This is a genomic window from Pseudoxanthomonas sp., assembly GCF_035999195.1.
GTDB lineage: Bacteria > Pseudomonadota > Gammaproteobacteria > Xanthomonadales > Xanthomonadaceae > Pseudoxanthomonas_A.
Genome location: NZ_DASYGY010000009.1, coordinates 457,991 through 570,671, shown reverse-complemented (window position 1 = coordinate 570,671; position 112,681 = coordinate 457,991). Strand labels below are relative to the sequence as shown.

Annotated in this window: 107 protein-coding genes and 1 pseudogene (2 of these 108 cut by a window edge); 54 read left to right on the top strand and 54 right to left on the bottom strand. The window is 68.2% G+C overall.

Annotated elements, in window-relative coordinates:
• Positions 1–798: the 3' portion of an alpha/beta hydrolase gene (locus VGN58_RS09810; protein WP_327483060.1), read on the top strand. The gene continues 84 nt to the left of window position 1, outside the view; the window shows 798 of its 882 coding nt (coding positions 85–882); its start codon lies off the left edge, out of view; it ends in the stop codon at positions 796–798.
• Between the two features lie 7 nt (positions 799–805).
• Here the strand turns inward: VGN58_RS09810 and VGN58_RS09805 are convergent, their stop codons facing one another.
• Positions 806–2,059 carry a 2OG-Fe(II) oxygenase gene (locus VGN58_RS09805; RefSeq protein WP_327483059.1) on the bottom strand — a complete coding sequence of 418 codons (1,254 nt, stop codon included), beginning with the start codon at positions 2,057–2,059 and terminating at the stop codon, positions 806–808.
• Between the two features lie 150 nt (positions 2,060–2,209).
• Here VGN58_RS09805 and VGN58_RS09800 point away from each other — a divergent pair, with 150 nt between their 5' ends.
• The 4 genes and pseudogenes from VGN58_RS09800 to VGN58_RS09785 all read left to right on the top strand — a co-directional run bounded on the left by VGN58_RS09800 (position 2,210) and on the right by VGN58_RS09785 (position 7,392).
• Positions 2,210–5,881, top strand: a complete 3,672-nt coding sequence (locus tag VGN58_RS09800; protein WP_327483058.1) for a methylmalonyl-CoA mutase family protein — start codon at positions 2,210–2,212, stop codon at positions 5,879–5,881.
• A 48-nt stretch (positions 5,882–5,929) separates the two neighbouring features.
• A complete protein-coding gene (locus VGN58_RS09795; RefSeq protein ID WP_327483057.1) occupies positions 5,930–6,478 on the top strand; it encodes a Pvc16 family protein in 549 nt (182 codons plus the stop codon).
• Positions 6,479–6,795: 317 nt separating this feature from the next.
• Positions 6,796–7,074, top strand: a pseudogene (locus VGN58_RS09790) (type II toxin-antitoxin system RelE/ParE family toxin); the annotation flags it as partial.
• Between the two features lie 27 nt (positions 7,075–7,101).
• Positions 7,102–7,392: a HigA family addiction module antitoxin gene (locus tag VGN58_RS09785; RefSeq protein ID WP_241047338.1), complete on the top strand. Its 291-nt coding sequence runs from the start codon at positions 7,102–7,104 to the stop codon at positions 7,390–7,392.
• Positions 7,393–7,627: 235 nt separating this feature from the next.
• Here VGN58_RS09785 and VGN58_RS09780 read toward each other — a convergent pair whose 3' ends face one another.
• On the bottom strand, positions 7,628–8,503 hold the full coding sequence (locus VGN58_RS09780; protein WP_327483056.1) for a type II toxin-antitoxin system RelE/ParE family toxin: 876 nt from the start codon (positions 8,501–8,503) through the stop codon (positions 7,628–7,630).
• 278 nt (positions 8,504–8,781) lie between these two features.
• Here VGN58_RS09780 and VGN58_RS09775 point away from each other — a divergent pair, with 278 nt between their 5' ends.
• Together VGN58_RS09775 and VGN58_RS09770 are read left to right on the top strand one after the other, a co-directional pair.
• Positions 8,782–10,113 carry an AAA family ATPase gene (locus VGN58_RS09775; RefSeq protein ID WP_327483055.1) on the top strand — a complete coding sequence of 444 codons (1,332 nt, stop codon included), beginning with the start codon at positions 8,782–8,784 and terminating at the stop codon, positions 10,111–10,113.
• Between the two features lie 1,353 nt (positions 10,114–11,466).
• Positions 11,467–12,552 (top strand): carboxypeptidase-like regulatory domain-containing protein, encoded by a 1,086-nt coding sequence (locus VGN58_RS09770; protein ID WP_327483054.1) that lies wholly within the window; start codon positions 11,467–11,469, stop codon positions 12,550–12,552.
• Between the two features lie 487 nt (positions 12,553–13,039).
• Here the strand turns inward: VGN58_RS09770 and VGN58_RS09765 are convergent, their stop codons facing one another.
• Positions 13,040–13,420 carry a hypothetical protein gene (locus VGN58_RS09765; protein ID WP_327483053.1) on the bottom strand — a complete coding sequence of 127 codons (381 nt, stop codon included), beginning with the start codon at positions 13,418–13,420 and terminating at the stop codon, positions 13,040–13,042.
• Positions 13,417–13,713: an autorepressor SdpR family transcription factor gene (locus VGN58_RS09760; RefSeq protein ID WP_327483052.1), complete on the bottom strand. Its 297-nt coding sequence runs from the start codon at positions 13,711–13,713 to the stop codon at positions 13,417–13,419. Before VGN58_RS09760 ends, VGN58_RS09765 begins: the two co-directional genes overlap by 4 nt.
• A gap of 97 nt (positions 13,714–13,810) precedes the next feature.
• Here VGN58_RS09760 and VGN58_RS09755 point away from each other — a divergent pair, with 97 nt between their 5' ends.
• From VGN58_RS09755 to VGN58_RS09735, 5 genes are all read left to right on the top strand, one after another.
• Positions 13,811–14,650, top strand: coding sequence for an amidohydrolase family protein (locus VGN58_RS09755; RefSeq protein ID WP_327483051.1), 840 nt, complete (start codon positions 13,811–13,813; stop codon positions 14,648–14,650).
• A 328-nt stretch (positions 14,651–14,978) separates the two neighbouring features.
• On the top strand, positions 14,979–15,473 hold the full coding sequence (locus tag VGN58_RS09750) for a hypothetical protein (RefSeq protein WP_327483050.1): 495 nt from the start codon (positions 14,979–14,981) through the stop codon (positions 15,471–15,473).
• Positions 15,474–15,696: 223 nt separating this feature from the next.
• Entirely contained in the window at positions 15,697–16,269 is a 573-nt protein-coding gene (locus VGN58_RS09745) for a hypothetical protein (RefSeq protein WP_327483049.1), read from the top strand.
• Positions 16,266–17,753 (top strand): hypothetical protein, encoded by a 1,488-nt coding sequence (locus VGN58_RS09740; protein WP_327483048.1) that lies wholly within the window; start codon positions 16,266–16,268, stop codon positions 17,751–17,753. Before VGN58_RS09745 ends, VGN58_RS09740 begins: the two co-directional genes overlap by 4 nt.
• A gap of 440 nt (positions 17,754–18,193) precedes the next feature.
• A complete protein-coding gene (locus VGN58_RS09735) occupies positions 18,194–18,676 on the top strand; it encodes a nuclear transport factor 2 family protein (protein WP_327483047.1) in 483 nt (160 codons plus the stop codon).
• A 218-nt stretch (positions 18,677–18,894) separates the two neighbouring features.
• Here the strand turns inward: VGN58_RS09735 and VGN58_RS09730 are convergent, their stop codons facing one another.
• The gene (locus tag VGN58_RS09730; protein WP_327483046.1) at positions 18,895–19,686 is read right to left on the bottom strand and encodes a helix-turn-helix domain-containing protein; all 792 of its coding nucleotides are present in this window, start codon (positions 19,684–19,686) and stop codon (positions 18,895–18,897) included.
• 97 nt (positions 19,687–19,783) lie between these two features.
• Between VGN58_RS09730 and VGN58_RS09725 the strand changes: the two genes are divergently transcribed.
• On the top strand, positions 19,784–20,620 hold the full coding sequence (locus VGN58_RS09725; RefSeq protein ID WP_327483045.1) for an NAD-dependent epimerase/dehydratase family protein: 837 nt from the start codon (positions 19,784–19,786) through the stop codon (positions 20,618–20,620).
• A 104-nt stretch (positions 20,621–20,724) separates the two neighbouring features.
• On the opposite strand, the gene VGN58_RS09720 is transcribed toward VGN58_RS09725, so the two are convergent.
• A complete protein-coding gene (locus VGN58_RS09720) occupies positions 20,725–21,579 on the bottom strand; it encodes a PA4780 family RIO1-like protein kinase (RefSeq protein WP_327483044.1) in 855 nt (284 codons plus the stop codon).
• Between the two features lie 403 nt (positions 21,580–21,982).
• Here VGN58_RS09720 and VGN58_RS09715 point away from each other — a divergent pair, with 403 nt between their 5' ends.
• Positions 21,983–22,513: an REP-associated tyrosine transposase gene (locus tag VGN58_RS09715; RefSeq protein WP_327483043.1), complete on the top strand. Its 531-nt coding sequence runs from the start codon at positions 21,983–21,985 to the stop codon at positions 22,511–22,513.
• A gap of 413 nt (positions 22,514–22,926) precedes the next feature.
• Here VGN58_RS09715 and VGN58_RS09710 read toward each other — a convergent pair whose 3' ends face one another.
• Genes VGN58_RS09710 through VGN58_RS09700 form a run of 3 tightly spaced genes read right to left on the bottom strand, consistent with a single transcriptional unit; the run spans position 22,927 to position 25,687 of the window.
• Complete coding sequence (locus tag VGN58_RS09710; RefSeq protein WP_327483042.1) at positions 22,927–23,190, bottom strand: hypothetical protein; 264 nt, start codon at positions 23,188–23,190, stop codon at positions 22,927–22,929.
• A gap of 10 nt (positions 23,191–23,200) precedes the next feature.
• Positions 23,201–24,526, bottom strand: a complete 1,326-nt coding sequence (locus VGN58_RS09705; RefSeq protein ID WP_327483041.1) for a TFIIB-type zinc ribbon-containing protein — start codon at positions 24,524–24,526, stop codon at positions 23,201–23,203.
• Positions 24,527–24,538: 12 nt separating this feature from the next.
• Positions 24,539–25,687, bottom strand: coding sequence for an SPFH domain-containing protein (locus VGN58_RS09700; RefSeq protein WP_327483040.1), 1,149 nt, complete (start codon positions 25,685–25,687; stop codon positions 24,539–24,541).
• 192 nt (positions 25,688–25,879) lie between these two features.
• Here VGN58_RS09700 and VGN58_RS09695 point away from each other — a divergent pair, with 192 nt between their 5' ends.
• Together VGN58_RS09695 and VGN58_RS09690 are read left to right on the top strand one after the other, a co-directional pair.
• Positions 25,880–27,115, top strand: a complete 1,236-nt coding sequence (locus tag VGN58_RS09695; RefSeq protein ID WP_327483039.1) for a cation:proton antiporter — start codon at positions 25,880–25,882, stop codon at positions 27,113–27,115.
• Positions 27,116–27,216: 101 nt separating this feature from the next.
• Entirely contained in the window at positions 27,217–27,399 is a 183-nt protein-coding gene (locus VGN58_RS09690; protein ID WP_327483038.1) for a DUF2892 domain-containing protein, read from the top strand.
• Between the two features lie 18 nt (positions 27,400–27,417).
• On the opposite strand, the gene VGN58_RS09685 is transcribed toward VGN58_RS09690, so the two are convergent.
• The 3 genes from VGN58_RS09685 to VGN58_RS09675 all read right to left on the bottom strand — a co-directional run bounded on the left by VGN58_RS09685 (position 27,418) and on the right by VGN58_RS09675 (position 30,209).
• The gene (locus VGN58_RS09685) at positions 27,418–27,897 is read right to left on the bottom strand and encodes a VOC family protein (protein WP_327483037.1); all 480 of its coding nucleotides are present in this window, start codon (positions 27,895–27,897) and stop codon (positions 27,418–27,420) included.
• Positions 27,898–27,970: 73 nt separating this feature from the next.
• Entirely contained in the window at positions 27,971–28,588 is a 618-nt protein-coding gene (locus VGN58_RS09680; protein WP_327483036.1) for a dihydrofolate reductase family protein, read from the bottom strand.
• 94 nt (positions 28,589–28,682) lie between these two features.
• The gene (locus VGN58_RS09675) at positions 28,683–30,209 is read right to left on the bottom strand and encodes a hypothetical protein (protein WP_327483035.1); all 1,527 of its coding nucleotides are present in this window, start codon (positions 30,207–30,209) and stop codon (positions 28,683–28,685) included.
• A 135-nt stretch (positions 30,210–30,344) separates the two neighbouring features.
• Between VGN58_RS09675 and VGN58_RS09670 the strand changes: the two genes are divergently transcribed.
• A complete protein-coding gene (locus VGN58_RS09670) occupies positions 30,345–31,394 on the top strand; it encodes an LD-carboxypeptidase (protein WP_327483034.1) in 1,050 nt (349 codons plus the stop codon).
• A gap of 99 nt (positions 31,395–31,493) precedes the next feature.
• Here VGN58_RS09670 and VGN58_RS09665 read toward each other — a convergent pair whose 3' ends face one another.
• The 5 genes from VGN58_RS09665 to VGN58_RS09645 form a co-directional block, all read right to left on the bottom strand.
• Positions 31,494–31,760 (bottom strand): hypothetical protein, encoded by a 267-nt coding sequence (locus VGN58_RS09665; protein ID WP_327483033.1) that lies wholly within the window; start codon positions 31,758–31,760, stop codon positions 31,494–31,496.
• Between the two features lie 11 nt (positions 31,761–31,771).
• On the bottom strand, positions 31,772–32,089 hold the full coding sequence (locus VGN58_RS09660; protein WP_327484623.1) for a YkgJ family cysteine cluster protein: 318 nt from the start codon (positions 32,087–32,089) through the stop codon (positions 31,772–31,774).
• Between the two features lie 258 nt (positions 32,090–32,347).
• A complete protein-coding gene (locus VGN58_RS09655) occupies positions 32,348–32,659 on the bottom strand; it encodes a DUF6122 family protein (protein WP_327484622.1) in 312 nt (103 codons plus the stop codon).
• A 15-nt stretch (positions 32,660–32,674) separates the two neighbouring features.
• Positions 32,675–33,145, bottom strand: coding sequence for a YaiI/YqxD family protein (locus VGN58_RS09650; RefSeq protein WP_327483032.1), 471 nt, complete (start codon positions 33,143–33,145; stop codon positions 32,675–32,677).
• Positions 33,142–33,303, bottom strand: a complete 162-nt coding sequence (locus VGN58_RS09645) for a hypothetical protein (RefSeq protein WP_327483031.1) — start codon at positions 33,301–33,303, stop codon at positions 33,142–33,144. Before VGN58_RS09645 ends, VGN58_RS09650 begins: the two co-directional genes overlap by 4 nt.
• A gap of 282 nt (positions 33,304–33,585) precedes the next feature.
• Between VGN58_RS09645 and VGN58_RS09640 the strand changes: the two genes are divergently transcribed.
• Positions 33,586–34,896, top strand: coding sequence for an alpha/beta hydrolase (locus tag VGN58_RS09640; RefSeq protein ID WP_327483030.1), 1,311 nt, complete (start codon positions 33,586–33,588; stop codon positions 34,894–34,896).
• Positions 34,897–35,032: 136 nt separating this feature from the next.
• Complete coding sequence (locus tag VGN58_RS09635) at positions 35,033–35,623, top strand: hypothetical protein (protein ID WP_327483029.1); 591 nt, start codon at positions 35,033–35,035, stop codon at positions 35,621–35,623.
• Positions 35,624–35,629: 6 nt separating this feature from the next.
• Here the strand turns inward: VGN58_RS09635 and VGN58_RS09630 are convergent, their stop codons facing one another.
• Positions 35,630–36,472 carry an SAM-dependent methyltransferase gene (locus VGN58_RS09630; protein ID WP_327483028.1) on the bottom strand — a complete coding sequence of 281 codons (843 nt, stop codon included), beginning with the start codon at positions 36,470–36,472 and terminating at the stop codon, positions 35,630–35,632.
• Positions 36,473–36,594: 122 nt separating this feature from the next.
• Between VGN58_RS09630 and VGN58_RS09625 the strand changes: the two genes are divergently transcribed.
• From VGN58_RS09625 to ligD, 5 genes are all read left to right on the top strand, one after another.
• Positions 36,595–37,521 (top strand): M14 family metallocarboxypeptidase, encoded by a 927-nt coding sequence (locus VGN58_RS09625; protein WP_327483027.1) that lies wholly within the window; start codon positions 36,595–36,597, stop codon positions 37,519–37,521.
• A gap of 98 nt (positions 37,522–37,619) precedes the next feature.
• Positions 37,620–37,886 carry a DksA/TraR family C4-type zinc finger protein gene (locus VGN58_RS09620; protein ID WP_327483026.1) on the top strand — a complete coding sequence of 89 codons (267 nt, stop codon included), beginning with the start codon at positions 37,620–37,622 and terminating at the stop codon, positions 37,884–37,886.
• 84 nt (positions 37,887–37,970) lie between these two features.
• Positions 37,971–38,891: a Ku protein gene (locus VGN58_RS09615; RefSeq protein ID WP_327483025.1), complete on the top strand. Its 921-nt coding sequence runs from the start codon at positions 37,971–37,973 to the stop codon at positions 38,889–38,891.
• 3 nt (positions 38,892–38,894) lie between these two features.
• Positions 38,895–39,524: a GIY-YIG nuclease family protein gene (locus VGN58_RS09610; RefSeq protein ID WP_327483024.1), complete on the top strand. Its 630-nt coding sequence runs from the start codon at positions 38,895–38,897 to the stop codon at positions 39,522–39,524.
• Positions 39,525–39,595: 71 nt separating this feature from the next.
• On the top strand, positions 39,596–42,133 hold the full coding sequence (gene ligD / locus VGN58_RS09605; RefSeq protein WP_327483023.1) for a DNA ligase D: 2,538 nt from the start codon (positions 39,596–39,598) through the stop codon (positions 42,131–42,133).
• 99 nt (positions 42,134–42,232) lie between these two features.
• Here ligD and VGN58_RS09600 read toward each other — a convergent pair whose 3' ends face one another.
• Complete coding sequence (locus VGN58_RS09600; RefSeq protein WP_327483022.1) at positions 42,233–42,688, bottom strand: PA2169 family four-helix-bundle protein; 456 nt, start codon at positions 42,686–42,688, stop codon at positions 42,233–42,235.
• A 315-nt stretch (positions 42,689–43,003) separates the two neighbouring features.
• Between VGN58_RS09600 and VGN58_RS09595 the strand changes: the two genes are divergently transcribed.
• Both VGN58_RS09595 and VGN58_RS09590 read left to right on the top strand, forming a co-directional pair.
• Positions 43,004–43,942 (top strand): HDOD domain-containing protein, encoded by a 939-nt coding sequence (locus tag VGN58_RS09595; RefSeq protein WP_327483021.1) that lies wholly within the window; start codon positions 43,004–43,006, stop codon positions 43,940–43,942.
• Between the two features lie 109 nt (positions 43,943–44,051).
• Positions 44,052–44,642 (top strand): DUF6151 family protein, encoded by a 591-nt coding sequence (locus VGN58_RS09590; RefSeq protein ID WP_327483020.1) that lies wholly within the window; start codon positions 44,052–44,054, stop codon positions 44,640–44,642.
• 24 nt (positions 44,643–44,666) lie between these two features.
• Here the strand turns inward: VGN58_RS09590 and VGN58_RS09585 are convergent, their stop codons facing one another.
• Positions 44,667–46,733 carry a putative bifunctional diguanylate cyclase/phosphodiesterase gene (locus VGN58_RS09585; protein ID WP_327483019.1) on the bottom strand — a complete coding sequence of 689 codons (2,067 nt, stop codon included), beginning with the start codon at positions 46,731–46,733 and terminating at the stop codon, positions 44,667–44,669.
• Between the two features lie 632 nt (positions 46,734–47,365).
• Here VGN58_RS09585 and VGN58_RS09580 point away from each other — a divergent pair.
• From VGN58_RS09580 to VGN58_RS09565, 4 genes are all read left to right on the top strand, one after another.
• Entirely contained in the window at positions 47,366–53,482 is a 6,117-nt protein-coding gene (locus VGN58_RS09580) for a fibronectin type III domain-containing protein (protein WP_327483018.1), read from the top strand.
• A 205-nt stretch (positions 53,483–53,687) separates the two neighbouring features.
• Positions 53,688–55,805: a M13 family metallopeptidase gene (locus VGN58_RS09575; RefSeq protein WP_327483017.1), complete on the top strand. Its 2,118-nt coding sequence runs from the start codon at positions 53,688–53,690 to the stop codon at positions 55,803–55,805.
• Between the two features lie 236 nt (positions 55,806–56,041).
• A complete protein-coding gene (gene thpR / locus VGN58_RS09570; RefSeq protein ID WP_327483016.1) occupies positions 56,042–56,632 on the top strand; it encodes an RNA 2',3'-cyclic phosphodiesterase in 591 nt (196 codons plus the stop codon).
• 66 nt (positions 56,633–56,698) lie between these two features.
• Positions 56,699–59,209: a S9 family peptidase gene (locus VGN58_RS09565; RefSeq protein ID WP_327483015.1), complete on the top strand. Its 2,511-nt coding sequence runs from the start codon at positions 56,699–56,701 to the stop codon at positions 59,207–59,209.
• Between the two features lies 1 nt (position 59,210).
• On the opposite strand, the gene VGN58_RS09560 is transcribed toward VGN58_RS09565, so the two are convergent.
• A complete protein-coding gene (locus VGN58_RS09560; RefSeq protein WP_327483014.1) occupies positions 59,211–60,299 on the bottom strand; it encodes a tetratricopeptide repeat protein in 1,089 nt (362 codons plus the stop codon).
• Positions 60,300–60,386: 87 nt separating this feature from the next.
• Between VGN58_RS09560 and trxC the strand changes: the two genes are divergently transcribed.
• From trxC to VGN58_RS09535, 5 genes are all read left to right on the top strand, one after another.
• Entirely contained in the window at positions 60,387–60,830 is a 444-nt protein-coding gene (trxC, locus tag VGN58_RS09555; RefSeq protein WP_327483013.1) for a thioredoxin TrxC, read from the top strand.
• Positions 60,823–61,401: a GNAT family protein gene (locus tag VGN58_RS09550; protein ID WP_327483012.1), complete on the top strand. Its 579-nt coding sequence runs from the start codon at positions 60,823–60,825 to the stop codon at positions 61,399–61,401. Before trxC ends, VGN58_RS09550 begins: the two co-directional genes overlap by 8 nt.
• Positions 61,398–62,180, top strand: a complete 783-nt coding sequence (locus tag VGN58_RS09545) for an SAM-dependent methyltransferase (protein ID WP_327483011.1) — start codon at positions 61,398–61,400, stop codon at positions 62,178–62,180. The genes VGN58_RS09550 and VGN58_RS09545 overlap by 4 nt, the downstream gene beginning before the upstream one ends.
• A gap of 215 nt (positions 62,181–62,395) precedes the next feature.
• The gene (locus VGN58_RS09540; protein WP_327483010.1) at positions 62,396–62,650 is read left to right on the top strand and encodes a hypothetical protein; all 255 of its coding nucleotides are present in this window, start codon (positions 62,396–62,398) and stop codon (positions 62,648–62,650) included.
• A gap of 90 nt (positions 62,651–62,740) precedes the next feature.
• Complete coding sequence (locus tag VGN58_RS09535; RefSeq protein ID WP_327483009.1) at positions 62,741–64,507, top strand: GGDEF domain-containing protein; 1,767 nt, start codon at positions 62,741–62,743, stop codon at positions 64,505–64,507.
• A gap of 9 nt (positions 64,508–64,516) precedes the next feature.
• Here VGN58_RS09535 and VGN58_RS09530 read toward each other — a convergent pair whose 3' ends face one another.
• A complete protein-coding gene (locus VGN58_RS09530; protein WP_327483008.1) occupies positions 64,517–65,602 on the bottom strand; it encodes a diguanylate cyclase in 1,086 nt (361 codons plus the stop codon).
• Between the two features lie 174 nt (positions 65,603–65,776).
• Between VGN58_RS09530 and VGN58_RS09525 the strand changes: the two genes are divergently transcribed.
• The 3 genes from VGN58_RS09525 to VGN58_RS09515 are packed head-to-tail and all read left to right on the top strand — an operon-like array spanning position 65,777 to position 67,029.
• A complete protein-coding gene (locus VGN58_RS09525) occupies positions 65,777–66,439 on the top strand; it encodes a DUF998 domain-containing protein (protein ID WP_327483007.1) in 663 nt (220 codons plus the stop codon).
• A 29-nt stretch (positions 66,440–66,468) separates the two neighbouring features.
• The gene (locus VGN58_RS09520) at positions 66,469–66,813 is read left to right on the top strand and encodes a RidA family protein (RefSeq protein WP_327483006.1); all 345 of its coding nucleotides are present in this window, start codon (positions 66,469–66,471) and stop codon (positions 66,811–66,813) included.
• 3 nt (positions 66,814–66,816) lie between these two features.
• Positions 66,817–67,029 (top strand): hypothetical protein, encoded by a 213-nt coding sequence (locus VGN58_RS09515; RefSeq protein WP_327483005.1) that lies wholly within the window; start codon positions 66,817–66,819, stop codon positions 67,027–67,029.
• 175 nt (positions 67,030–67,204) lie between these two features.
• Here the strand turns inward: VGN58_RS09515 and VGN58_RS09510 are convergent, their stop codons facing one another.
• Positions 67,205–68,467, bottom strand: a complete 1,263-nt coding sequence (locus tag VGN58_RS09510) for a TIGR03862 family flavoprotein (protein ID WP_327483004.1) — start codon at positions 68,465–68,467, stop codon at positions 67,205–67,207.
• 97 nt (positions 68,468–68,564) lie between these two features.
• Between VGN58_RS09510 and VGN58_RS09505 the strand changes: the two genes are divergently transcribed.
• A complete protein-coding gene (locus VGN58_RS09505; protein ID WP_327483003.1) occupies positions 68,565–70,163 on the top strand; it encodes a serine hydrolase in 1,599 nt (532 codons plus the stop codon).
• 428 nt (positions 70,164–70,591) lie between these two features.
• Here VGN58_RS09505 and VGN58_RS09500 read toward each other — a convergent pair whose 3' ends face one another.
• Positions 70,592–71,026, bottom strand: a complete 435-nt coding sequence (locus VGN58_RS09500) for an FKBP-type peptidyl-prolyl cis-trans isomerase (protein WP_327483002.1) — start codon at positions 71,024–71,026, stop codon at positions 70,592–70,594.
• An 80-nt stretch (positions 71,027–71,106) separates the two neighbouring features.
• Here VGN58_RS09500 and VGN58_RS09495 point away from each other — a divergent pair, with 80 nt between their 5' ends.
• Entirely contained in the window at positions 71,107–71,469 is a 363-nt protein-coding gene (locus VGN58_RS09495; protein WP_327483001.1) for a DUF6164 family protein, read from the top strand.
• 50 nt (positions 71,470–71,519) lie between these two features.
• Here the strand turns inward: VGN58_RS09495 and VGN58_RS09490 are convergent, their stop codons facing one another.
• Positions 71,520–71,972 carry an SRPBCC family protein gene (locus VGN58_RS09490; RefSeq protein WP_327483000.1) on the bottom strand — a complete coding sequence of 151 codons (453 nt, stop codon included), beginning with the start codon at positions 71,970–71,972 and terminating at the stop codon, positions 71,520–71,522.
• Positions 71,969–72,334, bottom strand: a complete 366-nt coding sequence (locus VGN58_RS09485) for a metalloregulator ArsR/SmtB family transcription factor (protein WP_327482999.1) — start codon at positions 72,332–72,334, stop codon at positions 71,969–71,971. Before VGN58_RS09485 ends, VGN58_RS09490 begins: the two co-directional genes overlap by 4 nt.
• Positions 72,335–72,420: 86 nt before the next feature.
• Here VGN58_RS09485 and VGN58_RS09480 point away from each other — a divergent pair, with 86 nt between their 5' ends.
• From VGN58_RS09480 to VGN58_RS09465, 4 genes are all read left to right on the top strand, one after another.
• On the top strand, positions 72,421–73,170 hold the full coding sequence (locus VGN58_RS09480) for a sulfurtransferase (protein WP_327482998.1): 750 nt from the start codon (positions 72,421–72,423) through the stop codon (positions 73,168–73,170).
• Between the two features lie 5 nt (positions 73,171–73,175).
• Positions 73,176–74,735, top strand: a complete 1,560-nt coding sequence (locus VGN58_RS09475; protein WP_422662750.1) for a protein adenylyltransferase SelO — start codon at positions 73,176–73,178, stop codon at positions 74,733–74,735.
• A 162-nt stretch (positions 74,736–74,897) separates the two neighbouring features.
• Positions 74,898–75,569 (top strand): glutathione S-transferase, encoded by a 672-nt coding sequence (locus tag VGN58_RS09470; RefSeq protein ID WP_327482996.1) that lies wholly within the window; start codon positions 74,898–74,900, stop codon positions 75,567–75,569.
• Positions 75,570–75,653: 84 nt separating this feature from the next.
• Entirely contained in the window at positions 75,654–76,634 is a 981-nt protein-coding gene (locus VGN58_RS09465) for an LLM class flavin-dependent oxidoreductase (protein ID WP_327482995.1), read from the top strand.
• Between the two features lie 120 nt (positions 76,635–76,754).
• Here the strand turns inward: VGN58_RS09465 and VGN58_RS09460 are convergent, their stop codons facing one another.
• The 4 genes from VGN58_RS09460 to VGN58_RS09445 form a co-directional block, all read right to left on the bottom strand.
• Positions 76,755–76,955 carry a hypothetical protein gene (locus tag VGN58_RS09460; RefSeq protein ID WP_327482994.1) on the bottom strand — a complete coding sequence of 67 codons (201 nt, stop codon included), beginning with the start codon at positions 76,953–76,955 and terminating at the stop codon, positions 76,755–76,757.
• Between the two features lie 39 nt (positions 76,956–76,994).
• Positions 76,995–78,608: a carboxylesterase/lipase family protein gene (locus tag VGN58_RS09455; RefSeq protein WP_414710777.1), complete on the bottom strand. Its 1,614-nt coding sequence runs from the start codon at positions 78,606–78,608 to the stop codon at positions 76,995–76,997.
• Positions 78,609–78,678: 70 nt separating this feature from the next.
• A complete protein-coding gene (locus tag VGN58_RS09450; protein ID WP_327482993.1) occupies positions 78,679–79,860 on the bottom strand; it encodes an NAD(P)/FAD-dependent oxidoreductase in 1,182 nt (393 codons plus the stop codon).
• A 4-nt stretch (positions 79,861–79,864) separates the two neighbouring features.
• The gene (locus tag VGN58_RS09445) at positions 79,865–80,422 is read right to left on the bottom strand and encodes a YaeQ family protein (RefSeq protein ID WP_327482992.1); all 558 of its coding nucleotides are present in this window, start codon (positions 80,420–80,422) and stop codon (positions 79,865–79,867) included.
• Positions 80,423–80,730: 308 nt separating this feature from the next.
• Here VGN58_RS09445 and VGN58_RS09440 point away from each other — a divergent pair, with 308 nt between their 5' ends.
• Positions 80,731–80,940, top strand: coding sequence for a cold-shock protein (locus tag VGN58_RS09440; RefSeq protein ID WP_296278241.1), 210 nt, complete (start codon positions 80,731–80,733; stop codon positions 80,938–80,940).
• Between the two features lie 257 nt (positions 80,941–81,197).
• Here the strand turns inward: VGN58_RS09440 and dbpA are convergent, their stop codons facing one another.
• From dbpA to VGN58_RS09420, 4 genes are read right to left on the bottom strand one after another with little or no spacing between them, the layout of a single operon-like run.
• Entirely contained in the window at positions 81,198–82,574 is a 1,377-nt protein-coding gene (gene dbpA / locus VGN58_RS09435) for an ATP-dependent RNA helicase DbpA (protein ID WP_327482991.1), read from the bottom strand.
• A 41-nt stretch (positions 82,575–82,615) separates the two neighbouring features.
• Positions 82,616–83,050 carry a barstar family protein gene (locus VGN58_RS09430; protein WP_327482990.1) on the bottom strand — a complete coding sequence of 145 codons (435 nt, stop codon included), beginning with the start codon at positions 83,048–83,050 and terminating at the stop codon, positions 82,616–82,618.
• A complete protein-coding gene (locus VGN58_RS09425; protein ID WP_327482989.1) occupies positions 83,047–83,625 on the bottom strand; it encodes a ribonuclease domain-containing protein in 579 nt (192 codons plus the stop codon). Before VGN58_RS09425 ends, VGN58_RS09430 begins: the two co-directional genes overlap by 4 nt.
• Before the next feature lie 7 nt (positions 83,626–83,632).
• Complete coding sequence (locus tag VGN58_RS09420; protein ID WP_327482988.1) at positions 83,633–84,415, bottom strand: YbaY family lipoprotein; 783 nt, start codon at positions 84,413–84,415, stop codon at positions 83,633–83,635.
• A gap of 258 nt (positions 84,416–84,673) precedes the next feature.
• Here VGN58_RS09420 and VGN58_RS09415 point away from each other — a divergent pair, with 258 nt between their 5' ends.
• The gene (locus VGN58_RS09415) at positions 84,674–85,555 is read left to right on the top strand and encodes a ZIP family metal transporter (protein WP_327482987.1); all 882 of its coding nucleotides are present in this window, start codon (positions 84,674–84,676) and stop codon (positions 85,553–85,555) included.
• Between the two features lie 51 nt (positions 85,556–85,606).
• Positions 85,607–86,359, top strand: a complete 753-nt coding sequence (locus tag VGN58_RS09410; RefSeq protein WP_327482986.1) for a glutathione S-transferase family protein — start codon at positions 85,607–85,609, stop codon at positions 86,357–86,359.
• 170 nt (positions 86,360–86,529) lie between these two features.
• On the opposite strand, the gene VGN58_RS09405 is transcribed toward VGN58_RS09410, so the two are convergent.
• Positions 86,530–88,284, bottom strand: coding sequence for a M14 family metallopeptidase (locus VGN58_RS09405; protein WP_327482985.1), 1,755 nt, complete (start codon positions 88,282–88,284; stop codon positions 86,530–86,532).
• Between the two features lie 148 nt (positions 88,285–88,432).
• Here VGN58_RS09405 and VGN58_RS09400 point away from each other — a divergent pair, with 148 nt between their 5' ends.
• The 3 genes from VGN58_RS09400 (at position 88,433) to VGN58_RS09390 (ending at position 91,386) form a co-directional block, all read left to right on the top strand.
• On the top strand, positions 88,433–90,049 hold the full coding sequence (locus VGN58_RS09400) for an MFS transporter (RefSeq protein ID WP_327482984.1): 1,617 nt from the start codon (positions 88,433–88,435) through the stop codon (positions 90,047–90,049).
• Between the two features lie 9 nt (positions 90,050–90,058).
• Positions 90,059–90,673 carry a rhomboid family intramembrane serine protease gene (locus VGN58_RS09395; RefSeq protein ID WP_327482983.1) on the top strand — a complete coding sequence of 205 codons (615 nt, stop codon included), beginning with the start codon at positions 90,059–90,061 and terminating at the stop codon, positions 90,671–90,673.
• Positions 90,674–90,753: 80 nt separating this feature from the next.
• A complete protein-coding gene (locus VGN58_RS09390; protein ID WP_327482982.1) occupies positions 90,754–91,386 on the top strand; it encodes a histone H1-like repetitive region-containing protein in 633 nt (210 codons plus the stop codon).
• Between the two features lie 139 nt (positions 91,387–91,525).
• On the opposite strand, the gene VGN58_RS09385 is transcribed toward VGN58_RS09390, so the two are convergent.
• A complete protein-coding gene (locus tag VGN58_RS09385; RefSeq protein WP_327482981.1) occupies positions 91,526–91,729 on the bottom strand; it encodes a hypothetical protein in 204 nt (67 codons plus the stop codon).
• A gap of 198 nt (positions 91,730–91,927) precedes the next feature.
• Here VGN58_RS09385 and VGN58_RS09380 point away from each other — a divergent pair, with 198 nt between their 5' ends.
• The 3 genes from VGN58_RS09380 to cfa all read left to right on the top strand — a co-directional run bounded on the left by VGN58_RS09380 (position 91,928) and on the right by cfa (position 94,272).
• Complete coding sequence (locus tag VGN58_RS09380) at positions 91,928–92,224, top strand: GNAT family N-acetyltransferase (protein WP_327482980.1); 297 nt, start codon at positions 91,928–91,930, stop codon at positions 92,222–92,224.
• Positions 92,225–92,299: 75 nt separating this feature from the next.
• The gene (locus VGN58_RS09375; RefSeq protein WP_327484620.1) at positions 92,300–93,145 is read left to right on the top strand and encodes a DUF3298 and DUF4163 domain-containing protein; all 846 of its coding nucleotides are present in this window, start codon (positions 92,300–92,302) and stop codon (positions 93,143–93,145) included.
• A gap of 8 nt (positions 93,146–93,153) precedes the next feature.
• A complete protein-coding gene (gene cfa, locus VGN58_RS09370; protein WP_327482979.1) occupies positions 93,154–94,272 on the top strand; it encodes a cyclopropane fatty acyl phospholipid synthase in 1,119 nt (372 codons plus the stop codon).
• Positions 94,273–94,335: 63 nt separating this feature from the next.
• Here the strand turns inward: cfa and pilH are convergent, their stop codons facing one another.
• The 13 genes from pilH to purB form a co-directional block, all read right to left on the bottom strand.
• Positions 94,336–94,728 (bottom strand): twitching motility response regulator PilH, encoded by a 393-nt coding sequence (gene pilH, locus VGN58_RS09365; protein WP_055942820.1) that lies wholly within the window; start codon positions 94,726–94,728, stop codon positions 94,336–94,338.
• 102 nt (positions 94,729–94,830) lie between these two features.
• The gene (locus VGN58_RS09360; RefSeq protein ID WP_327482978.1) at positions 94,831–95,829 is read right to left on the bottom strand and encodes a YhdH/YhfP family quinone oxidoreductase; all 999 of its coding nucleotides are present in this window, start codon (positions 95,827–95,829) and stop codon (positions 94,831–94,833) included.
• A gap of 20 nt (positions 95,830–95,849) precedes the next feature.
• Positions 95,850–96,146, bottom strand: coding sequence for a GIY-YIG nuclease family protein (locus VGN58_RS09355; protein WP_327482977.1), 297 nt, complete (start codon positions 96,144–96,146; stop codon positions 95,850–95,852).
• A gap of 272 nt (positions 96,147–96,418) precedes the next feature.
• On the bottom strand, positions 96,419–97,012 hold the full coding sequence (locus VGN58_RS09350; protein ID WP_327482976.1) for a TIGR00730 family Rossman fold protein: 594 nt from the start codon (positions 97,010–97,012) through the stop codon (positions 96,419–96,421).
• A 3-nt stretch (positions 97,013–97,015) separates the two neighbouring features.
• Complete coding sequence (locus VGN58_RS09345) at positions 97,016–97,366, bottom strand: hypothetical protein (RefSeq protein WP_327482975.1); 351 nt, start codon at positions 97,364–97,366, stop codon at positions 97,016–97,018.
• 73 nt (positions 97,367–97,439) lie between these two features.
• The gene (gene lpdA, locus VGN58_RS09340; protein WP_327482974.1) at positions 97,440–98,876 is read right to left on the bottom strand and encodes a dihydrolipoyl dehydrogenase; all 1,437 of its coding nucleotides are present in this window, start codon (positions 98,874–98,876) and stop codon (positions 97,440–97,442) included.
• 186 nt (positions 98,877–99,062) lie between these two features.
• Positions 99,063–100,283 carry a dihydrolipoyllysine-residue succinyltransferase gene (gene sucB, locus VGN58_RS09335; RefSeq protein ID WP_327482973.1) on the bottom strand — a complete coding sequence of 407 codons (1,221 nt, stop codon included), beginning with the start codon at positions 100,281–100,283 and terminating at the stop codon, positions 99,063–99,065.
• 42 nt (positions 100,284–100,325) lie between these two features.
• Positions 100,326–103,154, bottom strand: coding sequence for a 2-oxoglutarate dehydrogenase E1 component (locus VGN58_RS09330; RefSeq protein ID WP_327482972.1), 2,829 nt, complete (start codon positions 103,152–103,154; stop codon positions 100,326–100,328).
• Positions 103,155–103,337: 183 nt separating this feature from the next.
• On the bottom strand, positions 103,338–104,249 hold the full coding sequence (locus tag VGN58_RS09325; protein ID WP_327482971.1) for a GNAT family N-acetyltransferase: 912 nt from the start codon (positions 104,247–104,249) through the stop codon (positions 103,338–103,340).
• Positions 104,246–105,487 (bottom strand): cupin domain-containing protein, encoded by a 1,242-nt coding sequence (locus tag VGN58_RS09320; protein ID WP_327482970.1) that lies wholly within the window; start codon positions 105,485–105,487, stop codon positions 104,246–104,248. Before VGN58_RS09320 ends, VGN58_RS09325 begins: the two co-directional genes overlap by 4 nt.
• 86 nt (positions 105,488–105,573) lie before the next feature.
• Complete coding sequence (gene bla / locus VGN58_RS09315; RefSeq protein ID WP_327482969.1) at positions 105,574–106,479, bottom strand: subclass B3 metallo-beta-lactamase; 906 nt, start codon at positions 106,477–106,479, stop codon at positions 105,574–105,576.
• Positions 106,476–106,874: a VOC family protein gene (locus tag VGN58_RS09310; protein WP_327482968.1), complete on the bottom strand. Its 399-nt coding sequence runs from the start codon at positions 106,872–106,874 to the stop codon at positions 106,476–106,478. The genes bla and VGN58_RS09310 overlap by 4 nt, the downstream gene beginning before the upstream one ends.
• A 23-nt stretch (positions 106,875–106,897) precedes the next feature.
• Positions 106,898–108,265, bottom strand: a complete 1,368-nt coding sequence (gene purB, locus VGN58_RS09305; protein WP_327482967.1) for an adenylosuccinate lyase — start codon at positions 108,263–108,265, stop codon at positions 106,898–106,900.
• A gap of 138 nt (positions 108,266–108,403) precedes the next feature.
• On the opposite strand from purB, the gene VGN58_RS09300 reads away from it, so the two are divergent.
• Positions 108,404–109,840 carry a class II fumarate hydratase gene (locus tag VGN58_RS09300; protein ID WP_327482966.1) on the top strand — a complete coding sequence of 479 codons (1,437 nt, stop codon included), beginning with the start codon at positions 108,404–108,406 and terminating at the stop codon, positions 109,838–109,840.
• A gap of 15 nt (positions 109,841–109,855) precedes the next feature.
• On the opposite strand, the gene VGN58_RS09295 is transcribed toward VGN58_RS09300, so the two are convergent.
• The 5 genes from VGN58_RS09295 to VGN58_RS09275 form a co-directional block, all read right to left on the bottom strand.
• Positions 109,856–110,281: a hypothetical protein gene (locus VGN58_RS09295; RefSeq protein WP_327482965.1), complete on the bottom strand. Its 426-nt coding sequence runs from the start codon at positions 110,279–110,281 to the stop codon at positions 109,856–109,858.
• 64 nt (positions 110,282–110,345) lie between these two features.
• The gene (locus VGN58_RS09290) at positions 110,346–111,008 is read right to left on the bottom strand and encodes a hypothetical protein (RefSeq protein ID WP_327482964.1); all 663 of its coding nucleotides are present in this window, start codon (positions 111,006–111,008) and stop codon (positions 110,346–110,348) included.
• A gap of 16 nt (positions 111,009–111,024) precedes the next feature.
• Positions 111,025–111,861, bottom strand: coding sequence for a hypothetical protein (locus tag VGN58_RS09285; RefSeq protein WP_327482963.1), 837 nt, complete (start codon positions 111,859–111,861; stop codon positions 111,025–111,027).
• Positions 111,862–111,931: 70 nt separating this feature from the next.
• Positions 111,932–112,606: a hypothetical protein gene (locus VGN58_RS09280; protein WP_327482962.1), complete on the bottom strand. Its 675-nt coding sequence runs from the start codon at positions 112,604–112,606 to the stop codon at positions 111,932–111,934.
• A gap of 62 nt (positions 112,607–112,668) precedes the next feature.
• On the bottom strand, positions 112,669–112,681 hold the final stretch of the coding sequence (locus VGN58_RS09275; RefSeq protein WP_327482961.1) for a hypothetical protein. It continues 656 nt past the right edge of the window; 13 of the gene's 669 nt are visible here — the last part of the coding sequence; its start codon lies beyond the right edge, outside the window; it ends in the stop codon at positions 112,669–112,671.

Here is a 112,681-nt window from a genome sequence, read left to right as displayed (position 1 = left end):
TTCTGCACCCCGATGCCTGGCGCCCGCACCCGCGCGCGCCAGGCCGACACGGGCGGCGCGCGGCTGGGCGAACTCGCCTTCGGCCGCGAACGCCTGGCGACCTACACCTGGGGCGATCCGGGCCGCGAGCCGACCGTGTTGCTGGCCCATGGATGGTCCAGCTTCGGCCTGCGCTTCCTGCCGTGGGTCGAACCGCTGCGTCGTGCCGGCTACGCCGTGGCGACGTTCGACCAGCCGGCGCATGGCCGCAGCAGCGGGCGCCGCGCCACGCTGCCGATGTTCGCCGAGGCGATCGCCCGGGTCGCCGATCACACCGGTCCGCTGGCGGCGGTCGTCGGTCATTCGCTCGGCGGCGCCGCGACCGCCATCGCCATGGCGCGCGGCCTGCAGGCCGACCGCGCGATCCTGCTGGCGCCCGCGGCCGACCCGTTCGATGCCGCGCAACGGTTCGGCGGCATGGTGGGACTGGCGCAGTTCCTCAGCCGACGCCTGTTCGACGACTACCAGGAACTCACTGCGCACGACATCCGCGACCTGCACGCGCAGGCCACCGCACCGCGGATCGCGCGGCCGGGCCTGGTGGTGCACGACCTGGAAGACACCGACGTGCCGTGGTGCGAAGGCGAGCGCTATGCGCGCTATTGGCCGCAGGCCACGCTGCTCAGCACCACCGGCCTCGGCCACCACCGCGTGACCATCGCGCCGGAAACGCTGGACGCCTCGCTGCGTTTCCTGCGTGGCGAAGCCGTCGGCCAGCGCGTGGTCTCCACGCGTGAGCTGCCATTCGGGCTCTGCTGACCGGGCGCTACAACGCGCGGTAGGGGCGCTGGCGGATCCACAGGGTTGCCAGCCACTTCTCGCCGGCTTCGACCGGCAGGCCGGCGTGCAGGCTGTCCGGATCGGGACGACCGTCGGCGTGCAGGTTGTCGAAGACCACGGCCCTGCCTGCCTTCGGGGCAATCTCCAGTCCTGCGCGCGGGAACGCCGTGGCGCCGCCTGCCTCAACGCCGTTGAGATACACGCAGATCGTGCGCAGCCGGTTGCCCGCGTCGGGCCGATCCGTTTCCGGCGAACCCGGCGGCAGGTAGTCGCGATGCGGTCGGTACTGCTCGCCCGGCAGGTAGCGCAGCACGGTCAGGCGTTCGGCATGCGCCAGCGGCACGCCGGCAGCGGCGGCCATCCGCGCCTGCACCAGGCGGATCGCCACGTCCTCCAGCATCGGGTCATGCGTGGCATCGCTGCTGGTACGCAGCGCCACCTCGCGCGGCGCGCCGGTGCGCGGATCGACGGCGCGCGAGCGCCTCAGCCGGGGCAGGCTGTGCGCGATCAGCAGCCGGCACTCGTCCGCCGACAGCAGGCCGTCGATCGTCCAGACGCGCGGCGCTTGCGCGCGTTGGGTGACCGCCGGCACCGATAGCACGTCGGCGAGCTCAAGCACGCCGGGCGCGCCCGGCCATGCGAGGCCGGCATCACCCGGTACCTCGGGCAGGGACGGATGGCCAGCCGTCATCAGCTGCTCGCGCAGCTGCGCGGCGGCGGCAGGGTCGGGTGCCATGCCTTCGCCGCGCGCCAGCCGCTCCGCCAGCAACATCGCGGCGACGGCATGTCCCGCATGCGCGGCCTGTTCGAGCAGGGCGATGCAGCGCTGCTGATCGTCGGGTGCCGCCTTGTGCCCGAAGTACACCGCCAGCGCGAGCATGGCCGACGGATGCCCGCCGTTGGCCGCGGCCAACAGGCGCGCCTGCACGGCGCCGTCGAAGGGCAGGGCGGTACCGCCCGCGCCCAGCCATGCCAGGTAATAGGCCGCCGCCGGATGACCCCGCTCTTCCGCAACCGCCAGCCAGGTGAGCGCGCGCCCGATGTCCTGCGGGGTGCCGACCCCATGCATCGCCATGCGTGCGGCCTCGATCATGGAGGCGGGATGGCCGGCATCCGCGGCCTGCACGTAGCACGCGAACGCCTGCTCGTGCTCACCCTGCTGCACCAGCGCGCGCGCCTGCGCGAACAGCGCGTCGCCCGTGGTGGTGGATGTTCCGGTCTGTGCCGCATTGGTCCGCATGCGCGGATGGTAGCGGAAGCCCGGCGATCCACCGCGCCACCGCACGCCACCGTAGGGTGTGCGTGCCGTGTCCACTGGTGTGCAATTGGTGAGGTGTCCACGCGCGAGCGGCTACAATCCCGCGTCTGTCCGCACTGCCAGTGAGTCCGCGTGAGCACACCCGCCAGCCAGTTTCCCGCCGCCCAGGCCGACGCCACGCCGTTGCGCTTCGTCACCGCCGCCAGCCTGTTCGACGGGCACGACGCGGCCATCAACATCATGCGCCGCCTGATCCAGGGCGAGGGCGCGGAAGTCATCCACCTGGGCCACAACCGCAGCGTCGAGGACGTCGTCCGCGCCGCGCTGCAGGAAGACGCCGACGCCATCGCGCTGTCCAGCTACCAAGGCGGGCATGTCGAGTACTTCAAGTACATGGTCGACATGCTCAAGGAACGCGGCGCCGGCCACGTGCGTGTGTTCGGCGGCGGCGGCGGCACCATCACGCCCGAAGAAATCGCGGAACTGCAGGCCTACGGCGTGGAGCGCATCTACCACCCGAACGACGGCATGAAGATGGGCCTGGTCGAAATGATCGGCGATGTCATAGCGCGCACTGCGCGCAATGACCGGGAATCGGGATTGGGGAGTCGGGATTCGAGAGAGCCGAAGCCTGCGATCAATGACGAGATGGGCATCGGCCGGATGTTGTCCGCCATCGAGGACGGCGTGTTCTCCGAGGCCGAGCTGGCCCTGATGCGCAAGGGTTGGGCGGCCCAGCGCGCTGCCGAATCCCCAATCTCCAATCCCGAATCCCGCCCGATCACGCCAGTGATCGGGATCACCGGCACCGGCGGCGCCGGCAAGTCGTCGGTCACCGACGAACTGATGAACCGCTTCCTGTCCTGCTTCCCGCAGATGCATATCGCCGTGATCTCGGTCGATCCCACCCGTCGCCGCACCGGCGGCGCGCTGCTCGGCGACCGCATCCGCATGAACGCGCTGCGCAGCGAGCGCATCTACATGCGCTCGATGGCCACCCGCCGCCAGCACGTGGCGACCAATGCCGTGCTGAAGGACTGCATCGCCTTCCTGAAGTCGCTCGGCTTCGACCTGGTGATCGTCGAGACCGCCGGCATCGGCCAGAGCGATTCGGAGATCGTCGACCTGGTCGACTTCCCCATGTACGTGATGACAAGCGACTACGGCGCGGCCAGCCAGTTGGAGAAGATCGACATGATCGACTTCGCCGAGCTGATCGTGCTGAACAAGTACGACAAGCGCGGCGCCGAAGACGCGCTGCGCGACGTGCGCAAGCAGTGGAAGCGCAACCGCGTGGCGTTCCAGACCGCGGATGCCGACGTGCCCGTGTATCCCACGATCGCCAGCCAGTTCAACGACCCCGGCGTCAGCTGGATGTTCGCCAACCTGTGCCGCCTGCTGCGCGAGAAGCTGCAGCTGCCGGCGGAGACGTGGACGCCGGCCATCGACACTACGCTGAAGGAGCCGCGCGCCACCGTGCTGATCCCCGGCAGCCGCGTGCGCTACCTGGCCGAGATCGCCGAACAGGGGCGCGGCATCAACCGCCGCATCGAGACCGAAGCCGAGACCGCCAGCCGCGCGCAGCACTACTGGAATGCGCTGAAGGATCTGGAGGATCCGGCGCTGCCGAAGGCGCTGGAGTTGTATGCATCGGATGCGCTGCTTCCCACCTCTCCCCTTGCGGGAGAGGTCGCCGCGCCGCGCGCGGCGGGAGAGGGGGCGGGCGCGGACTCACCCTCTCCCCAACCCCTCTCCCGTGAAGGGAGAGGGGCTCACCCCGTGGATCGTTCATTGCTCACCCTCCGCCAGCGCTACAACGACGCCCTCCAGTCGCTGTCGTCCGAGGCGCTGAAGCTGCTGCGCGAGTGGCCGGCGCGGCACAAGGCCGTGACCGATCCGGTCAACGAGTACCAGGTACGCGGCAAGACCATCCGCATCGACAACTACACCACCTCGCTCAGCCACCAGCAGATCCCGAAGATCGCGCCGCCGCCATACCAGGGCTGGGGCGAACTGCTGACGTTCCTGCAGAAAGAGAACCTGCCGGGCAGCTATCCGTACACCGGCGGCGTGTATCCGTACCGCCGCACCGGCGAGGACCCCATCCGCATGTTCGCCGGCGAAGGCACGCCGGAGCGCACCAACCGCCGCTTCCATTACCTCAGCGTCGGCCAGCCGGCCGCGCGCCTGTCCACGGCCTTCGACAGCGTCACGCTGTACGGCGAAGACCCGGCGCCGCGCCCGGACATCTACGGCAAGATCGGCAACTCCGGCGTCAACATCCCCACGCTGGACGACATGAAGAAGCTGTACTCCGGCTTCGACCTGTGCGCGCCCACCACCTCGGTGTCGATGACCATCAACGGACCGGCGCCGATCATCCTGGCGATGTTCATGAACACCGCCATCGACCAGCAGGTGGAGAAATACCTGAAGGCCGACGACGCGCGCTGGGCCGAGGCGCAGAAGAAGATCGACGCCTTCTTCGAAGGCCGCGTTCGTCCGCAGTACCACGGCGAACTGCCGCCGACCAACAACGGCCTGGGCCTGGGCCTGCTCGGCATCACCGGCGACCAGCTGGTGGACGCGGACACCTACGCCCGCATCAAGGCCGAGACACTGGCGACCGTGCGCGGCACCGTGCAGGCCGACATCCTGAAGGAAGACCAGGCGCAGAACACCTGCATCTTCAGCACCGAGTTCGCCCTGCGCATGATGGGCGACATCCAGCAGTACTTCGTCGACCACGCGGTGCGCAACTTCTACTCGGTGAGCATCAGCGGCTACCACATCGCCGAGGCCGGGGCGAACCCGATCAGCCAGCTGGCTTTCACCCTGTCCAACGGCTTCACCATCGTGGAGTACTACCTGGCGCGCGGCATGAAGATCGACGACTTCGCGCCCAACCTGTCGTTCTTCTTCAGCAACGGCATGGACCCGGAGTACACCGTCATCGGTCGCGTCGCCCGCCGCATCTGGGCAAGAGCGATGCGCGAGCGCTACGGCGCCAACGAGCGCAGCCAGATGATGAAGTACCACATCCAGACCTCGGGCCGCTCGCTGCACGCGCAGGAGATCCAGTTCAACGACATCCGCACCACGCTGCAGGCGCTGTACGCGCTGTTCGACAACTGCAACAGCCTGCACACCAACGCCTACGACGAGGCCATCACCACGCCGACGGAAGAAAGCGTGCGCCGCGCGGTGGCCATCCAGATGATCATCAACAAGGAGCTGGGGCTGAACTTCAACGAGAACCCGTGGCAGGGCAGCTTCGTGGTCGACCAGCTGACCGACATCGTGGAAGAGGCGGTCTACAAGGAATTCGAGGCCATCAGCGAGCGCGGTGGCGTGCTCGGCGCGATGGACACCATGTACCAGCGCGGCAAGATCCAGGAAGAGTCGCTGTACTACGAGCACAAGAAGCACGACGGCAGCCTGCCGCTGGTAGGCGTGAACACCTTCCTGCCGCGCGAGCACGGCGGCGAGATCGCCACCGAGATCGAGCTGATCCGCTCGACCGAGGACGAGAAGGCCCAGCAGATCGCCAACGTCCGTGCGTGGCAGGCCAGCCGCAACGCGCTGGCGCCGGAAGGCGAGACCGACCACAGCCACGCCGCCGCGCTGGAAGAACACGCCGAGCCCGAGGTGCACGATGGCCATGGCCTGGCCTACCTGCAGCGCACCGCGCGCGAGCGCCGCAACGTGTTCGAGGCCCTGATCGAGGCGGTGAAGACGCACAGCCTAGGCCAGATCAGCCACGCGCTGTACGACGTGGGCGGCGAGTACCGGCGGAACATGTAATCGTCGTCCACGGCCGTGGCGGCGGACTGCAACACGGAGAGAGTCGCCATGTCGTCCCATGAAGTCATTGCGCTGGTCACCGATGCACTGCGCGGTCAACTGGTGTCGGCGTTGCCGGCCGGTGTGCAGGTGATCGTGGGGACACCGCCCGCCGACGCGCCCGCGCGGGACGGCCTGTTCGTCCAGCTGTTTCGGATCGGGATGGCGAAAACGCGGCGCAACGAGGTGATGGAGCGCCGCGTGGGGGCAAGCACCCTGCTGCCGCCGCTGGAGCTGGAGCTGGACTACCTGATCGCCGGCCTCGGCGGCGAGGCGCTGGCCGAACTGGCCCTGCTGGACGCGGCGCTGCAGTCGGTGTCCGAGCGACCGATGCGCATGCACGACACGCTGGGCGAAGGCCTGTCGCAGCCCGCGCGCTGGGCGTCGCTGGCCTCCGGATCGTTGACCGTGCGCTGGCTGTTGCTGGATGTGCCGCTGGAGCAGATGGCGGGCCTGTGGGCCGCGTCCGGGATACGGCAGCGGGCAGGGCTGTTGGTCAGGGCCGAGGTGCAATGGCGCGCGGAGCCGCCGTCACCGGCGCCGGTCATCGGGGTCTAGTTGCGAGCGTTCCCTCTCCCTGCGAAGCGGGTAAGACCTGCTTGCACGGTGTCGCCCTGATCGCCCGTGCCGTCATCCCCGCGCAGGCGGGGACCCAGCGCCTTGTGTGCATCGAAGCCACGTCACTGGGCCCCCGCCTGCGCGGGGGTGACGGCTGTGCTCAATGCATCGACGTTTCCCTCTCCCCGCTATCGCAGGGAGAAGGAAAAGCGTCGGTGCTTCAACCGTAAGCTCCCCGTCCGCGCCAGGAACTTCGCCGCGCTGCTGCATGCGTATGGTGGGTTGCGTCCCATGACGGCCAGCGTTATGGGGGGGCCGTGATCCGGGACTTCGCCGACAAGGAAGCCGAGAAAGTCTGGAACGGCACGCCCTCGCGGCGCTTGCCGGCCGGCATGCAGGCCGTGGCGCGTCGCAAGCTGCGCAGGTTGAACAATGCGGCGACCCTGGACGATCTGCGGATTCCCCCGGCCAATCGGCTTGAGGCGCTGAAAGGCGGCCGCAAGGGCCAGCACAGCATCCGGATCAACGATCAATGGCGCGTCTGCTTCCGCTGGAAGAACGGTGACGCGCATGGCGTGGAAATCGTCGATTACCACGGAGCTGTATCCAAGAGATTCGTTTCCATGAAGACCCTGCCCAACATCCATCCCGGTGAAGTGCTCTTGGAGGAGTTCCTGCTCCCGATGGGCATCAGCCAGAACGCGCTGGCGCGCGCCGCGGAGGTTCCGCCGCGCCGCATCAACGAGATCGTGCTCGGCAAGCGTGGTATCACCGCCGACACCGCGGTCCGGCTGGCGGCGGCGCTGGGGACCAGCGAGCGGTTCTGGCTGGGCTTGCAGGCGGACTACGATCTGGAGGAAGCGCATCGCGTCCTCGGTGATGCGGTCGCCCGGATCGAGCGGATCGCGGCATGAATCAGGAACCCCGCCACGGCGGGGTTCTTCTTTTCAGGGGCGAACACGTTGCATCGATGGTTCCCTCACGATGCATCGATGTTTCCCTCTCCCTGCGAAGCGGGGAGAGGGTGCCGAAGGCGGGTGAGGGGCGAACGGAGAGGCGATGCTTCGGCGCCCGGTGGATTACCGCGCTCTGCCCCTCATCCGCCCTCCGGGCACCTTCTCCCCGCTGACGCAGGGAGAAGGAAACGGGTTACCGGTACACCCCCGGCCCGCGCCAGATCAGTTCGCCGCGGCGGTAGATGCGCATGACGTTCACCACGTCGCGGGCGTCGCCGATGGCGGCCAGTTCCGGGTCCCCGGGCTGCACCAGGCGGCAGCCGCCGGAGCCGCGGGTGGCGACGATCTCCAGGGCGCAGACCATCAGGTCGCGGCGGCCGGGCAGGGGGAAGGCGATTTCCTTCATGCCCTGGGCCTGCCATTGGGCGATCTTCAGTTCATTGCGCAGGTCGTAGTAGATCTGGTGGCCGTCCACTTCCATGCTGGGGGTGGCGGCGTTGCCCTGTTGGTTGCCCTGGCGCTGGCCGCTGCCGACGGTGGGGCCCAGGTTTTCGGGGGCGGTTTCCTGGGCGAGCATGCCGGGGGGCTGGCCCCAGCGGGCGGAGCGGCGCCAGGCGGGTGGGCTGGACGGGGGGCGGTTCTGGGGTGGGGCGATGGCCTGCTGGCTGGCCGGGGGCTGGGGTTGGCTTTCGTCGGGGGCGACGGGGTTTTCGACCTCGGTCACGCGGGTGGTGTCCACCGGGGAGGTGACGGGGGTGGTGACGAGGGGTTTGCGGGGTGTGGGGCGCTCGCTGGGGGTCGGGCTGCCGGTCGGGGGAACGGGCGGATTGGGGGTGGCGTCGGTGGGGTCGCCCAGGAAGTCGACCTTGACGCGCGCGCCGCCGGCGCTGCTGCTCTCGGGCTGGGACAGGGTGATCCTGGAGGAGTACAACAGGGCGGCCAGGAACAGGACGTGCACCAGCAGGCTGACGAGGGAGCCGATGCTGCGCTCGTGCCGTTTGATGTGGAGGTCTTCCCTGTCCAGCGGACTCAGCGACGCCGCGCGCGTGCGGCTTGGCGCGTCACTCATGTGGGGGTGAGGGCGTCGGGGGAGGGGGAGTTCATGCGGTGGGGTGGTGTGAGGAAGGCATTGCGATTACGGTGCATGATAACTGTCGCTTTCTCTACAAATGCATGCGTCTCATGAACCGCTGCAGCGCACCGCGAAAGCCTTGCCAGTTTCCGCGCTTTCTCCATGGGTGGATGCTTTCGGCTGAAAGCGTGTCGTAACTGTTTTGATGCTGCGGGCTGAGGTTCGGCAAGTTTGGAGTCGGCCTCACCTGAGTTGGATCTACTCTGGATGATTCAATGGCCATAACAAAGCTGAAAAGAATAGCTATTCATAACTACAAGTCATTGCGCTACGTGGAGCTATTTCCAGCGCAATCTGACTTCACTGTTTTGGTGGGTCGAAATGGGTCTGGCAAAACAAACTTGGCGGATGCGTTTGATTTTCTGAAGTTGGTTTACCAGCTAGGACTTGAGCATGCGATAGCCAGAAAAGGCGGCTATGAAAACATTGCTCATCGAAAAGAGCGTAGATCAAGAACGGCAATTCAGTTCGAGATTGAGATGAGCATGACGATGCGCCTGGCGGAAATTTATCCTGAGCTTCGCAGGCGCGGTGTTGATGATGGGGTGGGTCCGGCCGCTACAATTCACATGAAGCACAAATTTTCGTTTCGAGCTACTGGCCAAGGGATTCGAAGCGAGTTTATTGTCTCTGATGAGTGCTTGACACTGAATATTGATGGCTCACTTGCTCAGCAAGATCTTTTCGGGGCGCCTAGCGATGAGGTGTCATTGCGTAGGTCGGCCGGAGGCGAGGTTACGGCCTCCGCTGATGATCGATCTAGATTCGCAACTGCCGTCCTTTTTGAGCCAAGATTCTGGGCTGCACAAGAAGCTCCTGCAGTTGTGCTGCCCGCAACAGAGCTTCTATCAACTTTTCCTTACATAAGGTCTTCAGTTCCAGGTCGCCTGTTCAACTGGCTGCAGCGAATGTCTGTTTTTCAGTTGTCTCCAGAGGTCGCGAGAAGTCCAGGTGTTCCGACCCCTAATCCTTCTCTAAGTAATAGGGGTGAAAATTTGCCGGCGGTCGTCGATTGGATGCAGCGACACCACGCGGAAGAGTGGGGGAACGTTGAAAGCCTCATGAAGGATATTGTTCCAGAGATTGAAAGTATTTCTGTTGACTACTTACACACTCGGACGTTGGGGATTTTCTTCAAGGAAAGAGGTGTGGGACGATCATGGACTGCGGAGGAAGTGTCGGACGGCACCATCAGGTCGTTGGCAATACTGGTCGCTTGCTATGACCCGAGAGCCGCGTTGCTTTTTATTGAAGAGCCAGAGAATTCTCTTCACCCCTGGATAATTAAGGTAATTATGGGTGGATTGAGGAAGCTCTCTTCAAGAAAACCTATTTTGCTAACAACTCACTCGCCGCTAGTGCTCAACTCTGTTTCACCAGAGGAAGTGAGCGTAGTGTTCAAAAAGAATGGGGAAACAGCTGTTCAGCAGCTAACAGCTTTTGATTCACAGCTTCAAGATGATTGGGTTGCTGGTCGCTTCCGCCTCTTCGACTACATAGATGCGGGGATGGTCGCGGAGGCAGTACCTTCTGGTGCGTCGCAATGAGGGTTGGGGTGATATGCGACGGGGATGCCGAGGTGGAAGTTCTGAAGGTTATTCTCGGGAAACTATCTTTAGCCGAGATTGAACTGCTTGGCGCGGTATACGCAGACATGCAGCCAAGCGCGCCAAATGCGCAGGTGGTTTTCGCTGCGCGAAGTCGCATTGAGATATGGCGTGCGAGGAGGGTCAATAAGATTGTGGTGGTTATTGATCGGGAGCAGTCCTCTATGTGTCCGGGTCAGCGTGCGCAAGAATTGCGCGCTGCTTTCCATGGCTCAGGATTCACAGAGGTTGAAGTTGTCGTGAAAGATCGGAAGCTGGAGAACTGGTTGCTCGCGGATGCGGAGGGTGTCTCGACGCTTAAAGGGTTCAGCATCTCCGATTCGTTAGCGCGGCGTGTCAGAAATGCTGGTGCTGACTCCATTGGCGATGCTCAAGCTGAACTAGAGCGTGCTTCCAGTAAGGGGTACGGGAAGCGTCGTGACGCAGTGCGGATTGCGCAGGTGTCTAGTATTGCCGTCATAGAGGAGAGATCTAGGTCTTTCCGGCGATTTCTTCGTCATGTTGGTCATCCCTCTTATCAAACTCAAAGTCGGCACTTTGTTTCGGCAACTAGTTAGGGGAGGCTCAGGTCGAATTGCCGTTGCCGTAAGCGACTGAATCTTCCCTCTTCTCGCAACCCGTAAGGTGGGCTTCAGTCCGCCCTACGCTTGAAGCGTTATCGGGGTGCGCCGAGCGGTGATGGATTGCGTAGGGTGGGCCCTGGTCCACCGGCGTGCGGCTTGGACGGGTCGGACTTCTGCCACATCGATGCGCGGGCTGCGGCGACGGTGATCACATGATTGCTTCGGCGCGCTGCCGGCATGTCGAACTACCGTCGCGTCTGGGGGTGGGGATCAAGACCGGGGGGGGGCGTCGCGGGCATCACATGCTCACTTTCCACTTCCGAAGAGCACCTCAAAACTTCTTTGATTCACCCGTAAGTCTCTCCAGGGCGGGAAAAAGCCTGACGAGAGCGCAAATAAGTCTCTCTCTTCTCACTTTCACCCGCTCTAAAGCGCCGCAAAGCCTCTCTCCTCACACATCACGCCGCTTTAAAGCGGCAAAAAGCCTGGGGAGAGAGCAGGGAAGTCTCTCTCTTCTCACTTGCACCCTCTCTGGAGCGACCGAAAGCCGCTCTCGTCACACATCGAGCCTCTCCCGAGAGGGAAAAAGCCTGGCGCGCGCGTGGCAACGCCTCGCCGAACGCCGCGGCCGCAGCCCGTGACCAACGGCACCGCGCAGGGGACCAACGTCACTCGTGCGCCTCCCGCCGACCCGTCACAATTCCATGCACCTGGACATCGGACGCCCGTGATGACGCCTCGCCGCCTGACCCCCGCACTGCTCACCCTGCTGGCCGCCACCCTCGGCCTCACCGCCCCGGCACACGCCGCCGACGACGAAGGCCGCCTCATCACCCGCAACGCCGACGGCGCCTGGTTCCTGCAGCAGCCCGAAGGCACGCCCGGCCAGGGCTGCGTGGCCCGCTTCACCGCCGCCAAGAAGGACCCGTCGCAACTCGCCCTGATCGGCCCCAGCGCCAAAACGCCCAGCGGCGCCCTCCTGCTGCACGGCCCCCGCATCGCCGCACCCCCGGCCGCGAAGGAAGTCAGCGTGCAGGTGCAACAGGACGGCCTGCCGCCCGCGACGATGCGCGGCGCCCTGATGCCGGCCAGCGGCGGTCAGAGCGGCGGCTTCGTGATGATCCCCGTCGGCGACCTGAAACAGACCATGGCCTCCATGCGCCCCAAGGAAACCGGCATGACCGCGCGGGTGGACGGCGTGGACGTGTTCGCACTGTCCTACGAGGGCCTGGACCAGGCGCGCAGCGCCATGCTGGACTGCCTGGCCGGCAAGCCCTACACCGGCGGCAAGACCCTGGCCGAAGCCACGTCGGAGATCCGCCTGATGGGCACCGGCACCATCGCCGGCACCGCCTTCTACAAGGGCGCGATGCTGGCCAAGAAGCAGTACCCGCCGAAGGGCAGCCAGCGGGTCGGCCTGATCCACATGAGCGACGAGTTCAAGCAGTGGTTCGAGACGGTCAGGCAGAGCCAGAAGATGCCCGACCGGATCCCCGAGCGCATCGCCAAGCACTTCATGTTCGCCACCATCCTGGACGACCAGGGCAGCTTCCGTTTCACCCGGCTGCCACCCGGCGAGTACCTGCTGATCGCCGACTTCTCCTACAAAGAGACCGTGACCCGCAGCGAAGTGACCGGCCGCACCGACGTGTTTGTCGGCAACCAGCACATCGGCTCCAACGACCAGGTCGCCTACTGGTTCGAGGACGTGAAGAAGAACACCACCTTCTCCAAGACCGTGCACCTCAAGGACGGCGAAGCCCTGCAGGTGAGCCTGGACAAGTCGATGCTGGGCTGCTTCTTCATCTGCCGCTGACCGCGCCGCCGTCGTAACGGGGCAGGGCCGTCGGCGCTTGCGTCCACCCATAGCCCGGGTCAGCGCAGCGCACCCGGGGCCGACGTTCCCGCTGCCCCTACGGTCGGCCGCGTAGGGCGGGCCTCGGTCAGCCGCCGGCGCGTCTCACACCAGGATGCACCGAGACCTGTTTCCCGGCGCGTCTTCTAACATTAAGACCCGACGTTCCATCAAAAACATCCAACGTTCGATCAAAACGATCCAACGTTCCATCAAAACCATCGGCTCATCTAACACAAACATCCAACGTTCCATCAAAACGATGCAACGTTGGATCGAAACGATGCAGTCGTCTAACACTAAGGCCCAACATTCCATCGAAACGATCGAACGTTGCATCGAAAAGATCCAACGCTGCATCGAAAACATCCAACGCTGAGTCGAAACGATGCAACCGCCGCCGGACCCCCTGAGCGCCGGCCGGCGAACCGGCCCGCCGACACCGGCCTCAGGCGCCCGACACCCGCGCCCGGTTCCGCAGCGACAGGCAGTAGGCCACCGTCACCCCGATGCCGAGCAGGATGGCCAGCGAACCGCCGACCACCGCCACGTCCTTCGGCGCCGCGATCCAGAACCCCGCATAGACCAGGCCGCTGAGCGCCATCGACCAACCGGCCACGCGCTGTGCCTGCCGCGCCCGCGTACTGGGCACGAACCGCTTGGGCATCTGGTTGCCGAACCACGCCACCATCAGGCCGATCGATCCCATCACGATGCGGTCGACCATCTCGCCGTCGATGTAACCGCGCGAGCGGGCGAACGTGGCGCACAGCGCCAGCACCACGATACCGATACCCCAGGCCAGGCTGGTCATCACTTCTCTGTTCATTTCGCAGATTCCTTCTTGGATGTGGGCGCGGGGCTGCCCGCCCCGAACGAGTGGACGAAGCCGAGCAGTGCGTCTTCCAGCACCGACAGCTTCAGGTGGTAGATCACCGACTTGCCGACCTTTTCCGCATGCACCAGGTCGGCCTCCTTCAACACCGCGAAGTGCGCCGACATGGTCGGCTTGGACACGTCGAACTGGTCGCTCAGCTCGCCCGCGCTCAGCGGCCCCTGACGCAGCAACTGCAGCACCTGGCGGCGGGTGGGATCGGAAAGGGCGCGGAAGACCTGGCTCATGGTGCGATAGTTAGCTAAACATCGAAATGTGTCAACCGCCGCCCGTCGGGGCGAGGCATGGCACCATGCGCGCCTTCCTCCAGTTGTGAGACGACGCATGCTGCGCGCGCTGGTCCTGTCGCTGTGCCTGATATCTCCCGCGGCGGTCGCCGCCGGTCCCGCGTTCGACGTGCACGTGCATCTGCGCGACGGCGAGACCTCGCTGCAGCAGTACCGCGACGACGTGCGCGCCGCCGGGCTGGACCTGTCCGGCATCGGCGTGATGTGGTTCGGCGGTCCGCACCAGGCCCGGCAGGGCGAGCTGGCGAAGATCCGCGCCGGCAACGACCGCGTCATCGCCCTGGCCGCCAAGCACGCCGACGTGCTGCCCATCGCCACCGTCCACCCCTACGACGGCGACGCCGCCCTGGCGGAACTGGCCCGCGTGGCCGCCGCCGGGGTGAAGGTGCTGAAGATCCACGCCCACACCCAGGGCTTCGACGTGGCCGACCCGCGCCTCGAAGCGCTCGCGCGCCGCGCCGGCGAACTCGGCGTGGCTGTGCTGATGGACAACGCCAACATCCTGCCGGGCGACAGCGAAAAGCTGTTCAACCTGGTGGTGCGTGTACCGAAGACGAACTTCATCCTCGCCCACATCGGCGGCCTGAACTTCCGCTTCTGGAACATCCTGGCCCTGGCCCGCACCGCCGACGGCTTCGGCTTCGAAAACCTCTACTTCGATATCTCCGCCACCGTGCTGGTGGTGGCCGATTCGCCGGTGGAAGCGGAATTCCTGTGGACCCTGCGCAACGTCGGCCTCGACCACGTGCTGCTCGGCTCGGACTATCCGCAGATCGGCCTCGGCCGTACCGTCGACGCATTCGAACGCCTGGACCTGAGCGACGAAGAGAAAGCGAAGATCCGCAGCGGGAATGCGATGAAGCTGTTCGGCCGCTGACGCGTGCATGTCGTAGCCCGGGTAAGCGCAGCGCACCCGGGGCAGCGTGCAGCGCATGCACGGACCGAACAGCGCCCCTCATCCGCTTTCGGCACCTTCTCCCCGTTGCACGGGGAGAAGGGAAGTGCGCATGCGCGTGCTGTGTTCGCGAAGGAGCAACATTCACCGTGGTAAACGCATGCAGCAACGCACATCGTGACGGGTCGCTGTCACCTTCAAGCTGAAGCGGTTCATCGCGATCGTGAATGCATGCGGTTGTGGGTGAAGGAGTCGCGTCGTAGCATCGGGCAACGCCGGTCGGGAGGGATTCTGGATGCGTAGATGGACGATGGTGGCGCTGTTGGGTCTGGTGGCATGCACGGGGATGCGCGCCGGGCAGGCGGGCGATGAAGCGGCCCCTTCGGCGATTGCCGCAAGCGGCGCATTCGACGGTGAATGGGCGGCCTGCCACGGCGAGACCCCGCCGGATCAATGCAGTCGCTACGTGCTGCTGCAACGCGGCGACCGCATCTGCGGTACCTGGTTTCATTTCGCTACGGGAAAAGAGTACAGGGGCAGGATCGTCGCGCGCGCAGACTCGTCCACGGAGGCGCGGCGCACGCATGTGTGCGGTCGTCGGAGCGTCGAGTCCGATACCGAATGCGAAGACGGCTGGCAGCGCATCGACAAACCCCTGCGCCTCTGCAAAGGCAGACTCAGCGACCGCACGCGCGCCGATGGAAGCTGCTCCGCCTACTACCGGTCCGTTCCGCTGGCCGACGACGCGCGCGATGCCTTGTTGGAGGAGCCGTGGATGCAGGCGTGCCTGTCGGGCGAGCCGTGATGTCATCCACGAACGACCCTGCGAACGTCGTGTTCGTGCATCGCGTTCGCGAGGATCACCATCCTCTTTGGTAAACGCATGCAGCAACGCGCGTCATGACGCGTTGTCATCATCAATCTGAAGCGGCTCGTCACGTCCATGAATGCATGCGGTTGTGGGTTGATGTAGTCGCGTCGTAGCATCGGGCAACGCCGGTCGGGAGGGATTCTGGATGCGTAGTTCGATGATGGTGGTGTTGCTGGGTCTGGTGGCATGCACCGGCGCCGGCGACGGGCAGGTGGGGAGCGACGCGGCACCCGCGGCACCCGTGGCGGACGCAGTCGCCGCCGTATCCGACGCCGTACCTGAAGCGCCGCAAGCGCGCAGTCCATTTGCCGGACAATGGGAGGCGTGCGAAGGCACGACCTCGCCGGATGAATGCAGCCGCTACGTGCTGCTGCAACAGGGCGACCGCATCTGCGGTGCCTGGTCCTACTTCGCCACGGGAGACGCGTACACCGGCAGGGTCATCGCACGCGCGACATCGTCCACCGAGGCACGACGCACGCATATCTGCGGTCGTCCCGGTTCCGAGACCGATACCGAATGCGAAGATGGCTGGCAAACCATCGACAAGCCGTTGCGGATCTGCGATGGCAAGCTCGGCGATCTGGCGCGCGCCGACGGCAGCTGCTTCGCCGACTACCAGGCCGTGCCGTTGGCCAACGAAGTACGCGACGCCTTGCAGGCAGAGCCCTGGGTACAGGAATGCCTGGCGCGCGACCCTGACGTGGCACCCAAAGGAGCGGGATCATGACCAATCCGAATCCCCTGACCGACAACGAGCTGCAGGCCGCGGCGTACTTCGCCGTCGGCGTCACCTCGGAAGGCAGCATCGCGGGCCGTGACGTCGCCTACCGCCTGAGCTTCGCCGGCAACGTCGGCGCCGGCGGACGCATGGAGCCGGTGGCCAACAGCGGGTACTCGTTCGGCACCCTGCAGATCGACCTGGGACAGCATCCCGAGGTGGCGCGCGACCTGCTGGACAGCTACCAGACCTGGGCGCGCACCCAGCCCGATCGCGCCACGCTGGAGCTGGGACAGAACGCATACGATGCCACGCTGCAGTCGCTGCAGCGCACCGGGCGCGAGATGCGCGCGGACAATGCCGTCGACATCGATCGCTCGCGCATCAACCGCTTCCTCGCCTCAGATGCCGGACGCACCTTTGTGCACGGTCTCGACACCGAGCACGTCAATGGCGTCACCGCGACGGACGAGGTGGTGGGCAATCGCGATTCCGCCTTGGAGCGTCTGCAGCGCACGGCGTTGTACCGCAACAGCAGCGGCGATGATCAGGCCGAACTGGCCGGCATGATGATGAAGCTGCAGAACCAGGCGGGCCGCAACCGTTGGCCGGGGCTGTTGGACCAGGTGGAAGCGGGCACGCTGACCTCGCCGGACGAGGTCAAGACCGCCATCGACGGCTTCCTGCCGAACCAGCGCAACGGCAATCCCGACTATCTGCAGAGTGGCGCGGACAACACCTTGCGCGGCATCGAGGTGCTGAACGCCTTGCGCGGTGCCGATCCGGACAGCCCGTTGTCGACTGCGTGGCGCAACGTGGTGGCCGATCCGCTGATCGGGCCGGTCGCCGCGCACCAGCCCAACGCGGAGAATCCGAATCTCGGTCACGAGTACGACACCGTGCGCTCGCTGTTCCTCACGCCGGAAGGCTCGCGCCGCATGATCGAGGCGCTCGACCGCGGCGGCTCGCTGGCCGAAGGCAATCCGCGACCGAATGCGCAAGGGCGCCGCGAAGCGGGCTTCTACGTGTCGGGCGACGATTTCGTGCACTGGAACCGGAACGGCGAGGGCCAGGCCTATATCGGCTGGCAATGGCGCAGCATCGATCCCGACGACGTAACGCGCACTCGCAACACCGACGGCACGACCACGCTGACGATCGACGAGAACGGGCGACAGGAGACCCTGTTGCGCGTGGATCCCAAGACGCCCGACCTGCGCGCCGATGCGGGCGCGATCGAGCGGAACCTGCTGCCCGACCGCGAGCGCAGCGACGTCGCCCGCGCCGACACGTCCACGTTCGAGAGTCCCTACCTCAACCGCATGCTGGCGGCGGTCGCCGCAGGCGACGAGGCAACGGCCGATCGCGTCATGCGCGAGTACGCGCAGTCGGCGGAAGCGTCCGCGTTCCGGGAGCGGGCAGAACCGCAGACCGTGCGCCAACCCGTCGCCGAAGAGCGCGACGTGCAGGCGTCGCCGCTACGCCAGGTGTAGGCGTTCGCGCCCTGGCGGGCGTGAGCCCGCCAGGTGCTGCCTGCATCGCGTTTCGTGGGGCGGGCCAAGGCCCGCCGTCCTGAGGCACGGGTGTCCGGTGTCGCCTCATCGTCCGGTCGGAAGACGGTAGGCCTTGGCCCGCCCTACGGGCAGCGCGCGTCACGTGCGCGGACGGCACAGCGCCCCTCATCCGCCTTCGGCACCGTCTCCCCGTGGTGCACGGGAGACGGGAACGGTGGTGCCGCGGTGCCTTCGCCCCGCGTGCGGGGAGAAGGGGCCCGGCGAGCCTGCCCCGTGCTCGATACAGGAGCGGATGAGGGGCGGGTGCGATGCCGCATCGCGCGTGGGGTAACCGTCGGGCGCGGGCGTGACCTGTCGCCCGCATACGATGCGTTGGCAAGGGGACACGCGCCCCTGCGCGCCACCGTACGGAGTTCCCCATGCGTGCCATCGCGTCGCTCATCCTGTGCCTGTTCGCCATCGCGCCCGCCCATGCCGGCTGGAAAGCCGCCAATCCCGCCGTCGAGGAGGCGGCCCGGCAGCCGCGGATCGCCGCGGTGCTGGACGCTGCCATGCGCATGGACCGCGCCATCCTGTCGCATGACGTCCAGGGCTTCGCCGACACGTTCACCGACGACGCGGTGGTCAACAATCCGTTCAACCGCATCGCGCGGAAGCAGGATGCGGTGACCAACTTCACCACCGGCCTGATCGACTACACCACGCTGGAGCGCGTGATCGAATACGCCGCCACCCGCGGCGCGCACGACGTGGTGCTGATGGGCGAGGAACACCTCACGCCGGTCGGCAAGGCCAAGTTCGCCGGCAAGCAGGTCAAGCGCCGCACCACCGAGATCTGGACCGACGAAAGCGGCGAATGGAAGCTGGCGCTGCGGCAGGCGACGATCTATTCGGCGGAGTAGGGCGCGGTTCTTGGTGGTTGCGCCTGGCGCGACGTGTCGCGCGCGCTGCCGGAGCGCGCCGCCCATCCGGCTTCAGCGGCGTCTTCCCGTTGCGCGGGGCGAAGGGAGAGGCAGGGGCGCCGGCTGTTTCCTTCTCGCCGCCCTGCGGGGAGAAAGTGGCCGGGGGGCGGATGAGGGGTCTGCGTGACAACAGGCAGTGACGTACCGCTGGGGTCGCGTCACCGCACCGCGATGTCGCGATCGCTCTCGCGCAACTCCGCCAGCAAGGCGCGCGGCGTGCGGCCGGCGATGGCGTGGAAGTCGGCGATCAGGTGGGCCTGGTCGTAGTAGCCGGTATCGGCGGCGATGGCGGACCAGTTGGCGTCGTCATGCGACTGCGCGGCGTGCACAGCGGACGCGAAGCGCTTCAGGCGGGTATACGTCTTCGGGCTGAGGCCGAGTGCGTCATGCAGCACGCGCCGCAGCTGGCGTTCGCTGACGCCCAACGCGCGCCCGACCTGGCCGACGCTGTCGACCTGCAGTCTTTCCAGTGCCGCGTGCAGGAAGGCCGGAGGAACACCCACGGTGTTCTGCCGCGACGTACGGGCCGATACGGCGGCGTCCAGCAGCATGCCGGCGGAGCGGATATCGGCGGCGCCGATCAGGTGTTCGCGCAGTCGCTGCACGTGAGCAGCGCCCCACAACGTTTCCAGCGGCACCGGCGTGCCTTGCAGCTCCCTCGCGGAAACGCCGAGCGCCGCTTCGTACGTGCCAGGGCGCAGGCGCGCGATCACCGCACGCTGTCCGCCGCGTATGAACTTGCGATGGACCTGCCGTCGCGGACCCATCGCATGCACATCCACGCCGTCCGGCAAGGTCGGTCCGAACCTGACAACGAGCTGCGCCTCCACCTGCGGGATCGCCACGCGCTGCTGGTCGCGTGGATACTCGCTGACCGTCATCGCCACGAAGGGGCGCGGCGCGGCATCCCGTGCGATCACGGTGGAGCGGGTGGGGGCGACGGCAGGCATACGTCTATTGTCGTCGTCGCCTCCAGCGCGCCGCAACCCGCCGCCGATGGCCGATTTTTCCAATGCGTCGCAATCCTCGCCGATTATCGTCGCCGGCATGAATACGCACATACTGATGACCGGCGCGACCGGAAAAGTGGGAAGCAGGCTCGCGCGGCGGCTGGTGCAGCAGGGACACGCGGTGCGTGCCCTGGTGCGCGATGCCGCCCGTGCCACCGAACTGTCGGATCACGGCGTCACCCTGGTGACCGGCGACCTGATGCAACCGGCATCCCTGCCCGCGGCCGTGCGGGGCGTGGACGCCGTGGTGCATTGCGCGGCGTTCTTCCGTGGCGCGACACCGGAACAAGCGCATGCGGTGAACACCCTCGGCACACAGCATCTGGCCCAGGCCGCACGCGAGGCGGGGGTGGCGCGCTTCGTGTTCACCAGCACTGGACTGGTCTATGGACCGAACGGGGGTGCCCTGTCGCACGAAGACGATGCGTGCGCGCCGGTGGATGCCTATCCGCAGAGCAAGCTGGCGGCGGAGCGGATGCTGCTGGCGATCGAGGGCCTGGACGTGCGCGTCCTGCGCCTGCCGTTCGTCTACGGCGATGGCGACCCGCATATCCAGGACGTGGTGCCGTTCATGCGGACGTTCCCGCCGGCGCAGCGCATGTCGCTCGGCCACCACGCCGATGTGGCGCAGGCCGTGATCCGCCTGCTCGACAAGGCGTCGCCGGCGCATCGCGTCTACAACGTGGTGGACGACGAGGCGCCGGACCTGGCGACGCTGTTCGCTTCCGTTGGCCAATCTCCGCCCGATGGTTCGGACCCGGAACGCGCGAGGGCGTTCTCGGCGGTCATGGACGGACGACGGATCCGCGAGGATCTCGGTTTCCAGCCGATGTATCCGCGGTTGGCGGATGCGGTGAGAGCGGGCGAGGCGTAAGCCGCTCAGGTCGCTTCGGGTGGCGCTGCCGATGTCGTTGTGGTGTGCGATGGCGGGCCTTGGCCCGCCGTGTTGATCTCCGCGCACGCCCTCCGCCGGGACGATCAATCCTCGTCCTGCGCCTTCCGGCCCTGCTGGCGGATCAGCGCCAGTTCGCGCGCGTCGTTGATCGCATCGCGCACGCTGTCGAGGTCGACGCTGCGCGCGTCGGGGGTGAACTGGCCGGTGAGCGGCGTATCGGGCAGCAGCGTGCCGGCTTCGAACAAGACCCACATCTCCTCCCCGTACCAGGTGTCGAGCAGCTCCGGTGCCCAGCGGCCCAGCGTGGCGGTGAGGTTGTTGACGTCGCGCAGCAGCATGCTGCGCGCGGCGTTGTTGCCGGCGGCGCTGACCACCTGCGGGAAGTCGATCACCACCGGGCCATCGGGACCGACCAGCACGTTGTACGCCGACAGGTCGCCGTGGATCAGGCCGCAGCAGAGCATGCGCACGACCTGACGCACCAGCACGGCGTGGTACTCGCGTGCCTGCTCCGGCGTCAGTTCCACTTCGCCCAGGCGCGGTGCCGAAAAACCTTCGGCATCGGTGACCAGTTCCATCACCAGCACGCCGTGGAAGAAGCCGTACGGCTCGGGCACGCGCACGCCGGCCTCGCGCAGCTGGTACAGCGCGTCGACCTCGGCGTTCTTCCATTCGGCTTCCTGCTGCCGGCGGCCATAGCGGCTGCCGCTGGCGACCGCACGCGCCTCGCGGCTGCCGCGCGACTTGCGGCCTTCCTGGTACTGCGCGCGCTTCTGGAAGCTGCGCTGCGCCATGTCCTTGTAGACCTTGGCGCAGCGGACGTCGTCGCCGGACCGCACCACGTAGACGGCCGCTTCCTTGCCGCTCTTCAGCGGGCGCAGCACCTCGTCGATGATGCCTTCGTCGATCAGCGTGAGCAGGCTGGCGGGGGTCTTCACGGAATCCTTGTGGAAGCGGCGCAGGGTGAAACGCGCGATGGCCGCGCAGTGTGCCCGAACCGGGCGCGGCCTGCAGGGATCGGGATCGCGGAAGCGCGAGATGGGTGATCGAATCAGGGCCGTAGGGTGGGCCTTGGCCCACCACAGGCGATGTGTGATGGCGGGCCGAGGCCCGCCCTACGAAAGCGTCACGGCGTCGGCACGGCCAGCACGAGAATGGAGCGCCGTTCCACGTAGGGTGGGCCTTGGCCCACCGTCGTCCGCGGTGCGTGATGGCGGGCCGAGGCCCGCCCTACGAGGTGGTTGCGCGCCTCTTGCGACGAGATTCGGATCGGAGTTCTCCGACCCATGATCGCGGTGAGGGCGGACATCTGCTCCGGACTTGCTGCAGCACGCTGGCGACATGCCGAACTATTGCCGCATGCACGTGCCGGGTGGCACGTACTTCTTTACCGTGAACCTGCTCGAACGTCGCCGTCGGCTACTCGTGGAGCATATCGACCTGCTGCGCGAAGCGTTCCGGACGACACGGGCCACGCGGCCATTCCACCTCATCGCCATCTCGGTACTGCCCGACCATCTGCATTGCGTGTGGACGTTGCCGCATGGTGATGCCGACAACGCCAAACGGTGGGCGCAGATCAAGGGCGGCTTCAGTTCGCGATTGCGGAAGAGGGCGTGGGAGTCATCGCGGCGCATGGAGCGGCGCGAACGCGGCATCTGGCAACGTCGCTATTGGGAGCACCTGATCCGCGATGACGAGGACCTGCGCCGCCATGTGGACTACGTGCACATCAATCCGGTGAAGCATGGCCATGCGGTATGCGCGGCTGACTGGCCGCACTCGTCGTTCCGGCGCTGGGTGGCGAGGGGCGAGTATCCGGAAGACTGGGCGGCGGATGCACCGGCGATCACGGATGCGGGGGAGTGGTGAAACGCCGTTCGGGCGTGCGACGGCGGGCCAAGGCCCGCCCTACGAAGCGCTGCATGCAGCGGCACTGCTGCGCCGCGAGAGGACCAACGCTCCACGTAGGGTGGGCCTTGGCCCACCGCCCCGCGATGCGTGATGGCGGGTCGAGGCCCGCCCTACGAGGACTGGCCGCATTCGTCGTTCCGGCGCTGGGCGGTGAGGGGCGAATATCCGGGAGACTGGGAGGCGGATATACCGGCGATCACGGATGCGGGGGAGTAGTGAAGCGCCGTTCGGGCGTGCGACGGCGGCCCAAGGCCCGCCCTACGAAGCGCTGCATGCACCGGCACTGCTGCGCCGCGAGAGGACCAACGCTCCACGTAGGGTGGGCCTTGGCCCACCGCCCCGCGATGCGTGATGGCGGGCCGAGACCCGCCCTACGAGGGCTGGTCGTCGCGGATGCGCGTCACGCGCTGGCGGTAGGCGCGGACGTTGTCGCCGTCGATGCGGGTGCGCTGGGTGCCGGTGACGGTGTCGATCTTGCGGTCGTCGCCGGTCACCGGCTTGGCCTCGATCTCGGTCTCATGCTCGAAGGCATGCGACTTGTCGGTGTTGCGGTAGTACCGGTAGATGGCCCAGTACAGCGCCGCGGCGCCGGTGGGACCGAGGGCCAGCAGCCATAGACCGTTGTCGTCGCTCATGTCTCGTCGCTCATGATCCGGCCCAGATGATCCAGAGGGCGATGCCCTCCAGGAAGGTGCCCACGGTCAGCGCGGTGAGCAGCAGTTTCCACTGCTGCACGGGCACGCTGCCCATCGTCTCGCCGGTGCGGCCGTTGACCGCGATGTAGTGCAGCAGGCCGCCGTTCTTGCCGGGCTGGTGGTACGAGTACAGCCACACCGGCAGGTACATCGACACCCAGCGCGTGCCGTGCACGTCCAGGCGTTCCTGTTCCCAGCGCACGCCACGGTCGTAGCGGCGCACCGAGCCCTCCACCTGCGCGCGTGCGATGGACAGCAACTGGTCCTCCAGTCGCGGGCGCAACTGCTCGACGTCCGTATCGCGCTTCTCCGAGGTGAAGCCGGACAGGTAGGAGGCGTTCCACTTCACCGCGTTCTTGGTGTCGAACGGCAGGATGGTGTTGATGATGTTCTGCGTGTTGACCTTGGCGTCCAGGTTGCCGCGCTCGCGCGAGGACTCCAGCGGCAGGTCGTCGACGGTGAAGTCCACCGCGCGTTCCACCCGGTAGATGTCGGCGTCGTAGTAGGTCTTCTTGTTGTTGTCGGTGCCGCGGGTGTACTTGCGGGTCTGGATCTCGCCCTTGCCGACGACACTGGCGCTCGCATTGCCGTCGACGATCATGTACGGCAGGTACACGCCCACCACGTTTTCCGGCGAGAACTCGTCCTTGAACGCCTTCAGCGCGAACAGCCTGCGCTTGTCGACGAACTGGCGGATGCGTGCGACCGCATCTTCCTTCCTGATGCGGAACGGCAGCACGGCGTCGGGCACGGCGCCGTTGGGGATCTGCTCGTTGACGCCGAACACGTGGCGGCACCAGTGGCAGCGCGCCGTCATGGCGCTCTGCGTGTTCACCGTGACCTCGGCGCCGCAGCCGGTGCACTTGAAGGTCATCAGCACCGCGGCGTCGGCCTGGATGTCGCGCGCGCCGGAGGCGATGACGGTGCCGCGCAGGTCGGCGATGCCTTCGCCGAAACCGAACGCTTCCTCGACGCGCTCGCCGACCCATTCGTTGCGGCAGTACAGGCAGACCAGCACGTCGCTGCCCGGCTTGTGGCGGATGTCGGTGGCGCCGCACTTCGGACAGCGGTTCGCGCCGTCCTTCAGTTCGGCCGATGCCGTGTCGATGGCGACCGGATCGGGCGCCTCGATTTCCTCGCGGATGGCGTCGGGCAGGGTGGCGGGGTCGACCGGGAAGGTCCCGGGCAACGGTGGCACCTCCTGCGGCGAGCCGGGGCCCAGCGCAGGAGGTACCGGCGGCAATGGCGGTGGCGCCGGACGGTGCGGGGTGGACATGCGGGCGTCCGCTTACAGGCCCAGGGCCTTCGCCTTCAGCGCGTCGTAGTCGGACTGCGTGATCAGGCCGAGGTCGAGCATTTCCTTGGCCTTCTTCAGCTTGGCCACCGGATCCTCGGCGGCCGGTGCGGCGGGCGCGACCGGTTGCTGCATGTTGGCGACGCCCATCATGCCGGTGGCCATGCCCACGCCCATCAGGCCGGCCGCGCCGCCGGTCTCGCCGGCGGACTGGATGCCCTGGGCGACGCTGGCCTGCAGGTTGGAATTGCCGCGCGCGCCGGACAGCGCGTCGGCGCGCTGCACGGTCTTCAGCAGCTCACGCGTGTTGGCGTCGTACTCGATGGAGACGATGGCGGTCTTGACGATGGCCAGGCCACGGTCCGAACTCCACCGGTAACCCTGTTCCACCGCCGCCGACAGGCTCTGCGCGAAGCCCAGCGAATCCTGCTGCAGCCTGGCGATGCGGTTGCCCTTGGACGGATCGTTCGTATACAGGCTGAAGGCCGGCGCCAGCGAGCCGACCACCTCGTTGAACAGCTGGGTGGCGGCGGCGTTGTCCAGGTCGGTGAAGTCGAACACCTTGCCCGGCTGCAGGTAGCTGGCCGGCACGAAGTTCTTCACGAACAGGATGGGGTCCACGATCTTCAGCGTGTACGAGCCGCGCGTGACCGCGCCGACCTGGGTGTTGAGGAAGCCGTCGTCCCAGTAGATCTCGGACTGCGTGCCGAAGCGGTTGTCCGGCAGTTCCTTCAGCGAGACGAAGAACGCCGCCTGCTGCGAGCCCGGCTGGCCGCCGAACTTGAAGCGCTCCCAGCTCTGGGTGATGAAGGTGGAGACGATGCCGTCGCCGGCGAAGATGGACTTGGAGTTGAGGTCGTCCGAGCGCCACTCGTAGCCGCCCGGCTCGGCGACGAACGCGGTGATCGCGCCATCCTGCATCAGCAGCAGCCCGTAGCCTTCGGGCACGACGATCTTCGAGCCGTTGGTGATGATGTTGGTCGAGCCGCTGGTGTTGGACCCGCGCCCGGCATTGGTGCCCTGCGGGACCGCCGCGAACAGCGCCGCCGTGGACGGCAGGCCCTGCGGCACCGTGTAGAAGTCCTTCCACTGGTCGCCCAGCACGCCGCCGACCGCACCCACCACCGCCTGCACAAGACCCATGAGATCGCTCCGTGATTCGGGGCGGGTAGGGGCACCCGCCGAGTGTGACCGAGTATACAGAGCGATACGAGGGCTTCATGGCGCAGAGGTCATGCCCTCGGCCTGCCGAAGGTCATCCACGTACGCTGCCCGGCGCTGTCCCGTGAAACGCGCGTCAACGCCGCCGGAAGGGGCGCTGGCGATACTGGGTCGATGGATGCCTATGTGCTCGCGCTGACGCTGATCGGACTGGCCCTGCTGGGGGCGGCCTGGATGCCGCACCTGCTGGCGAGGCATCCGTTGACGCTGCCGATCATCTACGTGCTGGTGGGCGCCGGACTGTACGCGCTGCCGTTGCCGTTGCCGCCCGCCGATCCGATGCGCTTCCCGGGGGTGGCCGAGCGCCTGACCGAACTGGCCGTGCTGGTGGCGCTGACCGGCGTGGGGCTGCGCATCGACACCCGCTTCGGCTGGCGTGCGTGGGCGGTGACCTGGCGTCTGCTCGGCATCACCATGCCGCTGACCATCCTGGCCGGCCTCTGGCTGGGCCAGGCCTGGCTGGGCTACGGCGTGGCCGCCGCCGTGCTGTTGGGCGCGGTGCTGGCGCCCACCGATCCGGTGCTGGCGTCGGACGTGCAGGTGCATCCGCCCGGCGAGGGCGGCGAGGACCCGGTGCGCTTCGCGCTGACCTCCGAAGCCGGACTCAACGACGGCCTGGCGTTTCCTTTCGTATGGCTGGCCGTGGCATTGGCGCTGGAGGCCGCCGGCGAACCGATGGCGTGGAGCCGCTGGCTGCTGCTGGACGTGGGCTGGCGCGTGCTTGGGGGTGTCGCGATCGGTGCCGTGCTCGGCTACGGACTGATGCACCTGATCTTCCGCAGCGAGCGCGAGCCGACGCTGTCCGGCAGCGAGGATGGCCTGGCGGCGCTGGCGATCACGCTGCTGGTCTATGGTGCGGCCGAACTGTGCCACGCCTATGGGTTCCTCGCGGTCTTCGTGGCGGCGCTGGTGATGCGCCAGTCCGAGCGCGACCATGCCTACCATGCCACCCTCGACCGCTTCGCCCACCAGTGCGAGAACCTGCTGATGGCGCTGCTGTTGCTGCTGCTGGGCGGCGCGCTGGCCAGCGGCATCCTGCGGGCACTGGGCTGGCGGGAGGTGGTGTTCGCCCTGGCGTTCGTGCTGCTGGTGCGGCCATTGGCCGGCTGGCTCGGTCTGTGGGGCCTGCGCCTGCCGGCACGCGACCGCTGGACGATCGCCGTGTTCGGTGTACGCGGCATCGGGTCGTTCTACTACCTGGCGTTCGCGACGCATCAGGCCGACTTCGAAGAGGCGCCGGCATTGTGGGCGGTGGTGTGCCTGGTGGTGGTGCTGTCGATCCTGATGCATGGCCTGAGCGCGCAGCGAGTGCTGGGGTGGCTCGATCGCCGCCGGCGCGGGCGGCGCTAGTTCCGGTTCGGGCATCCGCACCGCGTTGGCCGGTTGATCGGGATCAATGCGCGTGCCGCCCGCCCGCGCGACGCTGGGGCCCCTTGAGCGGAGGTGGTGCCATGAACGCGAACGTGGGCGGTTTCGACAAGTGGGCGCGCGTGGTGGTCGGCGCGCTGTTGATCGCGTGGGCGCTGATCGGCGGTCCCGTGTGGGCCTGGCTCGGCGTGGTGCCGCTGGCGACCGGCCTGTTCAGTTTCTGCCCGCTTTACCGGCTGCTGGGCGTCAACACCTGCCGGCGCTGACGCCCGGGCGCGCCGCGCTCAGCCGCGTACTGCGGCTTCGATGGTGGCCACATCGATCTTCTGCATGGTCATCATCGCCTCGAACGCGCGCCTGGCGACCGCGCGGTCCGGGTGGGCCATGGCGTCGGTCAGCACGCGCGGGGTGATCTGCCAGTTCAGGCCCCACTTGTCCTTGCACCAGCCGCAGGCGCTTTCGCGGCCGCCGTTGCCGACGATGGCGTTCCACAGACGGTCGGTCTCGGCCTGGTCGTCGGTGGCGATCTGGAACGAGAAGGCCTCGCTGTGGGTGAAGGCATCGCCGCCGTTCAGGCCGATGCAGGGAATGCCGCAGACGGTGAACTCCACCGTCAGCACATCGCCTTCCTTGCCGGACGGATAGTCGGCGGGTGCGCGGTGCACGGCCTTGACCGCGCTGTCGGGAAAGGTCTTCGCGTAGAAGTGGGCGGCTTCTTCGGCGTCGTGGTCGTACCAGAGGCAGATCGTGTTCTTCGGGGTCATGGTGGTCTCCAGGGGCGGGGTGGGACAGGGCGGGGCGGTCATCGCGCCCCGAGGCGGGTCTGCAGTGAAACGGTCAGTCGTTCGCGAACGATCCGGTGCGCACCTCGCCGTCGCGCAGGTAGCGGCTGACGACCACGCCGGCGGCCGTGCGGCGGGTGGAAGCCAGGCGCAACGCGGTCGGTCGTGTGGTGTCGTCGAACCAGCGCTTGCCGCGGCCGAGCAGCACCGGATAGGTAAGCAGGCGCAGTTCGTCGACCACGTCGCCGGCCAGCAGCTGATGGACGAGCACGCTGCTGCCCTGGGTGACCAGATCGGGGCCTTCGGTCTGCTTGAGCGCACGCACGTCCGCCACGGCGTCGGCGCCGAGCACATGACTGTGCTGCCACGCCAGCGTCTCGGGACGGTGGGTGGCCACGTGCTTGGCGGCGCCGTTGAAAGCGTCGGCGATGCCGCCATGCGGCGCATCGCGGGGCACCTGCGGCCAGTAACCGGCGAAGATGTCGTAGGTGCGCCGCCCCAGCAGCAGCGCGAACGGCCGCGAGAACAGGCCGTCCATCACCTCGCCGTCGCCCGCGTACGGCCACACCCAGCCGCCGTGCGCGAAGCCGCCGCTGGTGTCTTCACCGGGGCCTCCCGGCGCCTGGATGACGCCGTCGAGGCTGGTCATGACGGCCACGATGAGTCGGCGCATGGCGTGCTTCCGGCGGATCGGAACGTCCGCCTTCCTGCCCGCGACGAACGGGCGCGGCGCGGATCGACATTGGACCGCCACGCGACGATCCGGGTCAGGCCCAGGGCGCCAGCGCGATGCTCAGTTCGGCCTGGAAGCCCTTGCTGGAGGCCACCGGCACGGCGAACAGCATGGGCGTGGCCTGCTTCGCGCCGACCGCCCTGCGCCCGACGCGCGCGACCTCGGCGGCGTTCTTCGGCCCGTTCGCCCAGTGCTCGTCGGCCCACACGTAGCGCAGCGCCCAGGTGCCGTCGTCGTTGCGCCTGGCGAACAGCACCAGGGTGTCGCGGAACAGGTATTCGCCGGGGATGTGCTGCTTGAGGAACAGCGCGCCGTCGACTTCGTAGCCGGCGGTGGAGACCGCCAGGTCGATGGAGAACGAGACCTCGCTGCCGGCGGTGATCTTCGAGCTGTCCAGGTAGACCGAGAACAGCACCGGCGAGCGCGCATTGCGGATCAGGTGGCCATCGGCGCCGAACAGTTCGGCGTATTCGCGCCGTACCGCGCTCTCGTGTGCCTTGGTGCGCGAGGTCAGGTCGTAGGTGTAGGCGCCGCGGGGCGCCACCGTCGCTTCGATGTAGTAGGACGAGGCGATCTTCCTGCCGCGCTTGCGCGCCTGTTCGATCTCCGGCGGGAACGGCAGGGCGGTGATGTCCAGGCGGGCGGTGGCGCTGAGGTCGCCGAACAGGAAGCGCGACAGGTTCTGGTAGCCCTCTTCGGAGTTGACGATGCCGAAGAAGCCGCTGTGGCTGCGGTTGACGAAGGCGCGCGGGCTGCCGGCGACGTAGGCGTTCTCGATGCGCACCAGACCGTCGCTCATCTGACCCGCGGCCATCGCCGACAGCCCGTGCGCGACCGCGTAGTCGCGGCTGTTGGTGCCGACCAGGCTGAAGAAGCGCTCCGGCGGGAAGCCGGAATCGCCCAGCGTGTTGACCTGGTCCTTCGGCACCTTGAGGTACTTGGCCATCACCCCGCGGTTGAAGTTGTCCATGTCGTTGATCGACAGCAGGCTGGGCACGTTGATGCCGCCGATCTCGATGCCGTTGTGCGGCGTGGCGTAGGTGAACACCTTGTCCACCAGCCCGCGTACCTCGGCCGTGGCGATGTCCGGGTTCTGCAGCAGGCAGCGGCAGATCAGCCCGCCCATCGAATGCGCCACCAAGTAGACGCGGAAGGCCTTGCGTTCGGCCTCGTTGTTGCCGCAGATGCGCTCGCGCAGGTCGACGATGCGCGCGGCCAGGGCCTTCGCCGCATCGGGGATCGACAGTGCCTTGCCGTCGCCGAAGGCGGGGTCGGCCGCGTCGTAGTAGCGGTGGATCACGATGCTGCGCGGCGACAGCCTGCCGGTGTTCTCCGCGCCGGCGGCGTAGGTGTCGCGGTAGTCGTAGTCCTTCATCAGCCGCACCAGCGGCGACTCGAACACGAACTTGACGATGCGCCCGTCCTGCGCCTGGCGGATCTTGGTCGAGCCGGCCTCGAAGCCCATGTAGGGCGTGGACGTGGTCTGCAGCACCTCGTCGCGCGTCATCGCGTAGCCGCGCACGTAGATGATCGGATAGAACGGCCGCTGGATCCTTGCCATGGGCTTGCCTCCCTGTCGCGTGTCCGGATGACAACGGCGAAGCGGTGCGCCGGGGGACAGCCGCCGCGCATGCGCCCGTCGCGCCGCAGCGGTTAGGATGAAGCCCCGATCCATGCGATGTCCAATCGAGGTGGCATGAACAGGCGACATTTCCTTGGCAGCGCGGCGCTGATGGCCGCTGCATCCACCGTGCCGTTCGCGGTCGGTTCCACCGCTTCGGCGGCGCCCCTGCGCAAGCGGCTGCTGCCGCCGCCGTTGAATCCGGGCGACACCGTGGCGCTGGTCAGTCCGTCGGGCGCCACCGACGAGCCGTTCGACCTGCAGCTGGCGCAGGAGGCGATGGAAGCGCTGGGCCTCAAGGTCAAGGTGGCGCCGCATCTGGCGTCCCGCTACGGGCACCTGGCCGGCCAGGATGCCGAGCGGGCCGGCGATCTGAACGCGATGTTCGCCGACCGCGAGGTCAAGGCCATCGTCTGCGCGCGCGGCGGCTCCGGTGCGGCGCGACTGCTACCGCTGCTCGACTACGGCATGATCCGCCGCAATCCGAAGATCCTGCTCGGCTACTCCGACATCACCGCGCTGCACAACGCCCTGCTGGCGCAGGCGGGGCTGGTGAGCTTCCACGGCCCGATCGGGATCGGCACCTGGAACGCGTTCAATGCCGACCAGTTCCGCCGCGTGTTCTTCCAGCGCGAGCAGATGCACTACGCCAACAGCAACGACAAGGGCGACGAGCTGGTGCAGCGCAGGAACCGCACCGTCACCATCACGGGCGGCAAGGCGCAGGGTGACCTGGTGGGCGGCAACCTGACCGTGCTGACTGCGCTCGCCGGCTCGCCCTACCTGCCGGATTTCGACGGCAAGATCCTGTTCCTGGAGGACGTGTCCGAGGCGCCGTACCGCATCGACCGCATGCTCAGCACGCTGCGGCTGATGGGCGCGCTGGACAGTGTGAAGGGCATCATCTTCGGCGAATGCACCGAATGCGATCCCGGCGGCGGATACGGATCATTGACACTGCCGCAGATCTTCGACGACTACTTCAGGCCGCTGAAGATTCCGGTGTACCGCGGCGCGATGATCGGACACATCCGCCAGCAGTTCATCGTGCCGGTGGGCGGCAGGGTGGAGATGGATGCGGATGCCGGGACCTTCCGGATGCTGGAGCCGGTGTTCGCGGGCTGATGCGGCATGTCCCTGCGTGCGCCCGACGCGGGCGGATGAGGCCTCCGGCATTCCGCAAGGAACGCCTCTTCTCCAGGTCCGTCGCGCCGGGTATGCCGGTCAGCGCCGTGCCTTGGCCGGGCGCTTGTCGGTGTTCGCTGGCGAAGACGTCGCGGCGCTCACCTGTCCGATCTTCAGCAGGGTGTTGGTTGTTCCCATGATCTCGATGGCGCCGCCGGCGCGACGGAACGCTTCGATGTCGGCGGCGATGGTGTCGCTGGTCAATGCGCCACGCTCGCCGGAGGAGCGACGGGCGAACACGCGGCTCGCGCCCTGGGCGCGGTCGGCAGGGGCATCCGTCGAGACGTTCTTGCGGGGTCGGGCCATGGGGATTTCCTTCAGTACAGGGTGAGGGGGATGCCGCGCGAGGTGCGGTCGAGGTAGTCGTCGCGCACGTCGCGGCAGTAGGGGCCGGCCATGACGAAGCGGCGGCAGATGTCGGGGCGGGTGTCATAGATCGAACAGCACATGCGCGCGGCGTCGATCGCCACGCACCAGCCTTCCTCATCGCGCGCCATCACGTGCAGGCCGGCGTCGGTACGGGAGGTCAGGTGCGCGGGCACCCGGTCTTCCGGCTGCAGCACCACGGTCAACCGGCAGCACACGGCATCGCAGCGCTCGCACAGGGGGACGGCAACGGCATTCACGGCCGCGATGCCGGACGCAGCCCGTCGCCGCGCAGCGCTACGCCGGGTCGGCACGGGACAGGCACGGGAATACGAGGCATGGAGCGCTCCCGGTGAGGCGTCCACCCGGTGGGTCGGGACGCGTGGAGGAAAGCGCAGCGGGCGACGTTGTCGGCGGTCGGACGGGACGCAGGAGAAGGCAGCGGTGCCATGGTACGCCCCCCGCCCGATTCACGCCCGCAGAAGACCGCTGGACCTGAACGTGCGGGTCAGATTGGGCGGTCGGCGCTACATCAGCAGGCAGTCGATCCCGTCCAGCACGATGTGGATCAGCAGGCCGATCCCGAACCAGCGGGTTTTCCGGGGCACGGTCAGGCCGGCGTAGACGGCGATAGCGGGCCAGGTGTGCAGGGGGTGGAAGCCGATGCTGCAGCGGCCGGGGGCATAGATCGGGTCGGCGAGCAGATGGTCCAGGTCGATCACCCACGCCGCCAGCATCCACAGCGCGGCGCGCTTCCAGTCCTTCGGCCAGGCCAGGCGTGCGACCGCCAGCGGCACCAGCACGTGCAGCAGCAGGTGGAGCGGGGCGCGGAGTTCGATCTCGGCCACGTGCGCTCAGCGGCGGGCGGCCAGCCAGCGGTCGAGCTGGTTGGCGAAGGCCTGGCGGTCGCGGGCGTTGAAGGCGGCGGGGCCGCCGGTCTGGACGCCGGCGCCGCGTAGTTCGTCCATGAAATTCCGCATGGACAGGCGTTCGGCGATGGTGTCGGCGGTGAAGCGTTCGCCGCGCGGGTCGACCGCATCGGCGCCGTTGGCCAGTACGCGCGCCGCCAGCGGGATGTCCTGGGTGACCACCAGGTCGCCGGTCGTGGCGCGTTCGGCGATGGCATCGTCCGCGGCGTCGTAACCGCCCTGCACCTGCATCGCGCGGATGAAACGCGAGGGTGGGGTGCGCAACCACTGGTTGGCCACCAGCGTCACCTGCACGCGCGCGCGCTCGGCGGCACGGAAGACGATCTCCTTCACCGGGCCGGGACAGGCGTCGGCATCGACCCAGACCTGGGCTGCGCGGGCGGCGCCGTCACTCATTCGGGAGCGGCGTCGGATCCGGTCGCGTCGGCATCGGTATCGGCATCGGGACGGGCGGCGTCGCGTTCGGCGCGCTTCCTGGCGTCCTTCTCGTCTTTCTTCTTTTTCTTGGCCAGCTCGCGCTGGCGCTTCTCGAAGGAATAGTTGGGCTTCGGCATGGGGAGGCGGGTATCCGGGGGAAAGGGGAGGAGCGGGCGTGGCCGCAGGCGCACACGATAGCCCGCCTTGGCCCCGGGCGGGCGAAACCGCGTGACGGGCGCCTGTTTTCAAGGGCTTTGCGGGGACGCCGTGGCCAGCACCATCCTGCGATTGCGCGGCCAAACCGCCCGCGTACCGCGCCCGGAGCACGGCTCGCCCCGCCCGGGCGGGCTGCTATACCATCGCGGCGTGGGCCGTTTCCGGGGATGGCACGGCCCGTCGGTCTTTCCATGGGGTGACGAATGCGGCGACTGCTCTGCCTGATGCTGGCGGCCCTGGTGTTGGCCGGCTGTGCGAAACGCGTGATCCAGCCGTTGCCTCCGCCGCCGGACGAGACGCCGGCTTCGCCTCCGCCGCCTCCGCCTCCGCCGCCACCGCCACCGCCACCGCCACCGCCACCGCCCGTGAGCGCCGCGGAGGAAGCCGCGCGCGCGGAAGCGCAGCGCCGTGCCGCCGCCGAGGCCGCCGCCGAAGCGCGTGCCCGTCAGCAGCGCGGCGAGTCGGCCCGTGAGGCGGCCGAGCGGGAGGCGCGGGCGCGCGCCGCGCGTGAGGACTTCGTCAACGTGGAGGTTTTCTACGCCACCAACCGCATGCCGGCCGGCTCGTTCGCGACCCTGCCGCCGGGCGACCGGTTCACGGCCGGCATCGCCCGCGGACTGACGTACGGCACCGCGCGCGTCAGCATTCCCAAGGCGCACGTGCCGGGCGAACTGGAGTCACCGCGCTGGTACCTGCTCGAATTCAAGGAAGACCCCAGGCAGCACGTCGTGCTGCAGGACGTCTCGCGGCTGGAGCGGTCGCCGTTCTTCGCCCGCCTGTACGGCCGGGTGGGGGAATCGCGTGGACGCAACGCCTTCGTGTTCGTGCACGGCTACAACGTGGGGTTCCGCGATGCGGCGCGACGCACCGCGCAGCTGGCCTACGACCTGCGTTTCGACGGCGCGCCGGTGTTCTACAGCTGGCCCTCGCAGGCGGCGCTGGCCGGCTACTTCACCGACGAGCAGAGCATCGCGCGCTCGGTGCCGCTGATGGAGGGCTTCCTGGCCGACATGGCCGACCGCTCGGGCGCGCAGAACCTCTACGTGATCGGCCACAGCATGGGCACGCGCGGCGTCACCCAGGCCATCCGCAATCTCGTGGCCAAGCGGCCGGACCTGCGCGGCCGCTTCCGCGGCATCATCCTGGCGGCGCCGGACATCGACGCCAGGGTGTTCCGCACCGAACTGGCGCCGGCGCTGCGCCAGGCCAGCGGCCGGGTGACGTTGTACGCCTCGTCCGAGGACATGGCGCTGAAAGCGTCGAAGCAGGTCAATCGCGGTCCGCGCGCCGGCGATACCAGCGAAGGCGTGGTGCTGGTCAGCGGCGTGGACACCATCGACGTGTCCGGCGTGGACCAGAGCATGCTGGCGCATTCCTACTTCATGGAATCGGACAAGGTGATGGGCGACATCCGCGAGATGTTCCGCGCCAACCAGCCGGCCGCCCAACGCAAGCCGCTGCAGTCGGTGAAGCTGGGAACGGGCATGTTCTGGAAGATCCTGCCGCCGCCGTGACGGGCGGCCGTCGATGCCGGGCGACGGATCCCGCCCTGCGCCGACGAACGGTGCTGTCCGATGTCGTCGTATCCGCGCGTTCCACCTGAGTGCAGGCCACCGCATGCCGCGGTGGCGCATCCAGGGAGAATGGAACATGCTCAACCGCAGGATGTTGTCGGCACTGCTCGTCCTCGGCAGCGCACCGGTGCTCGCGGCACCGCCCTCCGACGAGGTGCTCCGCAAGGCCGCGCCCGTCGTCGACGTGGTGTCCGTGCTGTGCGTCCAGCAGCCCGTCCGCTGCCCGCGTTTCACCCGCAACGTCACCGTGCCCGCGCACGCACTGTCGCGATCGACGTTCGGGACCTTCGATGTGCATACCCGCGGCCTGAACTGGACCGGCGGTACCGGTGCGCTGTCCTTCACACTGAAGCGTCCGGCGGACTTCACGGGCACGCGTATCCGCCTGCGCTTCCTCTACGAGATCACCGACGATGCCGGCGGCGACCTGCAGTTCGTGGTCACGCCGGTGACGCTCAAGCACGGCAGTGGCTTCGAGACGTACGCCAGCTACGGGACGCCGCTGGTGGCCGTGCCGGAGTCGCCGACGATCATGCAGGACGCCGGGCTGGTCCTGACCAAGAACGGCATCTCCACGCCCGCCGAGCAGTGGTGGTACTTCGAGATCAACCGCCAAGGCACCTACGAGGGACGCCTTCGCCTGTATGCGGTGGTGATGGAGTATTGAAGGCGCTCAGCGGCGCAGGCCGGTCACGCCATCCAGTGCCCGCTGCGCCCTGAATCCGGCCTTCTCCAGCCGTCTGGCTACTTCGCCGGGCACGTCGCGGCCGCTGGTCAGCTTGTTGGGGCTGCCGGTGTAGTGGAACAGGCTGCCACCGCGGCGCAGCACGCGGGCGAGCTGGTCGTAGAACGCCTGCGAATACAGCTCGCCGGCGATGCCGAAGCGCGGCGGATCGTGCAGGACGGCATCCATGGAGGCATCGGGCAGCTGCGCGATGGCCTGCGACACGTCGGCATGGGTGAGTTGCAGGCGGCCGCCGGCGTTGGCGCTCTCCGGATCAGGCGACCACGGGTTCAGCGTGCGCAGCCACAGCACGTCCGCGTTCTTCTCGAACGAGACGATGCGCACCGCGCCGGCGTCGAGGCAGCAGGCGGCGAAGTAACCCAGCCCGCCGCAGGTATCCAGCACGGTCCTGCCGCGCGGTTCGACCAGCGCGACCTTGCGGCGGGCATCGTCGAGCGGCGATTCCTTCGAGGTGGGCAGCATCTTGATGCCGTCGATCTCGAACGTGGGCACGCCCCATCCGGTCGGCACCAGCTTGATCAGCGAGCCGGCGTAGCGCGAGACGGGCTCGAAGTCCTCGCCGTCCCACCAGTACAGCGTGCGGTTCTTGAGCGTGCCCGGATACGGATAGGCGAAGCCCTGCCAGTGCCAGGCATCGGCCTGCAGCATCGCCTCACCGCGCGAACGGCCGAGATCGAGCGAACCCGTCCAGTGCGGGTCGCCGCGGTCGCGGGCAGCGAGCAGGGCAGCGGCGGTGTCGCGGGTGAGCAGGGGGCCGGTGTAACGGGGCATCGGGCGTTCGTGCGTGGGATGTCCCGGCATTCTCGCCGCGTCGGCGTGCGGAGGACAGTGCATCGGGCGCTGCGGACCCCGCTGGTATAGTGCGGGCCCTCGATCCCCAGACCGTCCTTGCCATGCATACGCCAGAACGCTTCCATCCCATCGGTACGCCCGGCCAGCCCTGGGACGCGGCGGAAAAGGCGCAGTGGCGTGCGCAGCAGCGGGTGCAGCGCCGCTACGTGGACGATGTGCAGGCCCCGGTCGACGCCTTGCGCGAACGCTTCGACGTGCAGCAGTACGGCACGCTCGACTACGGCCCCGGCGAAACCTATCCGCTGTTCGCCGTGCGCAGCCGCGACTGGAACGACGCGTTGCCGACGATGCTGGTGACCGGCGGCGTGCATGGCTACGAGACCAGCGGCGTGCACGGCGCCCTGCAGTTCCTCGAGCAGCGTGCCGGCGACTACGCAGGGAAGGCCAACCTGCTGGTGGTGCCGTGCGTCAGCCCGTGGGGCTACGAGCGCATCCACCGCTGGAATGCCGATGCGCTGGATCCGAACCGTTCCTTCCGTGCGGACAGCCCCGCGCAGGAATCGGCGGCGCTGATCGCCCTGGTCGCGCCGTTGAAGGATCGCGTGCTGATGCACATCGACCTGCACGAGACCACCGACAGCGACGAGAGCGAGTTCCGCCCCGCGCTGGCCGCGCGCGACGGCAAGCCGTACGAGCCCGGCGAGATCCCGGACGGGTTCTACCTGGTGGACGACAGCGAGCGCCGGCAGCCCGACTTCCAGCGTGCGGTGATCGCGGCCGTCGCCGCCGTCACGCATATCGCGCCGGCCGATGCGAACGGCGAGATCATCGGGTCGCCGGTGGTCGCCGAGGGCGTGATCGAATACCCGGTGAGGTCGCTGGGCCTGTGCACCGGTATCACCGGGGCGCGCTACACCACCATTACCGAGGTGTATCCGGACAGCCCCAAGGCCACGCCGCAGCAGTGCAACGATGCGCAGGTGGCGGCCGTGGTGGCGGCGATCGACTACGCGCTGGCGAACGGTTGAAGCCGCGCGCGTCCGGCCCCATTTCCGTTCGTGAAATCGCGTTGCGCCCGGCGGCGTAAGCTGATCCGGGCAACGCGATCCCGCGAGAGGAGACGACCATGGCAACCGGATGGGCCGGCGATGGTGCCGTGCAGGACCAGATCGATGCGACCGTCAAGGACGGCATCGAGCGCGCACGCCGCGCCCTGCCCAAGGGTCCCAGCCTGACGCGGTGCGAGGAGTGCGACAGGCCGATTCCGGTGGCGCGGCAGCAGGCCGTGCCCGGCGTGCGCCTGTGCGTCGCCTGCCAGGAAGCCGCCGACCAGGAAGAACAGGGCGGGGGGCTGTACAACCGCCGCGGCAGCAAGGACAGCCAGCTGCGCTGATCCGCCGTGCGGCGCGGGGTCTTCACGCCCGTTTCCGGCACGGCTGGACACGATGGGCGCCCCTCCGTTCCCCGCAGGCACGCCATGGCTCGCCCCATCTGGACCGGCACGCTCTCGTTCGGCCTCCTCAACATCCCGGTCTCGCTGATGTCCGGCGAACGCAAGGTGGACCTCAGCTTCCGCATGCTGGATTCGCGCGACCGCAAGCCGATCCGCTTCGAGCGCGTCAATGCCGACACCGGCGAGGAAGTGCCGTGGAAGGACATCGTCAAGGCGTTCGAGTACGACAAGGGCAGCTACGTGGTGGTGGAGAAGGAGGACATCGCGTCCGCCGCGCCGGAAACGCATGAGTCGGTGGACGTGGAAGCGTTCGTCGACCGCGACGAGATCGGCCTGCGCTTCTTCGAGAAGCCCTACATCCTGGTCCCCGGCAAGAAGGCCGAGAAGGGCTATGTGCTGCTGCGCGAGACGCTCGCGAGCACCGGCAAGGTGGGCGTGGCGCGGGTGGTGATCCGCACGCGCGAATACCTGTGCGCGGTGCTGCCCGAGGGCGATGCGCTGGTGCTGATGATGCTGCGCTATCCGCAGGAACTCGTGGACCCGGAGGACTACAAGCTGCCGGGCGGCAAGGCCGCCGATTACCGCATCACCGCCAGGGAGCGCGAGATGGCCGAGACGTTGATCGCCTCGATGTCGGCGCCGTGGACGCCGGACGACTACCGGGACGAGTTCCGTACCCGCCTGGAAGCGATCATCAAGAAGCGGATCAAGGCGCGCGGCGCGACCACGAAGATCGTCGACGAGGACGTGCCCGAACGCGAGGATGCCGCGACCAACGTGGTCGACTTCATGTCGCTGTTGCAGAAGAGCCTGGACAGCAAGAAGCGCACGCCGGCCAAGAAGGCGGCGGCGAAGAAGGCGCCCGCCAGGAAGGCAGCGAAGAAGGCCGCCAAGGCCACGAAGAAGTCGCCGGCCAGGCGCGCACGCAAGGCGGCCTCGCGCTGACCCATGGCGGGAGGGCGGCGCATCGTGCCGGTGGACGGCGTCGGCACCGGCGCCAGTGGGCGGGCTTATCTTTACGTGCTGCCGTGCGCCTACGAGGACCACGCCAAGCTCGGCATCGCGAGCGATCCGCTGGCGCGCATGCAGGCGTTCTCGCCACGCTGGTACGAGTTCTTCGACCTGGAGCGCGGCTGGCTGGCCGAGGCCGACAGCGTGCGCGAAGCGCGCGGTTGGGAAACGCGCTGGAAGCGCGCCCTGCGCGACCATGCTGCGCCACCGCCGCTGCAGGTCCCCGCACGGGCGGCAGGGCATACGGAATGGTTCCGCGGTGCCGGAGCGCGGCTGGCGGACGCGCGTGAGATGCTGATGACGCAGGGATTCGTCGTGCATGCGCCACTGCGCACGTGGCTGCTCGAGCGGCTGCGGGAGCGGTGCGAGCGGCTGCAAGGCGGGGAACAGGCGGCCATCGCGCACTACGGCGCGCCCGACGCGTGGCCGGCAGCGAGTGCATGGCCTCCGCTGGCGGCGTTGCGCGATGCGCTGGATGCCTATGCGGTACTGGGCGTGACGCTGGATGACGTCATCTCGCCGGCGTTGCAGGCGTGGCAGCGGCGCAACTCGCTCGCGCCGCGCTGACGCCGGCCACGGGACCCTTCCACGTTCCGTTGACGGCGTGCGCGGCATAACAGGCACAGTCGAGGATCCCGATGAGCCTGCAGGAATACCGTCGCAAGCGCCGCTTCGACCGCACGCCGGAACCGGCGGCGGAGGGTCGGCGCGCGCGCGGCAAGCGGCCGATCTTCGTGGTCCAGCTGCACCACGCCAGCCATCGTCACTACGACTTCCGCCTGCAGGTCGGCGACACGCTGAAGAGCTGGGCCGTGCCGAAGGGGCCCAGCTTCGACCCGGACGTGAAGCGGCTGGCGGCCGAGGTGGAAGACCATCCGATCGACTACGCCGACTTCGAAGGCGACATCCCGAAAGGACAGTACGGCGGCGGCCACGTCGCCACGTTCGATCGCGGCCTGTGGACGACCGACGGCGACGTGGAAGCGCAGCTCGCCAAGGGCCATCTGCGCTTCCGCCTGTTCGGCGACAAGCTCAAGGGCGGCTGGCATCTGGTCCGCACGCAGAAGCCGGCGCGCCAGCCGCAATGGCTGCTGTTCAAGGAGCGCGACGACTACGCCGGCAGCAGGGAAGCCGACGACCTGCTGCAGGACGTGACCGTGCCGGCGGGCGGCAAGCCGCCCCGCGCTGCACGCAAGGCTCGCAAGGGCACGTCCGCCGTCCCGCAGGGCACGCATCGCTGGGCCAAGCGGGCGGCGCGGCTGGACGGCGCCCGCGCCACCAGCCAGCGCCCGGGCTTCCGTACGCCGCAGCTGGCGAAGCTGCAGGCCGATGTGCCCGCAGGCGATGCCTGGCTGCACGAAGCCAAGTGGGACGGCTACCGCCTGATCGCGCAGATCGCCAAGGGCAGGGCACGGCTGTGGTCGCGCAACGAGATCGAATGGACGGCGCGTGCGCCGGAGATCGTGGCGGCACTCGAGGCGCTGGACCTGGACGACGCCGTGCTCGACGGCGAACTGGTGGCCGGCGCCGGGCGGCAGGAGGACTTCGGCCTGCTGCAGGCGACCCTGGCCGGCGAGAAGAATGCGACCCTGTCGTACGTGCTGTTCGACATCCTGCAGGTCGACGGCGTGGACCTGGCGCGCAGCCCGCAGTACCAGCGCAAGGCGCTGCTCGCGGAGATCCTGAAGTCGCCGCCCGACCGGCTGGTCTACAGCTCGCACATCGTCGGGCGTGGCGACGAGGCGCTGGCGATGGCGCTGCAACGCGGGCTGGAAGGCATCATCAGCAAGCGCGCCGAGGCGCCGTATCACGCGGGTCGTGGCGACGCATGGCGCAAGGTGAAGCAGCGGGCGTCGGATGAGTTCGCGGTGGTCGGTTTCACCGCACCGAAAGGCAGCCGCAGCGGGCTGGGCGCGCTGCTGCTGGCCGCGCCCGAGGGCGCGCGCGGGTGGCGGTACGCGGGACGGGTGGGCACCGGCTTCAGCCAGGCGCTGCTCGAGACACTGGCCACCCAGTTGGCGCCACGCGCGCGCAGCGCACCGACGGCGCGCATCGACGTGGACGACCCCGAACTGCGGCGTGCGCGTTGGGTCACGCCGACGCTGGTCGCGGACGTGTTCCACCACGGGCTCGGCAACCAGGGCCTGCTGCGCCAGTCCTCGTTGAAGACCATCCGGCGCGACAAGCGTGCCGCCGACCTGCGCGAACCCTCGTCTTCCAGTGCCCGCCAAGGATCCGCCATGCCGGCCACGCCCCGCACATCCCAGGCTGCCGACGCGCTGGAACTGACGCATCCCGAGCGCGTCGTGTTTCCCGACAGCGGCATCACCAAGCAGCAGGTGTTCGACTACAACCGCGCCATGGCGCGCTGGCTGCTGCCGGAGATCACGGGGCGACCCCTGTCCATCGTGCGCTGTCCGCAGGGCGCGGGCCGGCCCTGCTTCTTCCAGAAGCACCACACCCCCGGCATGGACCGGGTCGATGCGGTATCGCTGGAGGAAGAAGGCGGCGCGCGCGCGGACTATCTGGTGGTGAACGACGAAGCCGGCCTGCTGGAGCTGGCGCAGTTCAACGCGATCGAGTTCCATCCCTGGGGCGCGCAGGCGAAGACGCCCGATCGTGCCGACCGGATCGTGTTCGACCTCGATCCCGGGCCGGATGTCGCATGGGTACGCGTGGTGGAGGCGGCGCGACTGGTGCGAAAGCGTCTGCGCGCGCTCGGACTGACCTCGCATGTGCGCACGTCCGGCGGCAAGGGCCTGCACGTGGTGGTGCCGTTGAAACCCGCGTGTCCGTGGCCGCAGGTGAAGGACTTCGCGCATGCATTCGCCGAATCGATGGCGGCCTCGGACCCGCTGGCCTATGTCGCCACGGCGACGAAGAAGTTCCGCAAGGGTCGCATCTTCATCGACTACCTGCGCAACGGGCGCGGTGCCACCAGCGTGGCATCGTTCTCGCTGCGCGCACGCGAGGGCGCGCCGGTCGCCATGCCGTTGCGCTGGGAGGAGCTGGGCCGAATCAAGGGCGGCGATGCCTACACCATCGCGTCCGCCCCGCGGCGCATGGCGCGCCTCGGCGAACATCCGTGGGGCGACTACCTGCGCCGGAAACAGGATCTGGCCGAGGTGGCGGCGAGGCTGGCTGGACGGCAGGCAAAACGCGGGAGATCGGCGTGAGCTCGGCCGACGACGAGCGATCGCGTCGTCCTCGAAGATGCGCATGAAAAGAAGCCCCGCATGTGCGGGGCTTCCGGGGGCGACGACGCGTCGTGCGGATCAGCTGGCGCGCTTGAGCACCTGCTTGCGGTCGCGCATCACGTTGTGGCACTCGCGCACGCTGGGCAGCAGGGCCTGTGCTTCGGCACGCGCGGTAGCCGGGGTGTCCTCGTCGGTGATGGTCTCGTTGAAGGCCTTCAGCAGGCGATCTTCGGACTCCTCCAGCTCCGCGACATACCCGTAGGTGGTGTCGCCCAGCGCTGCACGCACCTTGCCGTAGAACTGCTGCATGCTGCCGACCATGGTGCCGTGCTCGGCCGGCTTGCCGCCCGTGGCGGCGACGGTCGCGCTGAGGCGTGCCACGATGTCCTGCTTGACGCCGGCGATGCGCGTGAACAGCGCGGCGAGCTCGGCGTCCTTCACCTTGCCGGCGGCTTCGGTGTAGAAGCCGTGGCCGTCGCGGGCGATTTCGATCAGGTCGTTGAGGCTGTGCTGGATCTTCTTCTGCGTGTTCATCGTGAACTCCTGTCGTGGAAGGGATAGGGCGTGTTCCGCCCTTGAGCGACAACTTCCCGCATCGCGCATCAACATCGTGTGACCGCGCGACGGAAGCGTTCATCGATGTCGCGTCCGCGCGAAACGCGAGTGAAAGTTTCATGACCGCATCGCACGCATGGCTGGCCGTGCGATGCGCGCGATCTCGCGGCAGCATCGACGCCTCCATCTCCGGCCGCGTCGGCAACCGGGTCACTGTCGCGTTGTGCGGGACGCTCAAGAAACGCGTCATGCGGCCGCTACGGTGTCGTCGACTATGCAATCGCAGGTGAGTGCGTGGCATTCCGGGAGATCGTGGGTGGATGGTGGAAGCGCGGACGGCGCAAGGCCGTGGCCGCCGACGCGTCGATGACGCCGCTGGCCGGGATGGCAGAGGTCGCGCCTTCGTCGCCGGCATCACCGCCGCGCGACTGGGCGGCACCGCTGCTGCGGCTGGCCGGACTCGATGCCGGGTCCTGCCTTTCGCCGGAAGACAGCGGTCCGGTGATTGCGGCCGCCCGCGATGCGCTGGCGCGCTTCGCCGACGACCCGCGGCGCCTGCCGCGCAGGCCGCAGCTGCTGCCGGAACTGCTGGGTGCCCTGAACGACGATGACGCATCCGGTCGCGACCTCGGCGGCATCATCGCGCGCGATCCGGCGCTGGCCGCCCACCTGCTGAAGCTGGCCAACAGCACGCTGTACCGACGCGATACGGCGGCCGTGGAAAGCCTGGACCGCGCAGTGGCACTCGTCGGCGTGGACGGACTGCGCCATCTGGTGGCGGTGGCCCTGATGCAGCCGGTGATGCGGGTGGAGGGCGGGGTGTTCGGGCGGCTGCCGGACCTGGTCTGGGACCACACGCAGCGCAGCGCGCTGATCGCAGCCAGGCTGGCGGGTCCGGCGGGTCGCGAAGAGGTCCTCGCCGCGCGCCTGCTCGCCCTCCTGCAGGGGCTGGGCGCCATCGTCGTGGTGCAGGCACTGCGCGATGCGACCGCGGGGCTCGCCGCTCGGGTGCCGGACACGGCGATGACGGCGCACCTGCTGCAGCGCTGGTCGCCGCGTCTGGCGTGCGCCGTCGCGCGCGAGTGGGGCCTGTCGGAGCGCCTGATGCAGGCGCTGGACGCGCAGACCGATGATGAGCGTACGGCGATGGGTCCGCTCGCACGCGCGCTGGCGCTGGCCGCACCCGAAGCCAGCGACGCCATGGAGGCGCCGGCGGTCGCGGCCGCCGCCTGAACCCTGACGGTCGTTGCCCGGCGGGTCGCGCATCGCGTGGGCGCTTGACGGAATCGTGATCGCCGCTGCGGTATCCCTGCGTCCACGAAAGCCGAAAACGGGACCTTCCATGACCCTCGAAGTGCGTTGCCGATGCGGGAAGGTGCAGGGCACCCTGGAGAAGCGCCGTGCGTATGCGCGGGCCACCTGCTACTGCCGCGATTGCCAGGCCTATGCGCGCCACCTCGGTCTGCCCGGCGTGACGGATGCCCATGGCGGCACCGACATCGTGGCGACGAATCCGGCCGGCATGGCGTTCACCGCCGGCGAAGAGCATATCGCCGGCCTGTGCCTGCGCGTGGGCGGCCTGCTGCGGTGGTACGCGGGATGCTGCCGCACGCCGCTGGCGAATACGCCGCGCGACGGCAGGCTGGCCTATGTCGGCGTGGTGGTCGCCTGCCTGCCCGACACGGCCGCGGTGGATGCCGCGTTCGGTCCGCGTGGCCGGATCGTCCTCAAGGCCGCCGACGCGACGGACGACGTGGCCGCCACGCCCGTGGCCCTCCTGTTCGGCAGCCTGCGGATCGCCGCCGACATTGCCGCGGCCAGACTGCGGCGGCAGACGCCCTCGCTGTTCTTCGATGCGAACGGGCAACCGCATCGCACCGCTTACCCGTTGACGCGCGAAGAGCGCGCGTCCGCTTACCTCGAGCCCGTGTGACGCGCCGCGCCGGGCGATGTCGACTCAGGCCGGCTGGCGCACCGCGAACAGCGCATCGGCTTCGACCGGCTCACCCATCAGATAACCCTGGTAGAGGTCGCATCCCAGCCGCCGCAGCGCCTGGCGCTGGCCGACGGTTTCCACGCCCTCGGCGACCACCCGCAGGTTCAGCGTCTTGCCCAGCGCGATGATCGACGACACGATGGCCGCGTCCTCGGTATTGGATTCCAGCTCGCGCACGAAGGCACGGTCGATCTTCAGTTCCGAGGCCGGCAGCCGCTTCAGGTACAGCAGGCTGGAATAGCCCGTACCGAAGTCGTCGATCGAGATGTTCACGCCCATCGCGGTGAGTTCGTCGAGGATGCCCAGGCTGGCATCGGCATCGCGCATGGCGGTGGTCTCGGTGATTTCCAGCGTCAGCGTGCTGGCGGGCACGTCGTGCCTGCGCAGTGCGTCGGCCACCATCCCCACGAGATTGGGGGAGGAGAACTGCAGCGACGACAGATTGATGGCGACGTTGGTGATGCCGTGCCCCTGTTCGCGCCATGCCCGCATCTGGCGGCAGGCTTCGTCCAGCACCCATTCGCCGATCGCGAGGATCAGGCCGCTGCGCTCGGCGGCGGGAATGAAGGCGCCGGGCGCCAGCAAACCCAGTTCGGGGTGCCGCCAGCGCACCAGGGCTTCGGCGCCGACCATGTCGTAGTCGGGCGCGGAGAACTTGGGCTGGTAGTGCAGCACCAGCTCGTCGCGCTCCACGGCGCGCCGCAGCTCGTTCAGCAGTTTCAGCTGCTGGTGGGCGCTGATGTTCATCGACGGGGCGAAGAACGTGTAACCGTTCCGGCCGTTGTCCTTGGTGTGGTACATGGCCGCATCGGCATGCGCCATCAGGTCGCGTTCGCGGGTACCGTCGGACGGATACAGCGCGATGCCCACGCTGGCGGTCACCTGCAGGTCCGCGCCGTGGACGCGGAGGGCGGTGTGGCCGATGGCGTCGATGATGCGCTGGGCCACCATGGCGGCGTCCTCGGGATCGGTGGCCGCCACTACCAGCACGAACTCGTCCCCGCCCAGCCGCGACAGTGTGTCCTGGCTGCGGAGCAGGCCGCGCACGCGCGTGGCGACTTCCAGCAGCAGCGCATCGCCTGCCTGGTGGCCGTAGGCGTCGTTGATGCCCTTGAAGCCGTCCAGGTCCAGGAACATCACCGCGAACTGCTCCTGCTTCCGCCTGGCCTTCTCGATGGCCTGCTCGATGCGGTCCTGCAGCAGGATGCGGTTGGGCAGGCGGGTGAGGGGGTCGTGCAGCGCCGCCTGCAGCAGTTCTTCGTTCGCACGCGCCAGCGAATGCGCCAGGTGATGGGTGCGCGCATGCATCTGCCGGTCCAGCACCGAGACGATCAGCGCGACGCCCATGATGGCCACCGTGGCCACCACCACCAGGATCGCCAGCCACTGCGTGGGCACGCCGCCGTCGCGTGCCGCCCCGCACCAGCTGTCCGCGGGGAACTGCGCCGCCGCCATGCCGGTGTAGTGCATGCCGACGATCGCCAGGCCCATCACCACGGCGGCGAGCGCACGCAGCAGGTACTTGCGGCGGCCGCCGCTGCGCAGGTGGAAGGCGATCCACAGCGCCGCACCGGAGGCGGCCACCGCGATGGCGATGGACAGCGTGAACCACCCGGGGTGGTAGTCGATGCCGGGCTGCATCTGCAGCGCCGCCATGCCGATGTAGTGCATCAGCGCGATGCCGGTGCCCATCAGCACCGCCCCCAGCAGCAGGCGCAGACGCGGCAGCTGCGGCCGCGACACCAGCCACAGCGCGAACGCCGAGGAGCCGACCGCCGCCAGCATCGAGCAGGCGGTGAGGGTGATGTCGTAACCCAGGGGAATCGGCAGGTCGAAGGCCAGCATGCCGACGAAGTGCATCGACCACACGCCCAGTCCCATCGCGAACGCGCCACCGGCCAGCCACCAGCGGGCGGCGGAGCCCTGCGTGGTGGCGACGCGCCCGGCCATGTCGAGCGCGGTATACGAGGCGAGGATGGCGACCAGCAGGGAGAAGAGAACGAGGATCTCGTTGTACGTGCCGGTCATGGGGAAGATCGCGGCCCGAGGGGAGGGCTCTCGGAAAGCGTTATCGGCCGGCCATGACATTGCTGAAGACTTTTCGTTCATGACGGCGTCGCGTTGTCCGGGTAACGACGTCGAATGCGCCCGCCCAGGCACACGAACGCGGCACGCGCCTTGCATCGCACATCCATCGTCGGTCTGGTGCAGGTGACGCGACTGTGTCCGCTCGATCCGCTACCATGCCGCCAGCGCCACGTGGTGGCCGGTACCGTGGGGCGGATACCGGCAGGTTCCACCATCCAGGCAGCGTCGCTCGTCTGCGTGATCGCGCAGGCAACCGTATCGATAGGGGATCCAGCTTGAACACTTCGCCAGGCACCCAAGGTGCCCACATCGCGTCGCGCGTGGCGCAGCGCTTCCACTCCCGGTTGGCAACTGGCCTTCATGGAAGACTCGCGCGGCAATGCCTGCTGGTGGTGATCATGGCGCTGGCCGTCGTCGGTAATGTGCAGGCAGTCGTCTTCAACGAGGCATTCACGACTCGCCCGACCAACCTGCCAACCGCACCCGATCCGCCGGCAACGACATTCACCATGCCCTTGGGCGGTGACAGCTTCACGTTCACGATGGTCGGCGGCGATATGAGTTGGGATGACATGTCGTTCCCAGGAAACCCCGCGCTCAATGCAAACAGCGGCGGCGGCGCGACGTTGATCTGGTCGCGTACGGACGGTGCACATTTTGTGCTGCAGTCGATGTTGCTGGATGTCCTGAGCCAGAGCGTCACGGTCACCGGCTATCGAGGGGGCAACTCGGTCGGTGCTCAGGTAGTTCCTGCGGGCACGCGTGCGACGCTCAATTTCGGTGGTTTGGTGGTGGATGAGGTTCGTTTCTCCTCCACGATGTTCGATTTCCTGTTGATAGACGATCTGCAGGGCGACAGCGCTGTGCCCGCGCCTACCGTCACCGACGCCCGCATCGGCATCTCCGGCGCGTCGGGCACCGGTGGCGCCTACAGGATCGGCGACACCGTCACCGCGACCTGGAACAACACCGCGGGCGGCGACAACAACAGTGGCATCACCGGCGTAACGATGGACTTCAGCCAGTTCGGCGGTGGCGCGGCCGTTGGCGCCAGCAACATGAGCGATACCTGGGTTGCAACTTACACGATCACCGCGGGCGCCATCGACGCGACAAACCGCAATGTCAACGTGACGGCGACCAATGCCTGGGGCAGTGCCGCCACCGGGGACACCACCAATGCCATCGTCGACAATGTGGCGCCGACGGTGACCGACGGCAACATCGCCATTTCCGGCGCATCGGGCACCGCCGGCACGTACCGGATCGGTGACACGGTCACGGCGACGTGGAACAACACGGCAGCGGGCGACAACAATACGGATACGATCAGCGGTGCCACCGCGAACTTCAGCCAGTTCGGAGGTGGCGTAGCGGTCGCCGCGACCAACAGCGGCGGCACGTGGACGGCCACGTACACCCTGCCCAGCGGCGCGCTGCAGGCGACCGGCCGCAATGTGTCGTTCACGGCCACCGACAACGCCGGCAATACCACCACGACGAGCGACACCAGCAACGCCGCCGTCGATACGGCACCGCCCGCCGTCACCGGCATCACCGTGAGCGGATCGCCTGCGGCCACCGCCACCAGCGTGACCTTCACGGTCGCGTTAAACGAGTCGGTGGCCAACGTGTCCACCGATGACTTCGCGCTGGCGATGACGGGCACGGCCACGGGCACGATCAGCAGCGTCTCGGCGAGCAGCGGCGCCTCGATCGACGTCACCGTGAGCGGCATCGCCGGCAGCGGCGACCTGAGGCTGAATCTCAACGGCGCCACCGATATCGCCGACGCGGCCGGCAACGGCGGTCCGGCGGCCTTCGCCAGCGGGTCGACGCACACCGTCGCCATTCCCACCGCGCCTGCCGCACCGACCATCGGCACGGCCACGGCGGGCGATGGCCAGGCCAGCGTCACCTTCACCGCACCGGGCAGCAACGGCGGTTCGGCGATCACCACGTACACGGCCACCGCCAGTCCCGGCGGCGCGTTCGGTACCTGCGCAGGGCCCGCCGCCTGTACCGCCACGGTGGCGGGGCTCACCAACGGCATCGCGTACACGTTCACCGTGACCGCGACCAACGCCGTCGGAACGAGTGTCGCGTCGGCCGCGTCGAACGCCGTGACGCCAAAGGGCAACCAGGCCATCACGTTCGCCAATCCCGGCGCGCAGAACTTCGGCACCACGCCGACACTGACCGCGACGTCGAGCTCGGGACTGACGCCGACCTTCAGCTCGTCGACCACCGGCGTCTGCACGATCACGGCGGGCGGCCAGGTGACCTTCGTCGCTGCCGGCAGCTGCAGCATCGAGGCGGACCAGGCGGGCAATGCCGCATGGAATGCGGCGGCCACGGAAACCCGGACGTTCACCGTCAACGCGGTCGCACCGGGTGCCCCGACCATCGGGACCGCGACGGCGGGCAATGGCCAGGCCTCGGTGACGTTCACCGCGCCCGCGTCGACCGGCGGTGCGGCCATTCTCTCCGGCGGCTACACGGTCACCGCGAATCCGGGGGGCGCGACCGGGACGGGCTCCGGTTCGCCGATCATCGTGGCCGGGTTGACCAATGGTGTGGCGTACACCTTCACCGTGACGGCGACGAACGCCGCCGGTACAGGTGCGGCGTCGGCCGCCTCCAACAGCGTCCTTCCGGCGGCGCCGCAGACCATCACGTTCGCCAACCCCGGCGCGCAGGATTACGGCACCTCGCCGACGCTGGCTGCGACGGCGAGTTCGGGGCTGACGGTTACTTTCACGTCCGCCACGACAGGCGTCTGCACGATCACGTCCGGCGGCATCCTCACCTTCGTTGCCGCCGGCACCTGCACGATCAACGCGGACCAGGCGGGCGACGGCAGTTTCCAGCCGGCACCGCAGGTCAGCCATTCGTTCACGATCAATCCCGTAGCTCCGGCCGCGCCCACGATCGGCACCGCGATCGCCGGCGACACCCAGGCGAGCGTCGCGTTCACGGCACCTGTCAACACCGGTGGAACGTCCATCACGGGCTACACCGTCACGGTCTACCCTCCCCATGTGGCCCCCGTGAACGGAGCGGCGTCGCCGATCGTGATCAACGGCCTCACCAACGGGCAGCCCTATACCTTCACCGTCACGGCGGACAACGTGGCCGGCACGGGCCCCGCGTCGATGGCCTCGAACAGCATCACGCCGGCGGCGACCCAGACCGTCACCTTCAACAATCCCGGCGCGCAGAACTTCGGCACCACACCGACGCTGAGCGCGACCTCGGATTCGGGCCTGACGCCGATCTTCACCTCGTCCACGACCGGCGTGTGCACCATCACCAGCGGCGGCGCGCTGACGTTCGTCACCGCGGGCACCTGCACCATCAACGCCGACCAGCCGGGCGACGGTAGCTATCTCGCCGCCCCGCAGGTCACCCGCACGTTCACCGTCAATCCGGTGGTGCCCGGCGCGCCGACCATCGGCACCGCCGTCCTCGCCAGCCCGACCGAAGTCGATGTGGCCTTCACGGTGCCGGCCAGCAGCGGCGGCATCGCCATCACCGGCTACACCGTGACGGCCAGTCCGGGCGGGGCCGCTGCAACGGGGGCAGGCAGTCCGATCCGCGTCACCGGCCTGACGTCCGGCACCCGCTACACCTTCACCGTGGTCGCGACCAACAGCGTCGGTACGGGCCCGGTCTCTGCCGCATCGAACGCCGTGGTCACGTCCATCGCGCAGTCCATCACGTTCGGCAACCCGGGCAGCCAGGACTTCGGCACCACGCCGACGCTGTCGGCCACGGCGGATTCGGGGCTGCCGGTGACGTTCGCGTCGGCCACGCCGGCGGTGTGCTCGATCACGGCCACCGGAACGCTGGCGTTCGCCTCCGTCGGTACCTGCACGATCACCGCCGACCAGACCGGAGACGCCACCCATTTGCCGGCCGCTCAGGTCAGCCAGAGCTTCACGGTGGCAGCGGTGGTGGCGGCCGCGCCGACGATCGGTACGGCGACGATGGCGTCGGCGACATCGGTCACGGTGTCGTTCACGGCGCCTGGCTTCACCGGCGGAGCGCCCGTCACGGGCTACACGGTCACCGCAAGTCCCGGCGGCATCACCAACACTGGCGCGGGCAGCCCGATCACCGTCGGTGGCCTGAACAGCGGCACGGCGTACACGTTCACCGTGACGGCGCAGAGCAGCGCGGGCAGCAGCGCGGCATCGGCACCGTCGAACGCGGTCACGCCGATTCCGGCACTCGATGTCGCCGACGGCAGCGTCACGCTGGCGTACGGTGCGCCGGCGACGCCGGTGACGCTGTCGATCACCGGCACGGCGACCTCGGTCGCGGTGGTCACGCTGCCGCTGCACGGTACCGCCACCGCGAGCGGCACCACGATCAGCTACCGGCCGAACCCCGGCTTTGCCGGGCAGGACAGCTTCACCTACACGGCCAGCGATGCCTACCAGACCACTGCAGCCGCCGTGATGACGATCGATGTCACCGCGCCGACGGTGGCGCTGGACGCGGGCAACCCGGTCGATGGCACCGGCGGCAGCGCTTACACGCATGCCTTCGTCGCCAGCGGCGGTGCATCGCCGTACACCTTCCAGCTGACCGGCGGCGCCTTGCCGGCCGGTCTGGCGCTGGGGACGGACGGCCGCATCACCGGCACGCCGACGGCCGCAGGCAGCTTCAGCCTGACCGTCCAGGTCACCGACAGCAGCACGGGCCTGGGGCCGTTCACCGCGCAGCGGCAGTACACGCTGCAGGTCGCGGCGCCGCAGATCGCATTCACGCTGCCGGTGCTGCCGCCCGCGACGCACGCCGGTGCGATCCACCAGACGCTGGCCGTCAGTGGCGGCACCGCGCCGTACACGTACACGGTGATCGCAGGTTCGCTGCCGCAGGGCGTGTCGCTGAGCGCGGCGGGCGTGCTGTCGGGGACCCCGACGCAGGCCGGCCGCTTCGCATTCACCATCGAAGTGCGCGATGCCAACGGCTTCAGCGGCGCGCAGGCGTACGAACTCGTCGTCGCGCAGGCGGCGCAGGCCATCACCGGCTTCAGCGCCAACCCGGCGACGCCGGTGTTTACGCCGAATGGCACGTTCGCGCTGGTCGCCACGGGTGGCGCGTCCGCCAACCCGGTCGTATTCGCCAGCACCACGCTGCAGGTCTGCCAGGTGAGCGGCGCAACGGTCACCATGCTGGCGGCGGGTCGCTGCTCGCTGACCGCCGACCAGGCCGGTGATGCCAACCACGAGGCCGCGCCGCAGGCGCTGCTCGACGTGGACATCGCCGCCGCCGTGCCGACGCTGGTCTGGCCGGAAACGCTGCGCAAGGTCTATGGCGAACCCGCATTCGACCTGGGCAATCCGCAGAGCCCCAGTGCCGGTGCCTTTACCTTCACCAGCAGCGATCCCGACGTGGCCAGCATCAGCGGCCGCACCGTGACGCTGCATGCGGAGGGCGAGACCGTCATCACCGCCACCCAGGCCGCCGCCGGCAGCTACGCCGCGGCGAGCGTGGAGATGCGGTTGCAGGTCGAGGTGCGGTCCGACCCGACCCGCGATGCGGGCGTGGTCGGCCTGCTGCAGGCGCAGGTGGACGCCAGCGTGCGCTTCGCCACTGCACAGCAGTCGAACATCCGCGACCGCCTGCGCCAGGTACGCAGCGGCGCCAACGCCTCGAGCAATGCCGTCACCCTGGCGTACGCCGGTGGCGACGACCGCCAGGGGCTGTCGGTGCCGGTGGGGCAGGCAACGGGTGGCGTGTTGCCGGCACTGCCGCAGGGCTGGGGCGCGTGGGCATCGGGTACGGCCACGTTCGGCAAGCGCGGACGGGTGGGTGGCTACGACTTCCAGACCGATGGCATCACGTTGGGTGCGGACCGTGCATTCGGCGAGCATCTGCTGCTGGGCGTGGCGGGCAGCCTGGCGCGCAACGACAGCGATCTCGACGGCACCGCGTCGCGGCTCAAGGCCGACCAGCGCTCGCTGGCGCTGTACGGCCTGTGGCGCCGGGGCGAGCACCTGTTCGTGGACGGCATGCTGGCCACCGGCCGCCTGGACTTCGACATCCGCCGCTGGAGCGACGACGCCGGCGCGCTGGGCACCGCGGCGCGCGACGGCGAACAGTGGTTCGGCTCGCTGGCGCTGGGCTACGAGCACCGTGGCGAACGCATGGCGCTGACCGGGTATGGCCGGTTCGATGCCAGTCGGACCACGCTGGAGGCCTACCGCGAGTACGGCCTTGGCCTCTACGACCTGGCGTATCGTCGCCAGGAGGTGGAGAACAGCACGTTCGCGCTCGGCATCGAGGGCAGTTACCAGGTCGGCGGTGCGAACGGACGCTATCGGCCCTTCTGGACCCTGGAGTATCGCCAGGCGATCGACGACAAGGGCGAGGCGGCCATGAACTACGTGGTATGGCCGCACCCGACCGACTACCGGCTGGGCATGCAGAGCTACAACGACAACGCGTTGTCGCTGGCGGCCGGCGTGGACGTGAAGCTGCGGCCCGGCTGGTTGCTGTCGCTGCTGTTCGGCCATGAGCAGGCCAGCAACAGCACGCAGGGCAGCACTCTGGGCCTGCGCCTGTCGTACGGGCAGCCGTTCGGTGGCGGGTTCGTGCAGAACGACGGCACGATGGCCGGTGACGCCGCCCGCCGCTGTGGCCGCCGCTGCGTGGATCCCTCGGAGGCGCCGCGCTGAGCGGACGGTCCGCAGGCATCCGACCGTCTTGTGCGTCACGGGAAGCCCGGCCATCGCCGGGCTTCCTGTTTGTGCGATCCATGCCGGCGGCGGGAGCCAGGTCCCGTTCCCGGCACTTTCGGCACAGTCGCCCCGCCGTCGGCAGCGATACCCTCCGGACACGCCCGCGCGCGACGCGCGCCTGCCCTGATTCCGGAGAACGCTGTTGAAGAAGACCCTGCTGTCCGCCGCCACCCTGCTGGCCCTCGCCGCCGCCGCCCCGCTGGCGGCCCACGAAGATCACGGCTGCCTGGACGACGGCTGCACGCTGCAGTCGCTGTTCGCCGAACCCGATGCCGCCGGCGCGGCCGGGTCGACCATCGCCGCCAAGCGCTTCGGCACGTGGGGCATCGACACCGCCGGTATGGACCGGTCCGCCAGGCCGGGCGCCGACTTCTTCCGCTACGTCAGCGGTACCTGGGCCGATACCACCCAGATCCCGGCCGACCGCTCCAGCTATGGCGGCTTCGCGATCCTGCGTGACCTGTCCGAAGCGCGCCTGCGCGTGTTGGTGGAAGGCTATGCGCTGGGCGACCCGGCGACCGGCGGCGATGCCGCCAAGATCGCCGCCCTGTACCGCGGTTTCATGGACGAGCAGGCCGTCGATGCCCTCGGTGCGAAGCCGCTGCAGCCGGTCCTGGCCGACATCCGCGCCGCCGGCGACAAGGAGGCCCTGGCGCGACTGATGGGACAGCGGGGCGGCCTCTACGATAGCTTCTTCAACCTCAGCGTCAGCGACGACCAGAAGAATCCCGATGTCTATGCCCTCTACCTGAGCCAGGGCGGCTTGGGTCTCGGCGACCGCGAGATGTACCTGCGCGAGAATTTCGCGCCGCAGCGCGAGCGTTACCAGGCCTACATCGCGCAGCTGCTGCAGCTGGCCGGCTGGGCGCAGCCGCAGGAGAGCGCCAAGGCGATCCTGGCGCTGGAGACCCGCATCGCCGAGGCGCACTGGACGCGCGCCGAAAGCCGCAACCGCGACAAGACCTATAACCCGATGGCGATGGCGGATTTCGCCGGCAAGGCCCCCGGGTTCCCATGGGCGGACTTCTTCACGGCCGCCGGTGTCGACGGCGCCGGCCGCGCCGTGATCCGCCAGGACAGCGCCATCCCGAAGATCGCGGCGATCTTCGCCGATGCCGACGTCGCCACCCTGCAGGCCTGGCAGGCCTTCCACGCGACCGACAACGCGGCACCGCTGCTGTCGAAGGACTTCTCGGTGGCGCAGTACGAATTCCGCGACAAGTTCCTCTCCGGCCAGCCGCAGCAGCGCGAGCGCTGGAAGCGCGGCGTGTCCTTCGCCGAATCGGCGATGGGCGAGGCGATCGGGCGCGACTACGTGCAGCTGTACTTCCCGCCGGATGCGAAGGCCAAGATGGATGCGCTGGTCGCCAACGTGAAGGCGGCGATGGGCGCACGCTTGGATACGCTGGCATGGATGAGCCCGGCCACCAAGGCCGAGGCGCACGCCAAGCTGGCCGGCTTTGGCCTGAAGATCGGCCATCCCGACACGTACCGCGACTACAGCGCGCTGGTGGTGAAGAACGGCGACCTGTTCGGCAATGCGCTGCGTGCCGGCGAGTTCGAGTGGAATTTCCGCCGCGCCCGCATCGGCAAGCCGGTGGACAAGGGCGAGTGGGGCATGACCCCGCAGACGGTCAACGCGTACTACAACTCGGTGAAGAACGAGATCGTGTTTCCGGCCGCCATCCTGCAGCCGCCGTTCTTCGATCCCGATGCCGACCCGGCCGTCAACTATGGCGCCATCGGTGGCGTGATCGGTCACGAGATCATCCATGGCTTCGACGACCAGGGCCGCAAGTCCGATGGCAAGGGTCTGCTGCGCGACTGGTGGACCGCCGAGGACGCGGCCAAGTTCGAGGTGCAGGCCGCCAGGCTGGGTGCGCAGTACGAGGCGTACGTGTTCCCGCAGCTGCCCGGCATGCGCATCAACGGCCGCGTGGCGATGGGCGAGAACATCGGCGACCTGGGCGGCCTGACCATCGCGCTGGAGGCCTACCACCGCTCGCTGGGCGGCAAGCCCGCACCGGTGATCGACGGCTTCACCGGCGACCAGCGCTTCTTCATGGGCTGGGGCCAGGTGTGGCGCACGCTGTGGCGCGACGACGCACTGCGCCAGCAGCTGGTCAACGGCACGCATTCGCCGGGCCACATCCGCGCCTTCGCTCCGCTGCGCAACATCGACGCGTGGTACGACGCCTTCGGCGTGAAGCAGGGCGACCCGCTGTACATCGCCCCGCAGGACCGCGTGCGGATCTGGTGACGGCGACGGGACGTCGCCCTCGAGGCGGCGTCCCCGTCGTGGCGTGCGCCATGCGCGCGACACGCGCGGCGCCTGACGCATGCGTGCGTGATGAGCGTGGAGTGCGGTCGTGCGCGTGGCGCACGCTACGCAACTGCAATGCGCTTCCATGATCCGCGACGCCCGCGCTCGACTTGCATCGTCCGGCGCACGCGCCGATGATGCGGGGCATCGTGGTTTTCCGTGCGTTCCGTTCCATGCCTGCCAGCCCCGCGCCCACCCCGCAAGGCGACCTGTTCGGCGGCCCGCAGCCGGGCCGGCTGCACCGGCTGTTCTTCGCGCTGGTGCCGTCGGCGGGCGAACGCGAGGGCCTGCGCCACCGCGCCGACGACCTCAAGGCCGCGTTTCCGCAGGCCCGTTGGGTGCGCCCCGAGCGCTACCACCTGACCCTGCATTTCCTTGGTGAAAGCGATGGTCCGCGCGAGGACATGATCCGCACGGCGCACGACGCCATGCAGGACTGGCAACCGGAACCGGTCGGCATCACCCTCGATCATCTGCTCTGCCTGGGCAATCCGAAAAACCCGGCGCTGACCCTGGCCGCATTGCACCCGTCGCCGGCGGTGGTGGCGTTCTGGCGCAATCTGCAGCAGCGCCTGCTGCGCGCCGGTTTCAAGCAGCACGTGGGGCGCAGCTTCGTCCCGCACCTGACCCTGGCCTACGTGCCGCCGCGCACCGCGCCAGTGGACGTGCCGCCGGTGGTGCTGCACCCGCAGGGCGTCCACCTGCTGCAGAGCATCGAAGGCGAGGCGGACTACGACGTGCTGGGCGAGTGGCCGCTGGGGTGAAGTGGGGCGCCGGCGGCGTTAACATCGTCAACGCGATGGGGATCGCGTCAGGCAAGGGGAAGGGTGATGAGAAGTCCAGCATGGCATCGCGCCGTGGCGATGCTGGTGGTGCTGTTCGGGTTGGCCAGCTTCAGGGCTGAAGCCAGCATGCGCGAGGTCGAGCCGGGAAGCGACCCCGCGCTGAAGGCGGGTGAGGGCCTGGTGCTGATGGCGGTGGACACGTCGGTGAACGTGGCCATGGTGCGGATGAATCGCGATGGCAAGCTGTTCGGTTCGGGCGTGATGCGCGACCTGAAGGAGGGCCACAACTTCCGTCTTTATGCCGTATCGGCAGGTACCTACGAGTGGCGTGAACTGCAACTGGTCTTCGGCTACCGCTACACCTTGTCCGACGACGAGGATTTCCGCTTCACGGTCGAACCGGGCCGTATCACCTATCCGGGCGACCTTCTGTTCCGTCCGAGCAGTTTCTGGCGCGCCCGTTTCGCGTCCACCAACCGGTCGCTGGCGGCCATCGACTGGATGCAGAAGACCCATCCGGCCATCTACGCAAAGTATCCGCTGGCCTTCTCGGGGCGTTATCCGGATCCCTTCCCCGCGTTCTACAAGCCGTTGCGTGCAGCCGCCAAGGAGGACCCAAGCACGCTGCCAGACCTGCGCGAACCGGCGCTCGCCTATGTGCTTCCGCTACAGCCTGCCACCCTGTTCAAGCCCGAGCGGATCGTACAGGCCAGCCTCAATCCTGCGGGCACCCTGCTCGCACTGCAAGTCCGCAACGGCAAAGACGACTGGGGTGTGGATCTGGTCGACCTGCAGGGCCGGCAGGCGTCGCTGATGGCCAAGAGCGCGGTGAAGTTCGACTCGGTGGAATGGGCGGGCGACGATCTGTTGCTGTTGACCGTGGACCCGCCGCACGGCCAGCCGATGGTGATCGCCATCCGCATGGAAACCGATGCCTCAGGCGCGCGGCGTTATACCCGGATCAACCTGCCCAAGGGCGGCTGGGTGGTCGACACGTTGCCGCGCGAGCCGGACCACATCCTGTTCGCCAGCATGGGGCGCCAGAGCGGATTGATGGTGCACCGGCTGGACATCAGCAGCCAGAAGGCCGTGGACGAAGCCAAGCCCCAGTACCGGGACCGCCTCAACAAGGGCGTCAAGGACGACGTGTGGTGGATGGCCGACGGCAACGGCGTGCTCAGGTTGGCGGTCGCCCGCCGCGGCGAGGACCACGTGCTGGTGTTGCAGGAGAACCAGGTGTTCCGCGACGTCATGAAACTCGGCGGCGAGACCGATCTGGATCCGGTCGGGCTGTCGCTGGACGTTCGCACGCTGTACGCGCTGACCGATGCGGGACGCGGGCAGCGTGACCTGGTCGAGTACGACCTGGGGCGGAATGCTGTCGGACGCACCTTGTTCTCGCGTCCGGGCGTCGACGTCGAGCATGTCCTGTTCGATGCGCAGCGTGCGCCCATCGGCGTGCAGTTCTACGAGGGTGGATTGCTGGTCAGCGAATACTTCCAACCCGAAGACGCGCGGCTGGGGACGCTGCTGGCCAAGGCGTTCCCCGGCAAGATGGTTCAGATAGCCGACCGCAGTCGCGACGGGCGCCATATCGTGCTCGATGTGGATGCCGCCGACCAGCCGTCGCAGCTCTACCACCTCGATACGGTGAAGGGAACCGCGGAACTGCTGGACGATGCGGCGCCATGGCTGGCAGCGGTGCGCTTCGTGCCTGCCCAGGTGCTCAGCTTCAAGGGCAAGGATGGCCTGCCGCTGGAGGCCTTTCTGACCTTGCCGCCGGGCGCGGGCAAGCGTCCGCTGGTGGTGTTCCCGCATGGTGGCCCCATCGGCGTGGCCGACCACCTGCACTTCGACCGCGAGGTGCAGTTCGTCGCGTCATTGGGATACGCGGTGTTGCAGGTCAACTTCCGCGGGTCGGATGGCTACGGCCGCGCCTTCCGCGAGGCCGCCTACGGCGCGTTCGGAACGCGCATCGAGGACGATATCGACGCCGCCATCCGCGCGGCGCTGGCGCGCCACCCGCTGGATGGCGACCGCATGTGCATGCTGGGCGCGAGCTACGGTGGCTACTCCGGACTGGTGGCCGCGGTGCGCTGGCCGGAGCGTTTCCGTTGCGTGGTGTCCATCGCCGGTCCCAGCGACCAGGCCTTGCTGTTCACGTCCAGCGACCTGGGCCGGACGGATGCGTCCCGAGCTACGTTGGAAAAATATCTGGGCGATCCGGCCAAGGTGCTGGACGAGATGCAGCGGCAGTCGCCGCTCTACCAGTACGCCAGCATCCGCGCGCCGGTCCTGTTGATACACGGACTGGAAGACGAGCGCGTGGACTACGAACACAGCCGTCGCATGGCGCGCATGCTGACCCTGGCGGGTCAGCGTCCGGTGGGGTTGGCCTTCGAGGACGAGGGACACAGTTTCACCTCGCAGGAGAATCGCGAGAAGACGTGGAGCGCGGTGGCGGGATTCCTGCGCCAGCACCTCGGGGGCGATGCGTCCGTACCTGCCTCCGCTACGAGGTCGGCGGCTGCTCCGGAGACCGTGGCGTTGCCCTGATTCAGTGTGCCAGCCGGCTCAGGGCGTCGAGCTTGGCGTGATAGAGCCGGCGGTTGTCGCCTTCGCTGAGGCGTTCGGCCCGCGCCAGCGCCTTGCCCGCGCGGCGGTGGTCGCCCATTAGGGAGTACACGCGGGCCAGGCCGAAGTGGAAGCGGTGTTCGTCCGGGAACAGCGTGATGGCCCGGCGGTAGTCGTCGACCGCGCGTTCCAGGTCGCCCTCGCGCTCGTGCCTGGTCCCTTGCAGGAAATGGTGGAACGGGTCCTTGGCCTGCACACGCTGCAGGCGGGCCTGCAGTTGCCGGGCCGCCTCCACGTTGCCGGTGCGCTGGTAATGCGCCGAGAGGTTGGAGAGCGCGCCCGGGCTGGAGGGGTCGAGTCGCAGCGCGTGCAGGTAGTGCGCCTGTGCCTGCGCGCCGTCGCCGTTGCGCAGATGCAGTACGCCGGTGTTGCTCCAGGTCACCGCGTACGCGGGGTCGAGCCGTTTCGCCACCTCGGCGTAGCGCAGGGCGTCGTCCAGCCGGCCGGCTTCGAGCAGGTCGGCGGCGCGGTTGTTGTAGTAGTGCACCAACAGGCGCGCGTCGCTGATCTGGCGCGGGGGCTTGCGGGCGATCACCTGGTCCCAGGCCACGTCCACCGACAACTGGCGACCGCCGCGAAGGCGCACGCCGGCGTTGACGTGATGGGTGCGGTAGAGGGTGTCTTCTGCCTGGCGCCAGGCCAGGGTGTCGTCGATCTGCTGACCGTAGGCCTGCAGGCCGGCTTCTCGCGCCAGGGCGATCGCCAACAGGGTGAAGCTGAGGCAGTTCGCCTTGCGCGTGGCGTAGGCCTCGGCGACGGTGTGGTTGGCGGCGATGTCGTAGCCCATGCCCAGGTCGTCGGGCGAGAACAGGAAATCGACCATCCGCCGCAGGCGCTGTTCGGGCGCGCGCGTGGTGGACAGCACGCGCGCATGGAACTGCTGCCGCAGCGGCTCGGGCAGGGCCATGATCTCGGCGGGTGAGGGTGGTTCGGCGGTGGGAACGGGGGGCGCCACGACGGCGGGCGCCAGTGCGGCCACGGCCAGCGTGGCGGCCAACAGGGAGGCGATCATCGTACGGCCCTCGTCGAGGAGAACGATGGCTGCAGTCTATGCGCTGTGGCGATGCAGCATGGGCGTCCACGGCGTTAGGATGTGCGCATGGACGCTGCCGCCCATCTGATCGCCTGTCCGCACTGCGCGGCGATGAACCGTGTGCCGCTGGAGCGGCTGGCCGAGGCACCGCAGTGCGGGCGCTGCCACCAAGCGCTGTTCACCGGCTCGCCGCTGGCGCTGGGCGAGGCGGATTTCGACCGGCATGCGCTGCGCGGCACGCTGCCGCTGCTGGTCGACTTCTGGGCGCCTTGGTGCGGGCCGTGCCTGCAGATGGCCCCCCATTTCGAGCGCGCGGCGGGGCTGCTGGAACCGGCCCTGCGGCTGGCCAAGGTGGACACCGATGCCAGCCCCGGCCTGAGCAACCGGTTCGGCATCCGCAGCATCCCCACGCTGGTGCTGCTGCAGGGCGGGCGCGAGATCGCACGGCAGAGCGGGGCGATGCAGGCGGAGGGGATTGTGCGGTGGGTGAGGGGGCAGGTGGGTGCCTGATACGCGCGAATGTTCGTTCGGACTGGAGAACGAACGTGTCAGTCTGAGGTTGCTCGACGCGCGGGATCGCGAGCTGTACGTGGCGGTCTATACCGATTCCGTGATGATGGCGCAGGTAGGTACGCCCCTTGACGAGGAGGCCGCGCGCGTCGCGTTCGACCGCACATGCAGGGCGAACCGCGAGACGGCATTGCGTCACCGGTGCTGGGTCATCACGGCCACTCCGGAGGAGGCGGTCGCCGGTCTGCTGGGACTGGGCAGGAGGGCGGACGTTGTCGAGATCGGCGGGATGATCCTGCCGGAGTGGCAGGGTCGCGGCATTTCGGGGCATGCCTTCCCGCTAGGCATGCAGGTGGCGTTCTCCGACCCCACTGTTGCGCACATGATGATCCGTTACCGCTCCACGAACACATTCGCGGCCGGCTTGATGTACAAGATCGGATTCAACAAGATCGCCGACGCTCATCCGGAGGACGGCCTGGAGCGCTGGTGGCTGACGCGCGAAGAATGGATGCGGTGGCGGGCGCGGTCGTCGCGTCCGTCCCCGTGCTTCACCGGGGAGAATGCATGAAAGAGGGAAGCCTGGCCTGCGTGGGCCTGGGGATGACACTGGGGGCGCACTTGGCGCCACGGGCGCGCAACTACATCGACAAGGCCGATGTCGTTTTCTTGTCCGTTTCAGACCCTGTGGTCGAACTGTGGGTGCAGGAGATGCATGCCGATGTCCGTAGCCTGCAGCCTTTCTACGCCGAGGGTAAGGCGAGAACGGAGACGTACCGACAGATGATCGACGCGATGATGGCGGAAGTGCGCGCGGGGCGGCAGGTCTGTGGCGCGTTCTATGGCCATCCGGGCGTCTTCGCACAGGTTCCGCACCGGGCCATCGCGCAGGCGCGCGCGGAAGGGTTCGATGCAGTGATGGAGGCCGCGGTGTCGGCGGAGGATTGTCTGTATGCGGACTTGGGGATAGATCCCGGCAACGTGGGTTGTCAGCACTACGAGGCAAGCCAGTTCATGCTTTACCAGCGCGTGTTCGATCCCACTGCGTATCTTGTGCTGTGGCAGATTGGTGTCGTTGGCGACCGCAGCGTGTCCAGAACCTCTACCGGGGCGCCCCATCGCGCATTGCTGCTCGAACTGCTGACGCCGTCCTACGGACGGTCCCACGAAGTCATCGCCTATGAAGCGGCGACGCTGCCGATATCGTCGCCGAGAGCCGACCGCATGCCATTGGAAGCGCTTTTGTCGGCCTATCTCACGCCCGCAACGACCCTGGTCATTCCGCCCGTGGGCCCGATGCGCCCTAATCACGCCATGCGCGACCGGCTGAAGCTGCTGGAAGCTGGATAGGCCACTCGGAGGCTCGATTTGTCCCATCCTCGCCAGGACTTGGGTAGAGGTGGCCGCCAAAAGAGGCTATCTTCGGCATCCGGGCGGGCCTGTGAGTTGGCCGTCGTCCCGGCAGGCGGCCTGTGCCGGCGGGGAACCGGTCATCGGTTTATCGGCGCGGCCGTGGAAAATCAACAGCCTTTTGGGGGAGACTACCTGTGTCGGTCGTAATTGGAATGCTTGAGAAGATGGGGAGCTCGGCGTCGTTTGGCCGGGTACCGCTGGAGTTGCTGGATACTGCTGAAGGGGATTCGCTCGCGCCAGCCGAACGCCTTGCATTGCGGGGTCGGGACCCGATCGCACTTAACAGGCTGCTGGACGGGCGCTCCACCATGTTCTGCATGATCGCCACGCCGGATGGCGCGGAAGAGCGCAATGTTCCGGACGAGGCCGAGGAAGTGCCGGACGATCAGGAGCGCGAGGAAGATTGAGTCGAAGGACGGCCGGGTGTCGCCCGGCCGTCCTAGCCAGGGAGTCTGACGATGGACGCACGAGGGTTCCGGTACGGATTGCTGGGGTGCTTGCTCGGGTTGCTCAGCGCACCCGGACTTGCCGCGCCATCATTTGACGCGATGTTGAAGCAGGCGGATGAAGTCAGGACGGGCGACCCAACCACGTTCTACAGATTGTTGTCGCAACTCGAGCACCAGCAGGAGAGCGCGACCAAGGAGCAGCGCGACAAGCTGCGCCTGATGCGGTCGCATGGCTTCCTGATGAAAGGCCAGTCGGAGCTGGCAATCAAGGAATTGCAGGAGCTCCAAACCGGCAGTGAGGACGTCAATCTCCGCTTTCGAGCCGGAGCCATGCTGGCCAATACGTACGCCGTGACCCGCCGGTTCGAGCAGGGCCTCAGTGCGCTCAACGAGGCGCTGCCTCTGGCGTCCAAGGTCACCGACCGGGACAGTCGTCACCATGGTCTGATGGCGGCCGGGATTCTGTACAACCAGGTCGGCGAATACAGCCTGGGCCGTGACTATGCCCAACAAGTGTTGGAGGACGATCCGAAAGGGCGCAGCAAGTGCCTCGCGGGCAATCTGGTCGTCGAGTCGCTTCTGGGCCTGCATCTGCCGGTGCAGGAAGAGGCGATATTCTCCGCCATTCAGGCGTGCGAGCAACAGGACGAAGCGCTGCTGGCAGGATTTTCGCGTACCTATCTCGCGCGCAAGTGGGTGGCGGATGGCAAGCTGAAGAATGCAATCGACGTGCTCGAAAGGCATCTCTCCGATGTCGAAGCTACGAAGTACCCGAGGCTGATCGGCGAGTACCACTCCATGCTGGCCGACTACCGTATGAAGCTGGGTCAGATCGGCGCCGCGGAGAAGCACGCGAATACCGCCGTCGCGCAGGGCACGGCGATCAGCGGATCCTTGCCGCTGGTGGTGGCTCATCGGGTCCTGTACGAGATCGCGAGCAGGCGCGGCGATCCGGCAATGGCGCTCGAGCAGTACAAGAAGTACGCGAATGCCGACAAGGCGTATCTCAACGAGATCAAGACGCGCGAGCTGGCTTACCAGCTGGTGCGCCAGCAGATCCTGCAGAAGAACCAGCAGATCAGTGCACTGGACCAGAAGAACCAGGTGCTCCAGCTGCAGCGCAAGGTCGACCAGACCGCAGCGCAGAACACCCGCCTGATCGTCATCCTGCTGATCCTGCTGATCGCCTCCATCGGCTACTGGGCCTTCAAGATCAAGCGCGTTCAGTTGTCGCTGAAGAAGATGGCCGAGACCGATGCGCTGACCGGCATCTGCAACCGCCACCACTTCACCATCCGCGCCGAGCGTGCGCTGGCCGAGTGCGCCCGCAACGGCGAACAGGCTTCGCTGATCATGTTCGACCTGGACCACTTCAAGAACATCAACGACCGCTTCGGCCACGGGGTCGGGGACTGGGCGTTGAAGGAAGTGGCCGAAGCCAGCAAGGGCTTCTGCCGGCGCATCGACGTGCTGGGTCGCCTGGGCGGCGAAGAGTTTGCCATCCTCATGTACGGCTGCGACCTGCGCGCCGCCGCCCGCGTGGCCGAGGACTGCCGCGTGCGCCTGGCGCAGATCGAAACCCGCGAGACCGGCCATGTCTTCGCCATCACCGGCAGCTTCGGCGTGACCTCCAGCCAGCATTCGGGCTACAGCCTGGCCAAGCTGCTCTCGCACGCCGACAAGCAGCTCTACCGGGCCAAGCACGCCGGCCGCAACCGCGTCTGCGTGTACGACACCGAACAGGAAAACGCACGCGCCGCCAGCAACGTGCTGGAAATGCCGCAGCGCGACCGCGCCGAGCACCTCGGCGCCTGAAGCGTCGCCTCAGGGCATGTCGGCGAGCGGCTGCAGCGCCTCGTCGATCGCCAGCTGGTTGCGGCCCCGGCTCTTGGCCTGGTACAGCGCGCGGTCGGCCGCCTCCAGCCACGCACGCAACCCGTCGGCCGATCCCGTCGCTTTCGCCAGTCCCAGGCTGACCGTCGGGTGCAGACCCGGCGCGCTGTCCAGGGCCAACGCCTGCACCCCCTCGCGGATGCGTTGCGCCACGATGCCCGCCGCCTCCACATCGGTGCCGCGCAGCAGTACCGCGAACTCGTCCCCGCCCAGCCGGCCTGCCGCATCCTGGCCGCGGATGCTGTGGCGGATCACCTCCGCCGTCGCCCGCAATACGTCGTCGCCGGCGGCGTGGCCGTGGCGGTCGTTGATCGCCTTGAAGTGGTCGATGTCGATCATCAGCAGCGTGGCCGGCTCGCCGGTCGCTTCGCACTGTTCCAGCAGCAGGGTCGCCTGCTCCTGCCAGTGGCGACGGCTGTCCAGCGCGGTCAGCGTGTCGCGCCGGGTCAGTTCGTCGAGCTGCCGGTTCTGCCGCTTCACCTTGCGCACCAGCCGGTAGCTGGCCTGGCTCACGGCGATCGAATGGATCATCAGCATGGGCAGGCAGGCCACCATCACCGCCATGCTCGTCATCGGCTGCATCTCGAAGCCGGTCGACACGCCGACCGCCAGCGCGCCCGCCGCCATCAGCGGCAGCGACCAGTACCACAGCCGGTCGATGCCCGTGCTGATCTTGTCGACCGTGGTCAGCGTCACCAGCATGACGCTGGGCAGCAGGTTGAAGGCCATCAGCGGCACCCACATGCCGGCGAGGATCGAATCGACCAGCAGGTTGCGGATCTCGCCGCGGAACGGCTCCGGATGGCGCAGCGCCAGCCACAGCGCGAGCTGCGGCCACAGCACCGTGGTGAAGAACAGGAACACCCAATGACCTGCGCCGGCCTGGTTCTCCAACAACACCATGCCGGTCGGCAGCGCCGCCAGGCCCATGCCGAGCGTGCGCAGGCGATGGATCCGGCGCGGCAGGCGTTGGGTATGGCGCTCCGGATCGGTGCCGGGCGGTGCGGAGAACGGCATTGGCGCTGGAGTCCCTTTGCTCGTGGCGGCCACCCCCGGGCGGCGGGGGAAGACGGAGTGTAGGTCAAAGCGTGATGGCGGGCACGCTGCGGAGTGATGCCACCACAGCGGCCGCCGGCACGGATTCTTGAGCGTCTGGCCGATAATCCGGACTCCTGCCTGCGGCGAGCCTGCATGTCCGAGCCCCCATCCAACACCGGCGCCCACGCCCGCACCGCACCGCTTCGCCTGGCGGCGCTGACGGCGATGGCGGGCGCGGTGGGGTTCCTGGTCGTGGCGGGTGCGTTGCAGGGCATCCGCAGCGATCTCGCATGGCAGCGGGCCACGCTGAGCCAGTACCTGCTGGGGCCGTGGGGGCTGCTGCTGCGCGTCACCTACTGCCTGCTGTCGGTGGCCATCGTGGCGCTCGCGCTGGGGCTGTACGCACAGCTGTCGGCGAAGGCGCGCAGCGCGGCGCCGCTGCTGCTGTTCTGTCTCGGCGCTCTGGCGCTGGCTGGCGTGGCGATCGGGGATTCATGGCTGCCGCAGCGCGCGCCCGACTTCCACCACTGGTTCCACCATGCCTGTGCGATCACCGCGTTCCTGTGCGTGACCACCGGCATGCTGCTGCAGGCCTGGCGGTTCCGCCTGGATGCGGCGTGGCGGCGCCATTTCCCGCTGGCGGCGGCGTGGTCGGTCGCGTGCTATGCGTTGCTCTGGCTGCATGCCCTGTGGCCGCCCGCAGGACAGGGCTGGGTGCAGAAGCTGCTGATCGCGCTGATCGTCGTTGCCCTGTGGCTGGGCGGTCGGTGGTTGTGGCGCGCCACCACCGGTGCGGCGGCCGGGCCGCAACGCTAAGCTGGCGGTTCCACAAGGGAGGAAACCCCATGATCCAGCGCTTCGACGTAGGCCCGCGGCTGTCCGAGATGGCCATCCACAATGGCGTGGTGTACCTGGCCGGCCAGATAGCCGAGGACGCCACCCAGGGCATCGCCGGACAGACGCAGCAGGTGCTGGCCGAGATCGACGCACTGCTGGCGCGCGCGGGCACCGACAAGTCGAAGATCCTGCGTGCCGAGATCTTCCTCAAGGATCTGCAGGATTTCGAGGCGATGAACCGGGTGTGGGACGCGTGGGTGCCAGAGGACAACGCACCGCCGCGTGCGACCGTGCAGGCCAACCTGGCGCGGCCTGCGTGGCTGATCGAGATCGTGGTGATCGCGGCGGTCTGACCCGTGGCGGCGCGCACGCCCGGTCCCTGGCAACGCCCGGCGCCGAAGCGTCGCGGTGGCGCGGCCACGCTGACGCCGGCACAGGTGGAAGAGGCGCGGGCCCGCGCTGCCGCGGCGGGCCGGCGCTATCCCAACCTGGTGGACAACATGTACGTCGCGGCGAAGGCGAAACGCGCCTCGGGGCAAGGGCCGGCCGGCGCCGACGATGCAGAGTGAGCGTGCATACCGCGTGAGTACCAGCATGCACATCGCGTCGTAAGACGTTGTCATAAAACTGCTGTCAAACGCTAACCGCGCCTCAACAATCCGTCGCGTATCGTGCGCCCACGTTCCGCAGCCGCTGCGGCACGCGCTCCCCACGGTGCGTGCCGCAGCCCCTGCGGACGACCACTCAGGCGCTGCGTTGCGCCAGCCAGTCGACCACGCCCCTCGCGGCATGGCGGCCGCTGGCGAAGCAGGCCGTCAGCAGGTAGCCGCCGGTGGGTGCCTCCCAGTCGAGCATCTCGCCGGCGGCGAACACGCCGGGCAGGGTGCGCAGCATCAGTTGCCGATCCAGTGCCTCCAGCCGAATCCCGCCGGCGCTGCTGATCGCCTCGGCGATCGGGCGCGTGCGCTTCAGGCGGAACGGGAAACGCTTCAAGGTCCGCGCGATGCGCACGGGATCCGAGAGCGCCGCCTTGTCCAGGACTTCATACAGCAGCGCTGCGCGCACGCCGGCGATGCCCGCCTCGCGACGCAGGTGTTCGCTGAGGCTGCGCGAGCCGCGCGGTTTGGCCAGGCGGCGGGCGAGTTCCGCTTCCTCGCGACCCGGCAGCAGGTCCAGCACCAGCGTGGCATGGCCATCGCGCGCGATGGCGTCGCGCAGCATCGGCGACAGGGCGTAGACCAGGCTGCCCTCGATACCGGTGGCGGTGACGACGCATTCGCCCTGGCGCTGCTGCGCCTCACCGTCGGCGTCCTGCCAGTGCGCGACCACCGGCTTCAGCGGCTCGCCGGCGAAGCGGGTGGCCAGGTGCTCGCTCCAGCCGATGTCGAAGCCGCAGTTCGACGGCTGCAGTGGCGCGATGGCGACGCCCTTGGCCTCCAGCGCCTCCAGCCACGCGCCGTCGGAGCCCAACTGTGGCCAGCTGCCGCCGCCCATCGCCAATACGGTGGCATCGGCCTGCACGGCAATCTCGCCGTCGGGCGTCGCGAAGCGCAGCGTGCCCGCGTCGTTCCAGCCCAGCCAGCGGTGCTGCACATGGAAGCGCACGCCCCGTTCGCGCAACCGCCGCACCCAGCCGCGCAGCAGCGGCGCGGCTTTCAGGTCGGACGGAAAGACGCGGCCCGAGGTGCCGACGAAGGTCTCCACGCCCAGGCCGCGCGCCCACACGCGCAACGCATCGGCGTCGAAACCACGCAGCCACGCCGCGACCTCCTGCGTGCGCTCGGCGTAGCGGGTGACGAAGACATCGAAAGGATCGGAATGGGTCAGGTTCATGCCGCCCTTGCCGGCGATCAGGAACTTGCGGCCGATCGACCCCTTGGCGTCGTACAGATCGACCTGCAGGCCGGCAGCCCGCAGCGTTTCGGCGGCCATCAGGCCGGCAGGACCGCCCCCGATGACGGCGATGGTGGGCGTGGACGGGGACTGTTCGGGGCGTTGCGCAGGCATCCGCATAGTATGCCGTGACCGTCTGTCGCTTCCGGCAGGCGCGGCGCGCGCACCGCATGGGGTATCGTCGCGCAGGCCTCCAGACACGGGATACACGATGCGCTCCACGCTGCCGGCGACCCTGGGTCGCACCCTCTGGCTGCTCTGTCTGCTCGGCCCCGGCGTGGCGGCGAGCGAGGCCGCACCGCCGCCCGCGCTGCAGGACCTCGATGCCTATGTTGAATCCGTCCGCGAGGCCTTCGACGTGCCCGGCATCGCAGTGGCCGTGGTCAAGGACGGCCAAGTGGTGCTGGCGAAAGGGTGGGGCGAGCGCGAGATGGGCAAGCCGGCGCGGGTCGATGCGCACACCATGTTCGCCATCGCCTCCAACACCAAGGCGTTCACCGCCGCTTCGCTGTCGATGCTGGCAGACGAGGGCAAACTGAAACTCGAGGACCGCGTCATCGACCACCTGCCGTGGTTCCGCATGGCCGACCCGTACGTCACCCGCGAGATGCGTGTCCGCGACCTGCTGGTCCACCGCAGCGGGTTGGGCCTGGGCGCGGGCGACCTGCTGTTCTGGCCGACCACCACCTACAGCAACCGCGAGGTCGCCGAGCGGCTGCGCGACGTGCCGCTGACCGGTGGCTTCCGCGAGCGCTATGCGTACGACAACATCCTCTACGGGGTGGCGCAGCTGGTCATCGAACAGGCGAGTGGGCAACCGTACGAACAGTTCCTGCGCACGCGCTTCTTCCAGCCGCTGGGCATGCGCGAGACGCGCTACAACAGCGATGCGTTGAAGGCCGGCGACAACGTCGCCAGCGGGCACGCCAAGGCCGACTTCACCACCCTGCAACCTGCGCCGCGGATGACCTGGCGCAATGTCGCCGGTGCAGGCGGTCTCTATTCCAGTGTCACCGACATGGCGAAGTGGATGAACGCGCAGCTCGCCGGTGGCACGTACCGCGATACCAAGGGCCGCGAGCAGACCTTGTTCACGCCGGCGCGGCAGCAGGCGATGTGGTCGCTGGTCACGCCCATCCCGATCGCCGAGCCGAAGGTCGAAGCCCTGAAGGCGGCCAAGCCCAACTTCCTCGGCTACGGCGAAGGCTGGATGGTCTCGGACTTCCAGGGCCGCAAGCTGGTCTGGCACACCGGCGGTTGGCCCGGCATGGTCTCGCGCGTGACCCTGGTACCCGAGCAGAAGCTGGGCATCGTGGTGCTGACCAACCAGGAAGTGGGCGCGGCGTTCAACGCGATCACGCTGAAGGTGCTGGATGCCTACCTCGCCAACAGCGGCACCGACTGGCTGGCCGCCTACCGGGCGCAGGTGGCGCAGGCGCAGGACAACGCCGCCGAACACTGGCAGAAGCTGCTGGCGGCGCGCGACACCGACGCGACGCCCTCGCTGCCGCTGGCGAAGTACGCCGGCACGCTGCGCGATCCGTGGTACGGCGACGTGACGGTGACGCAGGAAGGCGAAGGCCTGGTGCTGCGTTTCAGCCGCACGCCGGAACTGGTGGGCGACCTGCAGCCGTGGCAGCACGATACGTTCGTGGTGCGCTGGCGCGAGCGCTGGCTCAACGCCGACGCGTTCCTGACCTATTCGCTGGAGCCGGACGGCGGCATCCGCGAAGCGCGCATGGAAGCGATCTCGCCACTGACCGACTTCAGCTTCGACTTCCACGACCTGCGGCTGGCGCCGGTGGAGTAGCGGGCAGCCGGGATTGCAGGGGGGGGATGTGGGAGCGACGTCAGTCGCGATGGACGCATCTCCGGGCGGAGGACCTCCGGCGCCCGTTTCCGCGTCGGGTCAGTCTTTCCTCACTTGCCAGAAGCTCGCGACTTACGTCGCTCCCTCAACGGCCTTCGGTTTTGCGGCAATCGCCGCCACGCTCGCAGGGCCCTGACGTCGCTCGGTAAGCCCGGATGGAGGCCATCTCGCCGCTGACCGACCTCAGCTTCAACTTCCACGACCTGCGGCTGTCGCCGATGGAGTTGGGCGGCGTTTCTGTAGGAGCGACGTCAGTCGCGACCGCACGGCGTGATCACCGCGGAGCAAACCCCTGCGCGATGTGTGAGGTTTACCGGATTTTCTTTCTCGCGGTCGCGACTGACGTCGCTCCTACAGACAGCACAGCCTCACTTGTGCGGCTTGACGTCGATCAGTTCCACGTCGAACACCAGCGAAGCGCCCGGCGGAATGACGCCGCCGGCGCCCTTGCTGCCGTAACCCAGGTCGGCCGGGATCTTCAGCGTGCGCTTGCCGCCGACCTTCATGCCGGCCACGCCTTCGTCCCAGCCGCGGATCACCTGGCCGGCGCCGAGCAGGAAGATGAACGGCGTGCCGCGGTCGAGCGAGCTGTCGAACTTCATGCCGCGCTGCTGGGGCGCGTTCTCGTCGTACAGCCAGCCGGTGTAGTGCACGCTGACATCGCTGCCGGGGGTGGCCACGGCGCCGGTGCCGGCGGCGGTGTCGATACGTTCGAGTTCGGCGACGCTGCCGCCCGGGGGTGGGCTGGAGGGAGCGCAGGCGGCGAGCAGGGTCAGCGAGACGGCGAGCAGCAGGGTACGCATCGGCGATGTCATCCGGGGATCGGGAGGCGCGCAGGGTACCCCATCCCGTCGTCGCGGCAGGCGGCGGGTACACTGCACGCATGGCGAAACTGTTCCTCAACCTGCGCAACGTGCCCGCCGACGAAGCCGACGAGGTGCGCGACCTGCTGCGCGCGAACGCGATCGACTTCTACGAGACCCAACCCAGCCCGTGGGGCATTTCCGCAGGCGGGCTGTGGATCGAAGACGCGGACCAGCTCGCGCGTGCCAGGCGGCTGATGGCGGACTACCAGTCGGCGCGCCGCGATCGCGCCCGCGCGCAGCGGGCCGCGGACCAACGGGAAGGCCGTGCCGAGACCTTCATGGGACAGCTGCAGGCGCGTCCCGAGTACGTCGTCGGCATGCTGGCGGCGATGGCCGCGATCATCGTGCTGACCCTCGCGCTGCCCTGGATGCTGCTCTGATCGCCAGACGGGGTGCGGTCGGGGGCTGTCGTAGTCGCGCGGCCTGCGGATCAGAACAGCGCGTGCAGCGCGTCCAGCATGGTGCTCCAGCCCTGCTGCGTGCGGTCGGCATAGTCCGCCCACGCGCGCGGCAGCGCATGCGTCAGGCGCAACGCGCAGCCATCGGGTGTCGGCGTGATCACGATGTCGACGCGGCTGCCGTCCTGGTCGGCCTCGCCAGCGATGGTCCAGGTGAAGGACAGCCGGCGCGGACGCTCGATGACGAGGTACTCGCCGACATGGTCGATGCGCTCGCCGTCGCGCTCGACCAGCATCGAGAAGCGGCCGCCGACGCGCGCGTCCACGTCCAGCCGCAGCAGTTTTTCCTCGCGGATGCCGGGTCCCATCATCCACTGGCCCAGCAGGCGCGGCGTCAGCCAGGCATCGAAGACGCGCTCGGCCGGCACGGCGAACGTACGGTGCACGGTGACATCGACGGTGTCGAAGGCGGGAGGGGTCGTCATGGTGGTTTCCTCGTGGTGGAGGCGGGGGAATCGGTGTCGGCCTGCAGCACCGCATCCAGGGCGTCGAGCCGGGCGGTCCAGAACTGCGCGTACTGCCGCAGCCACGCTTCGCCTTCGGCCAGCGCCTGCGGCTGCAGGTGGCAGAGGTGCGTGCGGCCGCGGATCTGCCGCGTGACCAGTCCGGCGCGTTCCAGCACCTTGATGTGCTTGGACGCGGCGGCAAGCGAGATCCGGAACGGTGCGGCCAGTTCGCCCACGCTGCGCGGCTGCCCGCCGCCCAGGCTGCGCAGCATGCGGCGGCGCGTACCGTCGGCCAGCGCGTGGAAGATCGCATCGAGGTGCGGCGCATCATGTTCAACCATGTGGTTGAGTATTCCGGCCGTTCCGCTGACTGTCAACCATCCGGTTGAATGAAGGGCGTCGGTCTGACGGACGGTAAAATCGCGCCATGGTCACCAACATCGCCGCCTACCACTTCACCCCGATCGAGGCGCCTGCCGACTTCGCCACCGCGCTGCGTGCCCGTGCCGAGGCGCTGGCCCTGCGCGGATCGGTGCTGGTGGCGGGCGAGGGGCTGAACCTGTTCCTGGCCGGCGGCGCCGAGGCGATCGAGTCCTTCCTGGCGCCCCTGCACGAAGACGCGCGCTTCGCAGGCCTGCGGGTGAAGTACAGCCACAGCGCACGGATCCCGTTCGCCCGGCTCAAGGTCAAGGTGAAGCCGGAAATCATCAGCTTCCGTCGCCCCGGCACCACGCCCGAGGACGCGCGCGCGCCCGTCGTCGAACCCCGCACGCTGGCGCGCTGGCTGCAGCAGGGTCATGACGACGCGGGCCGGCGCGTGGTCATGCTGGATACGCGCAACGCGCAGGAAATCGAATACGGCACCTTCGCCGGCGCGCTGACCCTGCCGATCGACAAGTTCACCGACCTGCCGGCCGCGCTGGAGCCGCACCGCGACGCGCTCACGGACGCCACCGTGGTGAGCTTCTGCACCGGCGGCATCCGCTGCGAGAAGGCCGCGCTGTGGATGCGGGCCGAGGGCATGGACAACGTGCTGCAGCTGGACGACGGCATCCTCGGCTACTTCGAGCAGGTCGGCGGGTTCGGCTTTGACGGTGCCTGCTTCGTGTTCGACGAGCGCGTGGCACTGCGCCCCGACCTGACGCCGCTGGTGGACGAAGCCGCGGACGCCGCATGAGCGGCCTGGACGCCCTGCGCTTCGACAACCGCTTCATCCGCGAGCTGCCGGGCGATCCGGAACAGGGAGTCCGCCGTCGCGAGGTGCGCGGTGCGCTGTGGTCGGTGATCGAACCGACGCCGGTGGCGGCACCGACCTTGCTGGCGCATTCGCGTGAGGTCGCTTCGTTGCTCGGCCTCGACGCTGCCGATGTCGCGTCGCCCGCCTTCGCGCAGGTGTTCGGCGGCAACGCGCTGCTGCAGGGCATGCAGCCGTACGCGGGCAACTACGGCGGCCACCAGTTCGGCAACTGGGCCGGACAACTCGGCGACGGCCGCGCCATCACGCTGGGCGAAGCGGTCAATGCGGCCGGTGAGCGCTGGGAACTGCAGCTGAAGGGCGCCGGCCCGACGCCGTACTCGCGCACCGCCGACGGGCGCGCGGTGCTGCGCTCCTCGATCCGCGAATTCCTGTGCAGCGAGGCGATGCACCATCTCGGCGTGCCGACGACGCGCGCGCTGAGCCTGGTCGGCACCGGCGAGCAGGTCGTGCGCGACATGTTCTACGACTGCCATCCGAAGCCCGAACCCGGCGCGGTGGTCTGCCGCGTGGCGCCGTCGTTCCTGCGTTTCGGCCATTACCAGTTGCCGGCGTCCCGCGGCGAGACCGACCTGCTGCGCGCGCTGGTGGAGTTCACCCTCCGCCGCGACTTCCCGCACCTGTCCGGCGCAGGCGAAGCGCTGTACGCCGCGTGGTTCGCCGAGGTCTGCGAACGCACGGCGGGGATGGTGGCGCACTGGATGCGGGTGGGCTTCGTCCATGGCGTGATGAATACCGACAACATGTCGGTGCTGGGCCTGACCATCGACTATGGGCCGTACGGCTGGATCGACGACTACGATCCGGACTGGACGCCGAACACCACCGATGCGCAGGGCCGGCGTTACCGCTTCGGCTGGCAGCCCCGGGTGGCGGGCTGGAACCTGAGCCGCCTGGCGCAGGCGCTGTCGCCGCTGTTCGATGGCGTGGAGGCCTTGCAGGACGGTCTGCAGCGCTACGCCGAGGCCTACGAACGGGCGGATCGCGACCGTGTCGCGCGCAAGCTGGGCCTGGCCGAATGCCGCGACGACGATGTCGAACGCATGCGGGCGCTGGAACGGCTGCTGCAGGACGGCGAGATCGACATGACGCTGTTCTTCCGCGGGCTGATGGACGCGGATCTGGCGGATGCGTCGCTGTCGGCGTTCGGCGATGCGTTCTACGACCCCGCCAAGCGCGACGCCATCGCGACGCCGCTCCGGGACTGGCTGGCGGCCTACGAGCGCCGTCTCGGAGACGACGCGCTCGACACCGCCGCGCGTCGCGAGCGCATGCGCCTGGCCAATCCGCGCTACGTGCTGCGCAATTACCTCGCCCAGCAGGCCATCGATGCGGCAGAAGCGGGCGACCTGTCCGCCGTCCACGACCTGCTGGAGGTCATGCGGCGGCCTTACGACGACCAGCCCGGTCGCGAGCGGTTCGCGCAGCGTCGGCCGGAGTGGGCGCGCGAACGCGCCGGCTGCTCGATGCTGTCGTGCAGTTCCTAGCGGAGCCGCGTTTCTGTAGGAGCGACGTCAGTCGCGACCGTACGTTCTGGCGCCCCCAGCTGCGTATGGCTGCATGGAGGCGCTGGCATGCGGTCGCGACTGACGTCGCTCCTACAACGGCGGGTGGCGCGCTAGCATGCACCATCCCCGCGGAGCCTGCCCATGATCACCGTCCACCACCTCAACAACTCCCGGTCGCAGCGCGTGCTCTGGCTGCTGGAGGAACTGGGTCTGGACTACACGGTGGTGCGCTACCAGCGCGATGCGAAGACGATGCTGGCGCCGCCGGAGCTGAAGAAGATCCACCCGCTGGGCAAGTCGCCGGTGGTGGTGGACGGCGAGCACGTGCTGGCCGAGTCCGGCGCCATCCTCGAATACCTGGTGGAACGCTACGACGCCGCGCGCCGGTTCGCGCCGTCGCCGGGCACGGCCGAACACCTGCGCTACCGCTACTGGCTGCATTACGCCGAAGGCTCGGCGATGCCGCCGATGCTGCTGAGCCTGGTGTTCTCGCGCCTGAAGAAGGCGCCCATGCCGTTCTTCGCCCGGCCGATCGCACGCGGAATCGCCGACAAGGCCATCAGGACCTTCGTCGGCCCGCAGGTGAAGCTGCATCTCGACTACATGGAGCAGGAACTCGGCAAGGCGGCCTGGTTCGCCGGCGAGCAGTTCAGCGCGGCCGACATCCAGATGAGCTTCCCCGTGGAAGCGGCGGCGGTGCGGGCCGGGCTGGACGCCCATCCCAACCTGGCCGGATTCCTCGCCCGCATCCACGCGCGTCCGGCCTACCAGCGGGCGCTGGAGCAGGGTGGTCCGTTCGACCTGCTGGGCTGAGCGGGACGCAGCATCCCGCACGGCGCGGTGGAATCGGCGTCGCGGCGACCCCATGACGTTGGCATCGTCATCGCCGGTGCCCTCATGATTCCGTACTCGCTCCTCGACCTGGCCCCCGTCTGCGAAGGCAGCGACACCACCCAGGCGTTCGACCACATGCGCGACCTGGCGCGGCACGCCGAGCGCTGGGGCTACACGCGTTACTGGCTGGCCGAACACCACAACATGCCGGGTATCGCCAGCGCGGCGACGGCGGTGCTGATCGGGCATGTTGCCGGGGCCACGTCGACGATCCGCGTCGGCGCCGGCGGCATCATGCTGCCGAATCATTCGCCGCTGCAGGTGGCCGAACAGTTCGGCACGCTGGCCTCGCTGTATCCCGGACGCATCGACCTGGGACTGGGACGTGCGCCCGGCACCGACCAGGCCACGGCACGCGCCTTGCGCCGCTACTTCGACAGCGCGGAGCAGTTCCCGCAGGACGTGCAGGAAGTGCTGCGCTACTTCGAACCGGTGCAGGAAGGACAGGCCGTGCGCGCCGTGCCGGGTGCCGGACTCGACGTGCCGGTCTGGTTGCTGGGCTCCAGCCTGTTCGGTGCGCAGCTGTCGGCCGCCCTGGGGCTGCCGTACGCATTCGCGTCGCACTTCGCGCCGGACGCGATGGACCAGGCGCTGCTGCTGTACCACCGCGATTTCCGCCCCTCGAAGCGGCTGGCGAAGCCGCACGCGATGCTGGCACTGAACGTGGTCGCGGGCGAGACCGACGAGGAAGCGCGCTATCTGTTCACCACCCAGCAGCAGGCCTTCGTCAACCTGCGTCGCGGCCGCGCCGGCCTGGTGCCGCCGCCGATCGACGACATCGAGACGTTCTGGCAGCCGCACGAGAAGGCCGGCGTCGCGCAGGCGCTGGCCTGCGCCGTCGTCGGCAGTCCCGATACGGTGCGCAAGGGCATTGCCGGCTTCATCCAGCGCCATCGCCCGGACGAACTGATGCTCACCGCCAACATCTTCGACCACGCCAAGCGCCTGCGCTCGTTCGAGATCGCCGCCGAGGCAATGTCGTAGGGCGGGCCTCGGCCCGCCGCCGCACGCGTTCCGGTTTGCGGATGATTGATTGCTTGTGCTGGCGGTTTCGATCATTGCCATCGCGAGCGGACGCATCGCAACGGCGGGCCGAGGCCCGCCCTACAGGGTGCCGCGTTGGACGAACGGCATGCGTCCGCAGGGTGACTTCGCCGCCGCGCGGATCGCCTGCATACCGGATTCGTCGTCGAACACCATCGTCTGCCGCTGCGGCACTTCGTGGGGCGGGCCTTGCCCGCCGTCGCACGCTTGGCGGCTTGCGGATGATGCATCGCGCGCGCTGACGGCGTCGGGAATGGCCATCGCGAGCGTAGGGATGGCAATCGCGGGCCGGGGCCCTCCCTACATCGTGCCGCGCTGGATGAAAGGCACGCGTTCGTACAGCCTGCGCTCGCCGCCGCGCGGATCGTCCTGCATGGCGGATTCGTCGTCGAACACCATCGTCTGCCGCTGCGGCAGCGTGTAGGGCGACCAGGCCGGAATGCCGTCATGGTTCGGGTCGCCGTGGCGGGCGAGGGCGATCAGGGCGCCGCTCATGCGCTGGGCCATCGCCCGTGCGCGCGCGTCGTCGCCGGTCTTCGACCCCTCGGCGGCCACGTTGTCGAACACCAGCGGAATGTCGAGCGTGTGGAGGGCGCGCAGGCGTCCGCTTTCCGCCGGCGATCGCCAATCGAGCTGGTAGACCCAGGCGGGCGACCCCTGTTTCGCGCGTTCTTCGGCTTCGATGATGGCGCCACGCCACGAGCGCCCGGCGGTGGTCGCCGCGAAGAACACCTCGGAGGGCGTGTAGTCCGGATACAGCCGCCGGTACTCGGCGATCACCACCTCCGGCGACAGGTCCACGTACTGCTGCTCGCGCAGCTTCTGCGGCACCTGCTCCCAGGTCAGGTCGAAGTTCGCGTCGTCGTTGCCGAGGAAGGCACGGGTCTCGTCGCGGGTATTGCCGATCACCATCGGGATGCGGGAGGACTGCGCCGGCGCATCCGGATAGAAGGGATGTCGGGGCAGGCTGCGGGAATCCAGCACCGGGCCGAAGTAGAGCGACGTGTTTTCCGCGCGCGACGGATCGCGGACCCGCGTGGCGTCCAGCAGACGCGCCATCGGCATCGCGAGCAACCCGTCGATGTCACCGGGTCGCAGGCCAAGTTCGGCCAGGAACAGCGCGCTGCGCTGTGCCGCGGCGCGCGGACCCGCGGCCGTGACCTGCTGTCCGCTCATCGTCATCGCCTGGTGGAACAGGCCGTCGGCCTCCGGCATCGCCATCAGCGTGGCGATCTTGGCGCCGCCGCCGGACTGGCCGAACACGGTGACATTGCCGGCGTCGCCGCCGAACTCGTGCGCGTGTTCGCGCACCCAGTGCAGCGCATCGATCAGGTCGAGCTGGCCGACGTTGCCGGCGTCGCGCAGGCGTTCGTCGCCGGTTTCGCCGAGGTAGAGATACCCGAACGCGTTGAGCCGATGGTTGACGGTGACCACCACCACGTCGCCGCGCCGGCACAGGTTCACGCCTTCGTAGAGCGGATGCGAGCCGGAGCCGTTGTTGTAGCCGCCGCCATGGATGTAGACCAGGATCGGACGCCGGCCGCCATCGCGCAGGGCAGGGGTGCAGACGTTGAGGAACAGGCAGTCCTCGCTGACCGGCTGTCCGTCGGCATCGCCGCGCTGGGGCGCGGACGCGCCGAAGCGGGTGGCGTCACGCACGCCGGTCCAGGCCGTCTCGCGCAGGGCGCGCTGGAAGCGCCGGGGGGCGGTATCGGCGCCGTAGGGCACGCCACGGAAGACATGGATGCCGCGGTCCATGCGGCCGGCGATGCGTCCGCTGCGGGTGGTCGCGACGCTGGCCCGGGCGGCGGAGGCGACTGCGGGCAGGCAGACCGAGGTGAGTGCGAGGACGGAGGTGCCGGCCAAGCGGGCCAGTAAGCGGCGGCGGTCGGCCATATCGAGCGTTGAGGTCATGGAAACCCTGTTATGACACCGGTTTCCGCGAGACTAGCAAAGGCCGCCGCGTCGGGAACGCCGCAGTGCGTCAGGCCGCCATGCCCGCCGCGTGGCCGGAGGCCCAGGCCCACTGGAAGTTGTAACCGCCCAGCCAGCCCGTGACGTCGAGGACTTCGCCCACGAAGAACAGGCCGGGCAGCTGTTTCGACATCATCGTGCTGCTGGATACGCCGTCGGTGTCCACACCGCCCAGCGTCACCTCGGCCGTGCGGTAGCCCTCGGTGCCGCTGGCAACCAGCGGCCAGTCCGAGAGCAGCGCCGCCGCTTCCTTCAACTGCGGGGGATTGAACTGCTTCATCGGCCGGTTCGGCAGCCAGACCTCGCACAGTCGCTGCGCGAAGCGGCGCGGCAGCGCGTCGGACAGCACCGTCTTCAGTTCCGCATCGGGGCGCTGCTTCTGCTGCGCCTGCAGCCAGTCCAGCGCGTCACGGTCGGGCAGCAGGTCCAGGCGCAGGTCGTCGCCGGGCTGCCAGTACGACGAGATCTGCAGGATCGACGGCCCGCTGACCCCGCGATGGGTCAGCAGCATGAAGTTGCGGAAGCGCGCCTTGCCGCAGCGCGCCTCGACCGGCAGGGCCACGCCACTGAGGTCCGCCAGCCGCTCCTGGTGCTTGCCGCTCAGCGTCAGCGGCACCAGGCCGGCGCGGGTCGGCAACACGTCGTGACCGAACTGCTTCGCCAGATCGTAGCCGAAGCCGGTCGCGCCCATGCTCGGGATCGACAGGCCGCCGGTGGCGACGACCAGCGAAGGCGCGGCGAAACGGCCCAGTGTGGTCTCCAGCCGGAATACGCCATCCGCGTGTTCGACGCGCACCACGCGGCAAGCGGTCTCGATGCGCACGCCGGCGGCCAGGCATTCGTCGACCAGCAGCTTGACGATGAGCTTGGACGACACGTCGCAGAACAGCTGGCCGAGTTCCTTCTCGTGGTAGGCGATGCGGTGTCGTTCGACCAGTCCGATGAAGTCCGCCGGCGTGTAGCGCGCCAGCGCCGACTTGCAGAAATGCGGATTGGCCGACAGGAAGTTCGCCGGCGTGGTGCCGGTGTTGGTGAAGTTGCAGCGTCCGCCGCCGGACATCAGGATCTTCTTGCCCACCTTGTTGGCGTGCTCGACCACCAGCACGCGCAGGCCGCGCTGGCCGGCGGTCAGGGCGGTCATCAGGCCGGCGGCACCACCGCCGATGACCAGCACGTCGTGGGTCGGCAGCATGCGGTCAGGCGGCGCGGGCGAGACCCGCCTGGCGGACCGACGGGGTGATGGCGATCGCCTGGTCGTCGGTCATCCACTGCATTTCGCCATCCTGGATCATCACGCTGAAGCGCATGCTGCGCACCATCAGGGCGGTGAGCGCCTCCACCGAAGCCGGGGCGATGTCGAGCACGGTCAGGTTGCGGTGGCGGGCGAGCAGCGCGGCATTCCGGTCCCACCACAGGTCGGCCGCGCGGCCGCCATAGTTGACCACGATGACCTCGCCGGACCGACCGCAGGCCTTGCGGATGCGGGATTCGTCGGGCTGGCCCAGGTCGATCCACTGCTCGATCAGGCCGGTGTAGTCCTTGCGCCACAGGTCGGGCTCTTCCTCGTTGCTCAGACCCTTGCCGAATTCCAGGCGCTCGTCGGCATGCAGGGCGAAGGCGATCAGGCGGACCATCAGCCGCTCGTCGGTTTCCGAGGGGTGCTGGGCCAGGGTCAGGCCATGGGCGCCGTAGTAGTGCCGGTCCATGTCGCTGATCTGCAGTTCGGCTTTGACGACGGTGGACTTGAGGGCCATGGCAGGGGTTCGGCGGAAGGGGCGCCATCATACGCCCGGGACGCTGGTGTCCCATGCCCGTGCGACAGCGCCCGACAGGGCGGCCGGACCTCCCTGTTCAGCTTGACGGCAACGAGGATTCGCTTTTACCTGAAAACCCCGGTAGAGTGCCGCCACTGTGCTTGCCAGGGTCACCGTGAATCGTGAGCCTGATGCGGTAGATACATCTGCTACATCTTCCCGCTTTACCAACGCCTGCAAACCCAGTCCCGTCCCGGTCATATGCCGGGGTTGTGGTCCTTTCATCCATGTTTCAGGAGTTAGTAAAGATGTCTGATCGTCAGACCGGTACCGTCAAGTGGTTCAACGACGCCAAGGGCTTCGGCTTCATCACCCCGCAGAGCGGCCCCGACCTGTTCGTGCACTTCCGCTCGATCCAGGGCAATGGCTTCAAGTCGCTGAAGGAAGGCCAGTCGGTCTCCTTCGTCGCCGTGCAGGGCCAGAAGGGCATGCAGGCCGACCAGGTGCAGCCGCTGTAATCCAGCGCTGAACCCGACGGTTCAAGAAAACGCCGGTGCGCAAGCGCCGGCGTTTTTGTTTGTGGGGTCAACGCTGTTGTAGGAGCGACGTGAGTCGCGACCGCCGACCGGGAAAGCCATTGCAACCCAATCATTCCAGACGGTGGCCGATGGCAGCCGTGGCTGGTCCGCGCATAATTCGCGGTACGGCAGGGTTGGGGGCGGCCACTCACGCCGTGCGGTCGCGACTCACGTCGCTCCTACAGCGTGGGCGTGCCTCAGAGTTTCCGCACCCGGAAGCTGCGGCCCTTGATCTTGCCGGCGTTGAGCCGGGACAGCGCGGCGGCGGCCTTGTCGCGCGCGACCGCCACGTAGGTACGCGTCGGGAAGACGTTGATCCTGCCGATCGCCGACGCCGGCAGGCCGGCGTCGCCGGTCAGCGCGCCCAGCACGTCGCCCGGGCGCAGCTTGTCGGTCTTGCCGGCGTCGATGCGCAGGGTGGTCATCGCGGCGGGCGGCGCGGCATGCGCCTTGGGGGCGGTCGGCACGTGGCGGTCCCACAGCAGGGGCGCGCCCAGGCGTTCTTCGATCATGGTGGCGCGCGGCAGTTCGCGCGGCGTGCACAGGCTGATCGCCAGTCCGTCGCGACCGGCGCGGCCGGTACGGCCGATACGGTGCACGTAGGTGTCGGCGTCGCTGGGCATGTCGTAGTTGACGACCAGTGCCAGGTCTTCGATGTCCAGTCCGCGCGCGGCCACGTCGCTGGCGACCAGTACGTTGCAGCTGCGATTGGCGAAGCGCACCAGCACTTCGTCACGGTCGCGCTGTTCCATGTCGCCATGCAGGGCCAGGGCGGAGAAGCCGAAGTGCTGCAGCGAGCCGGCCACTTCGTCCACGTCCTTGCGCATGTTGCAGAACACCACGCACGACTCCACGCCGTGCTGCGCCAGCAGGCCGGCCAGGGCGATCTGCTTGCGGTCCGGCTCCACCCGCACGAAGCGCTGTTCGATCGTCGCCTGTTCCTGCGGCGCATCCACCGTGACCTCCAGCGGATCGCGCAGGGTGCTGCGGGCGATCTCGCGGATGGCCTCGGTGAAGGTGGCGGAAAACAGCAGGCTCTGGCGATCCCTCGGCGTCTTGCCGGTGATCTCGCGGATCGGTTCCTCGAAGCCCATGTCGAGCATGCGGTCCGCTTCGTCCAGCACCAGCGTGCGCACGCCGCCCAGGTGCAGCGCCTTCTTGCGCAGCAGTTCCTGGATGCGGCCGGGCGTGCCGACCACGACATGCGGGTCGTGCGCTTCCAGCGAGCGCAGCTGCGGCTCCAGCGGCATGCCGCCGCAGAGGGTCAAGACCTTCAGGTTGGGAAGGCCGAGCGCCAGCTTGCGCAGTTGCTGCGCCACCTGGTCCGCCAGTTCACGGGTGGGGCACAGCACCAGGGCCTGGGTGCGCACGCTGGCGACCTCCAGCCGGTGCAGCAGGCCGAGTCCGAAGGCCGCCGTCTTGCCGCTGCCGGTCGGCGCCTGCGCAATCACGTCGCGGCCGTCGAGGATGGCGGGCAGGCTGCGGGCCTGGATGGGAGTGGGACGGGTGTAGCCGAGCGCCTGGACGCCCTGCTGCAGGCCGGGCGCCAGCGGAAGCGAGGTGAAATCGATCATGCGGCATTTTCGCAGATCGGCGCGGCCACCGCCGGGACGCGCTACTGCAGGTCGGGAAAGTCTGCTTCCGGCAGGGCGATGAACGACCAGAACGGAACCTCGTTCGCGGTCCAGAACTGCGAGACCTCGTCCAGGATGTCCAGCAGCGTATCGAAGTCCGCCTCGGCGCGGTCGCGCAGGTCGTGCGCCTGCTCGAACAACAGCACGTAGCCCGGCGCGTCCAGCCACGACAGGTCGCGCAGGCTGTCCGACAGCGCATCCCAGTTGCGGCCCGAGGTCTGCGGGAAGTCGAGCACCGTGGCGATGCGAAGCAGCAGGGCGGACTTGCTGTCGCAGCCGGACAGGTCGATGCGACGCGCCAGCAGGCCGGCATCGCGACCGACGGCGGCCAACGGGTCCAGATCGTCCTCGGTGACGAAGAAGACGCCTGCGCGGGCGGGATCGGCCAGGCCGGGATCGAAACCGGATTCGCTCATGGCGTGGCTCCGCGGTCCAGCTCGAACCGGCGGAAGCTCTCGTAGTGGTCGTCGGTGTAGTAGTACTCGCGCGGCGGCTGCCCGCCGGTGACGATGCGCCGCTCGCCGCGATGGTCCAATCCCGGTGTCTCGACGGTGTACTCGCGGTAGTAACCGCGCGATTGCCGCGGCAGCCGTCCCTCGCGATTCTGGAAGACGCTGCCGTCCTGGCGGTGCGGGAACGGTCCGCCGCGCGCGATCAGCGCCAGCGTGTCCCGCGCTTCGGCGGGCAGGAAGGCGGGCAGTGTGGCCGTGGCGGGCGCGGGCGACGGCGCCGCACGCGGGGTCGTCGGCGCGACGTCGGGCACCTCGCCGGCCAGCGCGCCGGGTCGCGTCTGCTCCACCGGCGGCAACGCCAGGACCGCACTGGTGTGTCCGGGGTCGGGCCCCTGGTCACGGGTGGCGACCGGTGCGGTGGGAGACTCGTCGCGCTGCGACCACCACCAGCCACCGGCGGCGAGCACGAGCAACGCGATGAAGGCGAACAGCGGCAGGCGTTGGCGGCTCTGGCGGCGGGCGCGGGAACGTCGGGTCATGCCTGCCTCATTCCGCCAGGAAGCGGCCGCAACCGCGGTAGGCCGTGCCGGCCACCGTCAGGATGGCCGACGCCGGATACGTGGTGTCGCTCATGCCGTCGCTGCAGGCTTCGCGCGCCGTGGTCAGCGATACCGCCTGGCCATCGGCGGTGCTGCCGACGTAGCCGTCCGCCGTCCGGGTGGCGCGGGCCACCTCGATGCGGCGCTCGCCGTAGTCCAGATCGCCCCACAGACGTGGCGTCGCGCCGCCGCCGACCTCCACCGACCAGCCCGGCTCGGTGCCGATGCCGCGGAACACGCTGCCGCGGGCCTTGGCCTGCTCCCAGGGCGTGCCCGTCACAGGCGCCGCCGGATCCGCGCCGGCGCGCACCATGCGGAACTCGACCGGCGCCGTCGAGCCGGGTGTCGCCGGCACCCGGGTGTCGGTGACGAACCAGAGTGTGCCCTGCGCGTCGCGCAGGCCGGCATGCAGGCCGTACTGTCCGTTCGGTCGCAGCTTGGCCGGGTCGTAGGGCAGGGTGAAGACGAAGGGAGGACCGTTGAGCCCGGCGAAGTCGGCGCGGGCCACGACGGCTGCCGGCGTGTCGGCCAACTGGTGGTCCACCAGCTGCACGCTCAGGACCGCGCCGGGCGGCGGCGCGATCCGTTCCATGTAAAGCGCACGGCCCTGGATCGCGGCCGGGACGCGCGATTCCGCAGTGGAGGGCGGATCCGGCGTCGGCGCGGTGGCCGGGGACTGGCAGCCCGCCAGTGCGAGCAGGCAGGCGGTGGTCAGCAGGGGACGGAACATCGCGCGCTCCTGGTGGCGGTGGCGGGCCGCCAGCTTAGCGGTGGCGGACGTAATGGTTCGTCAACGCGCGGAGCGTCGCGCGTCGGGCTCGGATGCGAAGGCAGGAGTCCGGTAGCAGGATCGCCACGTCGGCAGCAGGCACGCAGCACGCGATGGACGGCGCCCATCGCGACGATTCAGTTTTGCGATGGGCGCCGGCGCACGTGGCCGACTAGTATCGGGACCGACGCCATCGCCAGGTGCGAGGAGTACGACGGCATGAACCGTGTGCTGCACCCGTTCGCCCAGACGCGCACGCTGTCGGCGTGGCCGTATGCCGTGGCCACGCTGGCGATCTTCGGTGTGGCGTTGTGGCTGGTGGCGACCGTTCCGGTGGACGATGCCGATGGCCTTCGGCGCGCGATGCGCGGGGGAGCCCTGTGCGCCCTGGCGACCGCCCTCGGCGCGATGCCGGTGTGGGTAGTGAAGCATCTGCATCAACGGCTGGCGGACGGCCTGCTGGGCTTCGGTGCCGGCGTGATGCTGGCGGCGACGGCATTCTCGCTGGTGTTGCCCGGGCTGGACGCCGCAGGCCGCGCGGGATATTCGGCGTGGGGCGCCGCCGGCCTGGTCAGTGCAGGGGTGTTGCTGGGTGCGTTCGCCCTGCTGGCGCTGGACCGGGGTGTGGTGGACGATCCGCGCGACGCCAACCGCGACCTGGTACCGTCGCGCGTGGTGCTGTTCGTGCTCGCCATCGTGCTGCACAACGTGCCCGAAGGCATGGCCGTGGGGGTGGCGGCCGGCGGCGGGCTGCGCGGGGCGGAAGGCCTGGCGATGGGCATCTCGCTGCAGGACATTCCGGAAGGCCTGGTCGTCGCCCTGATCCTGGCCAGCGCGGGCATGGCGCGCAGCAAGGCGGTTTTCATCGGCGCGCTGTCGGGCGTGGCCGAACCGGTCGCGGCGCTGCTCAGTGCGTGGGCGGTGGCCGTGTCGTCGCTGCTGTTGCCCTGGGGTCTGGCGTTCGCCGCCGGTGCCATGCTGATCGCCGTCAGTCACAGCGTGATTCCCGAGTCCAACCGGCATGGCAACGGGGCCACGGCATCACTGGGCCTGGCAGTCGGCTTCTGCCTGATGATGGCGCTGGATACCGCGCTGGGTTGACCCCCGCGCGCGGCATGCGCACGCTGCACCGGGTCGCCCTGGAGCCCGCACATGACCGAACCGCTGACGATCATCGGCAACTACCTGTCGCCTTACGTGCGCAAGGTGCTGGTGTGCCTGGAACTGAAAGGCATCCCGTACCGGATCGATCCGATCGCCCCGTTCGTGGGCAACGAGGCGTTCGGCCGGCTCAGTCCGCTCCGGCGCATCCCGGTGCTGCTCGACGGCGATCTGGTGCTCAACGATTCCACCGTCATCTGCGAATACCTGCAGGACCGCTTCCCCGATATCCCGCTGTATCCGACCGATCCGGTGCGGCGTGCGCAGGCGCGCTGGCTGGAGGAATACAGCGATTCGCAGCTGGGCGACGTCATCGTCTGGCGCATGTTCTTCCAGAAGGGGGTGCGCCGGTTCCTGTTCAACGAGCCAACCGACGAAGACGTGGTGCGCAGGGCGCGCGAGGAGGAACTGCCGGCCGCGCTGGACTACCTGGAGGCGCAGCTGCCGGAACAGGGATGGATCTTCGGCGAGCTGTCCATCGCCGACATCAGCATCGCAGCGTTCTTCCGCAATGCCGTGTTCGTGCGCTACCAGGTGGATGCGGCGCGCTGGCCGCGCATGGCGGGCCTGCTCGAACGCGCATGGGCCTTGCCTGCATTCCAGACGCTGGCGCGCTATGAGGATGGAACCCTGCGTACACCGCTGCCGGAGCAACGCGCCGCGCTGGCCGCGATCGGCGCGCCGCTCACCGACACCACGTATGGAACTGCCGCGCCGCGCTACGGCGTGCGGCGCCCGGGCTGATCGCGCTTCTGCGCTTCTGTAGGAGCGACGTGAGTCGCGACCGCGCCCCGATAGCAGTACACCGTGCAGTGGCAAGAACGCGCCGCAGCGCGCCCGGAAGGAGAACCATCGGCTTTACGCGTGGAGGTTAGGCTTGCGGTCGCGACTCACGTCGCTCCTACGGGGGATGATCAGGGCGCCGTATCCACGCGCAGCACGGGATACAGCTGATAACGCTCATCCCACGAAGGATGGCGGCGGTAGAAGAACTCGAGCCGCGCATTCGGATCCGCCGCGAACGCCTTGTCCTCGCGCAGCTTCTGCTCGAACTCCGCCTTCACCGCCGGATCGCGCAGCATCTCGCGCGCCACGCTCTCGGCGACATAGTCCTCCATGTACTCCTTGCGTTCGAAGGCGTTGTTGAACCGCCCCCACGCCAGCAGCGAATCCGGTGCCAGCGGTTCCAGCAATGCCATCACCAGGCGCGATTTCGCCTGCGCGATCGGCACGAACAGCGACCCGGTTGGCACGCCGCGTGTCTCGCGCCGCCAGTCCCCTTCCACGGTCAGGCGCTGGTGGCTCTCCACCGATCCGCTGCCGAAGCTGCGCTTGCTGGCGCGGAAGGCGTCCGCTTCGTCCTGCCACGGTTTGCCGAGCAGGCGGTAGTCCACGCCATGCGTCCTCAGTACAGCCGCCACCCATGAGGCGTCGGCGGCGGGCACCAGATAGCCGGCACCGGGCGCCTCGACGACCACACCAGGGCGGATGTCGTCCTTCAGTGGCACCTTCCAGATCTGCGGCGTCTTCTCGTCGTAGCGCGTCATCAGGGCGCCGGAGACATCCGATGTCGTTCGCGTGTAGGCGTAGCCGCGGAAATCCACCGTGCGCGCGGTCGGCGCCGCGACATACGTCAGTGGCTCCTGCTGACGGCCCAGCGCGGCTGCGGCGACATCGGCCTGCTTCGCCGCCGCCAGCCAGCCCGCGCCGTCGCGTGCGACGCGTTCCAGTACGGATACCACCGTATTGCGGGTGATGCGCACGCGCACCGGATATTCCTTCCACGAATGCGTTTCCACCAGCATGGCGATGCGGTTGCGCAGCAGGAAGTAGCCGTGCGAGAAGCGCGGCGGCGGCACGCTGTCCTCGAACCCCGAGGTCGGGTCGTCGCTCACGACGAACGACGGATAGTAGGGCAGGGGCAGCGAACCCTGCTTCGCCAGGTCGTCGATCACGCCGGTGCGCAATGCCAGGCCGGCCTTGCGCAAGTCGGCATCGCCGGCATGCACGGGCTCGACCTGGATCGAGATGTCGTGCTCGAACTGCGCGCCGTTGGTGGCGTGCAGGTCCACGGTCACCAGCGGATCCCAGCGCTGCACGAGCTGCAGCATCGCCTGCATCTCGGGCGTGTCGGCTTTCAGGTAGTCGCGGTTGAGGTTGTAGTTCTGCGCGGTGGTGCGCCAGCCCATTTCCTTCGGGCCACGCTGGTTGGGGCGGTTCCAGGCGCCGAAGCGTTCGTGGCCGTCGACGTTGAACACCGGCACGAACACCCACACCAGGTTGTCGAGTGCGCCGGTGGCCGTCTTGCCTTCCAGCACCTCGCGCAGGGCGAGGAAGCCTGCGTCCTTGCCATCGATTTCGCCGGCGTGGATGCCGCCCTGGATCAGCACCACCGGCAGGCCGCGTCGCTGCGCCTGCTCGGGCGTGAGCGCGCCGCTGGTGGACGCGATGAGCGCCTTCATCGGACGTCCTTCCGGTGTGGTGCCGAACGTGGTGCAGCGGACCGCCTTCGGATACTGGCGCGCGAAGGCATCGCACAGCGCGGTGACTTCCCCGTAGCGACCGGTCTCGTTGAAGCCGGATCGCTCGGCGACGGTGATCAATGCGGACTGGGCGTTCGCCGCCGATGCCAGGGCCAGCAGGAGGGAGGCGCAGAGCGGACGCAGCATGGGGAGTTCCTGAACAGGGCAGGGGCGCATGATGCCCGGCAATCGCGGTCAGTCCCAGTCCCCGACCGCCTGCGTGCGGGCTTCCGGCGGTTCGACCCTGCGCGGGCGGATACGGTAACCTTCCGGGACTTTTTCACCGGAAGATCGGATGAGCACGACCGCAGAAGCCAGCCAGGGCCGCATGCCCCGCCAGATCCCCTACATCATCGGCAACGAGGCCTGCGAGCGGTTCAGCTTCTACGGGATGCGCAACATCCTGGTGCCGTTCCTGATCAGTTCGGTCCTGCTGGCCTACCTGCCGGACCAGGCCGCGCGCGAGGGCGCCGCGAAGGATCTTTTCCACAGCTTCGTCATCGGCGTGTACTTCTTCCCGCTGCTCGGCGGCTGGCTGTCGGACCGCTATTTCGGCAAGTACAACACCGTCCTGTGGTTCTCGCTGATCTACTGCGCCGGCCACGCCTGCCTGGCCTTGTTCGAGAGCAATGCCACTGGCTTCTACACGGGGCTGTTCCTGATCGCGCTGGGGTCGGGCGGCATCAAGCCGCTGGTGGTGACGTTCTGCGGCGACCAGTTCGACCAGACCAACAAGAGCAAGGCGAAGGTGGTCTTCGATGCGTTCTACTGGATCATCAATTTCGGGTCGTTCTTCGCCTCGCTGCTGATGCCGCTGGTGCTGCGCAGCTGGGGCCCGGCGTGGGCGTTCGGCATTCCCGGGATCCTGATGTTCATCGCCACCTTCATCTTCTGGCTGGGCCGCAAGCAGTACGTCAACGTGCCGCCGTCGCGCGGCAACGATCCGGATTCGTTCCTGAACATCGTTCGCAGCGCGCTGCTGGGCCGGGGCGTCGGCGGCGGTACGCTGGTCGCCGCCGTCGGCATGGTGGGCGCGGTGGCCATGCTGGCGCTGTGGGCGCTCAAGTTCGCCGGCGTCACGATCTGGCCCGAGGCGTGGGGCTTCGTCATCACCGCCTGCCTTGCGCTGGGCGCGATCATCGCCGGCGTCGGCTTCGGCGCCTCGCTGCAACTGGAGCGGGCGCGCGGCCTGCACCCGGATGCCGCCATCGAAGGCGTGCGCTCGGTGCTGCGCATCCTGATCGTGTTCGCGCTGGTCACCCCGTTCTGGTCGCTGTTCGACCAGAAGGCGTCGACCTGGGTCATCCAGGGCAAGGCGATGGTGATTCCGCACGACCTGTGGTGGTGGCCGAGTTGGCTGGTGAAGGACGCTACGCAGATGCAGGCGCTGAACCCGCTGATGGTGATGCTGCTGATCCCGTTCAACAACCTGGTGCTATACCCGGCGCTGCGCAAGATGGGCTTCAACGTCACCGCGCTGCGGCGGATGGGGTGGGGCATCGCCATCTCCGCGCTGTCTTGGATCGTCGCGGGCATGCTGCAGCTGCAGATGGACGACGGCGAGCAGGTCTCGCTGGCCTGGCAGACGCTGCCCTACCTGCTGCTGACCTTCGGCGAGGTGCTGGTGTCGGCGACCGCGCTGGAGTTCGCCTACAGCCAGGCACCGATGGCGATGAAGGGCGTGATCATGGCGTTCTGGTATCTCACCAGCACCTTCGGTGGCCTGTGGGTGCTGCTGACCAACGCCAGCGTCCGGGATCCGGCGGTAATCGGCTGGATCCAGGCGCAGGGCTGGACGGAGAACGCCTTCCTGATGTTCTTCTTCGCTGGCTTCGCCTTCGTGGCCGCCTTGGCGTTCGCGCTGTACGCCCGGACCTATCCGATGCAGGACAACTACCGCACGGCGGCCTGAGGACGACGCATGGGCGCCCCCATCACCCTGCTGATCATCGCGGCGACCTGCGTCGTCAGCCTGATCGCCTTCCGCACGCCGTCGCTGCTGATGCGGCTGATCCTGTGGCCGCCGGCGATCGACCGCCATCGCCAGTACGACCGGCTGGTCGCGTACGGTTTCATCCACGCGGATTTCTGGCACCTGTTCTTCAACATGTTCACGCTGTTCTTCTTCGGTCGCCAGATCGAGGCCTGGATGGCGGCGCAGCACGGGCCATGGGTCTTCCCGCTGTTCTACCTATCGGCGCTGGTGGTGTCGATCCTGCCGACCTACCTCAAGCACCAGAAGGACCCCAACTACCGCAGCCTCGGCGCGTCCGGCGCGGTGTCGGCGGTATTGTTCGCCTTCATCCTGCTGGCGCCGTGGGCCACGATCGGCGTGTTCTTCATCCCGATGCCGGCCATCGTGTTCGCCGTGCTGTACATCGCCTACAGCATCTGGATGGACAAGCGCGGCGGCGACAACATCAACCATGGCGCGCATCTGGCGGGGGCGGCCTATGGCGTGTTGTTCCTGGTGGTGATGGACACCGGCGTGGTCGGGCACTTCCTGCAGGAACTGTCACGCCCGAGCTTCGGTTAAGCCGTTCTTGCAGTGTTGCTCACCTGCCTTGAAGGTAGACCGTGCTAACCCTGCGTCGTGTCCATTCCCTGGAGCAGCGCATGGCGACCCGCAAGGCAGCAGTCAAGAAGGCCACCAAGAAGGCAGTCGAGAAGGCCGTGAAGAAGACGGCAGCCGGAACGGGTGCGGCCCGGAAGGCGGTAAAGAAACCCGCGAAGAAGGCGCCGGCCAGCAAGCGCGTGGCGAAGAAAGCGGTCCAGAAGGCCGCCTCAGGCAAGACCGCCAGGAAGGCCGCGAAGAAGACGACGGTGCGCAAGGCGGTCGTGAAGGAAGCAACTGCTGACCAAACCGTGACGAAGGCGGTGAAGAAGGTCGCGACGAAGCGGCCAGCAACGAAGAAGGCCGTCGCAACGCGCACTACGGTGCGCAAGGCGCCCGCAAAGAAGGCGGCACCGCGCAAACGTGCTTCGCGAAAGATCACCCCGGCGCAGGCATTGGCTACCGCGCGCACGCTGCTGGAACAGAAGCACGAACACGACCGCCAGCCCGCACCCTGGCAGCAGCTTGACCAGAACGGGCAGCCGGGTGCGTCGGGCGCGGGTTTCGTGTCGAACGAAGCGGCGGCCAAGGCGAACGAACTGCATGCCGCCGAAAGTCGCCTGAAAGCGATCCAGGGCAGTTCCGGCACCCAGGATCGACGCAATCAGGGCAAGCGCGATCATCGTGGCGAGTAGCGCACGCCGTTGATCGAGGGAGGAGGGATTCCGTTCTGCCTGCACAGAGCGTGCAGGTGGGACGGGACTCCGGCGCGGCAGTCACACCCGAAGGCGGACCCCTGCGCCGCGCCGGAGTACCCGATGGAGGCGGTGCGTCTCAGTCCACCAAGGAATGCACGGCGTGGACGCCGGCATGCTCGCTGCCGGAGTAGGTCGACATCAGGCGCTCGTACACCGCGTTGTTGAGCTTCTCGAACTCCCACGCATCGGTGTGGCCGGTGACGGTGAGCTGGTACAGGCCTTCGAGCAGGGTGAAGTCGCTGGCGTTGGAGACATCGGGCAGTGCGTCGATCAGGCTCATGGTGGAACTCCGAGATGCTGGTCTATATGCCGTACGACGCAGTAATCGTGCCAACTTTCGAAATGGGATCGGCATCACAGTGGGGAAGAGCGGCCCGGTTTTCACAAGCGTGAATGTGACGCGCTGCGTCCAGTTCTGCCACAAGGACAGCCGGGCATTGCGTCACACTGTCGGGGTGTCCCCTACCACGGAGCTGTCATGACCCACGACTCGCCCTCGCTCTACCTCCATCACGACCCGGCCGCCCATCGTTTTTCCGTCCGCCTGGATGGCCACGAGGCCGAGCTCCTTTACTCGCTCCGGAACGGACGCATGGTCATCGACCACACGGGCGTGCCGGAGGCGATCGGCGGCCGCGGCGTGGCCGCGCTCCTGGTGCGCGCCGCACTGGACCACGCACGCAGCCAGGGGTGGCGGGTCGTGCCTGCCTGTTCCTATTCCGCCGCGTATGTGCAGCGGCATCCGGAGTATGCCGACCTGGTGGATGCGGCGTGATGGAGGACGGCGGTGGCACGGCCTAGAATGAAGGCCATCACATGCGGAAGGAGCCCGAACGTGCTGTCCCCCACCATGCCCCGCCACGCGACCCGCTACGCCGGTCTCGTCCTGATCACCCTGTCCGTCCTGGCCGGCTGCAAGCGCGAGCCCGCCTCGCCACCGGCGGCGACCGGCGGTCCGCCGGCCACCGTGGCCCCGCCGGGGACCCCGGTCGAGGCCCCGGTCGAGGCCCCGGTCGAGTTGAAGGATGTCATCGAGACCAACGAGCGCTACGTGGTGGGCATCAGCTACCCCGCGACGGTCAATCGGCATCCGGGCCTGGCCAGGGTGCTGTCGGACTACGCCCAGGCCCAGCGCGCCGAGCTGATGGAGGCCGTTGAGGCCTTCGGCAACGACAAGCCGACGGCGCCGTACGAGTTGTCGCTCGCCTTCGAGCAGGTGGTGGACACGCCGGAGATCGTGGCCGTGGCGGCCGACGGTAGCCGCTACACCGGCGGTGCGCACGGCCAGCCGTTGATCGCGCGCTTCGTCTGGCTGCCGCAACAGAATGCCCGCCTGACCGCCGACGCGCTGATGCCCGATGCCAAGGGCTGGCAGGCTGTCAGCGACTACGTGCGCGAGCAACTGCATACCGCCGTGGTGAACCGGGCGGACGAGGACGAACTGCCGCCGACCGACCGTGCCGCGCTCATCAAGAGCACGTTCCGGATGATCGACGAGGGGACCGAGCCGGAGGTCGGCAACTTCAGCGAGTTCGTCCCGGTCCTGGACGCCTCGGGGCGCATCACCGCGCTGCGCTTCGTGTTCCCGCCGTACCAGGTGGGCCCGTATGCCGATGGCACGCAGACGGTCGACGTACCGTCTGCGCTGTTGCTGCCGCACGTCGCCCCGGCGTACGCGGAGCTGTTCGCCCGCTGAGCGCCGCCATGCCGCATGCCCGCTTCGAGCGCAGGATCGCAGACCTGTTGGCCGGAGCGGACGTGCGGATCGGGGGCGATCGTCCCTGGGATATCCAGATCCACAACCCGCGCTTCCACGCGCGCGTGCTGGGACAGGGCTCGCTCGGCCTGGGCGAGAGCTACATGGATGGCTGGTGGGACGCCGTGTCGCTGGACGGGTTGCTGTTCCACCTGCTCGCGGCGCACGTGGACGATCGCGTGCACGGTGCGGGCGAGCTCTTCGATGCGCTGCGCGCGCGCCTGAGCAATCTGCAGACCCCCAACCGCAGCCGCGAGGTCGGCCGGCGCCACTACGATCTGGGCAACGATCTCTACGCCGCCATGCTGGGCCGGCGGCTGGTCTACAGCTGCGGCTACTGGCGGGACGCCGGCAACCTGGATGCCGCGCAGGAAGCCAAGCTCGAGCTGGTCTGCCGCAAGCTCCGCCTGCAGCCCGGCATGAAGGTTCTGGACATCGGCTGTGGCTGGGGCGAAGCGCTGAAGTTCGCCGCCGACCACTACGGCGTCACGGGCGTCGGCGTCACCATTTCGCGGGAGCAGGCCGATTACGCGCGCCGGCTGTGCGCCGGCCTGCCGATCGATATCCGCGAGCAGGATTACCGCGACCTGGACGAACCCTTCGACGCGGCGTTCTCGCTGGGCATGTTCGAGCATGTCGGCGTGAAGAACTACGCGGACTATTTCGACGTGGTACGGCGCTGCCTGCCCGCCGACGGCCTGTTCCTGCTGCATACCATCGGCGGCAGCCGCTCGGTGAATCGCACCGATCCCTGGATCGCGCACTACATCTTCCCCAACTCCATGCTGCCCTCGGCGGCGCAGATCACGCACGCCGCCGAGGGGCGGTTCGTGCTTGAGGACTGGCACAACTTCGGCGCCGACTACGACCTGACGCTGCAGGCATGGCGCGGCAACATCGAAGCCGCCTGGGACATGCTGGATCCGCGTTACGACCAGCGCTTCCGGCGGATGTGGCGGTTCTACTTGGCGGCCTCGATGGCGACCTTCCGCAGCCGCCGTTCGCACCTGTGGCAACTGGTGCTGTCTCCACGCGGCGTGCCGGGCGGCTACGTCGCGCCACGCTGACGGTCGCGCAAACGAAAAGAGCAGGCCGCAGCCTGCTCTTCGTCGGTGCATCGATTCCGCGCGTCAGGCCGACGGTGCGGAAGGCAGCTCGCGCGCGTTGAAGATGCGCTCGATCACCTCGGCCAGTTCGTCCTCGGAGAACGGCTTGGTCAGGTAGGCCTTCGCACCTTGGCGCAGGCCCCACATGCGGTCGGTGTCCTGATCCTTGGTGGTCACCAGGATCACCGGGATGTGCTTGGTGGTGGCCTCGCGGCTCAGCGTGCGGGTGGCCTGGAACCCGTTGAGGTTCGGCATCACCACATCCATCAGCACCATGTCGGGCAGTTCGCGCTTGGCGACTTCCACGCCCGCTGCGCCGTCCTCGGCGGTGATGGATTCGTGCCCCAGTTTCTCGACGATGCGCTGGATGCCCAGCAGCTGCGACGGCGAATCGTCGACGATCAGAATCTTTGCCATGGATATCCCCAGTGTTCCCCGCCGTCGATTTTAGACGTTGTCGGTGACAACACAATGGGCTGGGAGGCCAACGGACGACGCCTGTCGCGCCGCCTGTGCCGTTCATCCCATTCGCACCAGCGTGCGTCCGAACGAATGCCCGTCCAGCATGGTGCGGAAGACCTCCGGTAGGCCGTCCAGCGTGGTTTCCCGGGTGCAGATGGTCTCGAGATGCCGCGGCTTCCAGTCGCTGGCCAAGTGCTGCCAGACCTGTTCGCGGATGTCGCGCGCGGTGCCGGCGGAGGCCACGCCGAGCAGGGAAACCCCTCGAATTATGAAGGGCATCACAGTTATGGGTAGGTCGGCGCTGGCGGCGAGGCCTGCGCTGGCGACATTGCCGTAGGGAGAGGTCTGCGCCAGCAGGCTGGACAGCATCGATCCGCCGACATTGTCGAGCCCGCCACCGAAGCGTGCCGACTCCATCGGCCGCGAGGTCGCCAGTGCGTCGCGGCCGAGGACGTCGCTGGCACCGATGGACTTGAGGTAGTGCGTGTTCTCGGGCTTGCCGCTGATGGCATGCACCTCGAAACCCGCCTTGCTGAAGATGTCGATGGCCAGCGAACCCACGCCGCCGGTGGCGCCGGTGACGGCGAGCGGGCCGAGATCCGGTGTCTGCCGGTTCTCGCGCATGCGATACAGCGCGAGCGCGGCGGTGAAGCCGGCGGTGCCGATGATCATGCTCTCGCGCAGGCTGAGTCCGCCGGGCAGGGGAATGACCCATTTCGCATCGAGCCGCGCGTATTCAGCATAGCCACCGTCGCGCGTTTCGCTGAGGCCGGAGCCCGTGACCAGCACCGCATCGCCTTCCTTGAATGCGGGATCCGTCGAGGCCACCACATGCCCGGCCACGTCGATGCCGCCGACCAACGGGAACCGTCGCAGGATCTTGCCTTCGCCGGTGCCGGCCAGTGCGTCCTTGTAGTTGACCGACGAATAGGCCGTCCTGATGACGACTTCGCCGGGATTCAGCGCATCCAGCGCGATGGTTTCGATGCCGCTGCGGTAGCCGGTGTCGTCGTTGTGGATGCGGAAGGCATTGAAGGGGAGGGAAGGCAGGGTCATGGTCTATGCACCTCTTTCATTCAAAGAATGTCGGGATAGAGATCCCGCCAAATGGAGTTTGTGGCCTCGACGAGCTGAATCTTCCAGAGGCGCTTCCATGCCTTGATGGCCTTCTCGCGCAGGACCGCAGATTCCATTTGATCGTGGACTTCATACCAGACAAGCGTATGGACGCCGTAGCGTTTAGTGAACCCGTCGGCTTGATCGTGCTTGTGCTGCCAGATGCGCCCTGGAAGATCGGACGTGACGCCGATATAGAGCGTGCCGCGCGGTCGGCTGGACAGTATGTAGACACAGGGACTCCGTTCCCTAGGCATGCAGGCTCTCCTTGGCCAGTTGACGCAAGAGAGGAGACTATAGACCCGCTTCGTCGCTCGCGGACGATTTGCAACCAGCCGTTGGTGCGCCCGCAAGTTCGTCTTGAAAGCAAGATGGGTCCCAGCATTCGCTGGGACGACGGAGGTTGGTCGATCGCAGCGGACATGCTCACCGTCATTCCAGCGAACGCTGGAATCCATTGCCTCTGGTCGCCGCCCCGCTGACAGCAAGAGGAAGATGAGTCCAAGCCTTCGCTGGAACGATGGAAGGCTCAACGCAACGACTTGCGCCGCTTCTCATCCATCCACTTGTCCGCCTGCGCCGGGCTGTACGCGCGCATCCAGCCGATCATCGCGTCGAGGTCATCGCCGTGCCACAGGTCGGCGCGCTGTTCGGGGTGCAGGAAGCGCTCTTCGACCATGCGGTCGATCATGCCCATCAGCGGGGTGTAGAAGCCTTCCACATCGAGGAACGCGCAGGGCTTGTCGCCGATGCCCAGCTGGCGCCAGGTCAGCATCTCGAACATCTCGTCGAGCGTGCCGAAGCCGCCGGGCAGGGCGACGAAGCCGTCGGACAGGTCGAACATGCGCTTCTTGCGCTCGTGCATGTTGGCGACGACTTCCAGCCTGGTCACGCCCTTGTGCGCCACTTCCCAGTTGACCAGTTGCTCGGGAATGACGCCGATCACCTCACCGCCGGCGGCGAGCACGGCGTCGGCGACGATGCCCATGAGTCCGACATTGCCGCCCCCGTAGACCAGTTGCATCCCTTCCTTGGCGATGCGGTCGCCGAGCGCGATGGCGCGTTCGGCGTAGGCGGGCTTGTTGCCGGCGTTGGAGCCGCAATAGACGCAGAGGGAACGCATGGGTCAGTCTTCCTGCAGGGTCGAGGGGGTGGCGACAGGGAATTCGATGCGGCCGCACTCCACGCTTTCAACGGTGCCGCCGCGGTAGCGCAGCGCGGAGGTCCGGCGGATACCCTGGTCGTTGGTGGTGTGCCAGAAATCGATGGCGAAACTGCCGGCAGGCGGATCGCCCTCCGGGCCGGCGGCGCTGTGGCCGCTAAGCGTGCTGTCCGGTCCGCGCTGCATGATCGCCCAGGCCTCGCGCACCTCCATGCCCGCGCTGACCAGCATGCACCGCTCGTGGGGATCGTCGTGTCGGTCGGATGGGGTCATGGCGATGCCCGCTATCGTCAGGGGAAGCAGCAAGGCGAACATGGTTTCACCTGAGGGTGGAATCCCGGAAGCAGAACGGCCCGGTAAACCGGGCCGTTCGCATCAGGCCGGTGGATCAGTTGGCCTTGTGGATCGCGCGCTTGTGCACGGCCATCGCGGCGTCGTGCACCGCTTCCGACAACGACGGGTGCGCATGGCAGATGCGGGCCAGGTCGTCCGCGGAGCCCTTGAACTCCATGGTGAGCACGCCCTCGTGCACCAGTTCCGACACGTTGGCGCCGACCAGGTGCATGCCCAGCACGCGGTCGGTTTCGGCGTCGGCGATGACCTTCACGAAGCCGGCGGACTCGGCCATCGCCACCGCGCGGCCCACCGCGGCGAACGGGAAGGAGCCGGCCTTGTAGGCCACGCCTTCGGCCTTGAGCTGCTGCTCGGTCTTGCCGACCCAGGCGATCTCGGGCGAGGTGTAGATGACCCACGGGATGGTGTCGAAGTTGACGTGGCCCGGCAGGCCGGCGATCAGCTCGGCGACCGCGATGCCTTCCTCGAAGCCCTTGTGCGCCAGCATCGGCCCACGCACGCAGTCGCCGATCGCCCATACGCCATCGACGCCGGTATGGCAGTGCGCGTCCACTTCCACCTGGCCGCGCTCGTTGAGCCTGACGCCGGTGCCGTCGGCCAGCAGGCCCTTGCTCGCAGCGCGACGGCCCACGGCGACCAGCAGCTTGTCCACGGTCAGCGTCTTCTCGCCGTCGGCGTCGCTGTAGGTGACCACGACTTCCTTCTTCTTGCCCTTGCCGGTGACCTCGGTCTTCGACACCTTGGCGCCCAGGCGGATGTCGAGGCCCTGCTTCTTGAATTCACGCGCGGCGACCTTCGACACTTCGCTGTCGGCGACGGCGAGGAAATCGGGCAGGGCTTCGAGGATGGTGACCTCGGCGCCCAGGCGCTTCCACACGCTGCCCAGCTCCAGCCCGATCACGCCGGCACCGATCACCGCGAGGCGCTTGGGGACCTCGGTGAAGTCCAGCGCGCCGACGTTGTCGACGATGGTGTCGCCGTCGAACTTCGCGAACGGCAGCTCGATGGAATCCGAGCCGGCGGCGAGGATGACGTTGGTGCCCTTGAGCTCGACCTCGCTGCCGTCGTGCTGCTTCACCTTGACGACGTTGCCCGGCTGCAGCTGGCCGAAGCCGTGATAGGCCGTCACCTTGCTGGCCTTGAACAGCTGCGCGATGCCGCCGGTGAACTGCTTCACGATGGCGTCCTTGCGGCCGACCATGGTGCCCACATCGATCTTCGCGTCCTTGACGCTGATGCCGTGCTGTTCGAACTGGTGGGTCAGGTTGTGGTACTGGTGCGAGGAATCCAGCAGTGCCTTGGACGGGATGCAGCCGACGCGCAGGCAGGTGCCGCCCAGTGCGGGCTTGCCGTCCTTGCCCAGCGCGGCGTCGATGCACGCGACCTTCATGCCCAGCTGCGCGGCACGGATGGCGGCGTGGTAGCCGGCCGGGCCGGCACCGATGACGACGACGTCGAATTGTTCAGCCATTTCAGTGTCCTTTGCCTTTTCCCTTCTCCCCTCGGGAGAAGGTGCCCGAAGGGCGGATGAGGGGCGATGGAGTGGGAGACTCCAAATCAGAGGTGAGGCTGCCGCGTTTTGTCGCGAGGCCAGAGGGCGTGACTCCGTTGCCCCTCACCCCAACCCCTCTCCCGGCGGGAGAGGGGCTCGCACTGGTCACATGCCAAGCAGCATGCGGTGCGGGTTTTCCAGCTGGTTCTTGATGTCGACTAGGAACAGCACCGCGTCCTTGCCGTCGATGATGCGGTGGTCGTAGGACAGGGCGATGTACATCATCGGCGCGGCGATCACCTGGCCGTTCTCGACGATGGCGCGGTCCTTGATGGCGTGCATGCCCAGGATGGCGCTCTGCGGCGGGTTGACGATGGGCGTGGACATCAGCGAACCGAAGGTGCCGCCGTTGGTGATGGTGAACGTGCCGCCCTGCAGGTCTTCCAAGCCCAGCTTGCCGTCGCGCGCCTTCTTGGCGTACTCGGCGATGCCCTTCTCGATGTCGCCGAAGCCCATGCGCTCGACATTGCGCAGCACCGGCGTGACCAGGCCTTTCTCGGTGGAGACGGCGATCGAGATGTCGGCGTAGCCGTGGTAGATGATGTCGTTGCCGTCGACCGAGGCATTGACGATCGGATGGCGCTGCAGCGCGTTGGCGGCGGCCTTGGCGAAGAAGCTCATGAAGCCGAGCTTGATGCCGTTGGCCTTCACGAAGTCGTCCTGCAGCTCCTTGCGCATCTCCATGACCTTCGCCAGGTTGACCTCGTTGAACGAGGTCAGCATGGCGATGGAGTTCTTGGACTGCATCAGGCGCTCGGCGATGCGCGTGCGGATGCGGGTCATCGGCACGCGCTCTTCCGGACGTGCGCCACCGGACACGCCGGAGGTCTTGCCGCTGGCGTAATTGATCAGGTCTTCTTTCGTCACCGCGCCGCGACGGCCCGTGCCTTCCACGTTCGCCGGATCGATGCCTTGGGTGACGGCGGTGAAGCGCGCGCCCGGGGGCAGCGCGTCGGCGCCGGCCGGGGCCGGCTTGGTGCTGGACGGCGCGGCGGCGTCGGCCTTGGCGGCGGCCGCCTTCGGCTGCACTTCCTCGGCGCCTGCGGCGGGCTTCTTCTCTTCCGCGGCGGGCGCGGCCGCGGCCACGGCGCCTTCCTCGATGATCGCCAGCAGCTGCTGGCTGGTCACCGTGTCGCCTTCCTTGAACTTGATTTCCTTCAGCACGCCATCGACGGGCGAGGGCACTTCCAGCACGACCTTGTCGGTTTCCAGGTCCATCAGGTTCTCGTCGCGCTTGACCGCGTCGCCGACCTTCTTGTGCCAGGCGGCGATGGTGGCATCGGAGACGGACTCGGGCAGAACCGGAACTTTGACTTCAGTGGCCATGGGATGGGACGTCCTGGTGGTGTTGTTCTAATGAGTGGGGGCTTATTCGGCGACGTTGTCGTTGCCGAGCTTGTTGACCAGTGCGTCGGCGACCAGCTTGAGCTGTTCCTCGACGTGCTCGGCGAAGTGGCCGGCGGCGGGCGAGGGCGAACGCGCGCGACCCGCGTAGTGCAGCGTCTGCTTGTCGGCCAGGCAGGCCTGCAGGTGGTGCTTGATCTGGTACCACGCACCCTGGTTCTGCGGCTCTTCCTGGCACCAGACCACCTCGGTGGCCTTGCCGTAGCGCTTCAGTTCGGCGGCCAGCTGCTCGCGCGGGAACGGGTACAGCTGTTCCACGCGCACCAGCGCCACATCGTCCTGGCCGCGCTTCTGCGCGTCTTCCAGCAGGTCGTAGTAGACCTTGCCGGAACACACGACGACACGCTTGACCTTCCTGGCGTCCGCGGCGGCGTCGGGGATCAGGTGCTGGAACTCGCCATTGGCCAGCTCATCCAGCGTGGACACGGCCAGCTTGTGGCGCAGCAGCGACTTCGGCGTCATCACCACCAGCGGCTTGCGGGTGGTCATGCGCATCTGCCGGCGCAGCATGTGGTACGCCTGTGCAGGCGTGGTCGGCACGCAGACCAGCATGTTCTCCAGCGCGCACAGCTGCAGGAAGCGCTCCAGGCGTGCGGAGCTGTGTTCCGGACCCTGGCCTTCGTAGCCGTGCGGCAGCAGCAGGGTCAGGCCGCTGATGCGGCCCCACTTGGCCTCGCCGGCGGCGATGAACTGGTCGATCACCACCTGCGCGCCGTTGGCGAAGTCGCCGAACTGCGCTTCCCAGATGCACAGGGTGTTGGGGTCGGTGGTCGAGAAACCGTATTCGAACGCCATCACCGCCTCCTCGCTGAGCAGCGAGTCGATGATGGTGGCCTGTTCCGGCTGTTCCACCAGCTGCCGCAGCGGCAGGTAGTAACTGTCGGTCTTCTGGTCGTGCAGGATCGCGTGGCGGTGGAAGAACGTGCCGCGCCCCGCGTCCTGGCCGACCAGGCGCAGGCCGTTGCCTTCGGCCAGCAGCGTCGCGTAGGCGAGGTTCTCGGCGAAGCCCCAGTCGGCCGCCTGTTCGCCCGCGGCCATCTTCACGCGGTCCTCGTAGATCTTCGCCACGCGCGGATGCAGCGCGACGCCGGCCGGGATGGTGGTGATGATCTTGGCCAGCGAATCGAGCGAGGCGCGCTTGACCCGGGTGTCGACCGGATCGCTGAGCTTGCCCGACAGGTACTTCGACCAGTCGATCGCCAGTTCGTCGCTCTTCTGCTTGGCCAGCTCGGTGGTGTATTCGCCCGAGTCCAGCTTGTTGCGGTAGGCATCGGCCAGCGCCTTGCCGCCCTCGGCCGGGATCACGCCGGCGCTTTCCAGCCTGGCCGCGTACATCTCGCGCGTGGTCGGGTGCTTGCGGATGGTCTGGTACATCACCGGCTGCGTCGCCGCCGGTTCGTCGGCCTCGTTGTGGCCGTGGCGGCGGTAGCACACCAGGTCGATCACCACGTCCTTCTTGAATTGCTGGCGGAAGTCGTACGCCATCTTCGCCACGAACACCACCGCTTCCGGATCGTCGCCGTTCACGTGGAACACGGGCGCGCCGACCATCTTGGCCACGTCGGTGCAGTACATCGTGGAGCGGGCGTCTTCCTTGTTGCTGGTGGTGAAGCCGATCTGGTTGTTGATCACCACGTGCAGCGTGCCGCCGACGGCGAAGCCGCGCGCCTGCGACATCTGGAACAGTTCCATCACCACGCCCTGGCCGGCGAACGCGGCATCGCCATGCATGATGATCGGCAACACGCTCTGGCGCTTGGCGTCGTTGCGGCGCTCCTGGCGGGAACGCACGCTGCCGGCCACGACCGGGTCGACGATTTCCAGGTGCGACGGGTTGAAGGCCAGCGCCAGGTGGACCGGGCCGCCCGGCGTCGCGATGTCGGCGGAGAAGCCCATGTGGTACTTCACGTCGCCGGCATGCGCCAGGTCGTTGTCGTGCTCGAACTTGCCCTCGAACTCGTCGAACAGCTTGCGCGGGCTCTTGCCCAGCGTGTTGACCAGGACATTGAGGCGGCCACGGTGGGCCATGCCGATCACGATGTCCTTGACGCCGCCTTCGCCGGCGCTGCGGATCATCGTGTCCATCAGCGGGATCAGCGCATCGCCGCCTTCCAGCGAGAAACGCTTCTGGCCGACGTACTTGGTGTGCAGGTAGCGTTCCAGGCCCTCGGCGGCGGTCAGGCGCTCCAGCGCACGGCGCTTGGCGTCGTCGGACAGGCCGAACTGGCCACCGGCGGTCTCCAGGCGCTGGTACAGCCACTGGCGCTGCTCGACCTCCGGGATGTGCATGAATTCCACGCCGATCGGGCCGGTGTAGGTGGCCTTCAGGCGGGCCAGCAGGTCGCGCAGCTTCATGCGCGTGTTGCCGCCGACATTGCCGGTGCTGAATTCGCTGTCCAGGTCGCGCTCGGACAGGTTGTGGAACGACAGCTCGAGGTCCGGCGGGTTGACCGGCGGGGTCAAGCCCAGCGGGTCGATCCGGGCGCCGAGATGGCCACGCGACCGGTAGGCGGTGATCAGGCGGCCCACGTTGCGCTCGCGCTCGTCGCCGCCCGTGGCCACGACATGGCCGTTGTTGGCGGCCTGGCGGGCGGCGTCGGCGATCTGCTGGATGACCACCGAATGGGGCACATCGCCGGCCTCGTGGCCCTTGAAGCCGTCGAAGTAGGCCTTCCATTTGGGGCCCACGCTGTCCGGGGAGACGAGGTACTGCTCGTACAGGTCTTCAACGTAGGAGGCGTTGCCCCCGTTGAGCTGCGAGGATTGCGCGAACTGCTTCAGGAGGTTGTCCACGATGGCGATGGCGTGCAGTGGGGTAGTCGAGGGGCGCTTGCGTCCATGCGGCGCGCTACTGCACTGACAAGGACGAAAACCGGGAAATTATACCCCCTTGCCGGGAGCGGGGCGTAACCGGATTGGACTAAAGACGCAGGCACCAGCCCCGCGAAGGCGGCCATCCCGAGGCCCGGCAGCCGGCTACAGGCCCAGTGCGCGGTACTCGCTGACCGGACGCGCACGCTCCCACATCTGGACGAATTCCGCGCGCAGCTGGCGGGCGCGGCCGGCATGGGCCAGGCCCGCTTCGCCATCGAAGCGGTTGCCCAGCGGACGGTAGTAGTAACCGTGGTCGTCGTTGGCGACGAAGGCGGCGGTGTAGGGCAGGTCGACCGGGTCCTGGACTTCGCGGAAGGCGAACACGCTGGGCAGCCGCTGGCCCAGGCCGATCAGGGGCGCCAGCGCGCGCTGCGGGGTGCCCGCATCCTGCAGCAGCAGCTGCACCTGCGCGCCGGCACGGTGCGTGGCGAAGCGCCGCAGCGCCTCGACGACGGCCGGTGCGTCCCACAGCCCCGGATCCAGCGCCCGGCTGTAGACGACCAGCGAGCGGCGTGCCTGGGTCACCACGGCCATGGTGATGGCGACGGCTTCGGCCCGATGGAGGATGCCGGTGGGCCCGGCCAGTTGCCGCCGCATGCCCTGGTGCTCGATGCCGGCCTCGAAGAACCGCGGTCCTTCCGGCACGAAACCGTGACGGGCGTAGAAGGTCTCGGCCGCGAGCTGCGCATGCAGCGAGACATCGGGCCACTGGCGCCGGCGGGCTTCATCCAGCAGCGCCACCAGCAGCGCGTCGCCGACACCGCGACCGCGCCACGCCGGCAGCACGGCCATGCGGCCGATGCGATGCTCGGGCGTCAGGCGGGCGGTGCCGATCGGCGTCCAGGCGCCATCGCGCGCCAGCACATGATGGCTGAGCGGATCCAGCGCATCCCGCTCCAGCTCGGGCGGCACCTGCTGCTCCTGCACGAACACCACGTCGCGCACCTGGTGCAGCGGCGCGGCACCGGAGGCGTAGTCGATGGCTTCGACGTGGAAGTCGCGCGTCGTGGTCATGCGTCCTCGCTCGCCGGATCGTCTTCCGGCGCAACCTGGTAGTGGCCTTGCGCGGCCAGGGCCATCACCGCGTCGCGGCCGGCGTCGCTCAATGCCCCATACGTCACCCGATCCAGGCGTTCCAGCGCCGCCAGCCGCTGGGCATCCTTCACCGGCAGCTCGTAGTCCACGCCATTGCAGAACAGGGTCGCGCCCTTGCTGCGCCGGCGCCATGCGAAGCGCGAGAACGGATGACGCAACAGCTGCGCGCCGCGCTGCAGGTCCCATTCCATCTCGATGCGCGACGGCGCGTCCGGTGCCGGCATCACGTCGCCGGAGGCGCGATAGGTGGTGATGAAGCGGCCGAACCAGTCGCCGACCTTGTCCGGATCGTTCATGCGCAGCGCATTGAGCGCCTCGACCACGCGTTCCATCGCGCGGGCATCGATCTCGTTGGGGTCCTGCGGTGCGGTCAGGTCTTCGTCGTGGTAGCGCTGCGTGTCGTCGGCATCGGCGATCAGCGTGTCCAGATAATCGCCGATCAGCTCGGCCGATGATGGCGCGCGCATGCCCACCGAGAAGGTCAGGCAGGGATTCTCGGCCACGCCGTGGTGCGGCACCAGCGGCGGCAGGTACAGCATGTCGCCCGGCGACAGCACCCACTCGTGGGTGGGATCGAACGTACGCAGCAGCTTGATCGCCACGTCGTCCTGGAAGGCGAGATCCGGCGCCGGCCTGCCCGTCGCGACGCTGGCATCGATCATCCAGCGCCGCTCGCCCTGCGCCTGCAGCAGGAACACGTCGTAATGGTCCACATGCGCGCCGACCGAACCGCCGGTCGCGGCGAAGCTGACCATGATGTCGTCCACCCGCCAGCGCGGCAGGAAGCGGAACTGTTCCAGCAGCTGGCGGACATCCGCATCCCACTTGTCCACGTCCTGCACCAGCAGGGTCCAGTCGTGGTGCGGCAGGCCGGGGAAGTCCTCTTCCTGGAACGGGCCGGTGCGCACATCCCAGACACCCGTCGTCCGGTCCAGGCTGATCAGGCGCGCCAGCACGCCTTCCTCGCAGGCCAGGCCGGCGAGATCCTCCGGCTGCACCGGCGTTTCGAAATCCGGGAAGGCGTTGCGGATCAGCAGCGGGCGCTTGTGCCAGTAGTCGCGCAGGAAGCGGTCGGCCGGCATGCCCAGGGGATGCTCGCGCGTGGCTTCGATCTCGAACGGCAGGGCGGCGGCGCGGGGGGAAATCTTCTTGGTCATGGGCTTGGTGTCGCGCGGCGCGGGGCCATGCAGGAGAGGAGGAACGCCGGCGTCACCGAGGTCGGCACGGTCGGCATTGAGGCCGGTCAGGGGCGCGCGGGCGCGGGACGGGCGGCTTCGTCGGCAAGACGCTTGTCCAACCGCTCGCTGGCCTTCTGCGCGTAGGCACGGCAGGCGCCGCGATCCACGAGAGGCGCATTCGCCCGCGGTCCGATCCGCGTCCACAGCCCGCTTGCCGAGGGATGCGGGGTGACCAGCACGTCGCAGTCCAGCGCCGCCACGCGCGCCAGGGTGGCGCGGAACGCGGCGGTGTAGCCGGGGTGCGCCGCGTCGTCGCTGTAGCGGTACACGTCGTCGGAGATCGCGGTCAGGCTGTCGGCGTAGACCATCTGATGGCAGGCATCGCCTTCGCAGGAGCGCCAGGTCCAGCTGGTGCCGCCGGGCGTGTGCCCGGGTGATGCGACGGCCTGCAGGACCAGCGGCCCGACCCGCACCACGCCGTCGTCGGCGAGCGTGACCACGCGCTCGACCGGCGCGAACGGATCCAGTACCCCGTGCTGCGGATCGCTGCGGTCGCTAGCGCCGCGCGTGAGCGTCGCGACGGCCGGTGCGCGCGCATACACCGGCGCGCCCGTGGCCTTCTGCAATTCCGCAAGACTGCCGGCGTGGTCGAAGTGCTCGTGCGAGAACACGATGGCGCGTACGTCCTGCGGCTCGAAGCCGAGCGTGCGGATGTTGGCCAGGATCTGCGGCCCGGCCTGCGGCGTGCCAGCATCGATCAGGATGTGGCCGGCATCGGAGGTCACCAGCAGCGCACTGATGCCGCAGGTGCCGACATACCAGGTGTTGCCGTACACCTTCAGCGGCGTGGCCGGGTCGTTCCAGCCGGCGTCATCGGCGCAGGCCTTGGCGTTGGGCGTGTCGGCAGCGCGTGCGGCCGTTGGAAGCGCGAGGGCAATCAAAGCGGAGAGCAAGGTGGTGCGGAGCGTCATGTGGCGATCTCGTCGTAGCCGCGGTTGACGAACTGCAGCAGGCACCAGCCGTGGCCCCAGGGATCGGCCAGGCGGACGATGCGTCCCCAGTTCGTTTCGCGGATGTCGGTTTCCTGCGCAAGACCGGCCTGCAGCGCGCGGGCGAGGGCAGGTTCAAGGGAATCCACCACCACGTCCAGGTGCACGGGCGTCCAGTGGCGGGCGTAATCGCGGGGCGCATTGGCGGCCGCGATCGAACCGGAGGGGTTCTGCAACAGGTAGATCGGCGCCTGCGCGCCCAGCAGTTCCACGCCGCCATCGCCGAAGCGACGTGCGGCGGTCAGGCCGAAGGCGGTGGTGTACAGCGCTTCGGCGGCGGGCAGGTCGGGAACGTCGATGTTGATCAGCAGGTGCATCGCCGTTCCCTCGCGTCCGCCGTTCAGATGTTCCGTGCGAGCTGTTCGGCCAGGCCCGTGTAGCTGCCCGGCGTCATGTCGCGCAGGCGCTGCTTGTCCCCGGCCGGCAGATCCAGCGATTCGACGAAGGCGCGCATCGAGTCGGCGGTGATGCCCTGGCCGCGCGTCAGCGCCTTCAGCTGTTCGTACGGATTCGGCAGGCCATGGCGGCGCATGACGGTCTGCACGGCCTCGGCCAGCACTTCCCAGGCGGTATCGAGGTCGGCGTCCAGGCGCTGCGGGTTCACTTCCAGCTTGCCCAGGCCCTTGGCCAGCGAGTCCAGCGCCACCTGCGTGTGGCCGAACGCCGTGCCCAGTGCGCGCAGCACGGTGGAGTCGGTCAGGTCGCGCTGCCAGCGGCTGATCGGCAACTTGGCGCTGAAGTGCTCGAACAGGGCGTTGGCGATGCCGAAATTGCCTTCCGCGTTCTCGAAGTCGATCGGATTGACCTTGTGCGGCATGGTGGAACTGCCCACTTCGCCTTCCTTCAGACGCTGCTTGAAGTAGCCCAGCGAAATGTAGCCCCAGATGTCGCGGGCGAGGTCGATCAGGATGGTGTTGGCGCGGCGCGCGGCATCGCCGATCTCGGCGACGTTGTCGTGCGGCTCGATCTGCGTGGTGTACGGATTGAACACCAGGCCCAGGCCTTCGACGAAGCGCTGGGCGAATGCCGGCCAGTCCACGTCGGGGTAGCTGGCCACGTGCGCGTTGTAGTTGCCGACGGCGCCGTTGATCTTGCCGGTCAGTTCGACCGCGGCGATCTGCGCGCGCTGGCGCTCGATGCGCGCCACGACATTGGCGATCTCCTTGCCCAGCGTGGTCGGCGACGCGGTCTGCCCGTGCGTGCGCGACAGCATCGGCTGCGCCGCCTGCGCGTGCGCCAGCGTGCGCAGCGTCGCGGTGACGCCATCGAGCGCGGGCAGCAGCACCTCGCGACGCGCCTGTTCCAGTATCAGGCCATAGGACAGGTTGTTGATGTCCTCGCTGGTGCAGGCGAAGTGGACGAACTCCAGCGCCGGGGCGAGTTCGGCATCGTCCTTCAGCTGCTCCTTGATGAAGTACTCCACCGCCTTGACGTCATGGTTGGTGGTGCGTTCGATCTCCTTCACGCGCGCGGCATGGGCCACGCCGAAGCCGTCGGCCAGTGCCCGCAGCTTTGCCGTGCCGGCGGCGGAGAAGGCCGGCAGCTCGGTGATGCCCGGCTCGGCCCCCAGCGCCAGCAGCCACTCCACCTCCACCTTCACGCGGGCGCGGATCAGGCCGTACTCCGAGAAGATCGGGCGCAGCGCATCGACCTTGCCGGCATAGCGGCCATCGAGCGGGGACAGGGCGAGCAGGGACGAATCCGACATGGGGGCAAGGGCGGCTGAAAGGGAGCGTTCCATTTTACCCCGGGAAGCCGGTGGACCGGCCTGGCGTATTCTTTGGTCCTCGCCAGCCACCGGCCCCGTGCCGGCGCGCACGCCCTGAATCCCCCCAGGAGACGGTCGATGACCAGCAAGAAGACGGCAGGCGCGTCCCGCCGCGCACGTACCCGGATCGAGCACGACAGCATGGGCGAATTGCGGGTGCCCGCCGATGCCTTGTGGGGCGCGCAGACGCAGCGCGCCGTGCAGAACTTCCCGATTTCCGGACGAGCGATGCCGCGCGGGTTCATCCGCGCGCTGGGGCTGGTCAAGAGCGCCGCGGCCGAGGTCAATGCCGGCCTGGGACTGCTGCCCAAGGGCATCGCCATGGCGGTGCGCAGTGCCGCACAGGCCGTCGCGTCCGGCGAGTACGACGCGCATTTTCCCATCGACGTGTACCAGACCGGGTCCGGCACCTCGTCCAACATGAACGCCAACGAGGTGATCGCCACGCTGGCGTCGCGGGCGGGCAAGGCGGCGGTCCATCCGAACGATCACGTCAACCTGGGCCAGAGCTCCAACGACGTCATCCCGACCGCGATCCGCGTGGCGGCGCAGTTGGCGGTGGTGGAAGACCTGCTGCCGGCCATCCGGCACCTGCGCAAGACCATCGATGCGCGTGGCAAGGCGCTGGGCAAGGTCGTCAAGACCGGCCGCACGCACCTGATGGATGCCATGCCGCTGACCTTCGGCCAGGAATTCTCGGCCTGGTCGGCGCAGCTGTCGTCGGCGCAGGCGCGCCTGGAGGACACCCTCAAGCGCGTGCGCCGGCTGCCGCTGGGCGGCACCGCCATCGGCACCGGCATCAATGCCGATCCCCGTTTCGGCGCACGCGTGGCGAAGGCGTTGTCCACGATGACGAAGACGCGCTTCGAAAGCGCCGCCAACACGTTCGAGGGCCTGGCCGCGCAGGACGACGCGGTGGAGCTGTCCGGCCAGCTCAGTGCGCTCGCCGTGGCGCTGACCAAGATCGCCAACGACCTGCGCTGGATGAATTCGGGCCCGTTGGCGGGCCTGGGCGAAGTGGAGCTGCCGGCCCTGCAACCGGGCAGTTCGATCATGCCGGGCAAGGTCAATCCGGTGATTCCGGAAGCCACGGTGATGGTCTGCGCGCAGGTGATGGGCTACCACACGGCGGTGACCGTCGCGGGGCAGACCGGCAATTTCCAGCTCAACGTCACGCTGCCGCTGATCGCGCACAACCTGCTCGACGGCATCCAACTGCTCGCGAACGTGTCGCGCCTGCTGGCCGACGACTGCATCGCCGGGTTGAAGGTGCGCGGCGATCGCGTGCAGGACGCACTGGAGCGCAATCCCATCCTGGTGACGGCGTTGAATCCGGTGATCGGCTACGAGAAGGGCGCGGCCATCGCCAAGCAGGCCTACAAGCAGAACCGGCCGGTGCTGGAGGTGGCGCGCGAGGTCACCGGTCTACCGGAAAAGACCCTCAAGCGACTGCTGGATCCGGCGCTGCTGGCGAAAGGCGGCATCCACGGCAAGCCGGGAGGCGGTGGCGGTTGACGACGTTGCCGCGCGTCAGTCGCGCGGCGGCCACTCGCCAGGGATCTTCATCCCGCCCAGCATCGCCAGCGCGCCCTCGCACATCCGTTGCTTCTGTTCGGGCGTTCCGGTATCCAGACGGCCCGGGCGCTGGGCCAGGGTGCGGGTGCGATACGCGGACAGCGTCTCATCCGGCCCGAATCCGGCCAGCGTCAGCAGCCGTCCGCGCTCGATCTGATCCTGATGGCCATTGACGTAGCGGAAGTAGGCCGGCGCCGCGCGTGCCAGATAGGTCGCATCGGTGGTGGCGCATTTCTCGATCAGCACCGGCACGGCGAACGTGGCGACGTAGGCGAGATGGTCCTGGACGGCCTGCTCGCGGGCGAGGTCCGGTGTGTCCGCCGCCTGTGCGCTGGATACCGTCATCGCGGCGACCATCCACATGATGCAGCGGTACTTCATGGCGGACCTCGAGGGGAGGAGGGGAGGGGCCGACGTTCTGCGCGCGACGGCGCCTCGGTCATCCTCAGGGCGAGGGCGCATCCGCCGCCGGCGCAGCGGCCGCATCGGCTTCCGCCGCCGCATCGCCCACGGTTCCGGGCGCGTCGCCCTTGACCGCCCGGCCGAGGGCGCGTCCGACCTCCTCGCCGGCCTCATGGGCGCCGGTGTGCGTGGTGCGGCACTCTTCGATGTCTTTCGGTTCCATGCCCGCGTAGGGCCGGAATGCGGGCAGCGCGGCGACCAGGTCCTGCTGGGCCTTGTACAGGGCGGGCAGGCGATCGCAGATCTTCATCGCTTCCAACTCCACCTTCCTGGCCTCCGCTTCCATCTGCTGCTCGATCTGGTCGGGATTGCCGCTGAAGATGCCCTTCACCGCGGCACCGACCGCCTTGCCCGCCAGCTTCACGCCTTCCTTGCCGGTGGCGATGCCGGCGTCGGCGATGCCGCCGAGCTCGCGGTGGTAGGCGACGAGCAGCGCACGCTGCGCGTCGGTCACCGGCACCGGCTTGCCATCGACGATGAAGTCGCCCTTCGCCGACACTTCGGCTTTCGGATGACCCGTGCTGTCGAGCTTGACGTTCTGGCCCCACAGCGCGCGGGACGAGGTCTTGTCGGCATCCGCATCGGCGCCTGGCGAGCAGGCGGCCAGCAGCACGACGGAAAACGCGATGGCGAAGGTACGGATCATGGTCATTCCTCGGGAATCAACGACGCTTGGGGATATCGATCTTGCCGTTCACGCCGTCGTGGTCGACGTCGCCGCTGCCGATCGAACGGACGGTGAGGTTGCCGGTGACATCGCGCACGTCCACGCCGCCGGAACCCACCGAGCCGACCGTGACGTTGCCGCTGATGCCGCGAAGCTCCGCACCGCCGGAACCGATGGAGCGGATCTCGACGTCGCCGCCGCCGGACAGGCGGAAGCCGCCCGAGCCGATGCTGCCGACCTGGGTCGGGCCGCGCACCTTCTCCGCGTCGACTTCGCCGGAGCCGATCGACACCACGTTGAGGCTGCCGGCGCCGTGTATATCGATCTCACCCGACCCCACCGAGGCGGCGACGAGGCCACGGATGTCGCGGCCCACGGCATGGCCGGAACCGACATCGGCGCTGAAGATGGGCGCGCCGGTGACCTCGGCTTCGCCCGAACCGACCTTCACCTGCACGGGCAGCTGATCGGGCAGGGTCGCGGTCAGGTTCATGTACGCGTAGTGGGCGCCGAAGGAGAAGCTGCTGGCATTGCCTTCTTGGTACATCCGCACGATCAGCTTGTCGCCGGCGCGTCGCTGCTCGATCTTCAACCGGTCCAGCCGGTCGGCGTGGCTGCTGCAGGCCCGGCCTTCCATCGCGGCGGGCGCGCCCGCACGGGATGCCACGGTCAGGTCATGTGGACCGACCTCGAACACCACGGTCCTGGCGTCGCCGATGTCGAGCGTCAGCTGGCGAGGGGCCTCGTGCTTGCAGTATCGGTCCGAGGCCAGCGTAGGCGCGGACAGCATCAGCAGCGCGAGCATCGGGAACGGCGTCAGGGCAGTGCGCATCGGGGGCTCCTGGCTGGGATCAGGGTCGTGTCGGGCGGGGCGGCGAGCAACAGAGCAGGGCAGCGCGCCGTCAACGCATCGCCAATTCCTGGCGGATCTCCTTCTCGCAATCCTCCACGTCGTCCATCTTCAACGTCGCGTACGGGCGGAACGCGGGCAGGCTGGCGGACAGGCGCTGCTGGCTGTCGCGCAATGCGGGCAGGCTGCGGCAGATCTGCCGCACGCCCGGTTCGACGGTCTCCAGCACGGTCTTCTCGACACGGCGCTCCAGGCTGCCGGTCATGGCGCCGACCAGCAGGCTGAGCACGCCGCGGTCCACGGCGTCCAGCGCGACCTGCGCGCTGCGCTCGCCGATGTCGATGCCGGCCTTGGCGATGTCGATCACCTGGCGACGGTAGAGCAGCAGGTCGCGACGCTGGCGGCTGTCGATGACGACCGGTTTGCCCCCGATCAGGAGGTCGCCCTGCGGCGTGATTTCCGCTTTCGGCAGCGTGGGGTCGGGTTCGCTGCGGTACTTGCCCGACGTGCCGAAGTGCACGTGTTGACCCAGCCGCAGGTTGCCGGTGTCGAGTTCACGACGGGCGGCCGCGAGTTCGACGCGGACTTCCTCGCGTGCATCGGCCAGGTCTGCGCTGATCCCGCTGCGGATGCCGGTGTCCTTGGCGATGGCGGCCGGCGCCGCCAGCGACATCAGGCCTGTGAGCAGCAGCGGTACGACGATGTGGTGGATGCGCAGGCGTTGCATGTCCGGTTCTCCGCGTGGCGAAAGTCGAAGGGGTCCGCCGCGCTGCAGGCGGCGGGAAAACCTCAGAACGTCCAT

Coding starts and splice junctions, on each gene's coding strand:
- VGN58_RS09805 (WP_327483059.1), bottom strand. CDS start 2,059: ATGCGGACCAATGCGGCACAGACCGGAACATCCACCACCACGGGCGAC.
- VGN58_RS09795 (WP_327483057.1), top strand. CDS start 5,930: ATGTCGTCCCATGAAGTCATTGCGCTGGTCACCGATGCACTGCGCGGT.
- VGN58_RS09785 (WP_241047338.1), top strand. CDS start 7,102: ATGAAGACCCTGCCCAACATCCATCCCGGTGAAGTGCTCTTGGAGGAG.
- VGN58_RS09780 (WP_327483056.1), bottom strand. CDS start 8,503: ATGAGTGACGCGCCAAGCCGCACGCGCGCGGCGTCGCTGAGTCCGCTG.
- VGN58_RS09775 (WP_327483055.1), top strand. CDS start 8,782: ATGGCCATAACAAAGCTGAAAAGAATAGCTATTCATAACTACAAGTCA.
- VGN58_RS09770 (WP_327483054.1), top strand. CDS start 11,467: ATGACGCCTCGCCGCCTGACCCCCGCACTGCTCACCCTGCTGGCCGCC.
- VGN58_RS09765 (WP_327483053.1), bottom strand. CDS start 13,420: ATGAACAGAGAAGTGATGACCAGCCTGGCCTGGGGTATCGGTATCGTG.
- VGN58_RS09760 (WP_327483052.1), bottom strand. CDS start 13,713: ATGAGCCAGGTCTTCCGCGCCCTTTCCGATCCCACCCGCCGCCAGGTG.
- VGN58_RS09755 (WP_327483051.1), top strand. CDS start 13,811: ATGCTGCGCGCGCTGGTCCTGTCGCTGTGCCTGATATCTCCCGCGGCG.
- VGN58_RS09750 (WP_327483050.1), top strand. CDS start 14,979: ATGGTGGCGCTGTTGGGTCTGGTGGCATGCACGGGGATGCGCGCCGGG.
- VGN58_RS09745 (WP_327483049.1), top strand. CDS start 15,697: ATGATGGTGGTGTTGCTGGGTCTGGTGGCATGCACCGGCGCCGGCGAC.
- VGN58_RS09740 (WP_327483048.1), top strand. CDS start 16,266: ATGACCAATCCGAATCCCCTGACCGACAACGAGCTGCAGGCCGCGGCG.
- VGN58_RS09735 (WP_327483047.1), top strand. CDS start 18,194: ATGCGTGCCATCGCGTCGCTCATCCTGTGCCTGTTCGCCATCGCGCCC.
- VGN58_RS09730 (WP_327483046.1), bottom strand. CDS start 19,686: ATGCCTGCCGTCGCCCCCACCCGCTCCACCGTGATCGCACGGGATGCC.
- VGN58_RS09725 (WP_327483045.1), top strand. CDS start 19,784: ATGAATACGCACATACTGATGACCGGCGCGACCGGAAAAGTGGGAAGC.
- VGN58_RS09715 (WP_327483043.1), top strand. CDS start 21,983: ATGCCGAACTATTGCCGCATGCACGTGCCGGGTGGCACGTACTTCTTT.
- VGN58_RS09710 (WP_327483042.1), bottom strand. CDS start 23,190: ATGAGCGACGACAACGGTCTATGGCTGCTGGCCCTCGGTCCCACCGGC.
- VGN58_RS09705 (WP_327483041.1), bottom strand. CDS start 24,526: ATGTCCACCCCGCACCGTCCGGCGCCACCGCCATTGCCGCCGGTACCT.
- VGN58_RS09700 (WP_327483040.1), bottom strand. CDS start 25,687: ATGGGTCTTGTGCAGGCGGTGGTGGGTGCGGTCGGCGGCGTGCTGGGC.
- VGN58_RS09695 (WP_327483039.1), top strand. CDS start 25,880: ATGGATGCCTATGTGCTCGCGCTGACGCTGATCGGACTGGCCCTGCTG.
- VGN58_RS09690 (WP_327483038.1), top strand. CDS start 27,217: ATGAACGCGAACGTGGGCGGTTTCGACAAGTGGGCGCGCGTGGTGGTC.
- VGN58_RS09685 (WP_327483037.1), bottom strand. CDS start 27,897: ATGACCCCGAAGAACACGATCTGCCTCTGGTACGACCACGACGCCGAA.
- VGN58_RS09680 (WP_327483036.1), bottom strand. CDS start 28,588: ATGCGCCGACTCATCGTGGCCGTCATGACCAGCCTCGACGGCGTCATC.
- VGN58_RS09675 (WP_327483035.1), bottom strand. CDS start 30,209: ATGGCAAGGATCCAGCGGCCGTTCTATCCGATCATCTACGTGCGCGGC.
- VGN58_RS09670 (WP_327483034.1), top strand. CDS start 30,345: ATGAACAGGCGACATTTCCTTGGCAGCGCGGCGCTGATGGCCGCTGCA.
- VGN58_RS09665 (WP_327483033.1), bottom strand. CDS start 31,760: ATGGCCCGACCCCGCAAGAACGTCTCGACGGATGCCCCTGCCGACCGC.
- VGN58_RS09650 (WP_327483032.1), bottom strand. CDS start 33,145: ATGAGTGACGGCGCCGCCCGCGCAGCCCAGGTCTGGGTCGATGCCGAC.
- VGN58_RS09645 (WP_327483031.1), bottom strand. CDS start 33,303: ATGCCGAAGCCCAACTATTCCTTCGAGAAGCGCCAGCGCGAGCTGGCC.
- VGN58_RS09640 (WP_327483030.1), top strand. CDS start 33,586: ATGCGGCGACTGCTCTGCCTGATGCTGGCGGCCCTGGTGTTGGCCGGC.
- VGN58_RS09635 (WP_327483029.1), top strand. CDS start 35,033: ATGCTCAACCGCAGGATGTTGTCGGCACTGCTCGTCCTCGGCAGCGCA.
- VGN58_RS09630 (WP_327483028.1), bottom strand. CDS start 36,472: ATGCCCCGTTACACCGGCCCCCTGCTCACCCGCGACACCGCCGCTGCC.
- VGN58_RS09625 (WP_327483027.1), top strand. CDS start 36,595: ATGCATACGCCAGAACGCTTCCATCCCATCGGTACGCCCGGCCAGCCC.
- VGN58_RS09620 (WP_327483026.1), top strand. CDS start 37,620: ATGGCAACCGGATGGGCCGGCGATGGTGCCGTGCAGGACCAGATCGAT.
- VGN58_RS09615 (WP_327483025.1), top strand. CDS start 37,971: ATGGCTCGCCCCATCTGGACCGGCACGCTCTCGTTCGGCCTCCTCAAC.
- VGN58_RS09610 (WP_327483024.1), top strand. CDS start 38,895: ATGGCGGGAGGGCGGCGCATCGTGCCGGTGGACGGCGTCGGCACCGGC.
- ligD (WP_327483023.1), top strand. CDS start 39,596: ATGAGCCTGCAGGAATACCGTCGCAAGCGCCGCTTCGACCGCACGCCG.
- VGN58_RS09600 (WP_327483022.1), bottom strand. CDS start 42,688: ATGAACACGCAGAAGAAGATCCAGCACAGCCTCAACGACCTGATCGAA.
- VGN58_RS09590 (WP_327483020.1), top strand. CDS start 44,052: ATGACCCTCGAAGTGCGTTGCCGATGCGGGAAGGTGCAGGGCACCCTG.
- VGN58_RS09585 (WP_327483019.1), bottom strand. CDS start 46,733: ATGACCGGCACGTACAACGAGATCCTCGTTCTCTTCTCCCTGCTGGTC.
- VGN58_RS09580 (WP_327483018.1), top strand. CDS start 47,366: ATGTCGTTCCCAGGAAACCCCGCGCTCAATGCAAACAGCGGCGGCGGC.
- thpR (WP_327483016.1), top strand. CDS start 56,042: ATGCCTGCCAGCCCCGCGCCCACCCCGCAAGGCGACCTGTTCGGCGGC.
- VGN58_RS09565 (WP_327483015.1), top strand. CDS start 56,699: ATGAGAAGTCCAGCATGGCATCGCGCCGTGGCGATGCTGGTGGTGCTG.
- VGN58_RS09560 (WP_327483014.1), bottom strand. CDS start 60,299: ATGATCGCCTCCCTGTTGGCCGCCACGCTGGCCGTGGCCGCACTGGCG.
- trxC (WP_327483013.1), top strand. CDS start 60,387: ATGGACGCTGCCGCCCATCTGATCGCCTGTCCGCACTGCGCGGCGATG.
- VGN58_RS09545 (WP_327483011.1), top strand. CDS start 61,398: ATGAAAGAGGGAAGCCTGGCCTGCGTGGGCCTGGGGATGACACTGGGG.
- VGN58_RS09540 (WP_327483010.1), top strand. CDS start 62,396: ATGCTTGAGAAGATGGGGAGCTCGGCGTCGTTTGGCCGGGTACCGCTG.
- VGN58_RS09530 (WP_327483008.1), bottom strand. CDS start 65,602: ATGCCGTTCTCCGCACCGCCCGGCACCGATCCGGAGCGCCATACCCAA.
- VGN58_RS09525 (WP_327483007.1), top strand. CDS start 65,777: ATGTCCGAGCCCCCATCCAACACCGGCGCCCACGCCCGCACCGCACCG.
- VGN58_RS09520 (WP_327483006.1), top strand. CDS start 66,469: ATGATCCAGCGCTTCGACGTAGGCCCGCGGCTGTCCGAGATGGCCATC.
- VGN58_RS09510 (WP_327483004.1), bottom strand. CDS start 68,467: ATGCCTGCGCAACGCCCCGAACAGTCCCCGTCCACGCCCACCATCGCC.
- VGN58_RS09505 (WP_327483003.1), top strand. CDS start 68,565: ATGCGCTCCACGCTGCCGGCGACCCTGGGTCGCACCCTCTGGCTGCTC.
- VGN58_RS09500 (WP_327483002.1), bottom strand. CDS start 71,026: ATGCGTACCCTGCTGCTCGCCGTCTCGCTGACCCTGCTCGCCGCCTGC.
- VGN58_RS09495 (WP_327483001.1), top strand. CDS start 71,107: ATGGCGAAACTGTTCCTCAACCTGCGCAACGTGCCCGCCGACGAAGCC.
- VGN58_RS09490 (WP_327483000.1), bottom strand. CDS start 71,972: ATGACGACCCCTCCCGCCTTCGACACCGTCGATGTCACCGTGCACCGT.
- VGN58_RS09485 (WP_327482999.1), bottom strand. CDS start 72,334: ATGGTTGAACATGATGCGCCGCACCTCGATGCGATCTTCCACGCGCTG.
- VGN58_RS09480 (WP_327482998.1), top strand. CDS start 72,421: ATGGTCACCAACATCGCCGCCTACCACTTCACCCCGATCGAGGCGCCT.
- VGN58_RS09470 (WP_327482996.1), top strand. CDS start 74,898: ATGATCACCGTCCACCACCTCAACAACTCCCGGTCGCAGCGCGTGCTC.
- VGN58_RS09465 (WP_327482995.1), top strand. CDS start 75,654: ATGATTCCGTACTCGCTCCTCGACCTGGCCCCCGTCTGCGAAGGCAGC.
- VGN58_RS09460 (WP_327482994.1), bottom strand. CDS start 76,955: ATGGCCATTCCCGACGCCGTCAGCGCGCGCGATGCATCATCCGCAAGC.
- VGN58_RS09455 (WP_414710777.1), bottom strand. CDS start 78,608: ATGACCTCAACGCTCGATATGGCCGACCGCCGCCGCTTACTGGCCCGC.
- VGN58_RS09450 (WP_327482993.1), bottom strand. CDS start 79,860: ATGCTGCCGACCCACGACGTGCTGGTCATCGGCGGTGGTGCCGCCGGC.
- VGN58_RS09445 (WP_327482992.1), bottom strand. CDS start 80,422: ATGGCCCTCAAGTCCACCGTCGTCAAAGCCGAACTGCAGATCAGCGAC.
- VGN58_RS09440 (WP_296278241.1), top strand. CDS start 80,731: ATGTCTGATCGTCAGACCGGTACCGTCAAGTGGTTCAACGACGCCAAG.
- dbpA (WP_327482991.1), bottom strand. CDS start 82,574: ATGATCGATTTCACCTCGCTTCCGCTGGCGCCCGGCCTGCAGCAGGGC.
- VGN58_RS09430 (WP_327482990.1), bottom strand. CDS start 83,050: ATGAGCGAATCCGGTTTCGATCCCGGCCTGGCCGATCCCGCCCGCGCA.
- VGN58_RS09425 (WP_327482989.1), bottom strand. CDS start 83,625: ATGACCCGACGTTCCCGCGCCCGCCGCCAGAGCCGCCAACGCCTGCCG.
- VGN58_RS09420 (WP_327482988.1), bottom strand. CDS start 84,415: ATGTTCCGTCCCCTGCTGACCACCGCCTGCCTGCTCGCACTGGCGGGC.
- VGN58_RS09415 (WP_327482987.1), top strand. CDS start 84,674: ATGAACCGTGTGCTGCACCCGTTCGCCCAGACGCGCACGCTGTCGGCG.
- VGN58_RS09410 (WP_327482986.1), top strand. CDS start 85,607: ATGACCGAACCGCTGACGATCATCGGCAACTACCTGTCGCCTTACGTG.
- VGN58_RS09405 (WP_327482985.1), bottom strand. CDS start 88,284: ATGCTGCGTCCGCTCTGCGCCTCCCTCCTGCTGGCCCTGGCATCGGCG.
- VGN58_RS09400 (WP_327482984.1), top strand. CDS start 88,433: ATGAGCACGACCGCAGAAGCCAGCCAGGGCCGCATGCCCCGCCAGATC.
- VGN58_RS09395 (WP_327482983.1), top strand. CDS start 90,059: ATGGGCGCCCCCATCACCCTGCTGATCATCGCGGCGACCTGCGTCGTC.
- VGN58_RS09390 (WP_327482982.1), top strand. CDS start 90,754: ATGGCGACCCGCAAGGCAGCAGTCAAGAAGGCCACCAAGAAGGCAGTC.
- VGN58_RS09385 (WP_327482981.1), bottom strand. CDS start 91,729: ATGAGCCTGATCGACGCACTGCCCGATGTCTCCAACGCCAGCGACTTC.
- VGN58_RS09380 (WP_327482980.1), top strand. CDS start 91,928: ATGACCCACGACTCGCCCTCGCTCTACCTCCATCACGACCCGGCCGCC.
- VGN58_RS09375 (WP_327484620.1), top strand. CDS start 92,300: ATGCCCCGCCACGCGACCCGCTACGCCGGTCTCGTCCTGATCACCCTG.
- cfa (WP_327482979.1), top strand. CDS start 93,154: ATGCCGCATGCCCGCTTCGAGCGCAGGATCGCAGACCTGTTGGCCGGA.
- pilH (WP_055942820.1), bottom strand. CDS start 94,728: ATGGCAAAGATTCTGATCGTCGACGATTCGCCGTCGCAGCTGCTGGGC.
- VGN58_RS09360 (WP_327482978.1), bottom strand. CDS start 95,829: ATGACCCTGCCTTCCCTCCCCTTCAATGCCTTCCGCATCCACAACGAC.
- VGN58_RS09355 (WP_327482977.1), bottom strand. CDS start 96,146: ATGCCTAGGGAACGGAGTCCCTGTGTCTACATACTGTCCAGCCGACCG.
- VGN58_RS09350 (WP_327482976.1), bottom strand. CDS start 97,012: ATGCGTTCCCTCTGCGTCTATTGCGGCTCCAACGCCGGCAACAAGCCC.
- VGN58_RS09345 (WP_327482975.1), bottom strand. CDS start 97,366: ATGTTCGCCTTGCTGCTTCCCCTGACGATAGCGGGCATCGCCATGACC.
- lpdA (WP_327482974.1), bottom strand. CDS start 98,876: ATGGCTGAACAATTCGACGTCGTCGTCATCGGTGCCGGCCCGGCCGGC.
- sucB (WP_327482973.1), bottom strand. CDS start 100,283: ATGGCCACTGAAGTCAAAGTTCCGGTTCTGCCCGAGTCCGTCTCCGAT.
- VGN58_RS09325 (WP_327482971.1), bottom strand. CDS start 104,249: ATGACCACGACGCGCGACTTCCACGTCGAAGCCATCGACTACGCCTCC.
- VGN58_RS09320 (WP_327482970.1), bottom strand. CDS start 105,487: ATGACCAAGAAGATTTCCCCCCGCGCCGCCGCCCTGCCGTTCGAGATC.
- bla (WP_327482969.1), bottom strand. CDS start 106,479: ATGACGCTCCGCACCACCTTGCTCTCCGCTTTGATTGCCCTCGCGCTT.
- VGN58_RS09310 (WP_327482968.1), bottom strand. CDS start 106,874: ATGCACCTGCTGATCAACATCGACGTTCCCGACCTGCCCGCCGCCGAA.
- purB (WP_327482967.1), bottom strand. CDS start 108,265: ATGTCGGATTCGTCCCTGCTCGCCCTGTCCCCGCTCGATGGCCGCTAT.
- VGN58_RS09300 (WP_327482966.1), top strand. CDS start 108,404: ATGACCAGCAAGAAGACGGCAGGCGCGTCCCGCCGCGCACGTACCCGG.
- VGN58_RS09295 (WP_327482965.1), bottom strand. CDS start 110,281: ATGAAGTACCGCTGCATCATGTGGATGGTCGCCGCGATGACGGTATCC.
- VGN58_RS09290 (WP_327482964.1), bottom strand. CDS start 111,008: ATGATCCGTACCTTCGCCATCGCGTTTTCCGTCGTGCTGCTGGCCGCC.
- VGN58_RS09285 (WP_327482963.1), bottom strand. CDS start 111,861: ATGCGCACTGCCCTGACGCCGTTCCCGATGCTCGCGCTGCTGATGCTG.
- VGN58_RS09280 (WP_327482962.1), bottom strand. CDS start 112,606: ATGCAACGCCTGCGCATCCACCACATCGTCGTACCGCTGCTGCTCACA.